At 45.1% G+C, this 115,343-nt stretch carries 100 protein-coding genes and 1 riboswitch (2 of these 101 running past the window's edge); of the genes, 70 read left to right on the plus strand and 30 right to left on the minus strand.

All coding sequences use genetic code 11. The features are described 5' to 3' along the window. The 11 genes from MHI32_RS07395 to MHI32_RS07445 all read left to right on the plus strand — a co-directional run. On the plus strand, window positions 1–581 hold the 3' portion of the coding sequence (locus MHI32_RS07395; protein ID WP_076125294.1) for a BadF/BadG/BcrA/BcrD ATPase family protein. The gene continues 400 nt to the left of window position 1, outside the view; the window shows 581 of its 981 coding nt (coding positions 401–981); its start codon lies beyond the left edge, outside the window; it ends in the stop codon at window positions 579–581. Between the two features lie 43 nt (window positions 582–624). Beyond that, a complete protein-coding gene (locus MHI32_RS07400) occupies window positions 625–1,923 on the plus strand; it encodes a 6-phospho-beta-glucosidase (RefSeq protein ID WP_076307094.1) in 1,299 nt (432 codons plus the stop codon). A 24-nt stretch (window positions 1,924–1,947) separates the two neighbouring features. Continuing rightward, window positions 1,948–2,874, plus strand: a complete 927-nt coding sequence (locus MHI32_RS07405) for an ABC transporter permease subunit (protein WP_036675807.1) — start codon at window positions 1,948–1,950, stop codon at window positions 2,872–2,874. Window positions 2,875–2,933: 59 nt separating this feature from the next. Continuing rightward, a complete protein-coding gene (locus MHI32_RS07410) occupies window positions 2,934–3,824 on the plus strand; it encodes a carbohydrate ABC transporter permease (protein ID WP_076185342.1) in 891 nt (296 codons plus the stop codon). A gap of 33 nt (window positions 3,825–3,857) precedes the next feature. Further along, window positions 3,858–5,504: an extracellular solute-binding protein gene (locus MHI32_RS07415; RefSeq protein ID WP_076219658.1), complete on the plus strand. Its 1,647-nt coding sequence runs from the start codon at window positions 3,858–3,860 to the stop codon at window positions 5,502–5,504. 38 nt (window positions 5,505–5,542) lie between these two features. Next, on the plus strand, window positions 5,543–7,276 hold the full coding sequence (locus MHI32_RS07420) for a family 10 glycosylhydrolase (RefSeq protein ID WP_340012099.1): 1,734 nt from the start codon (window positions 5,543–5,545) through the stop codon (window positions 7,274–7,276). A 249-nt stretch (window positions 7,277–7,525) separates the two neighbouring features. Then, on the plus strand, window positions 7,526–8,809 hold the full coding sequence (locus MHI32_RS07425) for a DUF1963 domain-containing protein (RefSeq protein WP_340012100.1): 1,284 nt from the start codon (window positions 7,526–7,528) through the stop codon (window positions 8,807–8,809). A gap of 166 nt (window positions 8,810–8,975) precedes the next feature. Then, a complete protein-coding gene (locus MHI32_RS07430; RefSeq protein ID WP_036675798.1) occupies window positions 8,976–9,305 on the plus strand; it encodes a PadR family transcriptional regulator in 330 nt (109 codons plus the stop codon). Between the two features lie 14 nt (window positions 9,306–9,319). Then, a complete protein-coding gene (locus tag MHI32_RS07435; RefSeq protein ID WP_076125280.1) occupies window positions 9,320–10,186 on the plus strand; it encodes a pentapeptide repeat-containing protein in 867 nt (288 codons plus the stop codon). 76 nt (window positions 10,187–10,262) lie between these two features. Beyond that, window positions 10,263–11,021, plus strand: coding sequence for an ATP-binding cassette domain-containing protein (locus MHI32_RS07440; RefSeq protein WP_076308015.1), 759 nt, complete (start codon window positions 10,263–10,265; stop codon window positions 11,019–11,021). Then, window positions 11,022–11,792 (plus strand): ABC transporter permease, encoded by a 771-nt coding sequence (locus MHI32_RS07445; protein ID WP_076308014.1) that lies wholly within the window; start codon window positions 11,022–11,024, stop codon window positions 11,790–11,792. Between the two features lie 66 nt (window positions 11,793–11,858). Here MHI32_RS07445 and MHI32_RS07450 read toward each other — a convergent pair whose 3' ends face one another. Further along, entirely contained in the window at window positions 11,859–13,790 is a 1,932-nt protein-coding gene (locus tag MHI32_RS07450; RefSeq protein ID WP_256716044.1) for an ATP-dependent DNA helicase, read from the minus strand. A 291-nt stretch (window positions 13,791–14,081) separates the two neighbouring features. Between MHI32_RS07450 and MHI32_RS07455 the strand changes: the two genes are divergently transcribed. The 8 genes from MHI32_RS07455 (at window position 14,082) to MHI32_RS07490 (ending at window position 21,394) form a co-directional block, all read left to right on the plus strand. Next, window positions 14,082–15,263 carry an ATP-binding protein gene (locus MHI32_RS07455; protein WP_076302139.1) on the plus strand — a complete coding sequence of 394 codons (1,182 nt, stop codon included), beginning with the start codon at window positions 14,082–14,084 and terminating at the stop codon, window positions 15,261–15,263. A 182-nt stretch (window positions 15,264–15,445) separates the two neighbouring features. Continuing rightward, complete coding sequence (locus MHI32_RS07460; RefSeq protein ID WP_076185335.1) at window positions 15,446–15,892, plus strand: V4R domain-containing protein; 447 nt, start codon at window positions 15,446–15,448, stop codon at window positions 15,890–15,892. 148 nt (window positions 15,893–16,040) lie between these two features. Then, a complete protein-coding gene (locus tag MHI32_RS07465; RefSeq protein WP_340012101.1) occupies window positions 16,041–17,300 on the plus strand; it encodes an MFS transporter in 1,260 nt (419 codons plus the stop codon). Then, window positions 17,297–18,496: an ectonucleotide pyrophosphatase/phosphodiesterase gene (locus MHI32_RS07470; RefSeq protein ID WP_340012102.1), complete on the plus strand. Its 1,200-nt coding sequence runs from the start codon at window positions 17,297–17,299 to the stop codon at window positions 18,494–18,496. The genes MHI32_RS07465 and MHI32_RS07470 overlap by 4 nt, the downstream gene beginning before the upstream one ends. Before the next feature lie 132 nt (window positions 18,497–18,628). After that, window positions 18,629–19,501 carry a YitT family protein gene (locus MHI32_RS07475; RefSeq protein WP_036675789.1) on the plus strand — a complete coding sequence of 291 codons (873 nt, stop codon included), beginning with the start codon at window positions 18,629–18,631 and terminating at the stop codon, window positions 19,499–19,501. Between the two features lie 168 nt (window positions 19,502–19,669). Then, window positions 19,670–20,758 (plus strand): nucleotidyltransferase domain-containing protein, encoded by a 1,089-nt coding sequence (locus MHI32_RS07480; RefSeq protein WP_256715760.1) that lies wholly within the window; start codon window positions 19,670–19,672, stop codon window positions 20,756–20,758. Between the two features lie 98 nt (window positions 20,759–20,856). Beyond that, entirely contained in the window at window positions 20,857–21,183 is a 327-nt protein-coding gene (locus tag MHI32_RS07485) for a DUF6442 family protein (RefSeq protein ID WP_076125270.1), read from the plus strand. A gap of 1 nt (window position 21,184) precedes the next feature. Further along, window positions 21,185–21,394 carry a helix-turn-helix transcriptional regulator gene (locus tag MHI32_RS07490; protein WP_340012103.1) on the plus strand — a complete coding sequence of 70 codons (210 nt, stop codon included), beginning with the start codon at window positions 21,185–21,187 and terminating at the stop codon, window positions 21,392–21,394. A gap of 104 nt (window positions 21,395–21,498) precedes the next feature. Here MHI32_RS07490 and MHI32_RS07495 read toward each other — a convergent pair whose 3' ends face one another. Together MHI32_RS07495 and MHI32_RS07500 are read right to left on the minus strand one after the other, a co-directional pair. Beyond that, entirely contained in the window at window positions 21,499–24,171 is a 2,673-nt protein-coding gene (locus MHI32_RS07495; protein ID WP_076279567.1) for a cation-translocating P-type ATPase, read from the minus strand. A 344-nt stretch (window positions 24,172–24,515) separates the two neighbouring features. Further along, window positions 24,516–25,922, minus strand: coding sequence for an MFS transporter (locus MHI32_RS07500; RefSeq protein ID WP_076125265.1), 1,407 nt, complete (start codon window positions 25,920–25,922; stop codon window positions 24,516–24,518). A gap of 111 nt (window positions 25,923–26,033) precedes the next feature. Between MHI32_RS07500 and MHI32_RS07505 the strand changes: the two genes are divergently transcribed. From MHI32_RS07505 to MHI32_RS07515, 3 genes are all read left to right on the plus strand, one after another. Further along, the gene (locus tag MHI32_RS07505) at window positions 26,034–26,921 is read left to right on the plus strand and encodes a LysR family transcriptional regulator (protein WP_076125263.1); all 888 of its coding nucleotides are present in this window, start codon (window positions 26,034–26,036) and stop codon (window positions 26,919–26,921) included. Between the two features lie 406 nt (window positions 26,922–27,327). After that, a complete protein-coding gene (locus MHI32_RS07510; RefSeq protein WP_340012104.1) occupies window positions 27,328–31,902 on the plus strand; it encodes an endo-1,4-beta-xylanase in 4,575 nt (1,524 codons plus the stop codon). A gap of 433 nt (window positions 31,903–32,335) precedes the next feature. After that, the gene (locus MHI32_RS07515) at window positions 32,336–33,349 is read left to right on the plus strand and encodes a stalk domain-containing protein (protein ID WP_076282290.1); all 1,014 of its coding nucleotides are present in this window, start codon (window positions 32,336–32,338) and stop codon (window positions 33,347–33,349) included. 93 nt (window positions 33,350–33,442) lie between these two features. On the opposite strand, the gene MHI32_RS07520 is transcribed toward MHI32_RS07515, so the two are convergent. Continuing rightward, window positions 33,443–34,885 (minus strand): DHA2 family efflux MFS transporter permease subunit, encoded by a 1,443-nt coding sequence (locus tag MHI32_RS07520; RefSeq protein ID WP_254847740.1) that lies wholly within the window; start codon window positions 34,883–34,885, stop codon window positions 33,443–33,445. Window positions 34,886–35,179: 294 nt separating this feature from the next. Here MHI32_RS07520 and MHI32_RS07525 point away from each other — a divergent pair, with 294 nt between their 5' ends. Further along, window positions 35,180–35,761, plus strand: a complete 582-nt coding sequence (locus MHI32_RS07525) for a TetR/AcrR family transcriptional regulator C-terminal domain-containing protein (RefSeq protein WP_340012105.1) — start codon at window positions 35,180–35,182, stop codon at window positions 35,759–35,761. A 99-nt stretch (window positions 35,762–35,860) separates the two neighbouring features. Here MHI32_RS07525 and MHI32_RS07530 read toward each other — a convergent pair whose 3' ends face one another. From MHI32_RS07530 to MHI32_RS07540, 3 genes are read right to left on the minus strand one after another with little or no spacing between them, the layout of a single operon-like run. Further along, window positions 35,861–37,126 carry an ABC transporter substrate-binding protein gene (locus MHI32_RS07530; RefSeq protein WP_076279573.1) on the minus strand — a complete coding sequence of 422 codons (1,266 nt, stop codon included), beginning with the start codon at window positions 37,124–37,126 and terminating at the stop codon, window positions 35,861–35,863. Window positions 37,127–37,164: 38 nt separating this feature from the next. Beyond that, window positions 37,165–38,004, minus strand: coding sequence for a carbohydrate ABC transporter permease (locus tag MHI32_RS07535; protein WP_036675762.1), 840 nt, complete (start codon window positions 38,002–38,004; stop codon window positions 37,165–37,167). Further along, window positions 38,004–38,885, minus strand: coding sequence for a sugar ABC transporter permease (locus MHI32_RS07540; RefSeq protein WP_076125253.1), 882 nt, complete (start codon window positions 38,883–38,885; stop codon window positions 38,004–38,006). The genes MHI32_RS07535 and MHI32_RS07540 overlap by 1 nt, the downstream gene beginning before the upstream one ends. A 131-nt stretch (window positions 38,886–39,016) precedes the next feature. Between MHI32_RS07540 and MHI32_RS07545 the strand changes: the two genes are divergently transcribed. From MHI32_RS07545 to MHI32_RS07555, 3 genes are read left to right on the plus strand one after another with little or no spacing between them, the layout of a single operon-like run. Then, window positions 39,017–39,448 carry a hypothetical protein gene (locus MHI32_RS07545; protein WP_340012106.1) on the plus strand — a complete coding sequence of 144 codons (432 nt, stop codon included), beginning with the start codon at window positions 39,017–39,019 and terminating at the stop codon, window positions 39,446–39,448. Window positions 39,449–39,505: 57 nt separating this feature from the next. Beyond that, a complete protein-coding gene (locus tag MHI32_RS07550; RefSeq protein WP_340012107.1) occupies window positions 39,506–39,982 on the plus strand; it encodes a VOC family protein in 477 nt (158 codons plus the stop codon). Then, window positions 39,982–40,680 carry an SDR family oxidoreductase gene (locus MHI32_RS07555; protein ID WP_076125244.1) on the plus strand — a complete coding sequence of 233 codons (699 nt, stop codon included), beginning with the start codon at window positions 39,982–39,984 and terminating at the stop codon, window positions 40,678–40,680. Before MHI32_RS07550 ends, MHI32_RS07555 begins: the two co-directional genes overlap by 1 nt. An 85-nt stretch (window positions 40,681–40,765) precedes the next feature. On the opposite strand, the gene MHI32_RS07560 is transcribed toward MHI32_RS07555, so the two are convergent. From MHI32_RS07560 to MHI32_RS07575, 4 genes are all read right to left on the minus strand, one after another. After that, the gene (locus MHI32_RS07560; protein WP_076125241.1) at window positions 40,766–41,773 is read right to left on the minus strand and encodes an iron ABC transporter permease; all 1,008 of its coding nucleotides are present in this window, start codon (window positions 41,771–41,773) and stop codon (window positions 40,766–40,768) included. Then, the gene (locus MHI32_RS07565) at window positions 41,770–42,777 is read right to left on the minus strand and encodes an iron ABC transporter permease (RefSeq protein ID WP_076185325.1); all 1,008 of its coding nucleotides are present in this window, start codon (window positions 42,775–42,777) and stop codon (window positions 41,770–41,772) included. Before MHI32_RS07565 ends, MHI32_RS07560 begins: the two co-directional genes overlap by 4 nt. 5 nt (window positions 42,778–42,782) lie before the next feature. Beyond that, window positions 42,783–43,730, minus strand: a complete 948-nt coding sequence (locus MHI32_RS07570; protein ID WP_076279578.1) for an iron-hydroxamate ABC transporter substrate-binding protein — start codon at window positions 43,728–43,730, stop codon at window positions 42,783–42,785. A 170-nt stretch (window positions 43,731–43,900) separates the two neighbouring features. Then, on the minus strand, window positions 43,901–45,553 hold the full coding sequence (locus MHI32_RS07575; RefSeq protein ID WP_076279579.1) for an AraC family transcriptional regulator: 1,653 nt from the start codon (window positions 45,551–45,553) through the stop codon (window positions 43,901–43,903). 223 nt (window positions 45,554–45,776) lie between these two features. Here MHI32_RS07575 and MHI32_RS07580 point away from each other — a divergent pair, with 223 nt between their 5' ends. Together MHI32_RS07580 and MHI32_RS07585 are read left to right on the plus strand one after the other, a co-directional pair. Further along, window positions 45,777–46,610: a metallophosphoesterase gene (locus MHI32_RS07580; protein ID WP_340012108.1), complete on the plus strand. Its 834-nt coding sequence runs from the start codon at window positions 45,777–45,779 to the stop codon at window positions 46,608–46,610. A gap of 180 nt (window positions 46,611–46,790) precedes the next feature. Then, on the plus strand, window positions 46,791–47,858 hold the full coding sequence (locus MHI32_RS07585) for a serine hydrolase domain-containing protein (RefSeq protein ID WP_076193439.1): 1,068 nt from the start codon (window positions 46,791–46,793) through the stop codon (window positions 47,856–47,858). A 52-nt stretch (window positions 47,859–47,910) separates the two neighbouring features. On the opposite strand, the gene MHI32_RS07590 is transcribed toward MHI32_RS07585, so the two are convergent. After that, window positions 47,911–49,188, minus strand: coding sequence for a helix-turn-helix transcriptional regulator (locus tag MHI32_RS07590; RefSeq protein WP_340012109.1), 1,278 nt, complete (start codon window positions 49,186–49,188; stop codon window positions 47,911–47,913). Window positions 49,189–49,298: 110 nt separating this feature from the next. Here MHI32_RS07590 and MHI32_RS07595 point away from each other — a divergent pair, with 110 nt between their 5' ends. Beyond that, complete coding sequence (locus MHI32_RS07595; protein WP_076308003.1) at window positions 49,299–51,563, plus strand: glycoside hydrolase family 3 C-terminal domain-containing protein; 2,265 nt, start codon at window positions 49,299–49,301, stop codon at window positions 51,561–51,563. Window positions 51,564–51,667: 104 nt separating this feature from the next. On the opposite strand, the gene MHI32_RS07600 is transcribed toward MHI32_RS07595, so the two are convergent. Both MHI32_RS07600 and MHI32_RS07605 read right to left on the minus strand, forming a co-directional pair. Next, on the minus strand, window positions 51,668–52,876 hold the full coding sequence (locus tag MHI32_RS07600; RefSeq protein ID WP_076279583.1) for an MFS transporter: 1,209 nt from the start codon (window positions 52,874–52,876) through the stop codon (window positions 51,668–51,670). Window positions 52,877–52,995: 119 nt separating this feature from the next. Then, on the minus strand, window positions 52,996–54,171 hold the full coding sequence (locus tag MHI32_RS07605; RefSeq protein ID WP_254848798.1) for a serine hydrolase domain-containing protein: 1,176 nt from the start codon (window positions 54,169–54,171) through the stop codon (window positions 52,996–52,998). Between the two features lie 172 nt (window positions 54,172–54,343). Between MHI32_RS07605 and MHI32_RS07610 the strand changes: the two genes are divergently transcribed. Continuing rightward, a complete protein-coding gene (locus MHI32_RS07610) occupies window positions 54,344–54,802 on the plus strand; it encodes an Lrp/AsnC family transcriptional regulator (RefSeq protein ID WP_340012110.1) in 459 nt (152 codons plus the stop codon). 125 nt (window positions 54,803–54,927) lie between these two features. Here MHI32_RS07610 and MHI32_RS07615 read toward each other — a convergent pair whose 3' ends face one another. The 7 genes from MHI32_RS07615 to MHI32_RS07645 all read right to left on the minus strand — a co-directional run bounded on the left by MHI32_RS07615 (window position 54,928) and on the right by MHI32_RS07645 (window position 61,887). Then, complete coding sequence (locus tag MHI32_RS07615; RefSeq protein ID WP_076279585.1) at window positions 54,928–55,122, minus strand: helix-turn-helix domain-containing protein; 195 nt, start codon at window positions 55,120–55,122, stop codon at window positions 54,928–54,930. Window positions 55,123–55,349: 227 nt separating this feature from the next. After that, window positions 55,350–56,276, minus strand: coding sequence for a HAMP domain-containing sensor histidine kinase (locus MHI32_RS07620; RefSeq protein WP_339247276.1), 927 nt, complete (start codon window positions 56,274–56,276; stop codon window positions 55,350–55,352). A 20-nt stretch (window positions 56,277–56,296) separates the two neighbouring features. Then, the gene (locus tag MHI32_RS07625) at window positions 56,297–57,058 is read right to left on the minus strand and encodes an ABC transporter permease (RefSeq protein WP_076279586.1); all 762 of its coding nucleotides are present in this window, start codon (window positions 57,056–57,058) and stop codon (window positions 56,297–56,299) included. Further along, entirely contained in the window at window positions 57,051–57,974 is a 924-nt protein-coding gene (locus tag MHI32_RS07630) for an ABC transporter ATP-binding protein (RefSeq protein ID WP_076279587.1), read from the minus strand. Before MHI32_RS07630 ends, MHI32_RS07625 begins: the two co-directional genes overlap by 8 nt. An 82-nt stretch (window positions 57,975–58,056) precedes the next feature. Beyond that, complete coding sequence (locus MHI32_RS07635) at window positions 58,057–58,749, minus strand: response regulator transcription factor (RefSeq protein ID WP_076307998.1); 693 nt, start codon at window positions 58,747–58,749, stop codon at window positions 58,057–58,059. 207 nt (window positions 58,750–58,956) lie between these two features. Next, window positions 58,957–61,596 carry an FAD-dependent oxidoreductase gene (locus tag MHI32_RS07640; RefSeq protein ID WP_076307997.1) on the minus strand — a complete coding sequence of 880 codons (2,640 nt, stop codon included), beginning with the start codon at window positions 61,594–61,596 and terminating at the stop codon, window positions 58,957–58,959. A gap of 6 nt (window positions 61,597–61,602) precedes the next feature. Next, window positions 61,603–61,887, minus strand: coding sequence for a metalloregulator ArsR/SmtB family transcription factor (locus MHI32_RS07645; protein ID WP_036675735.1), 285 nt, complete (start codon window positions 61,885–61,887; stop codon window positions 61,603–61,605). A gap of 101 nt (window positions 61,888–61,988) precedes the next feature. Here MHI32_RS07645 and MHI32_RS07650 point away from each other — a divergent pair, with 101 nt between their 5' ends. The 6 genes from MHI32_RS07650 (at window position 61,989) to MHI32_RS07675 (ending at window position 68,878) form a co-directional block, all read left to right on the plus strand. Then, a complete protein-coding gene (locus tag MHI32_RS07650) occupies window positions 61,989–62,309 on the plus strand; it encodes a rhodanese-like domain-containing protein (protein WP_076307996.1) in 321 nt (106 codons plus the stop codon). A 4-nt stretch (window positions 62,310–62,313) separates the two neighbouring features. Continuing rightward, a complete protein-coding gene (locus MHI32_RS07655) occupies window positions 62,314–62,733 on the plus strand; it encodes a rhodanese-like domain-containing protein (protein WP_179086788.1) in 420 nt (139 codons plus the stop codon). A gap of 1,414 nt (window positions 62,734–64,147) precedes the next feature. Further along, a complete protein-coding gene (locus MHI32_RS07660; RefSeq protein ID WP_076279590.1) occupies window positions 64,148–64,825 on the plus strand; it encodes a winged helix-turn-helix domain-containing protein in 678 nt (225 codons plus the stop codon). A gap of 51 nt (window positions 64,826–64,876) precedes the next feature. After that, the gene (locus tag MHI32_RS07665; RefSeq protein ID WP_256716040.1) at window positions 64,877–65,365 is read left to right on the plus strand and encodes a hypothetical protein; all 489 of its coding nucleotides are present in this window, start codon (window positions 64,877–64,879) and stop codon (window positions 65,363–65,365) included. Window positions 65,366–65,580: 215 nt separating this feature from the next. Next, window positions 65,581–68,412, plus strand: a complete 2,832-nt coding sequence (locus tag MHI32_RS07670) for a glycoside hydrolase family 3 C-terminal domain-containing protein (protein ID WP_340012111.1) — start codon at window positions 65,581–65,583, stop codon at window positions 68,410–68,412. A gap of 49 nt (window positions 68,413–68,461) precedes the next feature. Next, window positions 68,462–68,878: an HIT family protein gene (locus MHI32_RS07675; protein ID WP_076185309.1), complete on the plus strand. Its 417-nt coding sequence runs from the start codon at window positions 68,462–68,464 to the stop codon at window positions 68,876–68,878. 55 nt (window positions 68,879–68,933) lie between these two features. Here MHI32_RS07675 and MHI32_RS07680 read toward each other — a convergent pair whose 3' ends face one another. Further along, a complete protein-coding gene (locus MHI32_RS07680) occupies window positions 68,934–69,272 on the minus strand; it encodes a hypothetical protein (RefSeq protein WP_076220329.1) in 339 nt (112 codons plus the stop codon). Window positions 69,273–69,300: 28 nt separating this feature from the next. Continuing rightward, window positions 69,301–70,239, minus strand: coding sequence for an MBL fold metallo-hydrolase (locus MHI32_RS07685; protein WP_076220328.1), 939 nt, complete (start codon window positions 70,237–70,239; stop codon window positions 69,301–69,303). A gap of 148 nt (window positions 70,240–70,387) precedes the next feature. Continuing rightward, window positions 70,388–70,495, plus strand: a riboswitch (guanidine-I (ykkC/yxkD leader). A gap of 84 nt (window positions 70,496–70,579) precedes the next feature. Between MHI32_RS07685 and MHI32_RS07690 the strand changes: the two genes are divergently transcribed. The 3 genes from MHI32_RS07690 (at window position 70,580) to MHI32_RS07700 (ending at window position 72,292) form a co-directional block, all read left to right on the plus strand. Next, on the plus strand, window positions 70,580–70,942 hold the full coding sequence (locus MHI32_RS07690; protein ID WP_036675723.1) for a multidrug efflux SMR transporter: 363 nt from the start codon (window positions 70,580–70,582) through the stop codon (window positions 70,940–70,942). Next, window positions 70,943–71,257 (plus strand): multidrug efflux SMR transporter, encoded by a 315-nt coding sequence (locus MHI32_RS07695; protein ID WP_076125196.1) that lies wholly within the window; start codon window positions 70,943–70,945, stop codon window positions 71,255–71,257. A 135-nt stretch (window positions 71,258–71,392) separates the two neighbouring features. After that, the gene (locus tag MHI32_RS07700; protein ID WP_340012112.1) at window positions 71,393–72,292 is read left to right on the plus strand and encodes an aldo/keto reductase; all 900 of its coding nucleotides are present in this window, start codon (window positions 71,393–71,395) and stop codon (window positions 72,290–72,292) included. 668 nt (window positions 72,293–72,960) lie between these two features. Here MHI32_RS07700 and MHI32_RS07705 read toward each other — a convergent pair. Continuing rightward, window positions 72,961–74,034, minus strand: a complete 1,074-nt coding sequence (locus MHI32_RS07705) for a M42 family metallopeptidase (protein WP_076185305.1) — start codon at window positions 74,032–74,034, stop codon at window positions 72,961–72,963. Between the two features lie 563 nt (window positions 74,035–74,597). On the opposite strand from MHI32_RS07705, the gene spoVAC reads away from it, so the two are divergent. The 15 genes from spoVAC to MHI32_RS07780 all read left to right on the plus strand — a co-directional run bounded on the left by spoVAC (window position 74,598) and on the right by MHI32_RS07780 (window position 87,351). Further along, a complete protein-coding gene (gene spoVAC, locus MHI32_RS07710) occupies window positions 74,598–75,101 on the plus strand; it encodes a stage V sporulation protein AC (RefSeq protein WP_076125192.1) in 504 nt (167 codons plus the stop codon). Beyond that, the gene (spoVAD, locus tag MHI32_RS07715) at window positions 75,098–76,129 is read left to right on the plus strand and encodes a stage V sporulation protein AD (RefSeq protein ID WP_076185304.1); all 1,032 of its coding nucleotides are present in this window, start codon (window positions 75,098–75,100) and stop codon (window positions 76,127–76,129) included. The genes spoVAC and spoVAD overlap by 4 nt, the downstream gene beginning before the upstream one ends. A 2-nt stretch (window positions 76,130–76,131) precedes the next feature. Beyond that, on the plus strand, window positions 76,132–76,482 hold the full coding sequence (spoVAE, locus tag MHI32_RS07720) for a stage V sporulation protein AE (protein WP_036675923.1): 351 nt from the start codon (window positions 76,132–76,134) through the stop codon (window positions 76,480–76,482). 155 nt (window positions 76,483–76,637) lie between these two features. Continuing rightward, entirely contained in the window at window positions 76,638–77,594 is a 957-nt protein-coding gene (locus MHI32_RS07725) for a MoxR family ATPase (RefSeq protein ID WP_076125188.1), read from the plus strand. Between the two features lies 1 nt (window position 77,595). Further along, window positions 77,596–78,840: a DUF58 domain-containing protein gene (locus tag MHI32_RS07730; RefSeq protein WP_340012113.1), complete on the plus strand. Its 1,245-nt coding sequence runs from the start codon at window positions 77,596–77,598 to the stop codon at window positions 78,838–78,840. Window position 78,841: 1 nt separating this feature from the next. Then, window positions 78,842–81,082: a transglutaminase domain-containing protein gene (locus MHI32_RS07735; protein WP_340012114.1), complete on the plus strand. Its 2,241-nt coding sequence runs from the start codon at window positions 78,842–78,844 to the stop codon at window positions 81,080–81,082. 87 nt (window positions 81,083–81,169) lie between these two features. Then, on the plus strand, window positions 81,170–81,691 hold the full coding sequence (locus MHI32_RS07740) for a YqeG family HAD IIIA-type phosphatase (protein WP_036675921.1): 522 nt from the start codon (window positions 81,170–81,172) through the stop codon (window positions 81,689–81,691). A gap of 2 nt (window positions 81,692–81,693) precedes the next feature. After that, window positions 81,694–82,821: a ribosome biogenesis GTPase YqeH gene (yqeH, locus tag MHI32_RS07745; protein WP_076125182.1), complete on the plus strand. Its 1,128-nt coding sequence runs from the start codon at window positions 81,694–81,696 to the stop codon at window positions 82,819–82,821. Window positions 82,822–82,838: 17 nt separating this feature from the next. After that, window positions 82,839–83,711, plus strand: coding sequence for a shikimate dehydrogenase (aroE, locus tag MHI32_RS07750; RefSeq protein ID WP_076307066.1), 873 nt, complete (start codon window positions 82,839–82,841; stop codon window positions 83,709–83,711). Between the two features lie 67 nt (window positions 83,712–83,778). Next, on the plus strand, window positions 83,779–84,072 hold the full coding sequence (gene yhbY, locus MHI32_RS07755; RefSeq protein ID WP_036675703.1) for a ribosome assembly RNA-binding protein YhbY: 294 nt from the start codon (window positions 83,779–83,781) through the stop codon (window positions 84,070–84,072). Window positions 84,073–84,108: 36 nt separating this feature from the next. After that, a complete protein-coding gene (locus tag MHI32_RS07760; protein WP_076125178.1) occupies window positions 84,109–84,711 on the plus strand; it encodes a nicotinate-nucleotide adenylyltransferase in 603 nt (200 codons plus the stop codon). Next, a complete protein-coding gene (gene yqeK / locus MHI32_RS07765; RefSeq protein WP_076125176.1) occupies window positions 84,683–85,261 on the plus strand; it encodes a bis(5'-nucleosyl)-tetraphosphatase (symmetrical) YqeK in 579 nt (192 codons plus the stop codon). The genes MHI32_RS07760 and yqeK overlap by 29 nt, the downstream gene beginning before the upstream one ends. Further along, window positions 85,258–85,605 (plus strand): ribosome silencing factor, encoded by a 348-nt coding sequence (gene rsfS / locus MHI32_RS07770; RefSeq protein WP_036675699.1) that lies wholly within the window; start codon window positions 85,258–85,260, stop codon window positions 85,603–85,605. Before yqeK ends, rsfS begins: the two co-directional genes overlap by 4 nt. Next, window positions 85,602–86,525, plus strand: a complete 924-nt coding sequence (locus MHI32_RS07775; protein ID WP_036675697.1) for a S1-like domain-containing RNA-binding protein — start codon at window positions 85,602–85,604, stop codon at window positions 86,523–86,525. Before rsfS ends, MHI32_RS07775 begins: the two co-directional genes overlap by 4 nt. A 55-nt stretch (window positions 86,526–86,580) precedes the next feature. Then, window positions 86,581–87,351, plus strand: a complete 771-nt coding sequence (locus MHI32_RS07780) for a class I SAM-dependent methyltransferase (RefSeq protein WP_038569469.1) — start codon at window positions 86,581–86,583, stop codon at window positions 87,349–87,351. An 889-nt stretch (window positions 87,352–88,240) separates the two neighbouring features. Here the strand turns inward: MHI32_RS07780 and MHI32_RS07785 are convergent. Both MHI32_RS07785 and MHI32_RS07790 read right to left on the minus strand, forming a co-directional pair. Then, entirely contained in the window at window positions 88,241–88,399 is a 159-nt protein-coding gene (locus MHI32_RS07785; protein ID WP_036675694.1) for a hypothetical protein, read from the minus strand. Window positions 88,400–88,531: 132 nt separating this feature from the next. Beyond that, on the minus strand, window positions 88,532–89,488 hold the full coding sequence (locus tag MHI32_RS07790; protein ID WP_036675692.1) for a winged helix-turn-helix transcriptional regulator: 957 nt from the start codon (window positions 89,486–89,488) through the stop codon (window positions 88,532–88,534). Between the two features lie 430 nt (window positions 89,489–89,918). Between MHI32_RS07790 and MHI32_RS07795 the strand changes: the two genes are divergently transcribed. From MHI32_RS07795 to MHI32_RS07815, 5 genes are read left to right on the plus strand one after another with little or no spacing between them, the layout of a single operon-like run. Then, window positions 89,919–91,235, plus strand: a complete 1,317-nt coding sequence (locus tag MHI32_RS07795; protein ID WP_340012115.1) for an arabinan endo-1,5-alpha-L-arabinosidase — start codon at window positions 89,919–89,921, stop codon at window positions 91,233–91,235. Next, window positions 91,232–92,707, plus strand: coding sequence for an alpha-N-arabinofuranosidase (locus tag MHI32_RS07800; RefSeq protein WP_340012116.1), 1,476 nt, complete (start codon window positions 91,232–91,234; stop codon window positions 92,705–92,707). The genes MHI32_RS07795 and MHI32_RS07800 overlap by 4 nt, the downstream gene beginning before the upstream one ends. Window positions 92,708–92,711: 4 nt before the next feature. Continuing rightward, entirely contained in the window at window positions 92,712–92,984 is a 273-nt protein-coding gene (locus tag MHI32_RS07805; protein WP_076106144.1) for a DUF6171 family protein, read from the plus strand. A gap of 31 nt (window positions 92,985–93,015) precedes the next feature. Then, entirely contained in the window at window positions 93,016–94,293 is a 1,278-nt protein-coding gene (locus tag MHI32_RS07810) for a glycoside hydrolase family 27 protein (RefSeq protein ID WP_340012704.1), read from the plus strand. A gap of 12 nt (window positions 94,294–94,305) precedes the next feature. Next, on the plus strand, window positions 94,306–95,271 hold the full coding sequence (locus MHI32_RS07815; RefSeq protein WP_076125166.1) for a family 43 glycosylhydrolase: 966 nt from the start codon (window positions 94,306–94,308) through the stop codon (window positions 95,269–95,271). Window positions 95,272–95,352: 81 nt separating this feature from the next. Here the strand turns inward: MHI32_RS07815 and MHI32_RS07820 are convergent, their stop codons facing one another. Next, a complete protein-coding gene (locus MHI32_RS07820; RefSeq protein ID WP_076142484.1) occupies window positions 95,353–95,880 on the minus strand; it encodes a hypothetical protein in 528 nt (175 codons plus the stop codon). 235 nt (window positions 95,881–96,115) lie between these two features. On the opposite strand from MHI32_RS07820, the gene MHI32_RS07825 reads away from it, so the two are divergent. Then, window positions 96,116–98,791, plus strand: a complete 2,676-nt coding sequence (locus MHI32_RS07825) for a YhgE/Pip domain-containing protein (protein WP_340012117.1) — start codon at window positions 96,116–96,118, stop codon at window positions 98,789–98,791. 82 nt (window positions 98,792–98,873) lie between these two features. Here the strand turns inward: MHI32_RS07825 and MHI32_RS07830 are convergent, their stop codons facing one another. Then, window positions 98,874–99,848, minus strand: a complete 975-nt coding sequence (locus tag MHI32_RS07830) for an aldo/keto reductase family protein (RefSeq protein ID WP_076280513.1) — start codon at window positions 99,846–99,848, stop codon at window positions 98,874–98,876. Window positions 99,849–99,914: 66 nt separating this feature from the next. Here MHI32_RS07830 and MHI32_RS07835 point away from each other — a divergent pair, with 66 nt between their 5' ends. Beyond that, window positions 99,915–100,622, plus strand: coding sequence for an SGNH/GDSL hydrolase family protein (locus MHI32_RS07835; protein ID WP_340012118.1), 708 nt, complete (start codon window positions 99,915–99,917; stop codon window positions 100,620–100,622). Between the two features lie 41 nt (window positions 100,623–100,663). Here the strand turns inward: MHI32_RS07835 and MHI32_RS07840 are convergent, their stop codons facing one another. After that, the gene (locus MHI32_RS07840; protein WP_076130709.1) at window positions 100,664–101,434 is read right to left on the minus strand and encodes a DeoR/GlpR family DNA-binding transcription regulator; all 771 of its coding nucleotides are present in this window, start codon (window positions 101,432–101,434) and stop codon (window positions 100,664–100,666) included. 241 nt (window positions 101,435–101,675) lie between these two features. Between MHI32_RS07840 and MHI32_RS07845 the strand changes: the two genes are divergently transcribed. Genes MHI32_RS07845 through fucU form a run of 4 tightly spaced genes read left to right on the plus strand, consistent with a single transcriptional unit; the run spans window position 101,676 to window position 106,028 of the window. Continuing rightward, complete coding sequence (locus MHI32_RS07845; protein WP_340012119.1) at window positions 101,676–103,442, plus strand: L-fucose isomerase; 1,767 nt, start codon at window positions 101,676–101,678, stop codon at window positions 103,440–103,442. Between the two features lie 29 nt (window positions 103,443–103,471). After that, complete coding sequence (locus MHI32_RS07850; RefSeq protein ID WP_076301924.1) at window positions 103,472–104,917, plus strand: rhamnulokinase family protein; 1,446 nt, start codon at window positions 103,472–103,474, stop codon at window positions 104,915–104,917. A 20-nt stretch (window positions 104,918–104,937) separates the two neighbouring features. After that, on the plus strand, window positions 104,938–105,588 hold the full coding sequence (locus MHI32_RS07855; protein WP_038569477.1) for a class II aldolase/adducin family protein: 651 nt from the start codon (window positions 104,938–104,940) through the stop codon (window positions 105,586–105,588). A gap of 11 nt (window positions 105,589–105,599) precedes the next feature. Further along, window positions 105,600–106,028 carry an L-fucose mutarotase gene (gene fucU, locus MHI32_RS07860; RefSeq protein ID WP_076277110.1) on the plus strand — a complete coding sequence of 143 codons (429 nt, stop codon included), beginning with the start codon at window positions 105,600–105,602 and terminating at the stop codon, window positions 106,026–106,028. Window positions 106,029–106,103: 75 nt separating this feature from the next. Here the strand turns inward: fucU and MHI32_RS07865 are convergent, their stop codons facing one another. Continuing rightward, on the minus strand, window positions 106,104–108,095 hold the full coding sequence (locus MHI32_RS07865; protein ID WP_340012120.1) for a beta-galactosidase: 1,992 nt from the start codon (window positions 108,093–108,095) through the stop codon (window positions 106,104–106,106). Between the two features lie 264 nt (window positions 108,096–108,359). On the opposite strand from MHI32_RS07865, the gene MHI32_RS07870 reads away from it, so the two are divergent. The 5 genes in view from MHI32_RS07870 to MHI32_RS07890 are tightly spaced (at most 51 nt apart) and all read left to right on the plus strand, a layout consistent with a single transcriptional unit that may run on beyond the window. Next, window positions 108,360–109,331: a sugar ABC transporter permease gene (locus MHI32_RS07870; RefSeq protein WP_076142502.1), complete on the plus strand. Its 972-nt coding sequence runs from the start codon at window positions 108,360–108,362 to the stop codon at window positions 109,329–109,331. A gap of 17 nt (window positions 109,332–109,348) precedes the next feature. After that, window positions 109,349–110,233, plus strand: coding sequence for a carbohydrate ABC transporter permease (locus MHI32_RS07875; protein ID WP_076130713.1), 885 nt, complete (start codon window positions 109,349–109,351; stop codon window positions 110,231–110,233). Between the two features lie 34 nt (window positions 110,234–110,267). Further along, window positions 110,268–111,854, plus strand: coding sequence for an extracellular solute-binding protein (locus MHI32_RS07880; RefSeq protein WP_340012121.1), 1,587 nt, complete (start codon window positions 110,268–110,270; stop codon window positions 111,852–111,854). Window positions 111,855–111,905: 51 nt separating this feature from the next. After that, window positions 111,906–114,320, plus strand: a complete 2,415-nt coding sequence (locus MHI32_RS07885; RefSeq protein ID WP_081390197.1) for a helix-turn-helix domain-containing protein — start codon at window positions 111,906–111,908, stop codon at window positions 114,318–114,320. 29 nt (window positions 114,321–114,349) lie between these two features. Then, a protein-coding gene (locus MHI32_RS07890) for a hypothetical protein (protein ID WP_340012122.1) crosses the window boundary here: on the plus strand, window positions 114,350–115,343 show its start. Its footprint extends 1,643 nt past the window's final position; 994 of the gene's 2,637 nt are visible here — the first part of the coding sequence; the start codon lies at window positions 114,350–114,352; its stop codon lies beyond the right edge, outside the window.

The following is a 115,343-nucleotide window of genomic DNA, read 5'->3' on the forward strand; positions in this document are numbered from 1 at the left end:
CTACATACCAATGTGGTGGATTCGGCTACCGGTTCGGGGATTATGGCGGTGGCTATGATTTAAGTATTGAGGTATTCCGTAGCGTCCTTCGGGCGGATGAGGGAAGAGAGAAGGAGACGGTCCTAACCGAACGCTTAACGGAATTGTTGGGCTATTCCAATGTTTCGGAGCTAAGAGAGGATTACCTGGATCATTTCAGAGACCTGCCTCCCCATATTGCTGAACTATTGTTTCAAGCGGCAGAGGAAGGGGACCAGGTTGCCACCGAGCTGCTGGTCAAGCAAGGGGATGAGCTGGGTTTGGCCGCGGCATCGGCCATCCATCGCTTGGGCATGGAGGAGGACTTCTTCGACATCGTACTTGCAGGCAGCCTGCTGACAAAGGGAGACCGCTCAGGCATCATCCGGCGGGCCATTGAGAGAAGAGTGAAGTTGTCGGCTCCGAATGGCACTTTAAGGATTTTGACCCGGGAGCCGGTTGTAGGATCGGTCGTTCTGGCTATGGAAAGCAGCGGTATGCGTGTAGATCAGAAGGTTCTAGATAATCTATCACAGGGGAAAGTACTGAACACAATAGGCTAGTTTTTATAAGACCAAAATGAAAAAGATGAAGGAAGGGTCTATCATGGAGGAAACATTGAAGCTGGTTGTCATCGGAGCGGGATCATCGTATACGCCTGAGCTTATTGAAGGCATCATCCTGCATCACCAAGAGCTTCCCATTCGCGAAGTATGGCTGGTGGATATTGAGGAGGGAAGGGAGAAGCTGCATACGATTGCAGAACTGAGCAAACGCATGATTGCTGAGTCCGGACTGCCGATTACCGTGGTCCAGACGCTTGAGCGCAGGGAAGCCATTGCCGGAGCGGACTTTGTATGTACGCAAATCCGGGTAGGCATGCTGGAAGCGCGCAAATGGGATGAATTAATTCCGCTTCAATACAATGTCATCGGCCAGGAGACGACAGGTCCCGGAGGGATGATGAAAGGCCTACGGACTATCCCGGTCATTCTGGATATTTGCAAAGACATTGAGGAGCTGGCTCCGGATGCCTGGTTGCTGAATTTTACGAATCCGGCCGGTATGGTGACTGAAGCTGTTCACAAATACTCATCGGTAAAAAGTGTAGGCCTGTGCAACTCGCCGATCGGTTTTCAAAAGTGGCTCTCCGAGTTCTTCGGACTTCCTATGGAGAAAATCTACGCGGAGTTTGTCGGCATCAACCATCTGCACTGGGTATCCGATATCGTGATTGACGGTAAAAGCAAGCTGCAGGAGCTCATTGATTACCCGCAGAGTTACAAGGCGAGCAATGTGCCGTTTGATTCCTGGGACTACCGGTTTCTGAATGCTTTGAAAGCGATTCCCTCTTATTACCTGAGCTATTACTATATGACGGACGCGATGCTTGCGGAACAGAAGGAAGCAGCAGCAACGACTGGATCGCGCGCTGAGGTAGTGAAGAAGGTGGAGGAAGAGCTGTTTGAACTGTACCGGAACGTAGCGCTGAAGGAAAAGCCCAAGCAGTTGGAACAGCGCGGCGGAGCCTACTACTCGGAGGCGGCAGTGCTGCTGATGCGCTCCATTTATAATGATTCCCGCGATATCCAGACGTTGAATGTAAGGAATAACGGAATGATTGACTTCTTGCCGGACGATGCCTCTATTGAGGTGAACTGTATGGTAACCAAGCAAGGCCCGCTGCCGATTCCGCTGCGTATAATTCCTCAGCCCATCAAAGGCTTGCTGGCCGCGGTCAAGCAATACGAGAGCCTCACCATCGAGGCGGCTGTGCACGGAGACCGGGATATAGCCCTACAGGCTATGGTTCATCATCCGCTCGTGCCTTCGGTCACCGTAGCTGAACAACTGCTGGATGAAATGCTGGAGAAGAACAAATCGTTGTTGCCGTTGTTTCACTAGAATCGTCCAGAGGGGGAAAAGCGGATGAACACGGCCGAGAAACCGCGTAGATGGAAGAAATTTATCAGTCAATTGGATTTGCAGTCCATGGTTTGGCCGGGAATTATCTTTGTATTCATTTTTAGCTACATTCCGATGTATGGCGTGGTTATGGCATTCCAGCAATACGATATTTTTGGCGGCATTATGAAGAGCCCCTGGGTTGGATTTATGCATTTCAGAATGTTCTTCGAGGCGCCGGAGTTCTGGAATGTGATGCGAAATACCCTTGTGATTAGCTTGCTTAAATTGATTATCTCTTTTCCTGCCCCGATTCTTCTTGCGCTGATGCTGAATGAAATCGGGAATATGGGCTTTAAACGCATTATCCAGACCGTCAGCTATTTACCTTATTTCCTGTCCTGGGTTATAGTATCCGGTTTTGTATTTTCGCTGTTATCCGTTGACAACGGGACGGTGAACTATGTGCTGGAGCGATTCAATCTGGTAGGGGAGCCAGTTAACTTCCTGGCGTTACCCAAATACTTCTGGTCGATTCTAGTAAGCGTAAATGTGTGGAAAGAGGTCGGATTCGGGAGCATTGTCTACCTGGCCGCGATTGCAGGCATTGATCCAACCCTATATGAGGCCGCTTCTATAGATGGAGCAAGCCGGTTTAAGCAAATTCACTTGATTACACTCCCCAGCATTACCCCCATTATCATTATCTTTATGATTCTTGCCATCGGCAGTCTGCTCAGTGCGGGCTTCGAGGACATTTTGCTGCTGGCAACCAATCCAATTCTGCGACCCTACTCCGATGTTATCGACACCTATGTGTACCGTGTTGGGATTTTAAATGCCAGATTCTCTTATGCGACAGCGGTAGGGCTATTCAAGGCGGTGATCAGTGTCATTCTGCTAGTGACGGCCAACAAAATCGCTCGCCGGGCAGATGTTAGTCTCTGGTAGTACTACTACTCATAGCGAATGCTTCCGATGCTCCATAAACCTTTTAGGAGGAGTGAACAATGAGACTAAGCCTAGGCGACAAAATCATGCAGCGGAGTATTTATACCCTTTTGACGCTGCTGGCGTTACTCATGCTATACCCGTTTTGGAATGCGTTGGTCATTTCCTTTAATCTAGGGAGCGATACGGCGCTCGGCGGTGTAACCTTGTTACCGAGAGCTTTTACCCTGGAAAATTATTATATTGTGTTTCAGGATCAACGCCTGCTGAATTCTTTTCTGATCACCATTCTTAGAACGTTAAGCGGCACGGCATTGTCTGTCTTTTTCACGGCACTGTTAGCCTACGGAATGTCCAAGAAGACATTGCTTTTTCGAAAACAATATATGGTGTTCTTCATGATTACGATGTTCTTCAGTGGAGGGCTCATCCCTAGTTATTTACTAGTTCGCTCTTTGGGTATGCTGGACACCTTTTGGGTGCTGATTATCCCCGGCATCATCAGTGTCTGGAACATGATTGTCATCCGCACCTTCTTCCATGCTCTGCCGGAGGGTTTGGAGGAATCTGCCAAAATCGACGGCAGCAGCAACTACGGCATTTTTTTCCGAATCGTCATTCCGGTCTCCGGCCCGGTGCTGGCCACGATTGCCTTATTCACCGCAGTAGGTTATTGGAATGACTGGTTTACGGGAGCGATCTATATTACAAAGGATCACTTGCTCCCTATACAGACCCTGCTGCGCCAGATTATGAACTCCAACATCATGACCCAAATTGGCTCATCGAATGCTATCGCGCTGGATCATATGAACCGGAATCGGACGATTACCACGAAGTCACTGACTATGGCTACGATGATGATCGCTACCATTCCAATTATCCTGACGTATCCTTTTCTCCAAAAGTACTTTGTTAAGGGCGTAATGATTGGTTCGATGAAAGAATAGCAGTCTCCATATTATGTAGAAAGAAGGGAAAAGATGCGCAATCGTATGAAATGGGTATCTCTTTTGCTGACTTCACTGGTGCTTCTTCTCGCTGCCTGTAGCGGAGGAGGAAATTCTAACACTTCACCAAACACAAGCGAGAAAAATCTGAATACTGAGGCCGCCACAGATGACGGCAGCGGGATCAAGCCCGTCACCTTCAGCTTCTATGGAAACTATGACTGGCTTACGACATCACCCTGGGGGGATAATGAGGCGACAAAATGGATTCAGGAGAACCGTAAGGTTACTGTTGAACCCATACAATCCGGAGGAGCGGCCGGAGAAAAGCTCAACACGATGATCGTCGGCGGTGATTTACCGGATGTCATTTTTACTGACCGGGGATCCTCAGTGGAGCGGCTGGTGCAGGCAGGACAACTCGTTGCGCTGGATGATTACTATGAGAAGTATCCGAACTTCAAGAAATATGTGAAGGAATCCACCCTGAATTTGCTCCGTTCAGAAGACGGGAAAATCTATCAAATCCCGAACTGGTATACATCCGGGCAATTCGGCAACGGCGGATGGATGGTGAATAAAGATATTTATAACGAACTCGGCAGACCGGCGCTGGAGACCTTTGATGATTTGTATCAATATTTGCTTAAGGTGCAAGAAAAGTATCCGGATGTAGTACCTCTGGAGGTTGGGGAGAAGGGGGCAGGTCTGGAAATTATGTATGGTGGTTTTAAGGAGAACTCCACCAGTAAGTTTATTTCACTCATGGGATATCCGGATGGCGACAAGCTGTCATCTATCTTGGATGATCCTGCTTACGAAGAGATGGTGCTGTATATTAATAAGCTGTATCGTGAACGGCTGATTACGCAGGATGCACTGCAGCAAACCCAGGATGCGGTCAAAGAAAAGGTCAATACCAACCGGGTAGCAGTCATGGTCGAATCCAATATCACTACGTATGGAGCCGAGGGACACCGGGCACTGACAGCGAATAATCCGGACAGCGGTTATGAGATTATATGGCCGATTCATAAATCCGGACTAGACAAAACACGAGTGTTTGTAAGCGGCTTTGAGACGCTGGGTTGGAACGTTAATGTCATTACGAAAAAGGCCAAGGATCCAGAGGCCATCTTCGCTTATTTTGACTGGATTACGGGTCCGGAGGGGCAGAAGGTGCTTTTCTTCGGTCCTAAAGGCTTGTACTGGGATGAAGAGGATGCGGACGGAGCTCCAATCCCGAACGAGAAATACAAGACGACTCCTGCTAACGAGCGTACGGAAACGATGCGGAAATTCGAGGACTTTAACTGGGCGGGAAATACGACCTTTATTGATACGGCGAAAATGAGCCTCGAGGCGTTGCTTTCCGCGAACCAGAAATCCTGGGAGACCGTGGCGCAGTCCACGGTGACCTGGAAAACCGCGTTGGATATCACAGAGTTTGTAAATACTGATCCGATTCCGGATACGGAGATCGGCATCATCGCACAGAATATCGGGGATATTTATACCCTTGCTTACGCCCAGATGGTTCAGGCGAAGTCGGATGAAGCGGTGTTGTCGGCGCTAAAGACAGCTAAAAAGAACACCGAAAAAGCGGGGCTTGCTAAGCTGCTTGAATTCAGAACCGAAAAATGGCAGGAAAATGTTAAGAAAATCAACGCGACGAAATAAGACTATTTATAAAATCTTATAATTGTGGAGGCGAGATTATGGCATTTGCGTTGAGATCGAGGTTCATAGCACTGTTAAGCATCGTGTTGGTTTCTTCGATAGCCGGTGGTTCCGTTCCTGTTATGGCCGAAGAGGAGAGTAACCCCCCTTTCGAAACGGAAGTTATTGTACGGACCGTAAACCAGTTTAAGAACATGGCGGATGTCCAGAATTTCATCGCGCTGTCTACAAGCTATGGCGTCGATGTTATTAGCATGAACGTGAAGCAGGATGAAGATGATGAGGTTCCGTCTGGAAGTGTATTTTATCAGAGTGATATCGCACCAATTGCCCAAGGCTACCAGAATTTCGATGCCCTGCAGGCTGTCATTACGGCAGCCCATGCTGCAGGAATCAAGGTTCATGCCTGGATTCCGCAGTTCCATGATCAGCAGGCTTTCCTGGAGCACGATGAATGGCAGATGCAGGCGCTGGTTGACGGGGTTCAGACACCGTTTACAGGTTCTAACGGCAACGAATACTTCGTCAATCCGATTCACCATGAAGTGCAGGAGTATGAGCGTTCCATTATTCAGGAAGTAATCGAGAATTATGATGTGGATGGCGTTGTGCTGGATTGGATCCGCTTCGACAATTACAACATGGACGTCAGTGATTACACGGCCCTGAAGTATCAGGCGCAGTTCGGCTATTCACCGCTCAGCATTGACTTCGAGACAGATTCGCCTCAGCGTGAGCAGTGGAATGAATGGAGAACCGAACAAATCGGACAGTATGTGGGCGATATCCGTCAGGATATCACCCAGTCCTCGAAGCCGGATGTGCAGCTCGGCGTGTATATTTTGCCGCCAGAATTCATTGAAGTTGGGCAGAATGTAGCCAAATTCAAGGATGATATCGATTTTGTTGCACCAATGGCGTACTTTGATGACTGGGAGTTCAACAGTGATTGGGTATACAGCACTTCCTACGGAATCCTGAAGGATACGAGCGACCGGATTAGCGGCAGTGACGTGGAAATTGTTGCGACGCTGGATAATGACTGGACAGATGATCAATATCAGGAGATTTACAAGGGAATCCGCGAGAATTATCCAGGTGTGAAGCGTCTGTCGTTCTTTGCTTACGGGGCCTGGCCAGAAGATGAGCTAGCCAATATCAAAGAACGTGAAACCTGGCCTACGCCAGGCTGGACGCCTCCGGTAGAACAAGATTATCCTGCTCAATTACCAGCAGGGTGGAAGGCGCGAAATATTGGTTCCATGCCGGGGAACGTTACCTACAATTCTTCCAATAAGCAATTTACACTCAACAGCAGCTCTACGGATATCTGGGGAAATGGAGATCAACTGAATTATATATACCAATCCGTGCGGGGCGATGCGGAGATTATTGTTAAAGTGCAGTCCACTAGCCGATTGGACGGCTGGGCCAAGGCCGGCATTATGATTCGGGAGTCGCTGGGTCATAATTCGAAGCACGCAGATATGATGCTTACCCCCGAAAATGGGGCCACCTTCCAGTATCGTGCAGAGACTGCGGGCAATATGGTTGATCAGACTGCGGCTGCCTCGGCTCCAAGATGGCTAAAGCTGACCCGAAGTGGAAATACCTTCAAAGGGGCTATTTCGACGAACGGGAATAACTGGCAAACGGTCGGAACTGTTCAGATTCCGATGAACCGCAAGGTGTATATTGGCATAGCACTTAGCAATCCCGGGGATGACTCGAGGAATAAGGCTGTGTTTGGAAATGTGAAGATTACGGATTAAGCCTAATACAAGGGCACCGGTTCTTCTTTATCCGGGGGAGTTTTCGTTTATCAGGTTAACCAGAAATATTTGGTTGACCTTTTTTTGTTTCCGTTTAAGGTGATGGTGGGGGATATATCCAATTGAAATCTGAAATGAATTTAAAGCTGCTAAATCCGGTGGTATATTTAATGCAGCTAATTCTATAATGCAGTTTAGCTTATTAATAATAGTCTTTGAGAATAACTTATACAGAATAGGAGAGATACGATGAGCGAGCGTATACCCTGCCAAACCTCAGGCTGCAAGGGAAGCATACTTCCTGTAACTGCTTTAAAGACGGGGGGAATCTGCATGCCCTGTCATCAGAGGAAGCTTGCGCTGGAGCAAAAGGCTTATATTGAACAAAATCGAAAAGACATTGATTTGTACGCAGGTGTGAATGATCCGGTTGAAATTCTTAAAATCATGCACAAACCGCGGAGATGGAGCCCGCTTGAACACGAAATCTCCTATCACAAAACCGCGCAAGAGTTGTATCGTCAACTGACTGAAAGCGAAAGGGAGCGATTGGAATCCTACGCCATTGAATTGATGGAAGAAGATGATTTTGACCAGGCTGAGGCTATTTTACTGTCGCTTATATGTTTTTCAAGTGCGTGCATTGAACGGGGGCTGGAGGTTTTTTTTCACAAAGGGAAGTATTATCCCGGTATTCTCTATAAAGAAGCGGGTCAGGAGATCCGCGATATGATCATTCATCAGTTAGAGCATGACTCGGAAAACCGTAATCATTTGCTGCTTGCATTGGCGTGGATTGGCGATGAAGAGGTTGTTCGGCAGTTTGCGACATGGCGGCAGCATCCGCCTCGATGGACATCGGAGTTAAATGTGGCTCCGGAAACCTATGCTCACGAAGCAGGATGGGAATTAGATCCCGACGGTGGGAAAAGGCTGCTCTTTTACCCCGAGAGTTATCATTTTGAAGTAAACAAGGATGGAAAAAATGGGCTGGATCGGGATCATACGGCGGTAGCGGTGCTGCAGGAGGGTGAGCATTCCTGCCCTTGGTGTGGCGGTAAATTGACAGTGCTGTTTGATTACGATTTGCAGAATCCACTGGTTCAATTTATGAAGCTTTCCGGCCAGCGGTTAAGGGTTGCAGCTTGCATGCATTGTAATTGTTATGGCACCGTGTTTATGAAAGCGGAGCTGGATGGCCAATATTCGTGGAGTGAATATAATACCGTTCCTGATTTTTTGCCTGCAAATGAAGACAGGGAAGAAATAGCATGGCATGCCATGCAGCTATCGGAACGGCAGATGGGAACCTATGAAAATTCGTATTGGATGCTTGAGGCGCCTGCGTCGCAGATTGGAGGACATCCGGCTTGGATTCAGGATGCGGAATATCCTGTGTGCCCTTGCTGTTCGACGACGATGAAGTTTATTGCCCAAATGGACATGGAACAGGCCGAGGACAGCGAGGGGATTTATTATGCATTTTTGTGTGAGGGTTGCCGGCAGGTAGCTGTGAATTACCAGCAGACATAAATCAACTTATTTCTGGTTAGCGTAAATTGGAACTTCAGACTTAAAAGAGAAAAATGCTGCCTTAGACAACTAAGGACGGCATTTTTTTATTTTGTATAAACATGATGATCAAAGTACCTTGACTGTCACAGTAGTATGATATACAATGCGATTATGAGGTGATGAAATGAGTGAGAACAAAATCACATCCGATCTGCTGCGAGGGCATACCGATACGATGGTATTACGGCTCTTGTCCGAAGCCGATCGTTATGGATATGAAATCGTCAAATTGATTGCTGAGCGTTCCGGAGGCGAGTATGAATTAAAAGAAGCTACGATGTACTCCAGCGTCCGGCGGCTTGAGGCAGACGGTGACATTGAATGGTATTGGGGGGATGAGTCTCAGGGGGGACGACGGAAGTATTTTCGGATTACCGAGAAGGGGAAAGCTGTTTACGCCAATAACAAGACTAATTGGGAGTACGCAAAGCGTGTGCTTGAAAACTTATTATAAGGAGACTTGATAATATGAATGAGAAATTAAACATGTATTTAAATGGCGTATTCGCACCCTATGACGGGATAAAAAGCGTTGCTGAATTAAAGAGTGACCTCCTTTCCGATTTGCAGGAGCGGTTCAGTGAACTCAAGGCTGAAGGCAAGGATGATGAAACGGCGTTTAAGATGACGATAGACAGCATCGGCGACATTGAACAGACGGTGCAGGAGGTTGCCAATCTCTCCCGTTCACTTGAGCGGCAGGTGGTGACGAGCTTTAGGGCGAGCAACTTATCGAAGAGTGATTTTGCAGGCGTTACCGCCCATAAAGGGGATTTTAAAGTGAGCGCGTTGCGGGGTTCCGATTTTACAGGCGCAGACTTGACCGGCAGTTCTTTCGCGGGCAGTGACGTTGGCGAGGCCAAGTTCGACAGCGCTAATCTGACCGACTGCAATCTGTCCGGCATTGAACTGGCAAATGCGAGCTTTCACAAATCTATTCTTGTTCGCACCAACTTTAGCTCATCAGGACTTACAGGGGCGAAATTTATCAGTGCAAGACTGACCGACGTCAAGCTGTGTACGACTGATCTCACGAAAACAATCTTTGAGAACTGTATCTTTGACGGTGTGGAATTTAAAACCTCTGATCTGCGGGGATTATGTTTTGACGGCCAGACCTTTATCGGGGTCAAGTTTGAAAAGTCGGCGCTGAACGATATTTCGTTTAGAGGTGCGACGTTAAAAAATGTGTCATTCCTCTCCGGGTTTTCGTTATCCAAGAAGTTTTATCGTGCAATCAAAACGATCAACTTTGACGGTGCAATGATGGATAAGTTGACCTTCGCTGCGCTCAAAGGCATGGAAGCTGATTTGACAAAGGTTACAGTCCTATAAGCCTGAGCTTCCGAAGTGAGTTTTGCGGGGAGAATTCCATGAAGATATGCTAACAAAACCTTGAGGAGGGAATGCAATGAACAAGTCCATTAAAGTGGTTGGGTTGGAAAAGTCCTACAGACAGCTTCAAGTTTTAAAGGGGGTGGATTTTGAAGTGGAGCAGGGCAGCGTTTTTGCTCTGCTGGGCTCCAATGGTGCAGGCAAGACCACCATTGTCAAAATCCTCACCACTTTGCTGAATCAAGATGGCGGGACTGCTGCAGTGAACGGATTTGATGTCGCCACAAAGCCTGATTATGTACGCCAGTCCATCAGCCTGACGGGTCAATTTGCTGCCGTGGATGAGATTCTGAGCGGCCGGGAAAATCTGATCATGATTGCGAGGCTCCGCCATGAGAAGCGTCCGCGTCAAGTTGCGGACGATCTGCTGGAACGCTTCACTTTGACCGCTGCCGCGGATCGCAAGGTATCCACTTATTCAGGCGGGATGCGCCGGAGATTAGATCTCGCGATGAGTCTTGTTGGAAAACCGCAGATTATTTTCCTCGACGAACCAACCACTGGACTTGATCCTGAGGCAAGGATGGATGTATGGAAGATGGTTAAGGAGCTTGCCGACGGCGGTACGACTGTCTTTTTGACGACGCAGTATTTGGAAGAGGCAGAGCAGCTTGCTGATCAAATCGCCATTCTACATGAAGGTAAAATTATTGCGAGCGGTACACTCGAAGAACTAAAAAAGCGTTTTCCGCCCGCAAAAGTTGAGTACATTGAAAAGCAGCCGACGCTGGAGGAAATATTCCTCGCAATCATCGGCAAAAAGGAGGGAAAGTAAATGGAAATGATTAAGAAGCACTTTTTCAGTGACATGAGTGTAATGCTCGGACGCTCTATGCGCCATATTCTCCGCAGTATGGATACCATCATCACGGTAACTATCATGCCAATTGCATTTATGCTGTTGTTTGTTTACGTGTTCGGTGGGGCCATCCAGGCGGGTACGGATAACTATGTGAATTATTTATTGCCCGGGATCATACTGATCGCTATTGCAAGTGGTGTAACTTATACGGCTTACCGCCTGTTTAATGATGTGCAAAAAGGGATTTTTCAGAGATTCCATTCTATGCCGATTGCACGTTCTACCATGCTGTGGGGACATGTGCTGACCTCCCTGATATCCAATGCGATTTCAGTTAGCGTCATCATTCTTGTTGCATTGATTATGGGGTTTCGTTCATCGGCAGGAGTGCTCTCATGGCTGGCGGTTGCCGGCATCCTGATATTGTTTACGCTGGCTCTAACTTGGGTCGCAGCAATTGCTGGACTATCCGCAAAATCGGTGGACGGCGCGACTGCTTTTTCCTACCCGATTATTTTCCTTCCTTTCATCAGCTCGGCCTTTGTGCCTACCGAATCGATGCCGCGAGTCGTTCGCGCCTTTGCTGAAAACCAACCCGTTACATCTATAGTAGAGGCGGTTCGCTCCCTCCTGATGGGGCAGCCTGTCGGCAATGATATTTGGGGAGCCATCATATGGTGCATAGCCATTCTAGTAGTTGCTTATTTAATAGCGATGCGGGTATACAAACATAAAGTAGTTTAATTGCCAGATAACGTTATAGGGTTTAGAAGCGACTTGTCTGCGGATGGGTTGCTTTTTTTCATCTCTCTACGTATCACTAAGCTGTATCCCTTTTTCTTTCACAAACTTCTCCAGAACCTTGAAATCCTCAGTAACCTTTTTAAAAGGTAAGGCTTCCAGTACCTGATCCCGGTAATCCTTTTTGGCGGCAATGGACAGGCGGGAATCAAGTATGCTGAGCACACCAAGGTCAGTTTCACTGCGGATCAGGCGCCCGGTTCCTTGTCTTAACCGAAGCAGCATGTCCGGTACAAAAACCTCTTTCAAGGGATTCTTTGCCATCGAAGTCTTATATTCATAGACAGGATCGGCAGGAACAGGGAAAGGCAGACGGAAAATGATTAACTGCGACAAATCGGAACCTTCGATATTCACACCTTCCCAGAATACACCGGTACTAAGTAGAACGCCTTTACTGCCCCGAAAGTCAGCGATCACCCCGTCCTGGGACGAACCTTCCCTTTGAACATGCAATGCCCATGCAAGCTTCTCAGAGTTTAATTTCTTATGAATATACTTCATATCCTCTTTAGCTGAAAAAAGAACCAATGTCCGCCCGTCTGTTAAATTACAGAGCCTCATCATTTCCTTGTATGCCGCTTCAAGATAATCTTCCCGCCGCTGATGGTTATAGTAGGGGATGTCCTTGGCAATATACAGCATGGTGTGGTTATCATAATCAAACGGTGAAGCTTGGCGCTCCATATAATCTCCCCTGTAACCGAGGGACTCAGTGAGATAAGCGTATTGTTCCTCCAGCGTTTCTCCGTTTTGACACATCGTTGCTGACGTTAAAATAACAGAGGTTTTCCCGTTAAATAAGGTATATTTCAGAAACTGGCTTATCCCTTTAGGGCAGATACTAAGGGTACTCTCCCGCTGGGTATTGCTTGCCCAGATCAGATAGTTATCCTCTACTCCGGCGAGTACATCAAAGAGGTCGATAAGTCCGTTCATGGCTTCGAAAATATTGTCAATCTCCCGCTCATGCCGTGAAGTTAAGACGGAAAGGCTGAGATTAAAATCTTTTAAAACCTGAGCTGCTCGTCTTAAGGGGATTCCTGTGATCTGCGATATTTTTATACGGTCATTGTCCTGCTTGGCTGTTTGCAGTAAGTCTGCCTCAACTTGTTTGAAAATATGGCCAACGCATCTTTTTATAAATTTAAATTGCGGCATAAGCTCCGTATCGGCAGATTGCTTGAAGAGAATCTGTAAGGCGTCATCCAGAATACGGCAGGTTCCCCGGTATGTAAATTCGACCGTTCTTGCATCTCTAACCTTTGCTTCCAGATTATGAGCTTCATCAATTACGATCAGAGCCGGCCGTTCAGTGATTAACCCCTTCGTTCCTTCCTTTTTCTTGATTAAATCACGGATGAGCAGATCCTGGTTTACGATAATAAAATCCATATCGCTCGCGTTGGCATTAATTTTAGCTCTCATCTCATAAAACGTACATGTACTTTTATAATGGCAACGTTCAAATTTGCAATCATTCACACAAACGTTAGACCATACTGCATCACTAACCCCGCCCTTAATATCTGCCCGCTCATCAATTTCATAATTGACAATCTGTTGAGCAAGCGCAGACAGAGGGGCGTTTGAATCATCCGCTTGGAACAGATCTGCTGCCCTATACCGGCAAGCATACTGCCCCATGCCTTTTCCAACTACCGAACGTACCCTTGTAAATCCGAGCCGACTTCCGATGAATCTCAGATCTTTATGTATTTGTTCTGAAAGTTGTATGGAGGATGTCGCAATAATAACCGGTTGCCTTGAGATTTGGTTAATAAGCAGGCTGGGAATGAGGTAGGCAAAGGACTTGCCGATGCCGACTCCAGCTTCAATCATCGCGTTACGACCATTAATATAGGCATCAGCGATATCTAGAGACATATCCTGCTGGCCGATCCGCTCTTTAAGTCCAATCCTGGGAAATTTATCATACATGCGAAAGATAGCATTGACTAAAGAGGGCTCGATGTCCTTCTTTAGCTCCTGCTTCTGTAATTTGTAGAGATCACTTAACCAGCTAATGACGACAGCCCCTTTTCAAAATCAATGATCTTCCTAATTATAGTTTTTTTGGTTTTTTGGTGAGGTTGTAATTATCTTCGATGCCACTCTAACAGTCAAGTCCAGAATATAATATGATGATTAAAACAAAGTGAATTACTGTGTTTTTAAAGCAGGAAAATATACACATATCTTGAATACAAACTACAAAGAAGGAGGATGACAATGTCATACAAAGAAAATGAATTGCGTTCGTCATTAATCTTAGCAGTTCCAATCATTTTAAACAGGCATTATCATTCCATGACTATGAAAAACATCGAATTCTCCTGGTTTGTAGAGTCGCATAAGGAATTGTTAGATTCATCATTCAGTACGATATTAATGAGTATGGTAGAAGCCTTGTTTTTTGATTCTTTTGGTTACGATCAATACTTAAACCTGCTAGAAAAAGAGGGGGCTGAGCAAGGGGTTTATACTGCAGAAATATTCGGTGATCATTTTGATATTTTACTTGATATGAGCAAGGATTTAAATTTAACCGCTCAGAATATTATGTTTAAGATCATTGAAGAGTTTGTAGATGATTCCGCGATCCGATTGTTTTTTTATAATCGTTTAATGGAATGCAACTGGACCCGTTTTACTGGCTTTGCACAAGGTTATTTGTCTAATAAAAATCAACAGATTGACAATTTACATGAACAAAAAATTGCTGTTATGGGACAAATGGCAGCAGGAATGGCGCATGAAATAAGAAATCCGCTAGCTTCGATTAAAGGTTTTGCTCAGCTTGTAAATATCAGGCTAAATGAGCCGGAGATCAAAGCGGATGAATTGCGTGCATATCTGGATATCACCATCAAAGAGATTGATGCTCTGAATGGATTAGTAACGGATTTTCTAATACTGGCTCGAAAAGGTGACAGTACGAAAAATAACGGCGTAGTATTTAACGTTATGGAGGTTATACATAGAGTTAATAACATTGTGAATCAACTCATACTTAGTGATGATATTATACTTTCAGTAGAGTGCTCTTTAGAAAAAGTACTAACGTTTGGAAGCGCCTCTCAGCTAGAGCAGGTAATTCTTAATATTTTGAAAAATAGTATCGATTCCTTCACAGCTTTTAGAGGCAGAATAGATATTTCTGTTACCATAGCTGCTGAGACAAACGAAATTATTCTACTCTTTAAAGACAACGGAGAAGGAATTCCACAGGATAAATTAAAACGGATATTTGACCCTTTCTTTACTACCAAGCAAAAAGGGACAGGGATTGGATTATCGATTTGTAAACAATTAATTGAAATGTATGGGGGGCATATTAAGGTAGATTCAGAGGTTCAGGTTGGAACTAGCGTGAGGGTTATTTTGCCTTGGGTTTATGATTATCATATTTGAGATGCAGCTGCAGCTAATGAATGAAGGAGCGACTTGCCAACAGGGAAGTTGCTTTTTTTGTTATGGTTCTACAAAAAATCAGGATGTGCGTAAGATCACAAAGCAATTATTGGATACGTTTATACTCAATATATCAATTAAATTTGAAATATATATTACATAAGCAATTGGAGGCTACTGGCATGGATCAATTTACTTTTACAGATATGAAAAAAATAAAGAGAAAAAATTTAGGTAATGTCGTACCTTTAGAGCTTTTCAGAACGATTAGACTTATTGGTTTATATCAAGCGTTACCCATGAATGGTAAGGGTACAACGTTGACTATAGGAAGAAAAATTGGGGAAGAATTTGGTGTTACCTCGGTTAATGAACTATTCGAGTTATTCGAACAATTGAAGATAGGGATTCCTATAATAACCCATGAAGATGACAAGGGGATGACGATTGCAGTACACGATTGTTTCTGCGAAGGGTTACCTATTATGGAAGGGAAAATGGTTTGTGACCTGGAGGGAGCCATTATCGAAGGAGCACTTACTAAAATTCGTGGAAAGCGGGTTTCCGTCCGGGAAATAAAATGTAATGTTAATGGGGATGAATATTGCGAATATATCGTCAAATATTAAATTCATATATAAAAGCGAGTAAGCGACCTTTCGATTTTAAAAGGTCGTTTTTTTATGAAGAAGTTGTGATGGAATTAACATTCATTTAACATGGCTCTTATGCTGAAATGATATAACAGTTACAAATAGGTGAAAAGGTGGCTGTTAGATGAAACTTAGCAAAGAGGAAAAATCATGGATTTTATATGACTGCGGGAATTCAGCCTATTCGATGGCGGTTACAACTGCATTATTGCCTATTGTATTTGGCATGTTTTCAAATGTTAACAGCAGCATGGATTTAGGGTACTTTAACTCCATTGCTAGTATTCTTGTGGCTATCCTTAGTCCGATTTTAGGCACGATCGCAGATTACAAGGATAAGAAAAAGCGCTTTTTCTTATTTTTCTCTTTGATCGGTGTGCTGGCTACGGCTTCGTTGGCATTCGTTGCACCTGCGAGCGGGCAGTGGCAGTTATTGTTTGTGTTTTACATCCTGTCTGTCATAGGTTTTGCCGGAGCCAATATTTTTTATGACTCTTTTCTTGTGGATATAACCACTGATGAAAGGATGGATAAGGTATCCACAAAAGGTTTTGCTTATGGATATATCGCCAGCGTCATTCCATTTGGCATCAGCCTGCTATTGATTCTGTTTATGGGGATGGATAAGTCGATCGGTTATCAGATTGGGTTTATCATTACTGCTCTTTGGTGGGGGCTGTTGACCATACCCATGATCAGAGATGTGAAGCAGAGATATTATATTGAGCCTGAACCAAGACCTGTAATCAACAGTTTTAAAAGACTGGGAGACACCTTTAGGAATGTTAGACAGCATAAAGTTGTATTTGTTTTCTTAATTGCGTACTTTCTTTATATTGATGGGGTAGATACGATTATTAAAATGGTGGTGCCCTATGCCACATCGGTTCTGGGTGCGGATGCTTTTGACACCTTTACCTTACTGGGGATATTATTAGTTATCCAGATCATCGCTTTTCCTTGTGCAATCCTGTATGGTAATCTCGCCAAAAAATACTCCGCCAGGACTTTGATCATCGTGGGGATTGTTACATATATCATTTCCTGCATCGCAGCTTTTTTTATCACTTCAGTGTGGCATATATTTATTCTAGGTGCGCTAATTGGTTCCGCTCAGGGAGGCATTCAGGCGCTCAGCAGGTCTTATTATGCGAAGATCATTCCAAAGGAGAATTCCAATGAATTCTTTGGTTTTTACAATATTTTTGGCAAGTTCGCGGCCATTGTTGGTCCTGCTGTAATGTCTTTAACAACAACCTTAACAGGTAATGCTAAATTTAGTATTTTAGCGATTATCCCCCTTTTTATTATTGGATTATTCGTATTTATAACTTTACCTAAAGAGCAGCCTGAACATGACGAACCTAAGGGGCTTATTCTATGAAGTCAATTAAAGCACAAACGGCTATGGCCAAGCATTTGATCGTCATCTCTTACGATGCCTTTTCAGAAGACCACTGGGCATTGGCCAGCCGGCTTCCAAACTTAGCGGAATTAATTAAAAACGGAGCCCATAGCCATAAATTGAAAAGTGTGTATCCCACGCTCACATATGTAGTGCACACCACCATAGCAACCGGTGTATATCCGGATAAGCATGGCATCCATCACAACAATCCGTTTCAGCCCTTTATTAAGGAAGAGGAGCAGAATTGGTTCTGGTTTAGAAATGCGATCAAGGTGCCAACGATTTACGATGTTGCGCGCGAGCATAAGATGAGCACCGCCGGAATCCTATGGCCAGTATCGGGTAAATCCTCCATCCAATACAATATACCTGAAATCAGAGCCATCAAAAACGAAAATCAGGCACTGAAGATATTAAAAAGCGGAAGCCCCTTATACTGCGTGGATATGGAGCTGAAATATGGCCGGATCCGCAAAGGGATTGAGCAGCCCTATCTGGATGACTTCACGACCAAATGTGCTATAGACACGATTAAGCGCAAAAAACCTAATCTTCTAATGATGCATCTGATCGATCTGGATGATGCCAAACATGCTTATGGAACTGACAGTGACGAAGTGAAGCAGGTAATCACACGTATGGATAAAAGGGTAGGCGATATTATGCAGGCAGTGGATGAAGCGGGGATAAAGGATGATACGATTTTTTTAATTTTGGGGGACCATGGCCAGTTTAATGTTAGGTACAAGGTGCATTTAAACAACCTTTTGCAGGAAAAGGGCCTGATCTATGAAGAGAACGGCGAAATGAAGTGGAGAGCTTACTTTCAGTGTGGGGGTGGAGCGGCTTACTTGCATATCCGGCAGGGCGATGAAGAAGCTGAGCAAATAGCATTAGCTGTTATTGGAGATAATATGAGAGATGAATCCTCAGGTATAGAGAAATTGTATGCTAGAGATGAACTGGATTATTTTCATGTGGGCCAAACCACAAAGTATATGCTTGAGGCTAAGAGAGGTTATTGTTTCGACGAAAGTATGGATGAACCAACGATTGTTGATTTGGACAAACAAGGCGTTAAATTTGCCACGCATGGCTATTCTCCTGATAAAGACGGCTATAGATGCAACTTGGTTGTCTCCGGGAAAAGATTAGAAATGGGCATCATATAGGGGACATCGAAATGGTAGATATAGCCCCCACGATGGCAAAGATTTTAGGGATTGATTTTAATCCAGGTGACGGAAGACCTTTAGAGGAAATTTTTATGGACTAAATTAAGCAATGTGAAACGGAGAAATTCAATGATTGAAACGCGAAAACAGAAATCTAATAAACTCAAGATATTCTCAAAAGTATTCATGATTATTATTGGGGCGCTAATAGCTGCCTATGGTCTAGAATCCGTATTGATACCCAACAACGTCTCAGATGGAGGTGTCACAGGTCTAAGCATCGTTGGCTCTGAACTGTTTGGCTTACCGCTAGGGCTGCTAATTGGCATAATTAATATCCCTTTTGTATGGCTAGGATATAAGCAAATTGGTAAAAGCTTTGCTCTTTATTCCGTTATCGGTATTGCTTCACTGGCTATTGGCACTAGTCTTATGCATCATGTACCGACGATAATAGAAGGTGATACCTTATTAATTACCGTTGTTGGCGGGATTATTATCGGTTTTGGTATGGGTTTAGCCTTACGTAATGGTGGAGCATTAGATGGGATAGATATGTTAGCTGTCTTACTTTCACGAAAATTACCTTTTGGGACCAGTGATTTAATCTTATTTCTAAACATGTTTGTCTTTATTGTTGTTTCAACAGTATTTGGCCTACAAGGGGCTATTCTATCAGCGCTTGCTTATTTTATTGCTTCTAAGGTCATTCATATTATTGAAGAAGGTTTGAGTGGCTCTAAAACGTTTAAAATCATCACCATTCAACCGGAAATCATGGTCGAGACTATTCGTGACCGATTGGGTCGTGGAGCAACTTATACAGATGCTTATGGCGGCTACTCCAATGAACAATTCAAAGAAATCACTTGTGTCATTAACCGTCTGGAAGAAAGTAAAATAAAAGATATTATTCGTGAAATTGACCCGAATGCTTTTGTAGTAGTCTACGATGTTGCAGAGGTTAAAGGTGGCAGTTTCAAAAAGAAAAATATTCACTAACGACTATAAAACGTGTTGGAGAGAAGCTAATTATGCTCTTGCCAGCGCGTTTTTTTGTTTTCTTTGAAGGAGAGGAAAGGCTTGGTATAGATTTAATATAATTAAAGTTGGAATACCTCCTCTAACAACATGCTTATACAATAGAATTAATAAGGTTGGAGAGGGGACATGGATATGGATGCTGTTCATAAAGAAAAGATCTTAATCAAAAATGAAAAGCTTATTAGCATGGTCATTGAACGGGCTAAGAGAGATTTTTCTGATGATATTGCAATTATTGGGCTTACAGGTTCTTTTAGTACTGGGGATTATCATGAAAAAAGCGATCTTGATCTAACCATAATTAATAACACAGAGCAAGGCTGGGGAATATCTTCGTGTTTTATTTTGGATGATATTGGATACGATCTATATTGTACGCCATGGGAAACAAGGATAGAAGATCAAGCCAATCTCGAGAGTCCAATGATTTCATGTCTGGTGGATTTACAGGTGTTATACTGTGCAAAACCCGAATATTTGGAAAGGCTAAATTTATATAAACAGAGAGCACTCGATGCTCTGGCAATGCCTATAGGGAGAGAATGTATCAGTAGAGCGAAAAAGTGTATAGACATAGCAAAACAGGAATATGCGAATACATTACTTTCTGAAGATATAGGAGCAGTAAGGTATGCTTCAAGCGAAGTTTTATACAATTTATTAAATACGCTGACTCATTTGAACAATACTTATTTCAAACGGGGAATGAAAAGATATTTGGAGGAAATAGCTACGTACCGTTATGTTCCTGATGATTTTGAAAAGACATATATGGCTGTGATAGAGGCGAAGACTATCGATGAAATCAGAAGTGCAGCATATAAGTCCCTTAGAAACATCAACGATCTATATAATAAAATGTATAAGGCTTTTGTAGTGCAGCCAGTCCCAAGCTATGATAATCTTGGCGGAACTTATGAGGAGTTATGGTGCAATTACCGCAATAAGATTATAGCAAGTGTGGAATCGGGTGATAGATCCTATGCGTATCTAGCAGCAATGGGCATACAAGGTTTTCTTGATGAAATGACAGAATGGAAGGGAACCAAAAAGTTTGATATCATGCAGTATTTTGATTCTGACCATCTTCAAGTCTTTAAAAATGAGTTTCTGAAGGTCATGGATGAATATCTGGAGGAATACAACAAGGTAGGCAGGAAAGTCGAACGATACAATACTTTCGAGCAATTATATAACGAATATATGAAGGTATAGAAAATAGCTCACTACCAATCTTTGGATTGGAGTGGGCTATTTTTTTATTTGACAAGAAAACTTGTCATCATCTTTTCAATTTGAAAGGAGAAATTTTTATGAAAAAGGAAGAAATATTAGAAAAAAGCCGAAATGAAAAAGGAGACGAAGGAAAAGAATTTGTATTTGCTAAAGGCAGAAAAAGCGGATTCATTGGAATGTTGATTGTATTTTGCATTCTGAGTGTCTTCAATTTATATAATCATAGTCAGGAAACAAATTTTGCATTAAAAGCTATGATAGCTATGTTTTTTGGATATTTGGGCTGTGAAGGTCTTGGAATGTATTCTGTAACTAAGAAAAAGATGGATTTACTCAAATTCATTTTAGGATTAATTATAAGTGTTTATTTTTTGTATATTTACTTTTATGGAATGAGTGATTAGTATGAGTGAACATTTGGTTTTAAAAAATAAACTGCGCGAAGCAAGAACAAAACAAAAATTATCGCAAGCACAATTGGCAGAAATGGTGGGTGTCTCAAGAAATACTATAAGCTCGATTGAAACCGGACAGTTTAACCCTACTGCAAAATTGGCTTTGATTTTATGCATTGCGTTGGATAAAAAATTCGAAGAATTATTTTATTTTGATTAAAATCAACAGAAGCTTTTCTAGGTTTAACTCTAGATGTCAGAAAAACAGCGATACTCCATCATTGGAGAATCGCTGTTTTGTCTTTTCGGTCGATTATAGCTTACTCAGGAATTTACAGGGTTCTGTTCAACAGATTTAGGTGTAAAAGCTCTTCGAACAACCTTCGTTAATTCCATTAGGATGAGGGAGCCGAGGGCTAAGCCTGCTGCAATCAGCCACTCTGACATTCCAAATGAAGCCGGAATCGAGAAGATTTCTCTAACCCCTGGCAGAACTGCAATGCCGTAAAAGGCAAAGCAGACCAGAACGGCTCCGATGACGTATTTGTTGCTGAAAAGGCCAGCTTCAATAGCAGTTTGACTGTTCGAACGAGCGGCAAAGGTCTGCAACGTACGAGACAAGATCAGGGTTGTGAATGCCATAGCCACGCCCATATCAGGCGAATCCTGAAGTCCGATATACAGGGATATGATTACAGCTATACCTATGAGTAGACCACGAGTGACAATCGCCTGCATCATTCCTCCTGCGAATATTCCTTCCTTGAGCTCTCTTGGTTTTCTGTTCATCACATTAGGTTCAGGTTTTTCCATCCCGAGAGCAATGGCGGGCAGAGAATCATTCGCCAGATTGATGAATAGAAGCTGAATCGCTGTGAAAGGATTAATCCAGTTGAAAATAAGGGCAAAGAGGATGGCGATAATTGCACCCAGGTTACCTGAAAACAAATAGGCGATCGCTTTTTTGATATTGTCAAATACCGTTCTGCCCACAGATACAGCATTGACAATAGATACAAAATTATCATCGGTCAAAATCATGGCAGCCGCATCTTTGGCAACATCGGTTCCACTGCCCATGGCAACTCCGATATCTGCTTGTTTCAAAGCAGGCGCGTCATTTACACCATCACCGGTCATGGCTGTTATTTTGCCTTTCCGCTGCCACGCGCGGACAATTCTGATCTTGTTCTCCGGGGAGACACGGGCGTACACACCGATCTGTTCGAGTTTTTGATCAAGTTCCTTGTCAGACATGGCATCGAGTTCTTGGCCGGTTACGGCAATTTCATTTTCAGTCATCAGACCGATATCGCGGCCGATCGCTTGTGCGGTTGTCTTATGATCACCGGTAATCATGATGGTTCGGATGCCAGCCTTCTGAGACTCTGCGATCGCGCCGTAGACAGCTTCCCGAGGTGGATCAATCATAGCTGTCAAACCTACGAGCACCAGATTTTGTTCATCCTCTAATCCTACTTCAGTAACCGTATTTGGTACGGTTTTGTAGGCATAGGCAAGTACACGTAGTGCTCTGCTGGAGAACTCCTCATTGGCTTCGAAGAAGCGTTCAAGAACTTCTGGTGTCATCGGTACTTCTTTTCCACTTAACAGTACATGCGAGCATAGACCAAAGAGCACATCGGGCCCGCCTTTAGTAATCATTGCTTTTTGCCCGTTAAAGGTATGCAAGGTCGTCATCAGCTTGCGATCCGAGTCAAAAGGTAGCTCGGCTTCGCGCGGGAAATTATCGCGTATTTCCTTATAATCTTTATTCTTGCTGTTGCTGAAGGCAATAAGCGCTACCTCTGTAGGATCACCCAGCTCTTTACCATCCTCATTAATGTTAGAGTCGTTGCAGAGCACAGCAATATGCAGGAGCCGCCGGGCTTCTTCAGACCATTCTTCAGGCGCTTGATTGAATTGATCACGATCCCCTTCTGGCAAAAAGTAATCTACAACAGTCATTTTATTCTGGGTGAGGGTACCGGTTTTATCTGTACAGATGACACTGGTTGACCCAAGGGCTTCGACAGCGGGCAGCTTACGAATAATCGCATGTTGCTTAGCCATCTTATTAGTACCTACGGATAGGACAATGGTTACTATTGAGGAAAGAGCTTCGGGAATCGCAGCAACCGCCACAGCGACTGCAAACATTAACGCATTCAGGATAGCTTCTGTTGTATCCACAGTATCATTCGACAACCAAACACGTCCGGCCTGGATGGCAAAGATTACAATGGACAGGAGTATAATTGCTACCCCCAGCTGCTTGCTGAATGTTTCGAGCTTGCGCTGCAGCGGCGTTTGCTTGGCTTCGGCGCTTTCAATGAGTTCAGCAATTTTACCGATTTCGGTAGTGAGTGCAGTTCCCGTTACTACCAGACTTCCGCGGCCATATACAACTAGTGAGCCGCTGAACGCCATATTACGCCGGTCTCCAAGCGGAGATTCTTTCGCGATGATATTCGTATGCTTTTCCACAGCTTCGGATTCTCCGGTTAGCATACCCTCATTTATTTTTAAGCTTTCCGATTCTATAATCCGGCCATCGGCGGGTACGAAATCGCCGGCTTCCAGCCATACGATATCACCGCGAACAAGTTCCCTTGCCGGGACGGTTTTTAATTCTCCATCACGCAGCACTTTGGCCTCGGGTGCTGACATCTGCTGCAAGGCATCAAGTGAACTCTCCGCTTTACGGGTCTGGATGACACTTATAACTGCATTGAGAATCAACACGAGGAAAATAATAAGCGACTCCATAACTTGTCCCATAACAATCTGGACAATGGCGGCTATAAGCAGTACGACTACCATAGGGTCTTTGAAGTTTTCAAGAAAAAGCTTCCAAACAGGATCTTTTTTCTTTCCTTTTAATTCGTTAAAACCATAATCTTTCAGACGTTTGTCGACTTCTGCCGAAGTAAGCCCGTTAGCTGAACTCTGAACATCCTGTAAACTGTCGGCTACATTGTTGCGGTAATATTCCACTAATGATAGCTCCTCTCTGCTGTGCTGTGTCTTTGTTCTTAAAAATTACGGTTCAAGCCGGGACAAGTTTCAAAATATCGAGCTGCCGAAACTGTTTTCACATTACAAATGTGTCTTTTGAGCTTGAAATTGGACGGAAAAATATATGTAAATCTGGTTTCTTCATTATGTTTTTGGCTCACCGAGCACAAGTTTACTATGGGCGCTTTATTTATTATCCTATTTATGAATCGAGTTTATCCCCACCTTGAAGAGTTAAATAAAACTTATAAAGAGCTGAGGCTACGCATTAAAATAACAAAACAAGACCCGTCTGATGACAGGTCTTATTTGTCTGCACTTTCCTATTTTTTAGCGCCCGAATTAGCCGATTTCTGCAATTGCCATGACTCACGGTGCTTCCGACTCATGAATACCAAAGACAATGCAATTACCGTGAGGATAACCCCAAGGACTTGAAATCCCTCGAAGCTAAACTTACCTCCCATTATGATACCTATTAACAATGAAGAGAGAATGGTTCCCAGGTATCTCGATGTATTAAATAATCCGGAGGCTACACCGATTATTTCTTTTGGAGAACTTTGGAACAAGGCTGCTTGCAGGCCGACATTGTTCAATCCGTTGCTAATACCGAATGCAGCTAAAGCCACACATACACTGATAACTGGTGAAGTCTGATTTAAGGTCACAAGCCACACTGATCCCAATGTCATCAGGACCCCGGACACTAGCAATGCTGGCCGGGGTCCTGATCTATCGATCCAGCGTCCTGCTATTGGAGCAGTAATCAGTGAGCATAATCCCAGCGTTAGCATGAGAATTCCTGTTTGGAATTCACTGACATGACGTACCATTTGCAAGTAGGATGGGATCCCGAAAAAGAGTGAGTAAAAAAGTACATTAACGAGCATGAATTCAACATTAACCCAAGTCATTGCCGGGTATTTGGCAAATGTACGTAAAGGAATAAAGGGTGATGCCGCTGTTAGCTCATGCCTGACGAATACTCCTAGCAGAACGAGTCCTGTTAGCCAGGTAATGACATGTATTAATGAGATATGTCCGGATGATTTTGCTGAAAGCAATCCAAGGAGCACGGCAATCAGCCCCACAGTGAAGAGCAGGATTCCTGACGCATCAATCAAATCAAACCATTTGCGCAGGGACATTCCCCGGGTAACGGTTGTTGACGGTTCGTCCTTGGGGATATGCTTCCAAGATAATAAAAAGCTAGCGACCACGAATGGAATATTGACGAAAAAGATAGCTGGCCAGTCCCACCAGTGAATAATAACCCCTCCAATAAAGGGACCAATTGCTGCCGCGCCGGATAGGAAGATGGATAAAACAGATAGTGCGGTCGCTTGTTTCTCCGTAATATGAATCCGCACAATGGCCATTCCAACGGCAACCATCATGCTAGTTCCAATGGCTTGCACAATACGGAACACGATGAGACAGCCAAAGTTTGGGGAGAAAGGAGCTAATAAACCTGCAATGAAGGATACGACAAGCCCGGTAAGAAATATTTTCCTCCGGCCGAATAAATCGCTGGCCTTTCCCATGACAGGTTGAGCGATGCTACTTGCAATGTAAAAAGAAAAAATAATCCAGGAAACACCTGTATAGTCAAGCTGGAATACATTTTGCAGCCTTGGAATAGCCACAGATACCATCGAAGAATTTAAAGGGTTCAATAAAATCCCCAGACCTACTGAAATCATTAACCACCTGTTGCGAACACTCATTTTAAATCCCCCTAAAGCTTATTAATGTCATCGTACTTGAAATCGATTATTCATTCCAACGCATTTTATGTTATGATCTCATTGACTTGAGGGAATGAACGGAGGTGCGAATTGGAACTTTTGCAACTGCAATATTTTCTCGCGGTAGCTCGGTTGGAACATATGACTGAAGCTGCACGAAATCTACACGTTACTCAATCTTCACTAAGCAAAACGATTCAGCGTTTGGAGGAGGATCTGGGGGTACCTTTATTCGATCGGGTAGGAAGAAAGCTGCGACTGAATGAGTCCGGAAGCCGGTTCCTTCGCCGAGCTGAAAGGGCATTGTTTGAATTGGAGCAGGGAAAACAGGAGCTTAGCGATTTATCCAGTCCTGAACATGGCACACTCGAATTAGCGGTGACGACCGCAAGCACATTACCCAATATCCTGCGAGAGTTTCGGAAAAAGCGGCCTGATATTCAATACCATGTGCAAATGCTAACCACGCAGGAAATGGTTACACTTCTTAATAGAGGAGAAGTTGATTATTGCTTATCCTCACCTCCAATAAAAGGGGATGACATCGAATGTCAAATCGTCTTTATCGATCCAATTCTTGTGGCTGTTCCAAAGGGGCATCGGCTGGCCAATCGAAGCAGCGTAACTTTGATAGAGCTAAGGGATGAGTGGTTTGTTGGTGTAAAGAGTGGCTATGGTACTCGCGATTTAATAGACTCTGTATGCAAATCAGTTGGATTTGTGCCTAAATATGTGTATGAGGGAGATGAACCCGCAAGGCTTAGCACTCTTGTGGAAGCTGAAATTGGCTTAGCTTTCATACCAAGCACGGCACGGAATTCACGGGAAGATATCCAATACCTCCAAGTAGAGAATCACGAATTGGAAAGGGAGATAGCTTTATTGTGGCACAGGAGCCGGTACATTTCTCAGGCCGCTTTGGAATTTCGGGAGGTAGTTGTAGAATATTTTGGAGCGTTATCCAAACAGACCATTTAATTATGCGGCAGAACAACTAACAAACCAATTCCCCGTTACCTTCCGTTACGTTCAACGGTCCGTAAGTGGGGTTTTCTTTTTGGGTTAAATTTGTAGAATCTTTAATCATACCTATGTTTTCCTATAATTATGGGGGGTAACACCTTTAATATTAGCGTAGTAGTGCGTAGTAGCGAGGCTGTAAAATAGTGTGAGTATACATGAAAGCGTTTACATAAAAGGAGGGGATCTGTAAGTAAAAAGATTCATTTGTGATGATGTTCTACTGCTCTTCGGGATGATTGTACCACTGTTGAAATTAAGGATTTAGCAGGTAAGGAAATTAGCGTGGGAATATAGGGCTGGTGCTAATAAGGTAGGTCATTAACTGATTTTTATGAAAATCACTAGAGGAGGAATGCATTAAATGAGTAGAATGCTTAAACAAGTAATCTCGATCTTACTCGCAGCTGCCTTGCTTATTCCGACAAGCTGGATCGCTCCGGTTACTGAAGCTGCGGCGCAGGATACGACAGTATCATCAGATAGGGTAACGGTATATCATGAAACTTTTGCGAGTGGCAAGGGGATTGCAGCTCAAGCAGGCAGTGCTAGCCTTACACCTGTGAATGATAAAGTTTTTACCGGCAATACTGACGGCGCAGCTTTATATGTAAGCAACAGAGCGAATAACTGGGACGCGGCTGATTTTAAATTCAGCGATATGGGCCTAGAGAACGGCAAAACCTACACGGTGACTACAACCGTTTATGTGGATGCTAATGTGGCTATACCTAGCGGTGCCCAAGCTTATCTTCAAGCGATAGGCAGCTACGCCCTTTTGGCAAATGTGAATTATGAAGCAGGCAAAGCAATCACCTTGACGAAAGAATTTACCGTGGATACGGACAAAGATACGACACTGCGCGTTCAATCCAACGATGACGGGAAAACGGTTCCGTTCTACATTGGTGAGCTTCTCATTACAGCAAAAAAAGCAGTGACGGAAACTGATAAAGAAATCTATCACGAAACTTTTGTGAGTGGCAAAGGTTTAGCCTCACAATCAGGCAGCGCTAACCTAACCCCTGTCACCGGAAAGGTTTTTGCGGGCAATGCTGACGGGGCAGCTTTATATGTAAGCAATAGAGCGAATAACTGGGACGCGGCTGATTTTAAATTCAGCGACATGGGCCTAGAGAACGGCAAAACCTACACGGTAACTGCATCCGTGTATGTAGACGCTGATGTGATTGTCCCCAGCGGTGCCCAAGCTTATCTTCAAGCGATAGGCAGCTACGCTCTTTTGGCAAATGCGAATTATGAAGCAGGCCAAGCGGTCATATTGACGAAAGAATTTACCGTGGATACGGACAAAGATACGACGCTGCGCGTTCAATCCAATGATGACGGGAAAACGGTTCCGTTCTACATTGGGGATGTACTGGTCACAGAAAAGGTGGCTACCGTAGAGCCAACTCCAACACCAGAAACACCTAGAGACCCAGCTTTACCTTTTGCCACTGTTACTTTTGAGGATCAAACGGCAGGTGGTTTTGAAGGCAGAGCAGGTACAGAAACGCTTACGGTTACTAATGAAGCGAATCACACGGATGATGGCTCATACGCTTTGAAGGTTGAGGGAAGAACCAGTACATGGCATGGGCCGACATTACGTGTGGAGAAGTATGTGGACAAAGGCTACGAATATAAAATTTCGTTATGGGTCAAGCTGATCCAGCCTGCAAGCTCGCAGCTCCAGCTGTCCACGCAGGTTGGCAATGGCAGCAGCGCCAATTATGTGCAGCTCGCACCTAAAACCATCAGTGCAAGCGATGGCTGGATTCAGTTTGAGGGATCCTACCGTTATAACAATGTAAGCAGTGAGTATTTGACCATTTATGTGGAAAGCTCCAGTAATAGCACGGCCTCTTTTTATATTGATGATATTAATTTTGAAAAGGTAGGCTCTGGCCCGGTAGATATCGAAAAAGATCTTATACCGATTAAGGATGCTTATCAGAATGATTTTCTGATCGGAAATGCGATAACCGCTGAGGATCTGGAAGGTGTCAGACTTGAGCTTTTGAAAATGCATCACAATGTTGCTACGGCAGGTAATGCCATGAAGCCGGACGCGTTGCAGCCTACTAAGGACAACTTCACGTTTACCGCGGCAGATACAATTGTAGATAAAGTACTGGCTGAGGGCATGCAGATGCATGGACATGTGTTGGTATGGCATCAACAATCGCCTGCATGGCTGAATACAACAACAGACGCAGCTAACAACACAATCCCCTTGGGACGGGATGAAGCTCTTGTGAATTTGCAGACCCATATCCAAACCGTTATGGAGCATTTTGGTGACAAGGTGATCTCTTGGGATGTTGTAAACGAGGCGATGAGCGATAATCCATCCAACCCAACAGATTGGAAAACAGCGCTGCGATCCGCCTCATGGAAAAGTGCCATTGGAGCAGATTACGTAGAGCAAGCCTTCCTGGCGGCAAGAGAAGTATTGGACGCGCATCCAGATTGGGATATTAAGCTCTATTACAACGATTATAACGAAGATAATCAGAATAAAGCGCAAGCCATCTACAGTATGGTCAAAGAAATCAATGATAGGTACGCGCTGACTCACCCTGGCAAATTGCTTATCGACGGTGTTGGTATGCAGGGGCACTACAGCATTAATACGAACCCAGAGAATGTGAAGCTTTCCTTGGAAAAGTTCATTTCCTTGGGTGTCGAAGTAAGCATAACTGAGCTGGACATTCAGGCCGGAACCAACTATCAGCTCTCTGAAAAGCTTGCTAATGCGCAGGGCTATCTATATGCGCAGTTGTTAAATATCTTCAGGGATCACGCTGATTCTATCAAACGTGTTACCTTCTGGGGAATGGATGATAACACAAGCTGGAGAGCTTCATCCAATCCGTTGTTATTCGATAAAAATCTGCAAGCCAAGCCAGCTTACTATGGCGTTATCGATCCTGATACCTTCATTGAAGAGCATGAGCCTGAAACAGTAGAAGCCAATCAATCTACCGCTAAATTTGCTGCACCTGTTATAGACGGAACAGTTGACGAGATCTGGAGCCAGACCGCTGAGATTCCGGTCAATCGGTATCAAACCGCTTGGCAAGGAGCGAGTGGAGTGGCAAAAGCACTCTGGGATGATCAAAATTTATATGTCCTGATCCAGGTGAGTGATACACAGCTTGATAAGAGCAGTGTGAATGCACATGAACAGGATTCGGTCGAAATCTTCGTGGACCAAAATAATGGGAAAACGACGTTCTATCAAGATGATGACGGCCAGTACAGAATCAATTTTGACAACGAAACTTCATTTAATCCTGCAAGTATCGCAGCCGGCTTTGAATCGGCAACCCAGATTTCCGGAACCAACTATACGGTTGAAGTGAAGATTCCACTTCAAGGGATCACTCCGGACAACGATAAAAAGCTTGGTTTCGATGTACAGATCAACGACGCTAAAGAGGGCTCACGTCAAAGTGTCGCGGCGTGGAACGATACGAGCGGAACTGGATATATGGACACATCCGTTTATGGTGTGCTTACTCTAAAGGGTAAATCTACGGGGCCGGAACCGACTCCAACGCCGACAACAGCACCGACACCGACACCAACGAGCCCAACCGATCCAACTGACCCAACCGATCCAACCGATCCAACAAACCCAACGGAACCATCGGCAACCCCGACACCTGTTCCAACAGCGACGCCAGCACCAACAAATGCACCAACGGGTAGCAGTAACTCGGGTAATGTAGTATCAACTCCACAGCCTGGAGCCATTACAAACAAAGATGGTGTTGTTACAATTAAACTGGAGGTAAAGTCCGACAACGGGCGTGCTATAGGTACCATCTCCAGCGACAACATGAAAAAAGCGCTTGAGCAGGCTACTGTAGCGGCAAACGGCAAGAAACAAATTATCATTGAAGTGCCAAAGCAAACGGACGCGAAAGGGTATGATATACAATTACCGACCCAAAGCCTAACGGGGAAAGAAAACTTTGAACTATGGCTTAAGACGGAAAATGCCACAATTCAAATTCCAAGCAATATGCTGTCTAACGTAACAGACAATGCTGAGCAAGTATCTATACGAATAAGTAAAGTCACCACGGACAGCTTGGAAGCAGCTACCCGCAATATGATTGGCAACCGTCCAATTATCGGTCTAAGCGTAGTAGCAGGTGACAAAGTTATTCCTTGGAATAACCCTAAAGCACCTGTAACGGTAGCCATTCCTTACGTGCTGACAGCGGAGGAGCTAAGCCATCCGGAGCTTATAGTCGTTTGGTACATCGATGGCAAAGGCAACGTACTGCCGGTTCCGAGCAGCCGATATGATGCTGCAACCCAAACGGTTGTCTTTCAAACAACCCACTTCAGCACTTATGCAGTAACCTTCGTAAAGAAAAACTTCGGAGATCTGCAGAATCTTTCTTGGGCCAAACAAGCTATAGACGTTATGGCGGCTCGCGATATCATCAAAGGAACGTCCACGAACAGCTTTTCACCTGCAGATTCAATCAAACGAGCGGATTTCATTACTCTCCTCGTAAGAGCGCTTGAACTGAAGGGAACGGGCAAAAGTGCAATAATGTTCAACGATGTCCAAAAGACAGACTACTATTATGATGAACTGGTCATCGCGAAGGAATTGGGAATTGCTACAGGTTTTAAAGATGATACGTTCAGACCCAATAGCAATATCTCCAGACAAGATATGATGGTGCTGACAGCACGTGCGCTGGCGGCAGCCGGTAAGCAAGTTAAGGCGAGCGGCGTTGTAGCTGCTGCTTATCTAGATGAAGCAAGCCTTTCTAGCTACGCAAAAGACAGTGCATCATTGTTGATCCAATCCGGAGTCGTAAACGGAAAGAATAATAGAATTGCGCCGAACGATACGCTTACCCGTGCTGAAGCGGCAGTCATTCTGTACCGTATCTGGAAGCTGTAGTCCCGGCATCACAGAAAAAAAGTCTGAATTGACTCAAGGCCATATTTAGTCTGAAGAGTGGAAATACGTGTGCAACCATCCCTTGCGTTCTTCTGTATTAAGCATCGCTGCTCACCTCCTTGCGGAGAGGAGCAGCGATTTTTTTGTGTATGTTCCGTTGAGTTGGAGTTGAAACGGAAAAAATGTCACGAAAAGAAAGTCTATCTTTTTTCAGATATTATCAGACTCTAGCAACAAGGTCATAGTTATTAAGGCTTACCAGAATATCGACCATTTTGAGGGGGAATTTGGCGTTGGAGAATGGAAATGTGTCTTTTTTAAGTATTCACAAATAAAGAACGAATATCCTATCATTCCAATATTTACAAAATTCGATATAAAGTGATATAATTTTCGAGGATTCATATACATAAACATGAAAGAAGAGTGTAAGATGCTAAAGGTAACAAGCAAAAAAGTCATGTCAATTATTACAGTTAGCTCAATGCTGTTGGCTGTGGGTGCAGTCGCTTATGCAGACACGACATTGAAGAAGATTTCTGCATATCAGAATGCGGCTATCAGCATTGAAGTGGATAATCAGAAAGTGAACCTGTCAAGTAGTGAAGGAACAATGTACCCAATTATCTATGAGGGACATAGCTATGTATCCGCTAAGGCTGTATCTGAAGCACTGGGGGCAACCGTGAAATGGGATAACAGTCGTCAAGCTGTTGTGATCACATCGGCGAACGGCGGAACATCAACATCCGTTGTCCCGGATAAGGACAATACGGTTGCACAAGCTACTGCGAAGCCGGCAACCGTATCTACTCCGCTTGCAACCGAGTCCACTCCGCAAGCAACACCAAAGCCTGCTGCATCATCTTCCGCTACGACTTCCAGTAACAGCGGTGCTTCGTTTGCAGATGCAGTGAAGTTGGGTACTTCTTTTACTTATACGGACCTTGATAACAATTATAGCCCTAAGGGTGATTCAACATCTGCTCAATATACTTTCACTATCAATAAGGTTACGTCGACTACTCTCGGACAATTACATGCTCTTGGGTTTGAGGAACATGTCACTGATCCCGATGTAGCTGTAGATTATGTCCTGCTTGATGTAACGCTTAAGGTGAAAAACGCCACTCTTGTAAAAGGTAGTGAGGACCAAGGGAGGAAGTTCCTTTCAAGTTTTACACCTACCATTTGGGGGGTAGAAACATCCAGTGGACAATACTATATTGGTGGCTCTAGTGATTATTTTGAGGGATCCCTCGGAGAAAATATCGAAAAGCTGTTGGCTGATTTTCCTGAAGTCACCCCAAGTAAACCGGGTTCTTTTGAAGCTTCGGGTAAAGTTGTTCTGCCAATAATCAAAGGCAAGGAGAACACCCTTATTCTTTATAGAAACGATAGTAAGCTTGAGTCCGACAAAAGATCCATCTATTTTAAACTGAAATAGTTATGCAAGTTAGCAGAAAAAGAGATCAACGATGTTATTCATCGTTGATCTCTTTTTTTATGAGGCTTACACAGTGCTGATAACTTCTATATATCAAGCTTCTTTGGCAATGATTTTTTTGAGCTTCACCTTGGGTTCTTGCTCAGGGTCAGGCGCTTGCCCAACACGTTTAATAAAGAAAGATAGCAGCAGACCGAGGATACCAATTCCCACAATCACTAGATAGGAATCATTGATCCCTTGAATGGATGCTTCCATAATCATATGTTCCTGTGTTCCGTTCTGTGTACTGCCTGAGGCCAGCATATCCTTCATATGCGTTGTAGTACGGCTTGTCATTACGGTGACGAGCAGGGAAGTCCCAACGGCGCCAGCTACTTGTCGAATGGTATTCGAAATCGCTGTACCATGCGCACTAAGCTTGGCGGGGAGTTGATTTAGACCCAGAGTTTGTATAGGCATGAGGAGCAAAGCCATCCCGATCCGGCGGCCTGTTGACATGTATACCAGATACATGTAGCTGGTTGAGTCTGTTAAATTTACAAAGCTAAGAGTCGTTGCAATTGTAATCAGTAGACCGATAATAGCGAGCCATTTTGCCCCGAACCGGTCGAACAGCTTGCCGGTTACCGGCATCAACAATCCCATTACGAGTGCACCAGGAAGCAGCAACAAGCCGGACTCCATCGCTGTAAAACCGCGGGCATTCTGCAGGTACAAAGGTAGCAGCATCATATCTGCATACATTACGATTGTAACTGCGATACTGATGACAGTTGTTAAGGAGAACATATTGTATTTAAAGGCCCGGAGATCAAGCAGTGGATTTTGGGAAGCCAACTGTCTCCAAGTAAACAAGCCAAGGGAAAGCACACCTGCTGCTAAAGACAATAACACTTCTGCGCTCGACCAACCCGCACTGGCAGCGCGGCTGAAGCCATACAGCAAGGTTCCAAAACCGATGGTAGAAAGAGTAACGCTAACAATGTCCAACTTGGGAAAGATGCGTTCCGATACATTTTTTAAATAAATAAATCCGCATATGATTACAATGACGGTCAAAGGAATCATGCCATAAAACATAATCTCCCAAGAATAATGTTCCAAAATATATCCAGCCAGAGTAGGTCCAATCGCAGGTGCGAAAATAATGGCCAACCCTACCATCCCCATAGCAGCCCCTCTCTTTTCAGGAGGGAACAGGGTCAAGATGACATTCGTGAGCAGTGGCATGATAATCCCGGCACCAGCTGCCTGAATCATACGCCCGGTCAACAGAACAGGGAAGTTTGTCGCGACGGCCGATACGATCGTTCCAGCCAAAAATATAAACATAGAAGCTTGAAAAAGCTCTCGCGTCGTAAATCGTTGCATTAGATAAGCTGTAATCGGAATTAGAACACCATTAACCAGCATATACCCCGTTGTCAGCCACTGAGCTGTAGCCGCTGAGATATTAAAATCATGCATTAACTCCGGAACGGCAACGCTCATTACCGTTTGATTCAGTGTTGCAAGAAAGGCGCCCAAAATCATAATGAATAAGATGGGGCCCTTTTTCACGGAACTGCTTGTTACTTCTCTCTTTGTACTCACTCCACTCCATCCTTTCAACTCGTCGATCATGGACTAAATTTACAGTGTGTTGTATAGTTTACAATGCATGAATTAGATTATAAATGAAATTTTCATGTAATCAAGCAACAATTTGCGAAAAAATGTAAAGTAGTTTACATTCTTTGTGAAAATGTAGTTTTTTCTTTTTAAAAAACAACAATTATCTAAAATATGTAGCTTACAATATGAAAGTAAAAGATTGGAGAGTAGAAGATGAATAACACAACGCAACGTGCAGATCCCCGGGTACTTCGGACACGTCAATTGCTTAGAGATGCTGTAATTGAATTGCTTGAGGAAATGGATATTGAGAAAATATCCGTAAACCGTATTGCAGAGCGGGCTAAAATCAATCGTGTTACTTTTTATCTGCACTATCGGGATCTCCCGGATATGTTAGAAAAGATGGCGGATGAGATGGTGGAGGACATTCTACAAGTGGTGAACAACGATGGCAACCATGATGAATCGGTTGATGAAGAGAATCTGAGGATATTAGAGAGTCTGCTTAAGCATATTGCGGAAAATGCAAAATTCTACAAAGTCATACTCACATCGAAACGAAGCCCGATTTTTACAGATCGCCTGTTTAAGTTGATGGCGGAAATCATTTCTGCACACCAGAAGAAAAAGGAGGGGGCCGTTGATCATTCAAAGGTACCGATACAAAAGGACATTGCCGTTTGGTACGGTTCAGCAGCTCTAATTGGCACGGTTATTTCTTGGCTCCGAGATGACATGCCCTATACGCCTGTGTATCTTGCCAGACAAATTAGCATGCTGCGTGCCAACTAGCAACGGGTTCCGACTAATGAACGGAGAGGAATTAAATGAACACGGGCAAACAGCCACGCATCGTTGCGCGGCTGTTTGCCCGTGTTTAGAGCAGGTAAATCACTGCACACTGAGATTATCCCAGTTGATTTGGAATTCCTTCAACATCCCTTCTTTGGTCAGCTTGCCGCCGAGATACCCTTGAATGCTGCTGGATAATTCCTGTGGCATCCCGTTCGGCAGGCGGGTCCAGTTCCAGGTCAGCGCTTGATCTTTATCGGTATAAGCCAGCACCTCAGCACCTAGTGCTCCAAGATCTTCTTCGGTTCCCTTAATGTTGTCGAGCGCAGGGATGAATTGGAATTCCTTAGTGATATATTTTTTTCCGGTCTCGGAGGTGACTAGCCAATTCAGGAAGACCTTGGCCTCCTCCTTAACGGGAGAGTTTTTATTGATAACCCAATTGCTGGGTACACCTACATAAAGCTTGTCGTTGTCTTCGGGAGTGTCGTCAATGGGCATGGGCAGGATGCCAAGGTTTAGATTGGGATCGATGCCGTCGATCTGTCCTTGTGTCCAGTTACCCTGCTGCATCATCGCAGCTTCTCCGCTCGCTAGCATAGTGACTTGTGTATTATAGTCGGTTGAGAGCGGGTTCTTATTGCCGTACTCAACAGTAAGGTCAAGTAGATCGATCCACTTGGAGAAAATAGGGTCTCCGGCGAAGGTTTTGGAACCGTCTGTAAGTCCGGCGATGAATGCCTCTGGATCAGGCTGCTGGGCGAAAGGCACGTTTACATTATGATTGCCAAGCACGAACCATTCTTGATAACCATTCGCAAAAGGGGTGGTGCCTGCCGCTTTTAACTTCTCGGAGGCTTCGCGTAGAGCGGTTAGCGTCAATGGCTTCTCAGTGATTCCGGCTTTTTTAAATAGATCCTTATTATAGATGAAGCCGTATCCTTCCAGATTCATCGGCATCCCATACAGCTTGCCATCTATAGTCATTTGTTCTGCTGCGAGTGGCTTTACATCCTTGGCCCAAGCTTCGCCGCTCAGATCCTCCAGATATTCCAGCCACATATCACGTTCATTGTTGCCGCCGATGGTAAAGATATCCGGTTCATCTCCGGAAGAGAATTTGGCACGCAACGAGGCGCCATAATCGGTCCCGCCACCCACGCTTTGCACCTCAAGCTTAATATCGGGATGTTCTTTCTCGAATTCGGTCTTGAGCGAAGCCAGCGCTTCAGATATTTCAACCTTGAACTGGTAGATGTGTACGGTTTTGACTCCATCTGCATTGTCGCTGCTGCGTCCGCAACCGGCTGTCAGGGCAGCCAGCAGCAGGGAGCATGCGAGGAGAATTCCACGTTTTGTTCTCATATTCATTCATCCTCTCTGGCTGAAAGTCACGTGTATCATTAGCCCTTCACGGAGCCCTGGGCAATGCCTTCAATAATATATTTTTGCATCACTAGGAAAAAGATGACCACGGGCGTAATCCCGAGTACAAGTCCTGGAAGCGCCAAATCCCACTGCTTCGTATATTGTCCGAAAAAGCTATAAGTGGCGATAGGAATGGTGCGAAGCACCGGATCCTGCAGAATAAGCGATGGCATCAAGTAATCATTCCAGATCCACAGGGTGTTCAGTATGATGACGGTGACGATAATCGGCTGCATAAGCGGAAGAACAATCCGGAAAAAGGTACCATAAGGACTGCTGCCATCTACTCTTGAGGCCTCCTCGATATCGAGAGGTACCGATTTAACGAAGCCGTGGAATAGAAAAACAGTCATCGGGGCGCCAAACCCAAGATATGCTAAAATCAAACCGGCGGTTGAATCCATGACGCCCAAACCGCTGACGACCTGCACCAGCGGGATCATGATAGATTGAAATGGGATAACCATGGCGGCTACTAATGCAATATAGAGCACACGGTTATACAAGCTGTTGTTGCGGACCATTTTGTAAGCGCACATAGAGCAGAGGAACGCTAGCAGAATATTACTAATCACCGTGATGATAAAAGAGTTCAGGAAGGCGCGAGGGAAATTGGTAGCTTTCCAAGCTTCCGCGTAGTTGCTCCACTGGAGTGCGGAAGGCAGCGCAGCAGAGTCAGAAAGTATTTCACTATAGCTTTTCACTGAGTTAGCCAGTAAAAAGTAAAAGGGCACTAAAAATAGAAGTCCCAGCAGGATTACAATCACTTCGATGAGAAGCAGGGGGACATTAAATTTCTTGGCGGTAGTCTCCATTACAGCTCCACCTCTCTTTTCTTGGTTGCTCTAACCTGTAGTAGGGAGATCACGGCCACGATGACGAAGAAAACCATCGCTTTAGCCGAGCCCATTCCGAACCGGCTGATGGTATAGGCTTCATTGTAAATATTCAAGGCTACAGATTCGGTAGCTTTAAAGGGTCCACCCTTTGTCAGCGACAGGTTGAGGTCAAACAGCTTAAAGGACCAGGAGATAGATAGAAATAGACAAACAGTTACAGCGGGCATGACCAGTGGAAGAGTGACATGGCGCAAGGCCTGAAAACGTCCGGCTCCATCCACTTTGGACGCTTCAATTAGGCTTTGGGGAACATTGTTGATAGCAGAGATGTAGATCACCATCAGATATCCCGCATTTTGCCAGACAAATACGATAACAATCGCCCAGAATGCTGTTCCTCCGGTGCCTAGCCAGGGAAGATTAAAGAAGGACCAGCCGGTGGCCTGCCCGATAGAGGAGAATCCTCTGACAAAAATAAACTGCCAAATAAACCCGAGCAAAAGTCCGCCAATCACATGCGGTACAAAAAATACAGTTCTCAGGACATTACGTGTGAACAGTTTGCGCGTCAACACATAAGCGAGTGCGAAGCCAAGCAGATTGGTCAGCACTAGACCGAAGAAAGTGAACTTCGCCGTGAACCAGAATGAATTAAGAAAGGAAGGATCCTTGGTGAAAATATGTAGATAGTTCCGTAGTCCGGTCCACTCGACATGCCGCGAGATTCCGTTCCAGCTGGTAAATGAATAATAGAGTCCCAAAAAGAAAGGAATCAGCACAATAATAAAGAAAAACAAGGAAGTTGGCCCGACAAAAATAAACTGCTGCATCAGGCGTGATCTTTTTCTATGGTCCATCGTTCCTCACCCCTTTTGTTAATTTAAACTTTTCATTCTATAACCGAATTGGTGATTAACCGAAACAAAAAGTAATATTACTAACCGAGTATTCTTAACCAGTTGCGGCATCGGGAGAGGCCACAAAGCCTTTGATAACGCCGAAAGTGTGCGATTTGGAGAAAAGAGAGGCCACAAAGCCTTTGATAACGCCGAAAGTGTGCGATTTGGAGAAAAGAGAGGCAAAAATGCCCATGATAGCGCCGAAAGTGTGCGGTTTGGAGAAAAGAGAGGCAAAAATGCCCTTGATAGCGCCGAAAGTGTGCGATTTGGAGGAAAGAGAGGCAAAAATGCCTTTGATAGCGCCGAAAGTGTGCGATTTGGAGGAAAGAGAGGCAAAAATGCCTTTGATAGCGCCGAAAGTGTGCGATTTGGAGGAAAGAGAGGCAAAAATGCCTTTGATAGCGCCGAAAGTGTGCGATTTGGAGAAAAGAGAGGTAAAAATGCCTTTGATAGCGCCGAAGTCGGCTGAGCTTTCTCTGGATAATTTTCATTGGCCCGGAGCGATTTCTTTACGGGCTTGACAGCCTTTTCAAAGAATCGGTATGGTGGACTTGTCAGAGAAATGGGAGGTAGGGTACATGTCAGGATGGCTGGGGAATCATTTTGTTACGCAGATTGGAATTTTGGTGAATGATGTTGAAAAGGTAAGCACGGCTTATGCGGAGTTTTTTGGACTGGAAAAGCCGGAAATTATCGTTACAGATACAGAAGATCAGGCGCAGACTCGGTATAATGGCGAGGCGACGGTGGCGCGGGGGAAGTTGGCTTTTTTTGATATGGGCTCCCTGCAGCTTGAACTGATTGAGCCAGACCAGCAGCCCAGTACATGGCGTGATTATTTGAATGAACATGGTGAGGGACCTCATCATATTGCTTTTGTGGTTGAAGGAATGAAGGAGAAGATTATGCTGCTCGAAGGCAAAGGGTTCCCACTACAGCAAAAGGGCGAGTATACCGGGGGGCGTTATGCTTATATGGATACGTTCAAGGAGTTAAAGGTGATTGTGGAGCTGCTGGAGAACGATAAAGATAAAGATAAAGGAGAGGTTGTATAGTGAATATTCTAATTACTGGTGCCGGACGTGGACTAGGTTATGAGCTGGCGGCTGAGGCATTGAAGCGGGGGCATGGAGTCATTGCCGGGGTTCGCCGTCCCGATCAGGAACAAACAGCACTGTCTCAGCTCGCTGCGACCTACGGGGAGAAGCTGACTGTGGCCCAGCTGGACGTGACGGATGAAGAAGGAATCGCGGCACTTGCTGCAAATCTGCAAGGACAAGGCCGGACGCTTGGTGCCATTATCAATAATGCGGCAGTACTGACTGCAAGGGACACACAGATTGAAGAGCTGGATTTCCAAGATATGCTTACCACGATGGATATTAATCTTTATGGACCGATGCGAGTGGTTAAGCATTTCTTGCCGCTACTCATTGAACCCGAGCTTTCGATCATCAACATATCGTCGGAAGCAGGCAGCATTACTAATGCTTATTCCGGAGACTATCCTTATTCCATCTCCAAAACGGCACTTAATATGTTCTCACAGCAGCTGCATGTATATTTAAAAGAACGCGGGGTACAAGTACTCGGCGTACATCCCGGCTGGATGCATACGGATATGGGCGGGGCAGAGGCGCCAACGAATCCGACCCAAAGTGCTGAGGGCATCATGGACTTGATCGAGAAGCGGACTACACCGGAAGGTCAATTCATGTTTGTAGACTATACGGGTAAGGATATGAAGATTTAATAAAGAGTGTTCTAACTAAAAGAGGTAACTCAATAGCCATTCATGGCTTCTGAGTTACCTTTTTTTGATTTTTCTATATGCTTATTTATTTCTTAATCAATAAATAAGCGAAATAAGGTACGCCGATCAACGCTACCATGATCCCAGCCGGGATGCCATCAGGGGAGACGAGATTGCGGCCAACGGTGTCCGCGATCAGAAGCAACCAGCCACCCAGCAATACTGCGACGGGAATAAACATCTGATTGCGCGGACCGACCAACGATTTCGCAATATGTGGTGCCATCAATCCGATAAAAGCGATTCCACCTGTTACGGATACCGCGGAGGCGGCAGCTGCGACGGCGACAAGAATCAGGACGATACGTTCGCGCTCCAGATTCAGACCGACACCAATGGCTGATACCTCACTTAGACTGAGCAGATTGAGTCGCAGCGATTTGTACAGGGTAAAGGGAACTAGCAGCAATAACCAAGGCAGTAAAGCCCAGATGAAGGGCCAATCTGTACCCCAAATATTCCCGGCAATCCATTTTGCGATAAAATCAACTTTGGCACGATCTGCGGATGAAATGATTACGATCATAACTCCCGACAGCGCTAGGGAAAATCCGACCCCGACCAAAACTAGCCGAATAGGATCAAGCCCTCTAGTCCGACTATATGAAAAAAGATAAATTAATGCTGCCGTAATTATAGCCCCTATAAAAGCAACCAGCGGCAACGCATAAATGAAGGTTCCAACGCTAACCGGGAAGTAGAGAAAAAATACAGCGACAGCCACACCTGCCCCGGAGTTAATCCCAATAATACCGGGGTCTGCTAGATCGTTTCGGGTAACACTTTGCAGAATCGACCCAGATAAGGCCAAGGCCATTCCTGCCAGTAGCGTAATTAGAATACGTGGCAGTCTCACAGAAAATAATACAAAGTCCTCTTTAAAGGTTCCATGACCGAAGAGAACGGGAAGCAGCCTGTCAAAAGACAGGGAAGAGTAGCCGATTCCCATACTGGCAATAGCCGTAAGCAGGATCAGTCCGGTGCATACCCACAGGATAAGACGTTGTTTTCGTACTGGAGCAGAGGAAATCATGAGAGTGTTTGACCTCCTTTACGAACAACGAACAAAAAGAAAGGCAGTCCTAGCATAGCCACGACAGCAACTATCGGCGTTTCATAAGGGGCATGGATTGTACGTCCAATGGTATCTGCAAGTAGCATGAAGGATGCCCCAGTGAATACTGAAATCGGCAGAATATAGCGGTAGTCGGTGCCGACTATTTTGCGGACAATATGCGGAATCATTAGCCCTACAAAAGCCATGTCCCCAATTAGAGCGACCGATGCGCCAGTCAGCAGAATAATGAGCGTGAACAGAATCCCTTTAACCAAAACAAGGTTTTGTCCTAATCCGATCGCTACCTCGTCACTCAAGCTAAGAATAGTCAGCTGGTTAGAAAATATTAATGCCACCACGATCCCGATGAGGATCACAGGTGCAATGGCCTGAAGCTGGCCCCAAGTTGTGCCGATAAGCCCACCGGCAGTCCACATGGATACATCTTTGGATATCTTGAAGGCAATGCTGACACCACTTGCGATAGCATATAGGAATGCAGATACCGCAGCACCAGCGAGTACGATACGGATCGGAGACAAGCCACCTTGGCGCACGGAGCCGAGAATAAGAACCAGAACGGCTCCCAGAGCAGCGCCGAAGAAGCAAGCAATCATGGTGCCAAAATAGTTCAGCCCCGGCATAAATACGAAGGTAAGCGCCAGTGCCATATTAGCTCCTGAAGTTAACCCCAGCAGGCCGGGATCGGCTAACGGATTGCGCGTAACGCCTTGCATAATAGCACCGGATACGGCAAAGGCGGCGCCGATCAGCATGGCGGCCAGTTCACGCGGCAGCCTGATCTCACGAAGAATGAGGACATTGTCTGCCGTTGAACTTGAAGTGATGGCAAGCCACAGATCATGGAGGGTGGTTTCTTTAGCCCCGAATAACATCGCGATCACGAGGCAAATAACCATTACCAGCACGCTACCAAGCAGCTTATAAAAGAATGGAATGGAAGTTTGCTTCGTAGTCATCTTTATTATTTTCCTAGAAAGCTTTTTTCAAAGAATTCCAGTTGATATTCTAAGCTAAGCGGATCATTAAAATAGAATGCTTTGGCATCAGCTTCGTAAACATGATTATTTTTGACAGCTGGGATGCTCTTGTAGATTTCTGTATCCTGGAAGGAATTATCTTCATCCGCATTTTTACTGAAAATAACGTAATCGCCTAGATAATCCTTCAGCACTTCTGTTGAGAGGGCCACGTAACCATCTGTTTTGGTGCCTTCCTTTACTGTCTCCGGCATACCGAGCTTGAAGTCCCCATAGAGGAGTTCAGTTCCGCGGCCAAAGTTATACCCGTATACATACAATTGCTTATTGAAGGTTTCAATGACAGAGACAGTTGCATCCTCGCCGATCTTCGCTCTGATTTCCTCACCCGCTTTTTTGGTGCGGGCACTAAAGTCATCTACCCAAGCTTGGGCTTCTTTTTCTTTGTTCACCAATTTGCCGACTTCCAGCTGTTGGGTTAAGTAATCAACTTTATTATAAGTATAAGTAACCGTTGGTGCGATTTGCTTGAATTTATCGATGTTCTTAATATCGGAGAGACCGATAATCAGATCCGGCTGCAGCTCAATGATCTTCTCCAGACTTTCATCACTTACAGCTTCTACATCTTTCAATTGCTCTTCAAAGCGAGGATTGGTTTTGGACATTTCATCTACGCCTACAACAGGTACACCTAGAGCCATAACATTACCTGTTAAAAATCGAGTGAGGACAACGACACGCTGAGGATGTGTCGGAACTTCAACAGGTCCATTTTCCGATTCATAAGTAAAAGTCGCACTTTCTGACTCCGCAGCAGGAGCCGAGGATGGGCTGTTTGTAGGACTAACCTCATTCTTCGCCTGATTTCCCCCACAAGCACTAAGGGTAAGCCCTAAAATAAGTACAAACGGAATAAATATCTTTCTCATTTAAATAATTCTCCCCTTTTAATGACTATGTTTCCGTGAATAATTCCATTATTTAATGAATCCCAGGCTGCGCCATAGATTGATTATGAGAATCATTCGCATTTGTAATCATTATAGGGATCACTTATGTGCCTAACCATGCCTTTTTGTTGGAAAAAAGACTTGGACTATTATTGGCCTTCGAATAATGCAACCGCACGTCCAAGCTGCAAACGAATGGAAACTGGATTATAAGGCACCCATTCATCCAGATTAAGCAGATGGATCTTCTTGTTCTGCACAGCAGAAAGTTGGTTCCAATAAGAGGAGTGGAAGATTTCTTCACTGTGTGCAGTGGAGCCTTTTGCGTCTGGAAATACAGTGACTAACAATCGGTCACCGGCATAAGCCTCCAGCTCAGAGACGTCAATCACAAGGGAATGAAACTGGTCGCCGAGTTTATTTATTTGATCCTCAATCAAGGCAGGAGCCTTGAGACCTAGCGATTGATAGATCACATACCCAACATTTCTTGCCCCGTATACGAGTAGTCCATCTGGTTTAATGACCAGAAGGGTTACAATCTCGTTAGCCACCGCGCTTTGCTGCACCACGGCCCGAGCTTCCAGCTCCTCTTGTTCAAAATCGTCCAGCCACTGCTCAGCACGTTCGCTACGGTGAATGGCACGGCCGATCAAGCGCAAGTGGTCTTTCCATCCTAGTTCCTGCCAAGAGATTTCAACAATAGGAGCGACCGCCCGCAGCTGCTCAGCGTTCAAGCCGAATTCTTCCAGATGTTGTGTGGCTGCAATAAGCAATTCAATGTTTGCTTCCAGTAATAACGCTTTTATCTGCTCAGCCGAGCTGTTCGTATGGATGAATTTCATAGACTGTGGTGGTTCCTGGTCAGAAAGATTTAAATACTCGCTGCTCTCTGAAATGGTAACTGCAGGTTCCAGGCCAAGCAGCAGCAAATGACTGGCATAGGGAGTGAGCATCACCGCTACACGTTGGAAAGGGATAAGATTATAGCCTGAAGGAGATGCGCCGGTCTGCTGCTTAAAGCGCCGACTAAGATAGAACTCATCCTTGTAGCCCACCTTTAAAGCAATTTCTCTTAGTGTGCTTGAACTATTAAGCAGTAGTTCCTTCGCTCTGTGAACTCTTAACCTGGACAGATATTCATTAGGGGTAAAGCCCGTAAATTGTTTAAATAGCGTTGAATAATGTGAACCGCTCACACCCGCAATTGCAGCTAATTGCTCACGTGATATTTTTTCACTGAAGTGATTCTCTAAGTATGTGATACTGCGTTCCATTGAGGGCTGCTCACTCACTTCAAATCTTGTTTCCTGCTGCTCCAGCAATTGAAGAAGGATCTGATGGAACAGGATCTGGTTCTGCACATGACGTATTTCACGATCTGGCAACCGGTGAAGATACAATTCCTTCATATTAGATACAATGGCTGGTTCATGAGGAAACAACAGCATATTTGAATTGGATGTCAGTTGGCTTGTCCGCGTCATAGCACTGGAGGGCAGTGCTCGTGTCTGTTCTTGAATCCGGATTGAAAGCTTATAAGCATGTAGCGGCTGCTGGCGATTTGTAATTAGAGAGGCGTAAGTATTCTCGGGGAGAAGGACGACAATGCCTTCCATTAGCTCATAAGTCTGATGATTGACCTCAAGCATACCCTTACCAGCAGCAATAGCTAGTAGGACGGTTGAATGCTCATGAATCTGAAGTCTTGGCAGATTTGAGGTTCCATACATCGACTGAATACTATCAGCGGTATATAAAGGGAAATGGGACTCCGCCCATTCTGGGACTACGTTATTCAAATCTTAAGCCTCCGTTACCTATAATTCTATGAATGGTATTATATTCTTCACTTCTATGGGACTAATTATAACATCTCTCGTTTGGGACAAGCCGCATAAATGACCACAAAGTAGAAGAGAAACTAATCTCCTAGATGAATCCATTGGTCCAAGAGTCCCTAAGGTCAAGCGAATATAAATACTACTATGATCCTTCATCCATTTTAAAAGAGGTGAATCTAAGATGAAAAGACAGGTGAAACCTAGTAGGAAAAGAAGACCTGCCTCCAGACTGCAGCCTAAACGTAGTTTAATTCTTAAAGCAAAAGCGCAAATCATTAACTTTGCGGTTATTGGTGATAGTCATGTGGGGTATGGAAACAGCTCAAGCATTTTTAGTAATCTTTTGCCTAAAGCTGTGAATAACGGGAATAAGAGATTTGTTATTTTTGGAGGAGATAATACGCAAGCGGGAGCTAATCATGGAAATAATGCGAATGCTTACTACAAGGACTTCAAGGATACGGTAACAAGCACGCTTGGGAGTATTCCTTATAAAGCATCTATAGGAAATTGGGAGGCAAGCACACAGTCCTTATTCACACAATATTTAGGTGCTGTTGAAGGTCAAATGAATTTTCCGGGTACGCAGGGGAAGGTCAAGTATGTATGGCTTAATTGTGCGCTTGGACGGTTTACTCCGGGTAGTATAAATTTGTTGAGAAATTTAGATGATAGTTTTTATTATATTATAGATTTTCATTGGCCCCTCAAAGTAAGTGGGATTACGGTGGACCCAACCCATGTATTAAGCGCATCGGAGACGAATAAGTTTTTTTCATCCATTCCTACAAAAGTGAGAGATAAGGTGTTAGCTATTTTTACGCATCATGGACATCTGTTTTACCGAAAGCTTAGTAATATATATCCCGGTTACAACAAAACTAAATTTTTCGTATGCGGATGTTCTGGGGAATATAAATGCAAAACAAATGGTGATCGGGGTTATTACAATGCCACATTATCCATCAACGGGACAACAATTAATGTAGATACTTTTAAGGTAGCGGTAACTTAGCAAAAACTAAGCTGAAGCTGATTTTCGGGAAAAACCGGGTTCAGCTTTAGTTTTTTTAGCAAATAGTTAATAGAAACTCAACAATTCAGTCACAGGATAATAGTAAGCTAGCAGGATTATTTAATATATTTGTATAATAGTTTATATATGTATTAAATGAATCATATTGGGGGGCTACCGATGAGAGGGTTAGTATTTAATTCTTTAGAACAGGCGGGTGTCTCGGCTTTTGGTGTGGAGCGTATTCGTACAGCCGCCGCACAAATGGTTGAAGACAATATCACACCTGCGCAAGTTATTGTTGCTGCGAGAAAGGGGACGCTGCTGGTCCATCAAGCGAATGGAAAATTCGGACCTGAAGCAGACGCAGCAGATTTAACAGCGGATGCTATATTTCCACTCTGTTCCATCACAAAACTATTTACTGCAACCGCTATTATGATGTTAGTGGAACAAGGGAAAGTGGGCCTAAATAGGCCGGTTTCTGATTACATCCCCGAATTTACAGGGGAGAACAAAACAAAAGTATGCGTACATCATTTGTTGACACATACCTCTGGAATTGAGGTTAATGGCGGTTATGATGCACCACTAAGCCACGAGCCAGGTACTGTGATGTCTTACTGTGGATATGGTTATGAGCTGTTGGGTGAAATTATACGGCGAGTTAGTGGACAAGCTTATGATGTATTCGTAAAGGAAACCATATTTAAACCGCTTGGAATGGAAAATACATATTATCGTGTGCCAATGGAAGTGCGGAACAGAGTAGTTAGACGTGCCCCTGAGGCAGCATGCGCGGAATGGGTAGACAGCGAATACAATTTGAATTCTGTATCTGCGGGGGGCGGGGCTTACTCAACGGCTATGGATTTGGCTGTTTTTGGCCAGATGTTCCTTAACGGCGGAATTTATAACGGAGTACGATTGCTTAGTCCGGTAACAGTAAAAGAAATGACCCGCAATCAAATTCCGGGCGTATCCTCACAATATAGAGACGAAGTTTTCCCTGAAGCGTACTGGGGGTACGGATGGGCGATTAATGGCACGAAGCGTGACGGCGGAGATCTGCTCTCTGCAGATGCCTATTCACACTGGGGGGCGGCAGGTCCTTTCCTCTGCGTGGATCCGATTTATCAGACAGTGACGGTTCATTTATCCGTAGAACTGGATCACCAGAAGCCATTTAAAAATATGTATGTTGATTACTTCAACAATACTGTTCTTGCAGCAATCACAGAGCTGTGATGTCGGCTGCTATTTTCATATCCATTTAGAATTTTTGTTGTGTCTACTTTTCTTAAAGTGTGTTTTCCCTGTTTGTTCTAAATTGTTTAGGGGTGATTCCGGTATATTTCTTAAACACTTTGGTAAAGTAGCTCTGATCATTAAAATGTAGGCGTGAGGCGATGTCCGATAAGCTTATCTCTGGTACTTCTATTAGTCGTTTTGCCTCTTCAATCCGCTCCAATTGAATAAAATCGCTGATGGTGATGCCGGTCTCCTTCTTAAATAATAGGGAGAGATAACTTCTATTTAATCCTGCAACCTCAGCCAGTCTATCTAAGGAAAGTTCCTCATATAGGTGATTGAAAATATAGTTCTGACAGAGAGCCACGGTGCGCGACAGTTTCGCCATCCGGCTCTCTTTGACATGGTCTGCGAAATCGCAAAGGGCATTAAGAACGGCATGATCTACAGCGGGAATATCTTTTAGTTCTTCGATATGCTGGATATGAAAGTCGCTTAGGGTATAAGAAATTTCCCAGTACAGCCCTCCATCTATAGCTGCACGTGTAGCGAGTGTAATACAAGAGATTGCCAGATTCTTTTTGTTACGTAATTGGCTCCTTTTAGAGAGAAGCCCGTAACTCTCTTCGGAGAACGAAGCTTGAACGCGTAGCAGCTCAGTTTTATTGCCTTTTTTGACATAGTGAAAGAGATTTTTTTCTAGCATGGGCTCGTGGTGCAGCCACGTATTCTCACGGCGATAAGAAATATCCAAATCCAAACTGCCTGAGGGCAGTTGTTTATAGGCAAGAATGCGGGAGTCCAGCAGTAGTTCGCTAAGGGTCAAGGTTTTTCCAGTAACGAGCGAGTATAGCAGCATAGCGGTATGGTATAGTCTCATTTTATTTAACACGGTCAGGCTGCGGTAATAGTTAAGCCATTGCTCCTGAAACTTAAGCGGAACTTCATGATCACGCATCAGACTTGCCACATTATCCTCCGTAGGTTGAGCATACAATGAAGGGCCAATCACAATGCTTCCCTCGTTACTGTTGTCTGAGGGTAAATGGAGAATGATGTAATTCTCTAGAAAATTTGTGGTACGAACGATTGGTACAGTACAAGTCGGTCCATTGCCATTAGAGTTGTTCTCACGATTAAAAGATTTAGTAATTTCAGAAAGTGGCTCATTAAGGTTATGAACCCAAGGGGCGCACTCGAAGGAGGAAGGCATAGCAAATTCAATTTCCCGAGTGGCGTCGAGCAGGAACAAGGGAATTTGCTGTGACTCATACATCACTTTACAGATATATTGGACTCTTTCCTTATCCTCCAAATGATCTAACATGTTATGACCTCCTCACCTAACAAGAATACCAAAAACACAATAATAATGCCATAAATCAAGCATGAAGTATATTAAAATAGGGATAGTATACATTCAGAGGAGGCATTTTTATGAAAACCAAAATTCATGAACTCATATCACAATTGACCCTTGAGGAGAAAGCGGGACTCTGTTCAGGGCTTGATTTCTGGCATACCAAGGGGATTGAACGACTCGGAATCCCTTCTTTGATGGTAACGGACGGACCCCATGGTTTACGCAAGCAAAAAGAGAGTGCCGATCACCTCGGGCTTCATAACAGTGTTCCCGCAACTTGTTTTCCTTCAGCAGCAGGGTTGGCTTCTTCGTGGGATCGGGAACTAATTGAGCGAGTGGGGAAGGCGCTTGGTAAGGAGTGCCAGGCAGAAAACGTTGCTGTTCTGTTGGGACCGGGGACGAATATTAAACGCTCTCCACTGAACGGTCGTAACTTTGAATATTTCTCGGAAGACCCTTATCTTTCTGCGGAGATGGGGGGGAACCATATCAAAGGTGTGCAAAGCGAAGGAGTCGGCACCTCGCTTAAGCATTTTGCCGCCAATAATCAGGAACACCGGAGAATGTCGGTAGATGCGGTTATTGATGAACGGACGCTGCGGGAGATTTATCTGGCTAGCTTTGAAGGTGCAGTTAAGTACAGTCAACCTTGGAGCGTAATGTGTTCTTACAACCGGGTTAACGGTGAATACGCTTCTGAGAGTGAAACGCTTCTAACGCGGATTCTTAGAGATGAATGGGGTTTCGAAGGATTTGTAGTTTCGGATTGGGGTGCGGTCAATGAGCGAGTGAAGGCGCTGCAAGCAGGGCTGGAGCTGGAAATGCCGTCAACGGGAGGACTTGGCGATGCCAAGATTGTCGCAGCGGTGCAAGGTGGGGAACTAGCTGAAGAAACGTTAGACCTTGCGGTGGAGCGGCTGCTCACTTTTATTTTTAAGGCGGTAGACAATCGTAAAGATAATACTTCATTTAATGCTGAAGAGCATCACCAACTGGCACGGAAAGTGGCGCGGGAAAGCATGGTGCTTCTTAGAAATGAGGAGGAAGTTCTACCCTTATCTAAACAAGGTACTATTGCGATCATTGGGGAATTTGCTAAAAATCCGCGTTATCAAGGTGGGGGAAGCTCGCATGTGAATCCAACTCAATTGGATGATGCTTTTGAAGAGATGAGAGGTCTTGCGGGGTCTGCTGAGCTGCTATATGCCCAAGGATATGAACTGGAGCATGATGAGATTAATGAGGTTTTGCTGCAAGAGGCACGAGAAACAGCGGCAAAAGGTGATGTAGCGGTGTTGTTCCTTGGACTGCCGGATAATTATGAGTCAGAGGGTTATGATCGCAGCCACTTGTCTCTTCCAGAGAGCCATAAAGCGCTGATCGATGTGGTAGCTGAGGTGCAGAGTAATATCGTTGTTGTACTCAGTAATGGCTCACCTGTAGAGATGCCTTGGATTGATAAAACAAAAGGAGTCCTTGAGGGTTATCTAGGTGGGCAGGCGTTTGGGGGTGCCGTAGCAGATTTATTGTTTGGAGAGGTCAGCCCAAGCGGTAAACTGGCAGAGACATTCCCCATGAAGCTGAGCGACAATCCATCCTTTCTTAATTTCCCGGGGGAAGGGGATAAGGTAGAGTATAAGGAAGGTTTGTTCGTAGGTTATCGTTATTATGATAAAAAAGAGATAAAACCGCTGTTTCCTTTCGGCTTTGGTCTCAGCTACACAGAGTTTCAATACAGTCATTTAACAATTTCCAAGAGCAGCATAAAGGACACCGAGACTATTCAGGTTAAGGCTACTGTTAAAAATACGGGCACTCGCGCAGGAAAAGAAATCGTTCAGCTCTATGTTAGTGATGTGGAGAGCAGCGTGATCCGTCCACTGAAGGAACTAAAAGGCTTCAAGAAGCTAGAGCTTCAGCCTGAAGAAGAGCAGGAGGTAACCTTTGAGTTAGATAAACGCTCCTTTGCTTATTACAACGTTAACATTGGTGATTGGCATGTGGAAAGTGGAAATTTTGAAATTGCTATTGGCTCATCATCGCGGGATATTCGTCTGACAACTTGTATCGGAGTGGAATCGACCAATCCGCTTACGATGCGTTATCATCGGAATAGTACTATTGGTGATTTGCTGGATAATCCACGGACAGCGGAAAAAGTGAAGAAATTCAGCAGTGTTTTTGGCTTAGAAGGTGCGATGGACGATAACCCGGAAATGTACATGGCGATGATGAAATATATGCCGCTGCGGGCAATGATCGGTTTCGGCCAAGGGAAATACACGGAAGAAGATTTAGCCAAGGATCTGCAAGAATTTAATACATTGGCTACTAAGTAGAAGTAAGCCAGTGGCACATATTAGTCCTATCTAATATGCACCACTGGCCTTATTTGTGTAAATTTCTTGTCTGGACACTTACCCATTAACTCGATAGGTGTGCCTCAACGTTTCCTTGAAGGAAATCCGTAATCTTTAGCGCGCCACGCTACTAGCAGCGCAAGAATCAATAGTATAAACATTACCCACGGGAAGGAGCGGACACCAAGTGTTTCAATAAGAATTCCGCCTATCACTCCGCCACCGCCAATAGCTAGGTTCCATGCCGTCACCAGCATCGATTGGGCCACATCTGCACTTTCGCCAGCGGTTTCGGCAACGGCTGTCTGTAGCAAAGTAGCTGCTCCTCCGAACGTCAACCCCCATACACCAACCACTAAATAGATCACTATGGGCTGGCTGCTACTAATGCCTAGTACAATGGATGACAAGGCAAAAGCAGCTAGGCTGATCAGAACCAATGGACGCAGTTTGCGGTCGATCAAAATACCGATGACCCAGATGCCAACAAGCGCTGTAATGCCGAAAACAAGCAACACCAAGTCAACCCGCTGGGTTAGCCCGGCCTGAGTAAGATAGGGGGCAATATAGGTATACAAGATGTTGTGTGCTAGTACCCATACCAGAACGACAAACAATACCGGCCGTACCCCCGGAATAACAAAAACCTTGTAGAGAGGGAGCCGTTTTTCAGGGGCTTCTCCTGGATAGTCCGGTAGCTTCCAAAATACCCAAGCGATCAGCATGAGAGCTAATAGCGACATGAACCCGAAGATAGAGCGCCAGCCTACAAGGGTGCCAAGAAGGGTTCCAGCAGGGACACCGAGTGCCAGAGCGAGAGGTGTGCCAACCATCGCTACCGCCATTGCTCGTCCCTTGAGTGACTCCGGCACCATGCGCCGGGCGTAACCTGCTATCATGCCCCATAAGACTCCAGCGGATACGCCGGCGAAGAACCGAGCTGTTAGCGTAAGTATATAATTGGAAGAAAAAGTGGTGACGGTGTTGAATATGAGAAAACCAAGGATGCACATTAGTAGCAGTGGTCGCCGCCGCCATCCACGCGTCACGGTAGTTAAGGGAATCGCGGCCAACAGGGAACCAAGAGCATACAAAGTGACAAGTTGACCGGCAAGGGCCTCGGAGACACCAAGCCCCTCACCTATTTGGAGCAACAAGCCTGCCGGAATCGTTTCGGTAAGAATACAGATAAACCCCGTCATAGCTAAGGCGAGTAATCCAGCCCATGGCAGACGTTCAGAAGAGGGAGTGCTGGGGGCACTTTGTGTGGCAGAAGATGTGTTTTGGCTCATAGAGAAGCCCCTCTCTTATATAATTTTAGCAAACTCAATGATATAGACGACGAATAGGGTCTACTGGACAGAGAGCCTAGGCTGGTTCATTCCGGACCCAGGCTTCTTGTGTTCATGCTCTATTTATTACGTCTATCATAAATGGCATCACAAAGGTCTACAGTAAACTGACCCGACATGCCTTCCAATGCGGTATTAGTGAAAGCGACGACACTGAGGCGTTGCTTGGGATCTACGAACCACGAATGACCATAAGTACCCCCCATGCGCCAAGTACCCGGAGATTCTGGAGTGTCTGCGGCGACAGGATCCTTTAGTACCGTGATGCCTAGGCCAAAGCCTCGTCCTGGCCAGAAGGCCATTGGCAGATCATCGATCTGGTTGGTCGTCATATCGTGAACCAGTGACTCCGGTAGCAGCGGCGCTCCGCCCTTACGTAATGTTTCCAGCAGTTGCAAAAAATCTCCGGCGCTGCCGACCATGCCAGCTCCTCCAGAAGGATAGGCAGTAGTGTCAAGTGCTCGGCTAGGGGCAAGCAGGAACCCAGCCGTTCCCTCCACAAAGGCAATACTGTCAGGATCAAGTAAGGGCCGTGGCTCTGGAGTATCATTGGCATAGGAAGTGGCCAGCCGTTCTCGATCGACTGCAATAAAACCCGTGTCGCTCATGCCAAGCGGCTTGGTCACGAGTGAATGTACAGCCTCACTGAGCGGTGTTTCTGTGACCTTTGCAATTACTGCTCCCAGCACATCTGTCGCGATGGAATATTTCCACTCGGTACCTGGCGTATAAAGGAGGGGGACAGAGGCAAGACGGCGCAGGTTCTCTTCCAATGTGATGCCGGACTGATCCATACCATCTGATACCCCTGCTGACTGATAGGAACCCTTCTCTTCTTGGAAAAATCGGTAAGACAGGCCCGCGGTGTGCGTCATCAAATGACGAATCGTCAAGGAAGCGAACTCGCCATTCTGCAAACGCGGCTGAAACTCTGGAAGCCAACGATCAACGCGGTCGTCCAGTTGTAGACGACCTTGCGCAACTAATACTAGGGCTGCCGTTGAAACGATAGGTTTAGTAACTGAAGCGAGCCGGAATAAGGCATCTTCTCGCATAAGTCGGCCTAGCTCGCGGTCGGCAAAACCGGCAGCACGGCTATAAACCAGTTCCCCATCTATCGCCACTTTAATGACAGCACCGACCAAGCGCTTGTCAGCGAGGGTTCGATCGATTACTCTATCGATGCGACCTGATAAACATTCTGTAATTATTTTATTTGAATCCAATATACTCAACGGTCTTCATCCCTTCGGAATAGTTAAAGTCAAGAACACTTTACTATTGTAGGGTTATTATATATAACAAGTTATCTTGATTACATAAGGCAACTAAGCTAAATTAGCTTTATAACGGTTAATTACAATCTAGTTAATATAGAAAACCTTAAATTTAAAGGAGGCGATTTTGATGGACCATGTTGATAAGCAAATTCTTTTCCATCTTCAAAATCAAGCAAGAATTTCTATGACAGAGCTGGGGAAATGTGTCGGTTTATCGCAACCTGCGGTTACGGAGAGAGTTAGGCGTATGGAGGAAAAAGGCATCATCAGCGAATATCGCACCATAATTTCTCCTGAAAAGATTGGGAAACAAGCAGCTGCCTACATGTTATTTCATTCTAGGGATTGTAATGCATTCCTTGATTTCTGCCGCTCAAGTCCTGATGTCGTCGAATGTTACCGTATAAGTGGGGAACACAACTACTTATTGAAGGTAGTAACCAACTCTACACGAGCCCTCGAGGAGTTCGGAAATCAATGTGACAAATACGGTACTTACACGATTCTGATCGTGATGTCATCACCAATCGATTATAAATTTCTTATACCCTCGCTTGAAGAAGCAAGCCTAAACTTGCTGAGTTAGATTTTAAACATAATCCGTTAGCCTGTCGTAACAAAAAAAAAGACTCTTCTATATAAATAGAGGAGTCTTTTTGGTTTAGATATTGTAATAAAAAAGATTGCAGCTGCTCCTTTTTCGTAGATACATCATGGACTTTCTATCTTATAAGTCTGGCGGTATTTTAGTGGAGAAAGCCCGGTGATTTCCTTAAATACCCGACCAAAGTGAGTCATATTATCAAATCCAAAATTTTCAGCTATCTTGGCTACTTTAAAGGCAGTATTGATTAACAAGGCACGAGCTTCCTGGTGGCGATAAGTATAAATAAGCAGCTTAAACATAAGTGTTTTTAAATATAATTCATAGCCGGGAGGTTGCTTCGTAAATTCAGAGACCCTTTTATTGAATAATTTCTCGATAAAGTTTTGTTCAGAACCATGAACCTGAACGGGTGGGAGATCAGTTCGAAGAAGTCCGGAAAAACCTGAAGGCCATTGGCTATCGGGAATGAGCTACCTTCCATAAACGGGTTAGAACAATGGTTAGTCTAGACCAACTATAAAATGAATTAAGTAGCCAAGCTAATGCCAGCATCGCCTAGTTTCCAACGGCAGGTCATTATCAGCTTCTCACCCTCCAGTTCGGCTGTCAGCGTGCCACCCATTTTATTCATTAGACTTTTGGCGATGGAGAGACCCAGCCCGGAAGCTTGAGAAGATCGGGTACGGTCTGCGGTATAGAATCGGTCAAATAAGAGGTTAACATCGCTTCCGACTAGTTCCTTCGCATCGTTTACTATCGTTAAGTCAGCTGTTTCCCGCCGTCGTTCGAAATGGATTTCTACATACCCGGTCGCGTGTTTGACCGTATTGACAAGTAAATTCTCGACAACTCTCCGCACAGCGGATTCATCGGCGTATACGGATACATTTTCTTCAGGTAGCCGTATATCCGGTGTAATATTGCGTTCGTTGAAAGAATCGTAAAATCCGACCAGAATTTCCGAGAGCAGGGCCGTCATCCCAAGCTTTTCCGTATGTAGAGGATAATCTAGCGATTCGATCAAGGAAAGCTCAAAAAAATCATTCAGCAGCGCCTGCAGCCGTTTCGTCCGATTTTTAACGATGGCAACATATTCAAGCTTTTCATCAGGGGTAATAGACTCATCCTCCAACAGTTGAATATAACCGAAGATGGAGGTGAGGGGTGTACGGATATCATGTGAAATATTCGCCACAGCCTGACGGAATTCTTGTTCGACACGTTTTCGCTGGGCTTCCGCTTCGACGATTAAATCAGATTGACGATTGATTTGTCCCGCAAGCGCCTCAAGCTTCTGGTCGAATAGAGCCACATCAATTTTTTTACCGGATGCTCGCTCGTTGTAGGTATGCAATTGCTCTGTTATCCGCCCTAGTTCTCGCCTTAACATTAAAAAATGGAAAAGCAGGAGAGCTCCTGCCGCAAACAATATGATTGTCAGAATAAGCAACACTCTCCTGCACCCCCCATTTGCTATTTGATTTCTTTTCGGTGGAATACGAGAATACCGAGTACCCCGGAAACGGCTATTGTCAACAACGGCACGAGTAGAAGTGCTGGCCAATCTCCACTGTCGATACTGAGCTTACCGATATCGCTCACCCGTTTGAAGATGGAATAATCGTACAAATTACTAAAGAAAGAGATCTTCGAACCTATACTAGCCAAAACCGTATCGATCATAAGGAAGAAAATCATTGAGAAGCCGATAGTTTTGCCGCTGTCGGTTAGGATTACGGTGAACAGCGCCCCAATGGCTGCGTAACCAGCCGTGTACAATAACGTTAGCCCGAGGGCTCGCGGTATGAAAAGTGTAGTGCTTCCTTCCGGCAGATGACCGAAGCCCGAAAGCAGCGTGACTTCGACTGTGCTGACAATAGGAAAGACGAGCGAAATCGCCATGGCTCCAACTGCGAATACGATTAGTTTTGCTGCGAACAGCCGGCCTCTGGTGTTGCCCGAAGAGGCGATCGTCTTCATGACCCCTGTGGAATATTCGTTAGAGATAAAGAATCCAGCCAGAATGGCTACGCCGAATTTAATAATGTAGGCATTGCTTGAAATAAAGGTAGTCAGAAATTCAGCGCCGGTGATCTGAGGTTCCCCATTGGAACGATGATCAAAATAATATAGCAAAGGGTACGCAAGCGAGAGGACGGAAAGTGCCAATAGAAAAGTCCAAAATGATCTATTCTTTCGGAGCTTGAAAAACTCCACTCTGATCAGATTATACATTTGGGTTCCCCCCAATCCGCTTTGTAAAATAACTTTCCAAGTCTTCACCCATAGGCATAAACTTCTCGATCTCGAGGCCCGCAGAGAATAAAGCAGTTGATACTTTGCCTGGCTGCTCAATACGGCTATACAACTTGATGGTTCCATCCTGCATCACTTCGAAATCGGCCGTACCCAGCTCGTTCTGAATGACGGCTGTTGCCTTGCCCGGATCATCCACTTTGATAAATAAATACTGCTGACATTTCTCGTTTAATTCCTCCGCAGTGAGTTGTTCAAGCAACTGACCGTGGTGAATAATGCCATAATGACTTGCCATTAAATGCAGCTCACTTAGAATATGACTTGAGATCATTATCGTAATGCCTAGCTCACGGTTTAGTCGCTTGAGCAGTTCGCGCATTTCGACGACACCCATCGGATCCAACCCATTAGTTGGCTCGTCCAGAATCAGAAATTCTGGATCTCCCAGTAAGGCGATGGCAAGACCTAACCGCTGCTTCATTCCAAGTGAGAAATTTTTGGCTTTCTTCTTTCCGGCGCCCTGCAGTCCAACTTGCTCTAGCATTCTAGGAACACAATCTTTGCCGGGAATACCACGTAGAATCCGGTTTGCTTCTAAATTTTCACTCGCAGTCATATGGGGGAATAAAGCGGGACTCTCGATAATCGAGCCGATTCGCTTACGAGCCTGGATCAGGGCTTGCTCTTCACTGGCTCCGAACAGCTCGATCGTCCCCTGAGTCGGAAAAGCAAGTCCGGTCACAATCCGGATTAATGTTGATTTTCCGGCTCCATTTTGTCCAATAAAACCATAAATAGAGCCTTTACGGATTGACAAATTGACTTTGTCCAGCGCTGTATGGCCCTTGAACTTTTTGGATAGCTGATTTGTTTTTAATACATACTCGTACATCTCGTCTTGGCCTCCTTTTCGTGATAGACCAAGTATAGAATTGAAAACATAAGAAGAGCTAAAGCCAAATCTTAAGAATGTCTTAAGGCTTGAGCCGATAACCTATGCCCCATACCGTCTCGATAAATTCGCTTCCTGGCGCGGCCTTGGTTAGCTTGCTGCGCAAATTGCTCATATGGACATTGACCGTATTGTCGTCCCCGTAATATGGCTCGTGCCAGACTTTTTCATACAAATTCGCTTTCGTAAACACCTTTTTGGGAGCTGATAAAAGTAACGAGAGAATCTCAAACTCTAGAGCTGTGAGCGTCAGTTCCGCACCATTTGCCGTGACCGACATCGCATCTCGATGAAGTACAAGGCCCTGATGCTGGAGCAGGTTAGGCAAAGCCGATTGCGCAATCCGCGAATACAAACGTAGATGAGAATCGATCCGTGCAGAGACTTCTTCAACGTCGAAGGGTTTCGTAATGAAATCATCCGCCCCCGCCCGCAGAGCAGACACCTTGGTCTGAGGCTCACCCTTGGCAGAAATGATAATTACCGACATATTGTCCCGCCCGGCAATCCTCTCAAGTAGTTCCTCACCCGACATGCCAGGCAGCATCAGATCCAGTAGCAGCATGCTCCATTGACGTTGCTCCAGATAGAGAAGTGCCTCCGTTCCCGAGTAAGCAGGTTGGGGAATGTAGCCGCTTTTCTTAATTATGTTGCATAGCAATCGGTTGATGTCGCTGTCGTCCTCAGCAACAAGAATATGTATCGGGGTATTCATTTAATCTCCTTTTTTTACCTGAAATGGGTCGTTGTTCGGATGAATGTCTATTAAATAGGATAGCAGGTTTTAGATTCTGTATCCAGATCCAGTCAATTTGCATTTTGGTTATTCAAATCTATATCACCGATTCTCGTGAGTTTATTTTTATATAAGAAAGAGACTCTTCTATTTAAATAGAGGAGTCTCTTTGCGGTGTTAAGGTATTTAGATAAATAGATTATGACCCGACTGATCGGCTTGGCCGAGGTAATAACCAACGCCGCCGATTCCGACACCGTCAATCAGTTCTTCACGAGTGATGCCCATAAGATCCATGGACATTTGGCAGGCGACGATTTCCACACCCTGGTCGATAGCCATCTGAATCAATTCCTCCAAGGAAGAGATATTTTTGCTCTTCATTAAAGAGCGGATCATTTTCGAGCCCATGCCCATCATGTTCATATTTGAAAGCGTCAGCTTCCGGCTGCCGCGTGGCATCATGGCACCGAACATTTTACCGATGAAGTTTTTGTTCACAGGCACCTTCTCATCCTTGCGGATAATATTGAGGCCCCAGAAGGTAAAGAACATTGTGACTTTTTTACCGCTGGATGCTGCTCCGTTGGCAATGATGAAGGAAGCGATCGCTTTATCCAAATCCCCGCTAAAAACAACCATTGTGCTTGCGTTGCTAGTTTGAATTACTTGTGCGTCTGCTCCGGTTGGTGCTGATGCTGAAGTCTCGATAACTCCTTTGCGCAGATAAGCTTCGATCATGCCAGTAGGCAGCTTTGTTAGCTGCAAAAGCGTATTGTTGGACATACGAGCCCAAGCCTTGATATCCTCATAAAATCCGGGATCGGAAGCAGTTACCTTCAGGACTTGCCCTTCCAAGAGCGGGTCCATGCTCATTTTAACTTGGATCAGCGGCCCTGGGCAGCACAGTCCGCAGGCATCAAGCACGGAATCAGGTGCTAGTTCCGTTTCTAGTTTGGATGAAGGGGCACCTATTGTGCTGGAGGTAGCTGTGAAAGCTGCAGCGTTAACAGTGGGTGTAACTGTGCCAGTCCCAGTCGCAGTTCCAGTCCCAATCCCAATCGCAGTTCCAGTCCCAATCCCAGTCTCCGTCTCCGTCTCCGTCATTGCTCTTGTTGCTGCGATTTCTTTACTGGCTGCTGGTGTACCAACGTTTGGCGTCAAGTTATCTTTTTTTTTAGGCGTAAATTGGCTCATCTGATAGGTTTTATAACCGCCGGTCAGGTTTTTCACACGGTAACCTTTTTGCTGTAAAATCCGGGAAGCGGTGTAGCCTCTGAGTCCAACTTGGCAATACACCCAAATTTCGTTACTAGAGTCAAGCTCGCTTAGCCGACCACGCAGATCATCCACAGGGATGTTAATGGACCCTTCAATATGACCATTAGCATGTTCGATTTCCGAACGTACGTCAACTAAAATGGTGTTGTTATTGTCACGACCCTCTAAATCCTTAGGCACGAATACCGTAGTCAAACCTTGCAAAATATTTTCAGCAGCAAAGCCAGCCATGTTCACCGGATCTTTAGCGGAAGAATAAGGAGGGGCATAAGATAGCTCTAACTCCGTCAAATCAGTGACCGAACCTCTAAAACGAATAACTGTAGCGATATCGTCGATACGTTTGTCTACACCACTGTAACCCACAGCTTGTGCTCCTAGCACCGTACCTTTTGGATCAAAAATCAGCTTCATAGATATCGGAGTTGCCCCCGGATAATAGGTTGCGTGTGAGCTTGGATGTATATATATCACGTGATACGGCAGACCCAAACGTTGTAGCGTTTTTTCGTTATTTCCGGTAGAAGCACCTGTGACTCCAAAAACCTTAATAATAGAAGTCCCTTGTGATCCTTTGTAAGTTGTGCCGAGACCACTGACGTTGTCCGCAGCAATCCGCCCTTGCTTGTTGGCAGGACCAGCTAGTGGAATGGCGGTTTTTGTTCCGTTTACGAAATCAACCACCTCAACCGCGTCACCTACAGCGAACACTTGATCCAGATTGGTCTCCATCCGCTCATTGACTAAAATATGGCCGCGGGGACCGAATTCTAAGCCACTGTCCTTCAGAAAAGAGGTATCCGGAGAAACGCCGATAGCCAGCAGAACCATATCACTTTGCAGTACAGTGCCACTTGCTAATTGCACCTGTATTTGTTCTCCCACCTCAGCAAACCCTTGGACCATATCGGAAAAAATAAGATTAACGCCATGCTCGTCGAGTTCTTTTGCCAAAATAGAAGACATTTCAGTATCGAACGGAGCTAATATTTGTGGTCCTGCTTCAATTAAGGAAACTTCCAGACCAGCTTCTCTAAGGTTCTCAGCCATTTCCACACCGATAAATCCACCACCGATCACCACGGCCGAACGTGTGCCTTCCGCAGCGACTTTAGCTTTGACTTTGTCAGTGTCGGGAATGTTACGCAACATGTGTATTTGGGAACTCTCGATACCGGGCAGATTCGGACGAATCGGTTTAGCACCTGGCGATAAAATAAGCGCATCATAACTCTCTTCATAGGAGCCTTTTTCTATGCTTTCTACTCGCACTTTTTTGTTCACGGGGTCGATAGACACTACTTCACTTTGAATCCGAACATCGATGTTAAAACGTTTGTGCATCGCCTCCGGTGTCTGCACCAGCAGCTTGGAGCGGTCCTGAATGGACCCACCGATATAATAAGGAAGTCCGCAATTAGCAAAAGAAATGTACGGATCACGCTCAAACATTACAATATGAGCTTCTTCATCTAATCTCCGAAGTCGGGCGGCTGCTGACGCGCCTCCTGCAACTCCACCAACAATTAATACTTTTTTACTCATGATGACTTATTCCTCCCCTAAAAATAACTGAATCAGATGTTTGATTTTTTCGTCTTTAACAGAATAGTTAATCTCCAGCCCATTACGTTCGGTTTCAACGATGCCTAGTGATCTAAGCTTCTGTAAATGCTGGGACACCGTAGATTGTGGAAGATCGAGACAGTCCTGCATGAAGCTAACGTTGCAGCTGCCCTTTTCCAGAAGTCCTTTGATGATGCACAAGCGCACGGGATGAGCTATAGCCTTTAAGGTTTCGGCGGTTTGGTTATAAGCTTTAAAATTTTTGTCCATGGTAACGAACACCTCGCTTTACAATATCCTTATATCGTAATATTATGATATAGTGATATGGAAATCAAGTTATTTTTATAAAGGTGAAGGAGAGATGCTCGATGTCTTTTAAAATTTCAAAGGAAATTACCCCACAGCAAGTAGCGGAACGCTTGAAGAATGGCGAGACTCTTACCATGTTGGATATACGCGAACCCGCCGAATGGGTGGAGGGACATGTAATGGGTGCTAAACATATTCCGCTTGGACAGTTATTGATGCGCTTAGATGAACTGGATTCTCATGGCGAGATAATTGTGATGTGCTTAAGTGGTGGCCGTAGTGGACTGGCTTGTGAGCTGCTGAGTGAAAAGGGGTATAACGTTGTGAACATGACGGGTGGATTAGGTGCTTGGACGGATGATTTTTTGGTACGGGAGTAATGATATGAGCATGATGGTTCGGATCCTACTGAGTATTTTAATTGTCTTTAGTATTGTGAGGTTTTTGCGTTATGCTTGGCCTGTTCGTTCACTTACTTATATAGAAGTCCGTGAGGTTCGCGAATTAGCGGATCAATCATTGGCTATGAAAATGCTCGATGTTAGGGATGCCGTTGATTACCAGAAGGAAAGTATCCGTGGTTCGATAAATATTTCGCTGGGGCGATTACCCTATGTCTGGCAGCACTGTCTATCTCCGGGCGACTCGGTTCTAATTCTTGCAGAAAGTTACTACAAAAGAAATAAAGCCGCGAGAATTCTTTATAAGCAGGGATTTCGTAAGCTATATGCGGTAAATGGCGATTTGTTAGGGAACAAAAGAACGCTCTCCGACATTCCTGTGAAAGGTTGTTGTGAAGGATAATGGATAATGGATTTAAGGTCATTGATTTCCCGTCTCAGATTGAAGTTGGGGTGTCGAAGTCAGGGTGTCGATGGAATGATCTCTTATGATGCCTATGGGCAAGGCGCTCGGCATGCACATTTGCTAGGTGAGGGAAGGCAGTGAAGTTGGAGCAATATGTCACTCTAGTTGAGCCGCTATATTAATGTTGCTAAGTTGTGATGTTGTGGCTAGGTCGCTAAATTAATGTTGCTAAGTCGCGATGTTGTGGCTAGGCCCGCTAAGTCAATGTAACTAAGTCGCAATGTTGTAGCTAGGCCGGTATATTAATGTTGCTAAGTCGCAATGTTGTAGCTAGGTCGCATATTAATGTTGCTTAGCCGCGATGTTGTAGCTAGATCGTTAAATCAATGTAGCTAAGTCCCGATGTTGTAGCTAGGCCGCTAAGTCAATGCAACTAAGTCGCAATCCAGTCAGCCTCATCTCGAACTCAGTTTTAATTGCATTTTGTGCAGTTAAACTTCACTAGTTTTAGGAAAAGTAACAGTTAACTGCACTTTGTACATCTAAATTTGATCATTTACGCTTAACTACCTAATGTTTCCTTTTTTAGTTGTAGAAAGTACAACTAAATGGACTTTTAGGGGGATAAGGGTTAAATAGTTGCATGAAATACAATTAAATAGAAAAAGCACAGGTCGATAGCCAGTGAATAGTGGAGAATGGGAGACGATTTCTGACAATTTCAAAAAGGTAGGTCGAATAATATTATTCTAGCGGAACTTAGTCAAACCGAGATTACTTTAACTGAACCTACTATACAAAATCTACTATATTGAGCTAAATCTAGTCGTCTAACTCAAATATAGTTTACTTAACCTAGATTGCTCTTGCTGAGCTAATACTAACTAAACTGTAGTGATCTAACTGTAACTACTCTAGCTGAACTTACTGTAGTGATCTGACTGTAACTGGACTCACTGTAGTGATCTAACTGTAGCTGGACTACTGTAGTGATCTAACTCAAGCTGAACTTACTGTAGTGATCTAACTCTAACTGGACTTACTGTAGTGATCTGACTCTAGCTGAACTTACTGTAGTGATCTAACTCAAGCTGAACTTACAGCAGTGATCTAACTCTAACTGGACTTACTGTAGTGATCTGACTCTAGCTGAACTCACTGTAGTGATCTGACTCTAGCTGAACTCACTGTAGTGATCTGACTCTAGCTGAACTTACTTTAATGCAACTCACTTTAACCAATGTGATTTTTTAATAGGTAAGCATATTTAGCTCGAGTACTATCGTTGAATGTAGAGTGTCATTGACAGCATAAGAAGGCGAATACTATACTTCTGAGTAATAGGACGAAGCACGTCCCGCATCCATAATTGGGTGCGGGATTTTTTTATGCCAAGGAGGAGGGGGACGTTATGGGATTTACGGAAGAACACCGTAAGTGGGTGGAAGATCATATTAGTCGAAGAACGGGAGAAAGACGGGGGAGATTGGAGCGGGGACATGGGCATGGTGAGCGAATGTTTGCGGAGAAGGTTTGGTGGCCAATGATGGGTCATTTTAATGATCTTCATCCTGAATATGAAGTGTTGGATTGGCGGGGATGGCCTTATTTTGTTGATTTTGCGTGGAAGCCTGGGCAGGTTAAGTTTGCTTTTGAGGTAAAAGGTTACGGCCCACATGTGCAAAACACAGATCGGACGCGTTATCGGCAGGAATTGAATCGAGAGACTTATCTACAAATCGCGGGTTATCGGGTAGTGGCGATACCATATGATGATCTGGAAGCGAGTCCTGAGAATACTATTTTTTTGTTGAGATCATTACTGATGCCGTACCTCGCTTTAAGGACAGAAGAGAAGGAGGCGTTTAGTCGACTGGAGCGTGATATTTTGCAAATTGCGGTGCGTTCGAGCGGGGACATTCGGCCTGTTGATTTGGTGAGAGAGCTTGGCATTGATCTGCGTACAGTTAGGAAATGTATGAGGTCACTTTGTGAGAAAGGTGAGTTTAAGCCGATAGTTTCGCAGGTGAGTGGGAGGGTTTGTCGCTATGAATATGTACATTCACTTAACGATATTCAGCTGTGGTGAATAAACGGTATAAATCCCGTAGATTGGAGGCGTGGAGCGAGAAGTGAGCAAATGAACGGTATAAATCCCGTAGATTGCGGGCGTGGAGCGAGAATAGGGCAAATAAACGGTATAAATCCCGTAGATTGCGGGCGTGGAGCGAGAATAGGGCAAATGAACGGTATAAATCCCGCAGATTGGAGGCGTGGAGCGGGAATAGGACAAATAAACGGTATAAATCCCGTAGATTGCGGGCGTGGAGCGAGAATTGAGCAAATGAACGGTATAAATCCCTTAGATTGCGGAGATGGAGCGGGAATTGGGCAAATGAACGGTATAAATCCCGTAGATTGTGGGCGTGGAGCGAGAAGTGAGCAAATGAACGGTATAAATCCCGTAGATTGTGTGCGTGCAGCGAGAATAGGGCAAATGTACGGTAGAAATCCCGCAGATTGGAGGCGTGGCGCGAGAATAGGGCAAATAAACGGTATAAATCCCGTAGATTGTGTGCGTGGAGCGGGAATTGGGCAAATGAACGGTATAAATCCCGTAGATTGTTGAGATGGAGCGAATAATGAGCAAACCCATGCACTCACACTCACATCATCCCCCCTAAATCTCTAATTATGACCTGATTTCTATTTAGATTGTTAAGGTGTTGCGGAGGAGGGGAATCTTCTATGATTAGATGGATAGGACGTATGGGTGTTTTTTCGAAGGATTGTCCTCGAGAATGAATGAAACCGCTATCAACAAGAGACGAAGGAGCGATTTTGATGGGAACAGATATAGCTAAATATCCATTTCAACAGATTGATTTACCTTTAAATGAGCGAGTGCAGGATCTGATCTCCAGACTAACACTTGATGAAAAAGTAAGCCTGATGCCTCAGTATCAAGCTGCCATAGAGCGTTTGGGTGTTGGGGCCTACAAGCATGGTACGGAAGCGGCGCACGGGATTTCTTGGCTTGGAAAAGCGACTTCTTTTCCTCAGCCGAGCGGACTGGCTTGTACTTGGAATCCAGAGCTGCTGAAGGAGATTGGTTCGGCCATCGGAGATGAAGCTAGAGCCTTTTACAAAAAGAATCCAACGGTGAACGGTCTGACGTTATGGGCGCCAACGGTGGATATGGAACGTGACCCGCGTTGGGGAAGAACCGAGGAAGCTTACGGCGAAGATCCAGAGTTGACCGGACGCCTCAGCACATCACTTGTGCAGGGAATCCAAGGTGATCACCCGGTCTATTTGAAAGCGGTAGCAACGCTGAAGCATTTCCTCGGCAACAATAATGAGATTGAACGCGGGAACTGCTCCGCGAGCATCGATCCGAGAAATATTCGGGAGTATTATCTGGAAGCGTTTAAGCCTGCTTTTCAAGAAGGTGGCGCACAGTCCATGATGACCGCTTATAACTCGGTGAATGGCGTGCCTGTTATTCTTCATCCGGCAGTAATGGATGTGGTTAAAGGCGAATGGGAAATGGATGGCTTTATCGTAAGCGATGCCGGCGATCTTTTTGGGATTGTGAAGGATCACAAGTATTATGAATCTTTTGCACAATCGATGGCTGAATCTATCAAAAATGGAATTGACAGCGTAACAGAAGAAACCGCAGAGACAATCAAGGTTCTTCACGAAGCACTAGACCAAGGCCTCTTAGCAGAGGAAGATTTGGATCGTGCGCTTGCCAACACTTTCAGAGTTCGTTTCCGTCTGGGAGAGTTCGATCCGGCTGAAGGGAACCCATACGCAGCAATCGACGATTCCGTTATACTTAGCAAAAAACATACCGCACTCTCCTTGGAAGCTGCGAAACAATCTATAGTATTGTTGAAGAATGACCAAGGCACATTGCCATTGAACAAAAGCAGTCTGAGCAAATTGGCGATTATTGGTCCGCTTGGTGATGAAGCCTTTAGAGACTGGTATTCTGGCACTTTACCTTATGGAGTGACTCCGCTGCAGGGGGTTAGCAAAAAGCTGCCTGGTAAACACGTTACTTTTGAGAGTGGCGCAGATCAGATCATTCTTACTTCAGCTGCAAACGGCCAAGCCATTGGAATCACAGGTGAGGACGGAAGACTGGCTGTACAGCATGACATAGCAGCGCACGGAGAATTGTTCCAACATACAGCCTGGGGCTGGACTAGCAATACTCTGAAGTCGACAAGTCGCGGTCAGTATGTAACTTTAAGCGAAGCAGAGACTCTTACAGCATCTGCTGAGGAAATTTACGGCTGGTTTGTAAAAGAATCGATTAACATCGTTCCGGAAAGCGAAGATACGGTATCTTTGCGGACCTGGAATGATAAAATGATCTCGGTGAATCCGGAAGATGGAACGCTGCAGGTGGCAGATCAGGATGCCAATGCGCAAGCACGTCTTTTCAAAAAGAAAATCGTAACTAACGGCATAGAGGCTGCAGTAGAAGCTGCCAAGGCTGCTGAAATCGCTGTGGTTTTTGTGGGCAACCATCCACTCCTTAACGGAAAAGAAGAAATCGACAGACCGGATATTGTGCTTCCAGAGGAGCAAGAGCGATTGGTTAAAGCTGTCTATGAAGCGAACCCGAATACAGTTGTAGTCATTGTCGGTAGTTACCCGATAACTTCCACTTGGATTGACGAGAACATCCCGGCTGTATTGTATACCTCCCACAGTGGACAAGAGCTGGGCAATGCGGTGGCAGAAGTTCTTTTCGGCGATTACAGTCCTTCCGGCAAGCTGAACATGACTTGGTTCCGTTCTGTAGAACAGCTGCCTGAGCTGATGGATTATGATATTATCAAAGGCAAAAGAACATATATGTACTTTGACGGAGAGCCACTGTATGCGTTTGGACACGGCTTAAGTTATGCTCAAATTTCCTACAGCAACCTAAGCCTAAGCGCTAAGGAGCTGCAAGCGAATGAGACGCTGAAAATTTCTGTTCAAGTAGAGAATACAGGCGTTGTTGATGGGGACGAAGTGGTGCAGCTTTATGTGCAAGCTCTGAATTCCCGGGTCAAACGTCCGATTAAACAGTTGAAGGGTTTTGAAAAAGTAAACCTAACCGCAGGTCAATCGCAAACCATAGAGTTTACGTTACCGGTTGCCGAGCTGGCATTCTGGGATGTTACCCGTGAGCAATATTGCGTGGAAAATGGAGAGTATATGGTTCTGATCGGCCGTTCATCTGCTGACATCCAATTATCCGCTCAACTATCGGTCCAGGGGGACGTTATTCCGTCGCGTAATCTGTATATCAATACCAAAGCAGAGAATTACGATGACTACGAAGGCGTATATCTGGACGAGTGCAAAGCAGGCGGTGCTTCCATACATCCAGTAAAAGATGGCGCTTGGATCGCTTTTAAAGATGTATTGTTCGAGCAAGGGGCAGGAGCTTTTGAAGCCTTGGTATCCTCTGCAAAAGGTGGCACCCTTGAGATCAGAACGGGCAGCCCAGCAGGGAAGCTGGTTGGATCTGTGACTGTACCGTCGGGTGGCGTGTTGCAGCAGTGGAACACACTTACTGGTGAAGTGTCCGTGGAATCTGAAACTACCGATGTTTATCTCATCTTTAATGGTGAGGTACTGCTTAGCCGTTTTCAATTTAATCAATAAGATAAGCTAGAACGCGCTTAATTTCTTCGGATGGAGTGGTGGTGCCTGTATGGATTGTTTGGGTTGTCGAATCGCTAACGGGATTGAGGCTAACGTAAACGTAGTATACGAGAATGAATTTGTAACTTGTGTGCTCGACATTGCTCCATTTAACGAAGGACATCTCCTAATTCTCCCTAAAAAGCATTATTGGGATCTCGAAGATATCGATTCAGAAACATCTTATGCGATTATGGACGCTTCAAAGAAGCTATCAGTTGTCCTGAAGGTTTTGTTTGAACCTGCTGGCATCAGCATTTGCCAAAATGGCGGGAAGTTTAACGACCTGACTCACTATCATATGCATCTTATCCCTAGATACGAAGGAGATGGCTTCGCTTGGAGCGAACCAATCCATCCGCACGGTGCCGAAAAGTTATTAAGCCAAACTCAAGCTAAAATTCTCAGTATCATAAATGAGCATTAAAAAAAGGGCATTCCTGAAGGATCAGGGATGTCCTTTTCTTATCGTTTCTTTTGATCTAATCACAACCGCCCCCGCCAGCATCTCCACCCCCACCGAAGTCTCCACCGCCACTATGTCCGCCGTCTCCACCCCAGCTATGCCCCCCGCTGTCAGGTCCAGAATGGTGATGCGAGTGATCTCCGTGGTGATTATGGTGGTGGTTAGAATGATTAGAGTGGTTAGAGTGGTTTGGATCCAGCAGATCCGGATGACTGGCAGCCATAAAAGACATGTTGGCGGCATCATTTTGCCTATTTCTATCAAAGGTACTTTTGTTTGAGCTCGAGCCATTACGTATTACGGCTTGTATAATAATAAATACAGCAACACCTACAAATAGTATCCCAAAAACCATAACGAACCGCTCCTTTCAACTCCAAAAATTAGTTACTAGCTGCTTTCGCCAAAAACTCAAGATTTCTGTAAAAAATACTCCCATAATTCCAGCCCAGATAAGGCTCGGGAATTTCTATATGGTTCACATCCACATTCATGTCTTCGCGTATCAATGATTCGCTAATATGGATTATATCATTTATATACCGTTTTATTTGCTGTAGATAATGTTTTTGAGTAACGGGCCCATGACCGGGAACAATTATGTTCACATCTAAGCGCTCGACATAAGTAAGTGCCTCCAACCAGGATAAGGGATTACCGTCTACTACTAATGGATGATTATCAACTGCGACAATATCTCCAACAAAAGCTAAAGAATCGGATGGAGAAAATAGAATAGAATCGCATTCCGTATGGGCAGTACCCACCGATAGGAGTTCAACGGTCCTTGCCGAGCCATGTATAGTCATTTTGCGGTCATAAGTTAGTTGGGGAAGGGTTACTTCAAGCGTTAGTATAGACTCTTTGATTTCTTGTAAATAACCTATTTGCGAAAGGAGCTCTCGTTGTTTGGAATCGTTCAGTTTGAGCTCGAGAGATGTATTAAGCTTCGTAAGATCTTCTTCAAGATTAGGAAGCAGTTTCTTCATTCGGGCAAGCCAGTCTGGTTGAGTTTTTATCATGAGCTCTCTAGTTCTACTGGAGGATATGATTACTTCATCCGAGAAGAATTGGTTCCCTCTAACGTGGTCTCCATGCCAATGGCTGTTGACGATGTATCTGATAGGTTTATTAAAATAATACAGAGCGGCATCCCTAAGATCTTTGCCAGCTTGTGGAGTGTTGAATGTATCAAAGATTAATGTGTAATCACCCATATCTATCAAACCGGCATTACTCATGGCACCGCCTTGCTCCTTCGCTTCAAGGCAATAAATGCCTTCCACTAGAGGGACGCAGTTAAAATGTCTGGAAAGAAACATGAATTAACCTCTTTTCCTAGATAATCGAATGAAATTTATATCTATTTTATAATTTTATGGAATTTTATACTATGATTTAATTACGCTCGGAATAGAAAAGGTTGCTTTTATACGCCCGATTTGCTACCATACGATGTAACTTAATCATTTATTTGTTTTCTAGGGTTCCGCAGCGGGTGCACAGCTGGTCTGGTCCGAGGGAAAACGCACGAACATTAAGTTTGTGTCTACACGGAGGGATAAAAGCCCGGGAGGTATCGCCATTTGGCGATGACCTTCCGGGCTTATTTGTTTGTCCGTGGGCAATCATAAGTTATGGAGAATTGAAGGAGGGCTTGAAATGAAAAAGAATTCAGAGTGGCTGAAGGTAGTTGGCGCTGCGATTTTCGAAGTCATGTGGGTCATAGGTTTAAAGCATGCTTCAAGCGTGTGGGAGTGGCTGATCACAGTTGTAGCCATAATCATAAGTTTCTATGTCATTATTTCAGCAAGCAGTAAATTACCGGTGGGTACCGTATATTCTGTATTTGTTGGGCTGGGAACCGCAGGAACAGTCATTGCGGACATGGTTTTATTCGGTGAACCCTTCAAGCTAATGAAGCTGGTACTGGTGGTTATTTTACTGGCAGGAGTTATAGGTCTGAAAATGGTAACTAACGAAACCAAAGATATCAAAGAAACTGAAATAAAGGGGGAGTCTTAAATGGCATGGGCATTTTTGGTTGTTGCAGGATTGTTTGAAATGTTCGGAGTGGCTATGATCAACAGGTTGAATAAATACCGGAATCTGCAGTCGTTTTTGCTGCTCTTCCTTGGTTTTGGAGGAAGTTTTCTTTTTCTATCATTTGCAATGAAAAGTTTGCCTATGGGCACAGCTTATGCGGTATGGACGGGGATCGGTGCATCCGGTGGAGCAATTTTGGGGATGCTTTTATATGGGGAGGCCAAAGACTGGCGGCGGGTTATCTGTATTTTTATGATACTGGGAGCGGCAGTGGGGCTGAAGTTGATAGCGTAGTTAGCAATCAATTTGTTACTTTTTCTCTCCTAAAGGAAAGATAAGTTATAAATTAGACACGATTCAGATGTTTCGAAAGGGTCATAAAGGTCGTATAAAGTAAGTATACAATTTATCGGTAAGGAGATTTTTACAATGACTAAGGATTCAATCGAGCATTTGGCTGAAATTGTGAAAGTGAACCGAGCTAACCGCATGCTGCTTCCAGACGGTACCTCTGTGCCTAGAATAGGACAGGGAACTTGGAATATGGGTGATGATGCTTCCCGTAGAGAGGAAGAAATTGCTGCTCTTAGATTAGGCGTGGAATTAGGCATGGATTTGATAGATACGGCGGAGATGTATGGGGAAGGAAACTCAGAGCTTTTAGTAGGTGACGCTATTAAAGGAATTCGGGATGACGTTTTTCTGGTATCCAAAGTATACCCACATAATGCCGGCAACGAGAATCTTATTCGCAGCTGTGAAGAAAGCTTGCAACGACTGAATACGGATCATCTGGATCTCTATTTACTGCACTGGCGGGGAGATATTCCGCTTGAAGTGACTGTGGAAGGCATGGAGAAACTGGTCTCTCAAGGTAAAATAGCAAGATGGGGTGTATCGAACCTCGATGTTGACGATATGAAAGAGCTGCTTAGTATAGCTGGGGGGACTCACTGTGCTATGAATCAGGTGCTGTATCATTTAGGGTCGAGGGGCATCGAAGCTGAATTGCTGCCATGGCAGAAAAGTCACCGCATGCCCGTAATGGCGTACTCTCCGCTTGCACAAGCAGGCGCGCTCCGCAAAGGGGTTATCGAGAGTGAGGCAGTTCAGGAAATCGCCCGTGTTCATAACGCAACCCCACTACAAATTATGTTAGCTTGGACGATCCGCGAGGAGGAGATCATTACGATTCCAAAAGCTTCTTCACGTGAGCATGTAATTGTGAATGCTGCTGCAGGTTTAATTACGCTGAGTGAAGAAGAAAGATGGAAGCTGGATGAGGCTTTCCCGATACCTTCGTGGAAAGTGCCGCTGGATATGAGTTGATATAGCTGTCAAAGAGCTCGCCGTTGAGGCGGGCTTTTTTATATGAAAAGAGATAGGGGGAGTCTCTATAGGACACAGATGATCTTAAACGCAGAATTATGCCACTTTTGGAGGAATATCGGACACCATAGTCGCTATTAGCATAAATGACACCAATTATGAGCCCATCTCTATGGAATAGTGTCACTGAGGTCCGCAACTTTACTCAAAAGGCTCTAAATTAGCAAATAGCGTCATCTGAGTCCGAAGCAATATGGGGAGCGTAAACAATAAACAACGTGGAGCCGTAAGCAAGCAACGTTGGGAGCGTAAACAATAAGCAATGTGTCGTCGCCGTAAGCAAGCAACGTTGGGAGCGTAAACAATAAACAATGTGTCGCCGTAAGCAAGCAACTTGAGAGCGTAAATAATAAACAACGTGTCGCCGTAAGCAAGTAACCTTGGGAGCGTAAACAATAAACAACGTGGGTTCGTAAGCATCATGGATTCGTCGTAGTACCAATGGCGGGATCAGCGGGCAACGGGGTTCATGAGCACAATTGTTTTTTAGAAGTAATATTGGGGTTTGTAAACACCACTGGGGCGCAAGTGACACAGGTCGTAAGCCCCGACCCAAAAAAGAGCAGCAATCCTTCAAAAAGGATCGCTGCTCTTTTAAAAATAAGAACTTAGCTGTTCTCAATAATCGTTTGCAGTGTAGTGCGGTCGAGGCCTTCTACCAGTTTAACTAACAGCTCTTTAGCAGCTTCGTAGTCATCGCTATGAATAACTGATGAAGCAGTATGAATGTAGCGGGAGCATATTCCGATGACTGCGGAAGGAACGCCGATGCCACTTACATGAACCTGACCTGCATCTGTTCCACCTTGGGAGACAAAATACTGGTATTTGATCTTGTGAGTATCCGCTGTGTCTTGTACATATTCGATTAAGCCGCGATGTGTAACCATCGTAGGATCATAAATGCGCAGGAGAGCGCCTTTTCCCAAATGGCCAAAGGCTTGGCTATCCCCGGTCATATCGGCAGCAGCGCTCGCATCCAAGCCGAAGAAAATGTCTGGGGACAGAAGATTAGCGGCTGTACGTGCTCCACGAAGTCCGACTTCCTCTTGTACAGTAGCACCAGCATAAACAGTATTAGGCAGCTTTTTGCCGTGTAATGACTTAACCAGCTCAATGGCGAGACCTACACCGTAACGGTTATCCCACGCTTTAGCCATGATTTTTTTAGGGTTGGCAAGCGGGGTGAACGGACAGATCGGCAGTATTTGTTGACCTGGTCTGACGCCAAAGCTTTCCGCTTCTTCACGGCTGTCTGCACCGATATCAATATACATTTTGCTAATTTCGCCCGTCTTGCCGCGTTCTTCTGCGCTTAGTAGGTGGATAGGCGTGCTGCCAACAACACCGGTCAATGTGCCTTTTGGTGTAATGATTTGGAGACGCTGGGAAGCAACAGCAGAAGCAAGCCATCCGCCTAGCGGTTGAAAACGAATCATCCCGGTGTTAGTAATTCCGGTGACCATAAAGCCCACTTCGTCAAAATGTCCAGCGACCATAATTTTTGGCCCGTTTTCCTCACCGCGCAATACGCCGAACAGACTTCCGAGACGATCCTGCACGAACTCTTCGGTATAAGGTGTCATAGCATCCTTGACGTAAGCGCGGAGTTCGCGCTCAAAGCCCGGGGCTGCAGGGAATTCGGTAAGTGTTTTGAATAGATCCAATGTTTCTTGATTCATTTGAAATCACTCCTTTATTAAAATATAAGGACGTATAAGCTTTGCGTTATACATCATCCTTATAGTTCTACGAGAAACGGTTGCCATCCAAAATGTACGACAACGTTATTTCTTCCTGCCACTTAGTATGAACATTGTGAGCTCACTTGTCCATGCTAAAGAGACAAATGAACACCCGGTGAACGCTCCGCGAATACAATGCAATAGGGGCTCTGGTGGCAGGAGCTTTAGAAAGGATGCGAAGGAAATGAGGGTAGCAGGTAGTGTACCCAAAAGAAGGGTGCAGGGAGGATACTCCAAAAGAAACCTAAAGGTTAGCGGAGCGCGCAGACGTTACTGGCGCCACAACTCTCTGGAAAAGGAAGCAGTGCTTATTCTTGTGCTGTTCTTGCTGCTGATAGTTGTGTTACTGTATTTTTCCTGAATTGGAGGGACATAACGAAGCGGGGTATGGCAAACAATAAGGAAAACTTCTAAGCGAAGAAACAACTTGAGGGGCTCAAAGTGAGTACTACTATGATGCTTGTCAGCCCCCTTCGCCTAACTTTCAGGAGGTGCCCTCAATGCCGGCGAAAACGAAAAAATCGGGTGTCAAGCTGAAGCTTGATACCCTGACCCCGCAAGATTACGAGAAATTGTCCAAGCCCTTTGTACCCGCTAGGCCCGTATTCAAAAACTGTGTGCGAGCATTTCTTGCTGGCGGCCTAATCTGTGTAATTGGACAAGGGATTCAGGAGGCTTATATGGCAATATTCGATATGACCTCCAAAGAAGCCGCAAGTCCAACTGTAGCGACGATGATTTTACTTTCTGTAATCCTGACCAGCTTTGGCGTGTATGACAAACTGGCGCAATGGGCCGGTGCAGGAACTGCGGTTCCGGTTACTGGTTTTGCGAACAGTATGTGCTCAGCAGCTCTTGAACATCGTGCGGAAGGACTTGTGCTGGGTGTGGGCGGCAATATGTTCAAGCTGGCGGGTTCAGTCATCGTATTTGGTGCCGTTGCTGCTTTCATAATTGGTATCGTCTATCTCTTTTTAGGCGTTGGCGGAGGTGCACATACATGAAACAGCTTGGCAGTCAGACTTGGGAGTTCACGAGCCGTCCCGTTATTTTAGGCTCTTCCGCTGTAGTGGGTCCTGAAGAGGGAGAGGGTCCATTAACGTCAGATTTTGATTTTATATTTGATTCCTTGGAAATGGGTGAAAAAACATGGGAAAAGGCTGAGCGGGCTCTTTTCGAAAAAGCCTCCCTATTGGCACTGATTAATGCAAACCTGGATAAGGAGAAGCTGGAGTTTTTTGTTGGCGGAGATTTGATGAACCAGATTATCAGCAGCTCCTTCGCGGCAAGAAAATTAGGTGTGCCTTATCTTGGAGTTTTTGGTGCTTGCTCCACTTCTATGGAGAGCCTTGCAATTGCCTCTATGATCGTTGATTCCGGAGGCAGCAAATACGTGCTCGCGGGAACATCCAGCCATAACTGTACGGTGGAGAAGCAATTTCGTTATCCTACCGAATACGGTTCACAGAAGCCGCCAACGGCGCAATATACGGTCACAGGCTCGGGCTGTGCTGTAGTAGGTCAGAATGATGGGACTGGCAACAATCCGGTAGTGGTCTCGGCTACCCTTGGACGAATAATGGATCTCGGTTTGACAGATCCTTTTAATATGGGAACAGCGATGGCACCGGCGGCGGCGGATACGATCACTGCGCATTTTCGGGATACAGGACTATCCCCCGGGCATTATGACTTAATTGTTACAGGTGATCTTGCATCTGTAGGCTTGCCCATTGCGAAAACCTTATTAGCTAAAGAAGGAATTCCAATGGAGCAAACAACCTTTGATGATTGTGGTTTGCTTATCTACAATTTGGAGAAACAGAAGTATGTGATCGCCGGAGGAAGTGGTTGCGGGTGTTCCGCGGTAGTGACTTATGGTCATATACTCAAGCGTATTAAAAAAGGTGAACTAAAACGGGTGCTGATTGTGGCAACTGGAGCCTTATTATCCCCATTGTCATACCAGCAGGGAGAGAGCATTCCGTGTGTGGCTCATGCTGTTGCTATAGAAAGTGGAGGTGGAGTTTAATGATGATTTACTTATGGGCTTTTCTGATCGGAGGAGCCATTTGCGTTATAGGCCAGCTGATGTTTGATGTATTGAAGCTGACACCTGCACATACGATGAGTACATTAGTTGTAGCCGGAGCGATTGCTGATGCTTTTGGCATCTATGATCCACTTGTGAAATTTGCGGGTGCGGGTGCAACCATTCCAATCACAAGCTTCGGTAACTCTTTGGTCCATGGAGCATTGACAGAGCTGGAGAGGGATGGCTGGATCGGTGTAGTTACAGGGATTTTTGATATCACGAGCGCAGGGATTTCGTCAGCGATTGTGTTCTCTTTCCTGGCTGCATTGGTTGTTCGGCCTAAAGGATAATGGGATTTTAGCGATTTAGATTAGAACCTGCGGGACATTTTGTCCTGCGGGTTTTTGGTTTGTTTACACTTCGTAAGCTTCAACAATGTACTTTGGGTCCCCTAATCATGTAAAATATAAATATTACTGCTTATTCTGACCTAGGAGGATCATATATGCCCGTTCGTCAAGAATCAATGCACATCATGAATGCTGTCCGTAATAATCTAGAATCCTGCATACTTGGAAAATCATTTGAAATACAATTGCTGCTAACAGCGCTGCTTGCCGGTGGTCATGTTCTGATCGAGGATGTACCGGGAACAGGAAAGACCCAGCTTATTCGCGCACTTTCCAGATCAATGTCCGGAGAGTATCGCCGGATACAATGTAATCCGGATATTCTTCCGAGTGATATTACCGGTGTATCTGTGTATCATCCGAGAGACGAGATGTTTCATTTCCGCCCAGGTCCAGTGATGACGAATATCCTGCTGGCCGATGAAATTAACCGAGCCACCACAAAGACACAATCCGCCCTTCTGGAAGTGATGGAGGAACGAAATGTAACCGTAGATGGGGAGACCTATCCGCTGCCGCATCCATTTATGTTGTGCGCCACCCAGAATCCGATAGATTTTGAGGGAACCTACACGTTGCCGGAAGCTCAGTTGGATCGGTTTATGCTAAGAATTAGTCTTGGTTATCCTGATGCAGCAACCGAAAAAAATCTATTGCTGAGCCATCAAGAAGGTCAACCAGTGGACAGGCTTACGGCTGTCACTAGTATGGAGCAGATCGCTAGTATTCAGGAGGAAATTCGTGAGATTTATATGAGTGATCCTGTACTGAATTACTTGTTAGATATTGTGCGCCAGACAAGAGAGCATCCGCTTGTATTGCTCGGTGCAAGTCCACGAGCTTCGTTATCGTTTATGCTGGCTTGTAAAGCTTATGCTTTCTTACAGGGAAGAGATTATGTGCTTCCAGATGACGTAAAGGTGCTTACTCCATTTGCCTTGGGTCATCGTATATTGCTGCGTCCAGAGTCGCGCCTAGATAATGTTAGCGTAGATTCACTGCTTCAAAAGCTTCTGCAGAGCATTCAAGTGCCTGTTACGATGAGGCAATAATATGAGACGTTATTTGTCTACGGTGGCAGCTCGCATTCAGCCTACTAAGTTCGCCAGCATCCTTGTAATTTGGAGTATTACTCTCTTATATGTACTATTTCAGGGCGGTAAAACTGCATTTATGTTGTTTATTATGGTCTCTGTACTTATTGCATATCTGATTGCTGGAGGTTTGGGAGGCGTTCGGCGGGCTAAGGGTGTTCGCAGTTTTTATGCCGAACAGGATAAGGGAGATTTGCTCTCTGCCGGTGGGTATCTTCGTGTAGGTCTGAAGGTCACAATCCCGGGGATTTTGCCTTTACCTTATGTAGTTGTTAGGGAAGTTCTGAAACGGCATAATGGCGAATCCTGGGTATTTGAGGAAAGCCTGATTCCCAGCCTCAGAGGACTTGGGGAACTGCGGTTTCAGACACCAGTTCTCGAACGGGGCACTTATACATTTTCAGATACGGATATCATCAGCCAAGATATTTTTGGCCTTGTTGAGCATAAAGGTACTTTTCTGGCTGAAGGCCAGTTTCAGGTGTTGCCTCGTGCAATCTATGTTCCGCGGTGGCAGTTATATGAAAGAAAATCCCGTCTTTCTGGGCCACAGACCTCTGTTGTTCAATCACGACGTGAGACTACCCAAATTAACGGTGTACGCGACTACGTATATGGCGACCGCCTAACACGCATTCATTGGAATGCAACGGCAAAGACAGGCTCGTGGAAGTCCAAAGAGTTCGAGCATGAGTCGATTCCCAAGACCATTCTAGTTCTGGACGGCTCTGCTTCTGCTTATACGAATTCGAATCAATTTGAACTCGCAGTCTCCGTCGCAGCCTCACTACTTGGATTCGGCATTCGAGAGCGAATTGGGATCGGTCTTTGCTGTTTGGATAAGACCACGAAGGTATTTGCACCTGTTGAAGGTGCTGCTGAGCGTCAGAAAATGATTCAATATTTGATCGATCTTAACGCCGAAGGGCACGGTCCACTCATATCCCGTTTGGAAAAAGGTTACCGTATGTTCCCTAAAGGCTCATACTTCGTGCTAATTAGTCCTCAACGTGGTCAGCCTGTACTGGATGCACTACGTTGGGCTGACAGCAGAGGGATGACTCCGTCGCACATTCATATAGGGAATTTTACAGAAACGAATAGCAGCACAGATTGGACAGACGTTCTAAGATCACGGGGGATTACAGGCTACAGCATTAGCTCACTGCAAGAGCTTCCCATAGTATTAGGAGGGGAAGTCTGATATGAGAAACTGGTGGAATCAGATGAAATTCTCCTGGCACCGTTCTTTAGGTCTATTGTGGCTTTTAATTATAGCCCACCAGTGGGTCTCTTATACGGAACCTATCTGGTTAAGACAGACAACTGCTGTTGTGTGGGCTGCATTAATAACGATCACTGTTATTGAAATCATAATTCCTGTAAAAGTTCAGATAAGGCTCTTTATTGAAGCGGCAGCTATTATTTATATCGTTTATCGGATACTTATCAATTATGGTATATACGTTGCTGATCCTTGGGCAACAACCCTCCCGGACAGACTGCAGGATATTGCAGTTCATATGGTGCCCTATATCTGGTTTGCTCTCGGAGCCTCAGCCCTGCTGCTGTTGTCGTCTTGGTGGGCATCCTCAAAAAGACGTATTTTATGGTTTATAGGAATGAACATAGTGGCCTTGGCTGCCTTGGATTCCTTTACATCTATTGTTTTGTGGCAGGAAGTAGCCTGGACGGTATTTGCGGGGATGGGCTGGCTGGTCAGCCAGCATCTGAGAAGCTTCCAGCTTCAATATCCGCGTGGTTGGGTGCATCTGCTGAAATATCCCACGAAAATAGTCATTAATATTGCCATCGTCTTCTCTTTGGTCATCCTAATTGGAGTGAATATGCCTGGGGTAAGGCCTACCCTAACCGATCCTTATACCGCTTGGCAAGATTGGAATGGGATTGGGAAGTCTTCTGGGAAGGGCACAGTTGGGACCACGAAATCTGAGATGGGTTCTGTCTCCCCTACTAACAATACTTCGTCAGGCTACAGTCTGAATGATGATCAACTAGGTGGCGGCTTTACCTTCGATTATACACCGGTGATGACAGTGGTTTCTGATTTGCGTATTTATATGCGGGGAGAAACGCGCAGATTATATTCCGGAAGAGGTTGGGTCGATAGAGACCGGTTAAATCGGGGACCTCTAGAAGCGATGGATGTAGGTGAAGCTTTAGAGAGCAGTGTGGGTTCTAAAGTAAATACACGAACACTGAAACAAACAGTAACCGTGCTTAATAATAATGAATTTCCCGTACTATTTGGCACTTATTCAGTATCTTCGGTGGATTCTTTAAATGGGGAAAAAGCTGGAGATGGACTCTCCTGGAGAAGCCGAGACAGCGAGCTGATCTGGGATGTGGATGGGAAAAAACTCGCTTATCCGTCTACTTTTGAGGTGACGTCTGAGATTCCTGTAATTCCTGTTCAAGAATTGACAACAAAGACGTATGAGGAGCTATATAAAGGGAACGATTTGGAGAAAATGTTTCTTCAACTGCCTAACGATTTTCCTAAAAGAGTCAGGGAGCTGGCTGAGGAAATCACGGCTGAAGGAAAAACGCCGTATGAAAAAACAGCGCTTTTGCAACAATACTTACAACAAACCTTTCCATATACCAATAATCCAGATATATCACGTGTCACAAGCAACGATTTTGTAGAAGGGTTTTTGTTTGAGTTAAAGGAAGGTTACTGTGATTATTATTCTACGGCACTGGTTACTATGGCGCGCTCTCTGAACATCCCTGCACGGTGGGTTAAGGGGTACGCACCTGGGGAACAGCCAGAAATCCCAATGAATCCGGCACAACAGCAATCAGGCACAGTGAATAATAACTATACAATTACCAATGCGGATTCCCACTCTTGGGCTGAGGTTTATTTTGGTGATTATGGTTGGATTCCAGTTGAAGCTACACCTGGATTTAATATTCCGCTTTTAACTCAGAGTGAGCAAACCCCTGAAGTCGAACCAGAAGATCAAAAAGAGCAGGCAGAACCTACACCAGCGCCTGTGAATAACGCACAAGAAGATCAAGGGTTTCATGTAGGTCTATGGGTTGTTGTGGCAGCTGTAGTGGTGTTGCTGTCCTGGGCGATTTTTATAGTTTGGCATAGACGCTTTAAGCTTCGCTTCTTCATGCAGCAGCTGCGCAATGGCCGGCCTTTAACGCCAGATCAGAAAGTAGTGGCGGAAACTGAGCGTTGGGTAAGGTATTTGCATCGCAAGGGAATGCTAAAAGAAGAACACGAAACTTTACGTGAAGCCGTAGATCGCTGGAGTGGAGAACGGCCGGCAGTGGCTGATCATCTACACTCGCTACTAACAATGTTCGAAAAGGCGAAATATAGCCCTGAGGTTATTGAAGACAAAGACTGGCAGAGCGTGTATACTGAAGCTTTGTGGGTGCGGAGAAAAATGAGATCCAAGAAATAACACTTTGCGTGAAAGTATAGCTACAGATTTATTTGCGATGCGCAAGGAGTATGTTATAGTTTTTTGTATGAAATCGAGGTGAACGTATTGTTTGAAATGTTAGTTCCCAAACTCCGGGTGAATACGGTATTCGATATTGCTCTGGACGAGCTGTATAGACAGGGATATCGCGGAATCATCACGGATCTGGATAACACACTGGTCGGTGCCAAAGCGCCTGTGGCTACTCCGGAGCTGTTGTTATGGTTCGAAAAGGTGAAGGAACTGGGCTTTAAGCTCATCATCGTATCTAACAATAACATGGAACGGGTGTCCCGCTTTGCAACACCGCTTAATATTGAATTTGTGCACCAGGCTCGTAAACCGAGTAATGCTCCTTTTCTCAAAGCGATGAAGCAGATGGAGCTGCCCCCTGAACAAACGATTGTGGTGGGAGACCAAATGCTTACTGATGTATACGGCGGCAATCGCCTTGGCCTGTATACTGTTTTGGTACTGCCAATCTCCGTCAAGGACGAGGGGTTCGGCACAAGGTTTAATCGCCGGGTAGAGCGGGTTGCTCTGACACGGCTTCGCAAAAAAGGATTGTGGCACGAGGAGGATAAATAGTAATGAACGAACAAAGCGAAACACAGCGTCCTGAGAAGTGCAGCGGTTGCGGCATCAAGCTTCAGACGGAGCATAAGGATCAACCAGGATATCTTCCGGAGGTTGCACTTGAACGGGACCCGGTGATTTGCCAACGCTGTTTCCGGATTAAAAATTATAATGAGGCTTCATCTGTTTCGGTGAATCAGGATGAATTTCTTCGCCTGCTGAGTGGAGTAGGAGAGAAGAATGCGCTTGTTATTCATATTGTCGATATCTTCGATTTCGAAGGCAGTCTGATTTCCGGCCTGCAGCGGTTTGTTGGCAATAACCCTGTTATTCTTGCAGTGAATAAATGTGACTTGCTGCCGAAGGTTACAAACTGGAACAAGTTGCGTAACTGGATGCAGCAGCGCTGTAAAGAGGAAGGCTTGCGGACGGCTGAAATCGTACTTTGCAGTGCGAAACGCAATCAAGGTTTTGACCGTTTGCTGGAAGCCGTAACGGAGTTGCGCGGTCAACGCGACGTATATGTAGTGGGTGCTACCAATGTGGGCAAATCCACACTTATTAATCGTCTGATTTCGGACTATAGCGATTTAGAGCAGGAGTTAACGACTTCACGTTACCCTGGCACAACACTCGATACGGTCAAAATTCCACTGGATGACGGCCACTACATTATAGATACTCCAGGGATTGTGTATCCTTGGCGTTATAGTGAATTAGTTGAGCGTCAGGATCTGGATGCAGTTATGCCTGCCAATCCTTTGAAGCCGACAGTCTATCAGTTGAACGAAGGACAGACTCTTTTCTTCGGTGGATTGGGACGATTTGATTTCGTACAAGGCCCGCATCAATCCTTCACTTGCTTTATTAGTGGTACTTTAAAAATCCATCGCACGAAGCTGGAACGCGCAGATTCCCTCTATCAGGATCATCGCGGTGAAATGCTGTCTCCACCGGGAAGTGACCGGATGGACAAGCTGCCACCTTGGCAGCGGCATGAGTTCCGGATTAACCGGGGCAGCAGAGCCGATCTGTATATTTCGGGTCTGGGCTGGATTAAGGTTAATGGAACTGAAGGTGCAGTTGTGGCCATTCATGTTCCGCGTGGTGTGAAGGTGCTTACCCGCCCTTCGATGATTTAACGAGGGAGGATAATCTATTGTCTACAACTGCAGTCGAAGGCTACAATAGCGGTAATATTCTACTCGGTGTAATGGGAGATCCTATTATACAATCCAAATCTCCAATTATGCATGAAGCAGCGCTGCAAGCGCTGGGAATTCCGGGTGCTTATGTACCGCTTCACATCCGCCCGGAGAAGCTGGGCGATGCGGTGCAAGCGATCCGTACGCTTGGTTTCCGTGGAGTGAATGTGACGATTCCGCATAAGGTTGCGGTGATGCAATATTTGGATGTATTAGATGAGAGTGCAGTAGCCGTTGGTGCAGTCAATACGATTGTTAATGATAACGGAGTGCTCACCGGATATAATACGGATGGGATCGGTTATGTGCGTTCGCTCAAAGCGGAAGCTATTTCTGATTTGTCTGGTGTGAAGATTATGGTTATCGGGGCCGGTGGAGCAGCAAGAGGAATTGTTGCCGCACTACTTCAGGAGAAGCCTTCTTCAATCATTATTGCTAATCGCAGTGTTGATAAGGCAGAGGACTTGGCGTCACAGTGCCGGAGCAAAGGGAATGTCATCGGGATTAGCATGAACGAAGTAGCAGAAATGCTAAGTGGTGTAGACGTGCTGATCAATACTACCTCCGTAGGTATGTATCCTCATATGGATGAGACACCGATAGATCCTGGACTGCTTCGTAAAGGAATGGTCGTAAGCGATCTGATTTATAATCCGCTGCGTACGCGGCTATTGTTGGAAGGACTCGAACGGGGCTGTACGATTCATGGAGGCCTTGGTATGTTTGTCTATCAGGGAGCTTATGCACTGGAGTATTGGACAGGGCAGCCTGCGCCTACGGAAATCATGCGGCAGACCATTCTCGATTGCTTGGGTGGAAATGAGTAAGAAATGGATTCATCAAGTTAGGGTAATAATAGGTAATAATATATGTTAATTAAGGAGTTATTCATTTATGTTAACTGGTAAACAAACACGGTATCTTCGTTCATTGGCGCACCATCTCGATCCTATTTTTCAAGTGGGCAAAGGTGGAGTAAATGATCACCTCGTACGCCATATTGAAGAAGCTATTGAGAAGCGCGAGCTTATGAAGATTAGTATACTGAGCAATAATATTGAGAATCCCAAGGAAATTGGCGCTGCTCTGGCTGAACAATCGGGTTCTGAGCTTGTGCAAGTGATCGGTAAGACTGTCGTTCTATACAAAGAATCACGTGATAACAAAACCATTGAGCTGCCGCGTTAATAGCTGTAAGTATACCTTACCGAGGAGGTCGTCCTCTTGAAAGTTGGAATTATGGGAGGTACCTTTGATCCTCTTCATATCGGTCATATGATGGCAGCGGAAGCCGCAAGAGATACTTATGGTCTGCAAGAGGTATGGTTTATGCCTTCACATATCCCGCCTCATAAACATGAGGCGGGTGTATCTGGAGAAGACCGACTAGCCATGGTGCAGGAAGCGGTGAAGAATCATGAAGCTTTTTGCACATTAGATTGGGAAGTGGTCAGAGGTGGCGTCTCCTATACCTATGAGACCATAAGACGTCTGCAAGAGGAGTATCCGCATTTCGATCTTTATTTCATCATTGGAGCGGATATGGTTCAGTATTTGCCGAAATGGAACGAGATTGAAGAACTGGTGCAGCGGCTTACATTTATTGGTGTGGGTCGTCCGGGAACACCTCTTGATCTAGATGCATTGCCAGACTTTATAGCAAAGAAGGTATTGCTTGCAGATATGCCACTGGTGGATATTTCGTCAACGATGTTAAGAGAACGGGCGGCAGCAGGTAAATCTATTCGTTATATGGTTCCAGAGGCAGTGTTCGATTATGTTCAAAGGAGTGGATTGTATGGCATACAGCCGCGAAGCACTGATTGAAGCAGTCTCTGCACAGATGCCTGATAAGCGCTGGAAGCATACACTCGGCGTGATGGAGACATCTATTCAACTGGCGAAGCAATATGGTGCTGACCCTGAGCGTGCAGAGACAGCAGCAATTCTGCATGATGTGGCCAAGTATTGGCCGGTTGAGCGTATGAAGGAGATCATTGAACAAAATCAATTAAATTTGGATCTTCTGGTGTATGACAAGCAGATGTGGCATTCGGAAGTAGGCGCCTTTGTAGCTGAGAAAGACTATGGGATTACGGATCCTGATATTATCAATGCGATTCGTTTCCATACCTCAGGCCGTGAAGACATGAGTTTACTTGAAAAGATCGTCTGCTTAGCTGACTACATCGAGCCTGGGCGTGATTTTCCCGGGGTTGATAAGATACGCGAGAAGGCACAAGTAAGTTTGGAAGAAGGATTAGTCGCTGGGTTCGATTCTACGATTAGTTTGTTACTGGAGAAACGCCGGGTGATTTTCCCCTTAACGGTACTGGCGCGTAATGATTTAGTTAGAATATTGGAGGATAAAATATGAGTGTACAACCAAGCAAGCTGTTAGAACTGGCCCTTAAGGCTGTTGAAGATAAAAAAGCAATGAACGTCGTGGCACTAGATCTACGTAATGTTTCACCAATCAGTGATTACTTTATCGTATGTCACGGTAACTCGGATATTCAGGTACAGGCGATCGCTACCGAAGTCCGTAAAGTGGTTCATGAAGCAGGCGGAGTGATCAAAGGGATTGAAGGCATGGATTCAGCACGCTGGGTGCTGATGGATCTTGGCGATGTTATCGTTCATATATTCCACCGCGATGAGCGTGAATATTACAATATCGAGCGTCTGTGGTCCGATGCCAAGGTTGTGGAAACTGTATGAGCCTGATTGCAGGAACTACGGTTACACTTCATGTAGAGCGGGAAGTTTCGCCATACGGATTTTTTCTGAATGCTGGAGACCAAGATGTTATGCTGCATTATACGGAGCTGACAGAGAAGGTAAAAGCCGGCGATAAAGTTGAAGTTTTCATTTTCTTTGATACCGAGGACCGTCTTGCGGCAACGATGAAAAAACCATTTCTGACGCTGGGCGAGATGGCGTTATTGGAAGTGGCTGATATTCATCCGCGTCTGGGCTGCTTTTTGGAGATGGGTCTTGGACGTCAGCTGCTGCTGCCTATCCGTGAGCTTCCAGAGCTTCCAGAGCTGCGTCCGCAGGTTGGGGACTATGTGTTTGCGATCATGGAGCATGATAAACAGGGGCGTCTGCGTGCCAAGCTGGCCGGAGAACAGGAGCTTGCTCCTCTAGCTCTGCCTGCACCTGAATCTTGGATGGGACAGACTGTAACAGCCCGAGTGTATAAGCCGCTGCAAATGGGTACTTTTGTACTTGTGGATGCGGGTGTGCTAGGCTTTGGGATTATCGGTATGGTCCATTCCTCGGAGCGGAGCCGTCTGCTGCGTCTTGGTGAGCAGTTTGAAGCACGTGTCTCTCATATCCGTGAAGATGGACGTGTTAACCTTTCTATGGGTCTTCGTAAAGAAGTGGGGATGGATGTAGATTCCGCCGCACTTTTGGAGTTCTTAAATGCTCGTCCAGGTGGAGCGATGCCTTATTCGGATGCTACGCCGCCAGATATTATCAAACAACGGTTCGGAATCAGTAAATCCGCCTTCAAGCGTGCACTTGGGAAGCTGATGAAGGAAGGCCATATTACTCAAAAAGAGAACTGGACGTATCTTGTTGCTAAGGATAATGAAGAAGGAACAACCGAAGGGCAAGAAGAAACGACGGATTAAGCTACGATTCAATAGACGGAATTTATAAAATGTTGTTATAGAAAGCGGTGTAATTGTGTCTTCCTATGGGAAATTTGCTTATGTATACGATGAGCTTATGGCAGATATGCCGTATCCAGATTGGATATCCTTTGCTGAAGCCGCATGGAGTAAATACGGCAAACCGTTAACTGTAGCCGAGCTTGGCTGCGGAACAGGAAGTATTACAATTCCTTTGGCGGGTTCAGGATATCATATGACCGGAATCGATTTATCTTCTGATATGCTCTCAGTGGCACAGCGCAAAATGGAGGAGCATCCCCAGGGACGGCGTTTTTTGCGCGAAGGCAGTGTTCGTTGGATTAGACAAAACATGAAGGAATGGGAGCTTCCGGAGCTGGTGGATTCTGTAATTTCCTTTTGTGATTGTCTGAATTATGTGTTGGAAGAGGATGACATCAGCGCTGTTTTTGCCAGTACCTATGCAGGGTTAAAGCAAGGCGGAACCTTCCTGTTCGATGTGCATCATCCAAACACACTAATTCGTTATGAAGAAGAACAGCCCTTTATTCTGGACGAGCCATCTGTTTCTTATATTTGGACTTGTGAGATGGATGTTCCACGCCGCGAAATTGAACATCATCTGTCCATTTTTGCCCGTGAAGACGGACATAGCGATCGCTATCGCCGATTCGAAGAGACCCATATTCAGCGCGCCTACGATCCTAACTGGATGAAGGAAGAGCTGCTTAAGGCTGGGTTTAGTGATGTGAAGATCTACGCCGATTTCGAGTGGGTAGAGGCAGAAGATGATGCTGAACGATTATTTTATGTAGCTATAAAATAATTATTCAAAATGCTAAGAGGGGCTGTCCCATAAGCTATGAAAATAGCTGCTGGGACAGCCCCTTTTTTTGACTTTAGCTTATTGCTGGGGGAAGCGAGTGGAATGCTGCTGTTAGAAGCACATAGGTTGACGCTGCCGGAAACAAGTAGGTTCCCGCAATTGAATGCTCATGCATTGCCGCTTTGCGGAAGCGTGTAGGTTCCCGCAATCGAATGCTCATGCATTACCGCTTTGCGGAAGCGTGTAGGTTCTCGCTCTCGAATGCTCATGCATTACCCTTTACGGAAGCGTGTGGGTTTTCACTACCCATCACGCATGCATGCACAAGTACCATCAGATATACGTATTAGTAGTAGCGATCGGACCCAGCGGACCTTATACGCAGCATTTTCCAATATTTTGGGTGCTATCGGACTCCATTGCAGCTATTGGCTTGAAAAACGTCCAATATTGGTCATTTTCCAATGGATAGCGTCACTGGAGTCCGAAAACATGCTCCAAGAGCTAAAAATATGCAAATAACGTCATCTGGGTCCGTAAGCCACGTAAGCCGCGTAAGCCGCGTAAGCCAGTAAGCCGCGTAAGCCACGTAAGACACGTAAGCCGCGTAAGCCACGTAAGCCACGTAAGCCAGTAAGCCGCGTAAGCCACGTAAGCCACGTAAGCCAGTAAGCCACGTAAGTCACGTAAGCCACGTGAGATACGTGAGATGATGGAGACAAGGTTGGAGCAACCAGCTAGCGCCCCAAACATAAACAGCGCTTCTCCGATATCAGGAGAAGCGCTGTTTTTTTATGACGTCATCCGTTGGAGCAGCTTGTAATTGCGCCAACATAAGAAATACAAAATAAACCGGGCAGTGTTCATACCACCCGGCATCTTCCAATCCTTACCGATGCTCAAACAGATCAATGGCACCCAATACGACATGAGCCAGACCAAATCCAAGTACGCCTGTTGCTGCCATCTTATACTTGCTTCCAAGAAAAGCGGCGCTAGAAGCGGTTACGACGGTTCCAAGAACAGCGGGAATTAGACCTTCACGCATTCGAAACACTCCTTCTCGGTGGTTTGGGAGACAAAGTTATTATGGTTCAATATCGAAAAAATATACGAAGCACAAAAAGACCCTAAATCAGCGTTAGCTGAATCTAGGGTCTTTTTATTTAAGCAGGGTTGGTTACTCTGCTATTATAACAGCGTTACGAGGGAGGCCCTCTCCAACTTCATGTACATCATACAACACACGTGCCAGTAGGTCCTGGCTATAATTGCCGAAATGTTTTCCGTAAATCGTGAGTCCGCGTTTGTTTGTAGGCTTGTCGGTTACTGCGATACGGAATGTGAGTTCACTTTTGTAATCCAATTGGATATCATCAAGGGTCACGTCAGAAATCCGACAGCCATCAATAAAGCTGCCTTCATTATTGATACGGATCAGCTTCAGCATACCGTATTGGTTTAGGTGCGGAGGCCACCAATCGGGGTTAAATGTTCCCCGGGTATCTCCGAAATCGCCAGGGCTAGTCCAGAATCCGATTTCAATTCCATTTAAATAGAAATAAAGGTCGGACGGATAGTTATCGTTAGACCCAGGAGCTTCAGAGCCGATCTCCATCGAGAACTGAATTTCGCGGAACGTTTGGTTGGCTTTAAGGTAGTTCGGAATTCTATATTCGAGGAACCCTTCGGCCATCCAAATAATTTCGGATTCAATTCGCTGCGGATCTGCAAAATAACGCGGCTCGTCGAAATCCCCGATGATGCTGTCTTTGGTAGCCAGTCCACAAGTTGGAACAGCCTGATAGTTGCTGTAATGACCTACTTGAATTTCTACTTCGTAAAGATTATCAACATCCTTGCTGCGAAGGTCAACAATAAGCTTGTCCTTATTTAAATAGCAGACCTTTTGAATACCGTGTTTACCCACTGATGTGTTTATCTCAATGAGACCGCTTTCTTCTAACTTTTTAATATGCATGGTGATGGCGCCGTTGCTGAGGTTCAGTTTTTTGGCAATTTCATTAAGGTTCAAGGCTTGATTGGTGGCAAGGAGCTCTAAAATGAGGATTCTGATTTCTGAGCTTAGTGCCTTAAAAATTTCTAATCCACTCATTAAATCTTTAATATAGATCATTTTATCAATACCTTCTTCCGATTACGTCATAAATTATACTATTTTATAAAATTATAAACTAATAAGGCATATAAATAAAGTATACTTCCTTATTTTGTAGAATGTACGAATATAAGAGGGATTTTTGGCATGATTTTTATTTGATTTAGTAAAATTTAAACATATAAAGAATTAATCTAAAGAAAAAGGCTGTTATTTCGCCATAATTCATTTATTTCGAGTTTAATTTTATATAAATATAAAAAGGTTTATAGAAATATATTTACAAGGCTTTTTATATATGTTATTTTATATTGTAAGCGAATACATATTTTTTCATTTTAAATTTAATATTTATTGCTGTTCAATCTGTTGCTATTTCTGAGGTGATAATTTAATGGTAAAAAAAACATCAGATCTTGTCTTTCCAAGTTCCCCGGGGAACATGCCAATGTATGATCTATCAGTGATTGATATCGAGTCTTTATGGACGATTCACAACACACATGATCCAGGCATTATTAAAACAGATGAGGGTTACTATGTTTTTTCTACCGACATAAGAGTCGGAGGAGAATTACGTCCAGGCGTAATGGTTCGGAAATCACAGGATCTTATCCATTGGGAATGGGTTCATTATGCGCTGCCGGGAATTCCCCAAGTTGCGAAGGAATGGGCAGGGGCTACTAATTTATGGGCACCCGATGTGGTGAAATACGGTGAACAGTATCGAATGTATTACTCGGCCTCATCTTTCGGAAGTAGACAATCGCTAATCGGACTTCAAACTTCAGCTTCTATTGAGGGACCTTGGACCGATGAAGGTGTAGTGATTCAGACGCGTGCTGAAGATTCACTGAATGCGATTGATGCCAATGTGCTTACGGATGCAGATGGGCGAATGTGGATGGTGTATGGTTCTTTTTTTGGTGGAATTCATATCATTGCGCTGAATGCGGAAACAGGCAAACCGAAGCAAGAAGGTTTTGGTACGCTGATCGCTAAACGGGATAATACCATTAAAGATGGAGCAGTTGAAGGACCGTACATAGTGTATAACGAGCAATTCAAAAAATACTATTTGTTCGTCTCCTATGACTCCCTGTTTGAGGATTATAACGTTCGTGTCGCTCGTGCAGATACTATTACCGGCCCATATGTGGATTATAACGGACGAGATATGACTGATAGTGCGCATCAACCCCGATATGAGGTCGGCAATAAAATACTGGGTGGCTATCGCTTTGGACAAGATCCAGGTTGGATAGCTCCCGGCCATAACTCAGTTCTTCATGAGGATGGCAGCTATTATATAGTTCATCATGCACGTGGTGAAATCGATAAACATTGGTCCTATTTACAGGTTCGTCGAATTCTGTGGACAGAGGATGGTTGGCCTGTTGTATCTCCAGAACGGTTTGCGGGTGAAGTGGAACAGGATATTCCAGAACAGCTAATCGCAGGACAGTGGGAATGGATTGTAATGGACCCCTCAGCGGATGGCCAGATTCAGTCTGCCGTCATAAGTCTATCCTCTGACTTTAAGCTGGAAGGTGCGAATGGAAAGGGAAGCTGGTCTTTTGATGGATGCAGAGTCCTGACCTTGGTCTGGAATGATGTTGTCGAGGGTGAAGGCCGGATAGAGAAGGTGCAATTGCTTCCGTCATGGGATTGGGAGAAAGAAACTCAGACCCTTGTATTTACTGGATTAAATGAAAATGGAATTTCCATCTGGGGTAAGCAAAAGAATGGAGAAGAGAATAGATGACTACGATCAAGCTACATGCAGGTAAAGGAATTAATAAGATCAGCAAATATCTATATGGTCATTTTGCCGAGCATTTGGGCAGATGTATCTATGACGGGATCTATGTGGGGGAAGATTCACCGATTCCGAACACCAAGGGCTTCCGCAATGACATCCTAGCAGCACTCAAAAAAGTTAATATTCCTGTCCTTCGTTGGCCGGGGGGCTGTTTTGCCGATGAGTATCATTGGAAGGATGGCGTCGGTCCAAAAGAAACCCGTAAGCGGATGGTGAATACGCACTGGGGCGGTGTCGTCGAGAATAATCATTTTGGGACGCATGAATTTTTTGAATTATGTGAGTTGCTGGATTGTGAACCGTATATCTGCGGGAATGTTGGCAGTGGCACTGTTCAGGAGATGTCGGAGTGGGTTGAATATATGACCTTTGAAGGCGAATCACCGATGGCGGACTGGCGTCGTGAAAATGGGCGTGAAGAGCCGTGGAAGTTGAAGTATTTTGGTGTAGGTAATGAGAACTGGGGCTGCGGCGGCAATATGCGTCCAGAATATTATGCAGATTTGTACAGACGTTACCAGACATATGTGCGCAATTATGGTGAAAATCAGATCTATAGAATCGCTGGTGGCGCCAACGTTGATGATTATAATTGGACGGAAGTGCTAATGCGCGAAGCTGGACGGTTTATGGATGGTCTCAGTCTTCATTCGTATACGATTCCTGGAAGCTGGGAAGAGAAACGTTACGCTTTAGGTTTTGACGAAGCCGAATGGTTTGAGACTATGCAAAAAACCTTGCATATGGATGAATTGATTACTAAACATTCAGCGGTTATGGATAAATATGACCCGGATAAGCGGGTTGGAATGATTATAGATGAGTGGGGAACTTGGTTCTTAAGTGAACCTGGTACGAATCCAGGGTTCCTGTATCAGCAGAATACACTCAGAGATGCATTGGTAGCAGGGGTAACGCTGAATATTTTCCAAAAGCATAGCAGTCGTGTGCAAATGGCGAATTTGGCTCAAGTGGTCAATGTACTGCAAGCCCTTATCCTGACGGAGGGCGACAAGATGATTCTAACGCCTACCTATCATGTATTTGAAATGTACAAAGAGCATCAGGATAATGAACTGCTTGAAGTTACTATTGAGAGCCCTGATTATACGTTTGGGGAGCTTACAATTCCACAGATTAGCGTTTCTGCATCTCGTGATACGAATGGCAAAGTATATGTTTCACTCTGTAACCTGAGCCATAAGGACAGCGCATCGCTAAGAATTGGTATTGAAGAGGTTAGCTTTAGCAAAGTGACAGGTCAGATTTTAACGCATTCCGTGCTGGGAGCGCACAATACGTTTGAGGCACCGGATACAGTTACTCCAGTAGCTTTTGAGGGTGCGTCTTTATTAGGTGAAAAGCTGAGCTGCGAGCTTCCACCTGCTTCCGTGGTAGTCTTGACTCTGGAATAACATCATGTCAGAGAACCAAGAAAAAAACCGTCGCTGCAAAAGCTGTGATGAGAACATGAGAATAAGCCCAGAAAAACTGGAGCGTTTAATAGAGATAGCCACTAGAGAAAGACCTTTAGCGCCCGAGGAGCAATATTTGCAGCGTATTGAACATTGCCGAGATTGCTCTGGCCTGCAATTTGGTAGCACTTGCCGTTATTGCGGCTGTCTCGTAGAGGTAAGAACAAGATTGCAGGACTCTACTTGCCCCTATCCCTCGGCACCTCGCTGGGAGTGAATACTAAGTTTTTGAAAAGGACGTGAAAATCATCACACAAAATTTGTTAGCTGCTACGCCCCCGATGGGCTGGAATAGTTGGGATTGTTACGGAGCCAGTGTAAATGAAGAAGAAGTAAGAGGCAACGCAGAATATATGGCTACCCATTTGAAGGACTTTGGTTGGGAATATGTAGTTGTGGATATTCAGTGGTATGAGCCTGGAGCAAATTCTTCGCAGTACCGCAACTTTGTACCGCTGGTTATGGATGAGTACTCCAGACTTCAACCTGCTGAGAACCGGTTTCCTTCCGCAGCGGGAGGCAAAGGGTTTGCGCCACTCGCTGAATATGTACATGGATTGGGTTTGAAATTCGGCATACACATTATGCGCGGAATCCCGCGTCAGGCTGCTCATGCGGCCAGTGCCATTCTAGGATCTGAGCAAACCGCACGCGATGTGGCTCATCCAAATTCTATTTGTCCATGGAATACGGACATGTATGGAGTAGATGCTTCAAAAGAAGGCAGTCAGGCGTATTATGACTCGCTGTTCCAGTTGTATGCCAGTTGGGGTGTGGATTATGTGAAAGTGGATGATATTGCCGCTTCTCGCATTTATGGATATCACAAAGAAGAAGTTGCTATGATCCGTAAGGCTATTGACCGCAGCGGCCGCGAGATGGTACTCAGTCTTTCGCCTGGACCTGCTCCAGTGGAAGAGGCTGAACACTTAGCCGGACACGCTAACCTTTGGAGAATGACCGATGATTACTGGGATCATTGGCATTTGCTGCGCGGGATGTTTGAGCGCTGTGAGAAATGGGCTCCTTATGTGCAGCCGGGCCATTGGCCGGATTGTGACATGCTGCCGTTAGGTCATCTGGGCATTCGTTCTGTAGATGGCGGGGGAGACCGGTTCACGCGGTTTACTCATGACGAGCAGGTCACCATGATGACACTATGGAGTATTTTCCGCTCCCCGTTAATGTTTGGAGGAGAACTTCGGGACAATGATGATTGGACATTATCTTTATTGACCAATAAGGAAGTGCTTCATCTGCATCGTTATGGTAAAGGCGGCAGACAGGTAGCGCTAAATGAGGAGCATGCGATCTGGACATCTGAGGATGAACAAGGTAACCACTATGTAGCTTTGTTTAATCTTAGCGATGAAGCTTTAACGCTTCTGGTGTCGTTCGAGCAGCTTAAGGTTTCAATTCCTAGTACTATACGTGATCTATGGCAAAGCCGCGATTTGGAAGTGGTTAACGAAGGTATTTCTCAAACTCTTCCACAGCATGGTTCTGTATTGTTAAAGTTTAAATAGAGGAGAGAGATTATGAATACGAGTGTAGAATATAAAAATCCATTGGTGGAGCAACGTGCTGATCCATGGGTATATAAACATACAGATGGTTATTACTACTTTATTGCTTCTGTCCCAGAATACGACCGGATCGAAGTACGGAGAGCAACAACAATCGAGGGATTGGCTGCTGCAGAACCGGTTGTAGCTTGGCGTAAATATGAGACGGGTCCGCTTAGTGCAAACATTTGGGCACCAGAGCTCCATTATATTGACGGGAAATGGTACATTTATTTCGCGGCGGCGCGTACTACGGAGACGAAGGATGGATTATTCGATCACCGTATGTTTGCTCTTGAGAATGAATCTGCCAATCCTTTAGAAGGAACATGGGTAGAAAAAGGCCAGGTAAAAACCGCTTGGGAATCCTTTGCATTGGATGCAACCACCTTTCAACACAAAGGAAAATTGTATTATGTATGGGCACAGAAGGATCTGAATATTGAGGGGAATTCTAACCTGTATATCTCGGAAATGAGTAATCCATGGACGCTAACCGGTCCTCAGACCATGATTGCTACTCCTGAATATGACTGGGAGATTATTGGGTACAAGGTAAACGAAGGAGCTGCAGTGCTTAAACGTAACGGCCGTATCTTTATCAGCTTCTCGGCTAGCGCTACGGACTTCAATTACTGCATGGGACTTTTGGTTGCAGATGAGGACAGCGACCTGCTGGATGCCACTTCATGGACCAAACTGCCGGAACCGGTATTCCAGACCAATGAAGAGAATGGACAATATGGACCGGGTCATAACAGCTTTACTGTAAATGAAAATGGGGAAGATGTACTCATCTACCACTGCCGCAATTATAAAGAAATTACCGGCGATCCGCTGTACGATCCGAACCGTCATACTCGTGCTCAAGTCTTCCATTGGAATGAAGATGGTACGCCGAATTTTGGGGTTCCCGTTAAGGATGCAGCTAAACAATAATTCGTTAAGGAAATAAAAAAAGAGGGTTACTTATAAGCCATTTACATGGCTGCTGAGTAACCCTCTTTCTTATGTTGCACCTTAAGGTATATATTGTTGAACGATAGAAGTAATTACGCCGTCCTGAACGGTGATGTGATACGGGAACTGGCTCAAGTCGATGACATCCGTTTTATTAAATTGATCCATAAATTGCTGTAAGGTGATGGACTCATTCCAGTTGATATCCAAGTCATCCATATTGCCAGTGTGATCAAAAATTTGCATCGTCACTGTGGCGTTATCCGCAATCGGATAAGTTGTCAGAGTATCAACATCATTTACAATATAATAACTGTCTGGAGCTCCGCCTATTTCTGCTGCAGCTTCTGGATCTCTTTCAGCAAAGATTCGATCGGCATCAGCACCCTGATACCAGTTTATTTCATCGGTCGTACCGGAGAGCTTGCCATGGTCGGATTCAATAGTATGAAAGTAAACTGTTTGATGCTGGGTCTTGTCACTATCTTGCGCATCTACCCGTGTTCCAATGGTACTTGCAGAAGTAATGAGGGAAAGAAACAACAGAACAACAACCGGTAACACATACGCTGACTTTTTCTTAAACATTATTAATCTCCCCCTTGAGATATGTAGGACGTTGTATAGAACTTATTACCCTCTCTGTTTTTTCTTAAACGGGTTTATATTACTCTTTACGTGAGAAGAGCAGTTTTTGTTGCATTTTTTTAAAAGTTTTTTAAAAAAGCAATGAGAAGTCATGAGTTTCCTAAAATGAATAGTAAAAGCTTGTCTCCTCGGGCATATTAAAATATCAAAACATGCAGATTAGGGGGAGCAGCGAATGGGCGGAATACTACGGATTTATAGGAACGATTGGCGTAATTTATTCAGAGTTCCTGTGGCCGTATTGCTGGTTGCCGCTTTGGTGGTATTGCCCTCCGTGTATGATTGGGTGAACGTTGCGTCAGTATGGGATCCTTATAGCAATACTTCTGGCATTAAAATTGCTGTTACCAGCTTAGATGAAGGTACTAAGGTGCAGGAGAAGGATTTTAATATCGGCAATGAGGTCATGGAAAGTCTTCGGAGCAATAAAAACTTGGGCTGGACCTTTGTAGATGCAGAGACTGCGCATAATGGTGTCAAACGCGGAGACTACTATGCCAGTATTGTTATCCCTGCTAATTTCTCCAAACGAATGACTGGAATTCTTGAAGGAACGATTGTGAAACCAGAGATCGAATATACCGTCAATGAGAAAATAAATGCGATTGCTCCTAAAATCACGGATAAGGGCGCCACTTCAATCACCACACAGATCAGTGAGAATTTCACGGAAACGATTAGTGAGACGGTATTTACTGTTTTAAGTCAAATCGATAAGGAATTTCAATCTGAATTGCCCATTATACGCAAGGTAGAAAAAGGATTGTTTAAATTAGAGGCGAGCCTGCCAGAAATTGAAACCGCAGGTAAACGTGTATTAAAAATTCAGGAAAATTGGCCGCAGATTCATGCCTCAGCAGAGCGTATTTCCACATTGGAGAATAAGCTGCCAGAGGTGGAAAAAGCGGGTGAGGCTTTAGAGAAAATTGCTGAGCATTGGCCGCAAATCGCGAGTACCTTAGATCATTTAGGGGGGCTACAGGACAAGCTGCCCAAGATTGAAGAAGCGGCACAGCTAATCGTTCAACTTGATAACCATTATGGTGAAGTTGAACAGATCATGGCTCAGGCCTCGCTAGGTCTTACGGAAGCGCATAAAATCGTTAATGCTGCCTTAACAGCACTGCCTGAGGCAGAAAAGATTGCCACTGCCGGAAATGATTTTGTTCTGGAGCTTCAACAATTTTTGGAGAAGAGCAGTGCTGCATTTGAAGCTGTTCCAGCAGCTGTCAAACAGAATCTTAATCTCCTACAGCAAACGGAGAGCTCAGTGGTCAAGCTTGCTGAACAGTTAAAGGGAGAGGATAACGAGCCACAAGCTGTACGTGAGCAGTTGGAGGTACTCTCAGCACAGTTGGCTGCAGGAAGCAGCGTAATTGAACACACACTTTCTTTGTTAAATGCATTGAACACATTTTCCCCTGAAACAGTGTCTATTGCTGAGCTTGCGGCATTGAAAGGTGTAGACAGTGTTTTGAACAGTCAGAAGTCCTTGGTAAATGCTATGACGGCTGACCTTCAGAATAAGGATAACGCTGATTCCAGTGCAATTAACCAATTGTTCCTAAAGTCTGGTCTTGGGAAGCTGGCGATTGCGAAGCTTATCTCAGGATATGATTCGTCGACTATCCCTGCCATAAAAAATAAACTGGAGCAAATAACTTCGGCGGCAGATGTCACAGCTACCGCATTGCAGCAGGTGCCAGATCGTTTACCTGCGCTGGGTACCCTGCTGGAAGAGACAATGTCGGCGATTGAGTTCGGGCAGACAAGCTTAGCTAGTCTGCAGCAGGATTTGCCAGCTATACGCGAAGCGGTCCACACAGCAGCCAGTGGGGTTGCCGATCAGACCCAGGGCTTTGGTGCTTTCATCCGAGATACACTTCCGCTATTGGAGAGCAGCTTACCTACTGCAGGGGAAAAGATACAGCAAGCTGCGAATTTCGTGCGTCAGGATCTGCCTACTGTAGAAGAGCGGGTTCATCAGGTCTCGGAGCTGATTCGTACAGGACTCCCCCGTGCAGACAAAGGAGTGGCGCTTGCCGCAGATTTGGTGAGAAATGATCTTCCAGTACTGGAAGACTCGATTCGAAAAGCCGCCTCCACGATCCGCCAAATTAAAGAAGAGATTGATCTGGGGGAAATTGCGCAACTGCTCGGAGGAGATATTAAGAGCAAAAGTGATTTTTTGGCCAATCCGGTAGTGTTAAAAGAGAATAAGTTATATCCCATTCCGAATTACGGCTCAGCAATGACTCCTTTTTATGTCGTACTTTCCTTATGGGTCGGAGGCACACTGCTTGTCTCTCTTCTCCGCACAGGTGTGGATACGGGGGGGCTAACGTACAAAAGATATCAATTGTATTTTGGCCGCCTGCTGACCTTCCTTACGGTGGGGATTCTTCAGGGGCTGGTGGCTGTCCTGGGCAACATTTTTATTTTGCACTGTTATGTGGTGAATAAGGTGTGGTTTGTACTTTTTGGAGTGTTAATCAGCATCGTGTTCGTAACCATTGTATTTACGCTTGTCGCTGTATTTGGCAACCTGGGAAAAGGAATAGCAATCGTGTTCATGGTGCTTCAATTCTCTAGCTCCGGCGGTACATTTCCGATTAGTACGACTGGGCGTTTTTTTCAAATATTAAATCCGTATATGCCGTTTACCTATGCAATTAGTCTGATGCGGGAGGCGGTTGGGGGAATTCTGCCGGAAGTGGCGATTCGTGATGTGATTTATTTGATTATCTTCGGTGTGCTGGCACTCTTGCTGGCATTACTCCTCAAGAAACCACTGGAGCCTTTTATCCATAAGGCTTCTGAACAAGCCGAAGAGTCTAAATTGATTTCTTAAAGAAAAAGAGGATGTGCCTAAGCCATGGTGATGGCTTTTGGCACAACCTCTTTTGTGTACTATATGGCAATTGTGCAAAAGGTTATCTGGCAGGAGCAAAATCAGCTACCGGCTTAAGAATCTCCTCGATTTGCTGTAAAGTATCTGCGGAGAGTACCGTATCTACAGCTTTAGCATTTTCTGCAACTTGCTCTGGTTTACTGGCACCAATTAATGCTGAACTTACACCAGGCTGGCGTAGAATCCATGCCAATGCCAATTGCGAAAGCTTCAGGTCTAAACTGTGAGCGAGTTCATCCAGCTGTCCAACCACAGACAACACATCATCACGGAGGTAGCTGGAGATCACACCATTAACTGAATTATCCGCTGCACGGGTTCCTGCTGGAGGTTGTTGCCCCGGTTTATATTTGCCAGTCAGAATTCCTTGCGCTAGTGGAGAGAAGACCACTTGGCCCAGCCCCTCACGCTGGGATACTTCAAGGACCTCGTCTTCAATATAACGTTCGAACATATTATAGATAGGTTGATTCGAGATCAGTGGACGCAGATTCAGTCTGCGGCTGATACCAGCAGCATTGGAGATTTGGGCTGCGCTCCATTCGCTAACAGCGGAGTAGAGAATCTTACCTTGAGCCGTCAGATCATCCAGCGCGCGTAGAGTCTCCTCTACAGGGGTCTCTGTATCAAAGCGATGACAAAAATATACATCAATATAATCGGTGCCTAAGCGGCGGAGGCTGGCTTCACATTGCTCCATAATATGCTTGCGGGACAAACCACGGTTATTAACATCGTCTCCCATGGGGAAAAAGACCTTTGTACTTAGCACATAAGATGATCTTTCATAGGAGCGTAGAGCAGCCCCCATCGCTTTTTCGCCTTCACCACGGTTATATGCATTAGCCGTATCAAAGAAATTGATACCGCATTCAAAAGCTTTGCTGATACAAGCATCGGCTGCCTTTTGCTCTGCTGCTGTTCCATATGTAAGCCAACTGCCTAGTCCGATCTCACTGATTTTGAGCCCTGAATTGCCTAGTCTTCTATATTTCATTTTTCTCTTTCCTCCTTGTATTCTATATGATAACTTTACTTGTATTATAGGAGACATTCAAGTTGAATGATTAATATACTAGTAATCAAGGAGATGAAAGATTCAATGACTAATCCAGCTACTAAAAAATCAAAAGTGATCTTATTTCAGGGTGACTCCATTACGGATGGGAATCGGGGTCGTGATGAAGACCCGAATCATATTCTTGGACATAGCTATGCGTATATCATCGGAGGCAAGCTAGGGAATGAGCGGGCAGAAGAGAATCTGGTATTCTATAACCGCGGAGTGAGTGGAGATCGAATCTCCGATTTATATGCACGCTGGAATGAAGATGCAATTAGCTTGCAGCCTGACATCATTAGTATATTGATTGGGGTTAACGATATTTGGAGAATGATGAAAGGGGAACCAAGTGGAGTTACGGACCGTTTTGAACGCGCTTACCGTCATGTACTTGAAGAAACACGTGAAGTTCTGCCACATACGAAGCTGATTTTATGTGAGCCTTTTATTTTAAATACCGGAGCTCCAGCTGAACAGTGGGCAGAATGGGAAGCGAAGATTACACATTATCAGGGAGTGGTTAAGCAGCTGTCTGAGCAATTTGATACGGTCTATGTACCTTTACAGGATGCTTTCAATGCAGCTGCGGAGAGAGCAGAAGCAGCCTACTGGCTGTGGGATGGCGTTCATCCGACGACTGCCGGGCATGATCTGATTGCTGGGGAATGGCTGAAGGTCGTCTTGGAAAGGGGTCTTTTAAACAACTAAGTTATAAAGTTATTATCTCTCTTTATCTATGCACCTGCTGATCACTCAGCGGGCGCATAGATAAGAGATACATGGTAATTATTTAAGAAATCGGTCCATTCCTCAGAAGGCTTCTGATCTGTAACAATATAATCCACTCTATCAAAGCTGAACAACTTAATGAACGCAGTCCGGTCAAATTTGGAGTGATCTACGAGCAGAACCACTTTATTTGCCTGCTGCTGCATAAGCACCTTCAGTTCACTTTCTTCTTCATTTGAATCACTTAGCCCGCCTGTCATAGACAATGCTTTACAGCTGAATATAGCTACATCCACATTATATTTTCGAATCGTCTGTGAAGCGGTATTTCCAACAAAGGAGCTGGTCTCGGGGCCTAAAATTCCACCTGTGGAAATCAGCTTTTGACCGGAGTGTTGAAATTCGGATAATACCACCAGAGAGTTCGTAATAATTGTCAGATTGTTTTTCTCCTCAATAATTCTACGCAAGGCTTCAAACACCGTTGAGCTCGTATCCGTCACCAAGCTGTCTCCATCATTGATTAATTGCAGTACATTATCGGCTATGATTCGCTTCGCTTCAATATTGACCTGATGTCTGCTGATATAGGAAGGATCTTCATTGGTATGGGCGTTGAGAATGGCCCCACCATAATTTTTTTTGGCAAGACCTTCTTTGTCCAGTTTATCTAGATCCCGCCGAATGGTCTCTTCCGAGACGTTGAATTTTTGCGCTAGCTCTGCGACATGGACCTTCTTCTGTCTGTAAAGCTCTTTAATAATTAGATCCCGTCGTTCAAATGCTTTCATTCATTCACTCACCTTTATATATAAATCGTCTGCTTTCTAGTGTACTACATTGTTGTTTAAATCTAAAAATAATTACATATTCACATAAAACCACAATATATAATAATAATATCACATAAAACCACACTTTTGTTTAGGATATATGTTGTTTTGTGTTGACTAAAGCGCTTGCAGATTTTATGATGAAGGAGAAATAGATCTATTAACGATGACTCTAAGATGATCTTGAGGAGGAACGGCATTGATAGAAAACTATCCGAAAATTGGTATCCGCCCAACCATTGATGGCAGAAGAAGAGGCGTTCGTGAATCACTGGAAGAGCAAACGATGGGCATGGCTCAGCGGGTGGCTAAGTTTATTGAAGCGAATTTAAGGTATCCGAATGGGAGTCCTGTAGAGTGCATCATCGCCGATTCTACGATCGGTGGAGTTAAAGAAGCTGCTGCTGCGGCTCAGAAATTCTCCGGGGCTAACGTAGGGGTGTCGATCACCGTGACGCCTTGCTGGTGTTATGGCTCAGAGACAATGGATATGGATACATCCATTCCGCATGCCGTGTGGGGATTTAACGGAACGGAACGGCCGGGTGCTGTGTATCTAGCTGCTGTTCTCTCGGCGTATGCTCAAAAGGGAATTCCTGCGTTTGGTATCTATGGTGAAGATGTTCAAGAGTCTAGCAGTGAAGAGATTCCAGCGGATGTGCAGTCTAAATTGCTGCAGTTTGCTAGAGCAGGCTTAGCAGTTGCTCAAATGAAGGGGAAATCATATTTATCTATGGGTTCTGTTTCGATGGGGATTGCGGGTTCCATTGTGAATGAACAGTTTTTCCAAGAGTATCTGGGCATGCGCAATGAATATATAGATATGTCTGAATATGTCCGGCGCTTTGAAGAAGAGATTTATGATAAAGGGGAATTTAAGCGTGCGCTAGCGTGGACTAAAGAAAACTGCCAAGTTGGCGCCGATAATAATCCGCCGCATCTGCAAATCAGTGCGGAAGAGAAAGAGAAGCAGTGGGAGACCTGTGTGAAAATGACATTGATCGCCCGCGACCTGATGATCGGCAATCCGGTTCTCGCTGAGCTTGGTTTTGAGGAGGAAGCTAACGGCCACAATGCAATTGTTGGCGGTTTCCAAGGCCAGAGACAATGGACGGACCATTTCCCTAACGGCGATTTCATGGAGACGATGTTGAATTCTTCTTTTGACTGGAACGGCAAACGTACACCTTATCTCGTAGCGACAGAGAATGACAGCTTGAATGGGGTAACGATGCTGTTCAATTATTTGCTTACGAATACAGCACAAATCTTTGCGGATGTCCGAACCTTCTGGAGTCCCGATGCTGTGAAGCGAGTGACGGGTCATCAATTGGAGGGAGAAGCAGCTCACGGAATACTGCATCTGATCAACTCTGGTTCGGCAGCGCTTGATGGTACAGGTGAGCAAAGGATAGAGGGTAAACCTGCAATCAAACCTTTTTGGGAGATTACAGACGAAGAGGCTGAGGCTTGTCTAAGCAATACACAATTCCGGCCAGCTTCTCAAGAATATTTCCGGGGAGGCGGATTCTCTACCGATTATTTAACCCAAGGCGGAATGCCGGTTACTATGGCTCGTTTGAACCTGGTGAAGGGGCTTGGACCTGTTCTTCAGCTTGTTGAAGGTTACACCGTAGAGCTGCCTGAAGAGGTTCATCATACTTTGGATCAAAGAACAGATCCGACATGGCCGACGACCTGGTTCGCTCCTAAGCTAACTAACAGTGGTTCATTCCAATCGGTATATGATGTCATGAATAATTGGGGCGCGAATCATGGGGCGATCAGTTATGGCCATATCGGGGCGGATCTGATTACGCTGGCGTCGATTTTACGCATTCCAGTAAGTATGCATAACGTTGAGGAATCACGTATTTTCAGACCACGGGTGTGGTCGTTATTTGGGACGGAGAATCTGGAAGGAGCAGATTACAGAGCCTGTCAGAATTTCGGACCGCTATATTAAAATCTTCTTGTGGAGCAGGTGTGCTTGAAATGGGTGATACGATTAAGCTTCTGGCTATGGATCTTGGCGCCAGTTCCGGAAGAGTGATGTTGGGATTGTATGACGGTAACACCCTTCGCATAGAAGAAATTCATCGGTTTGCTAATACGCCGGTGTATGTTGGCGGGCATTTGTATTGGGATGTTTTGAAGCTCTTCCACGAAATGAAAAAAGGAATCCAGAGAGCTTATAGGGCGCATGGAAAATTGAGGTCTCTAAGCGTGGATACGTGGGGAGTCGATTACGGTTTTATTGATAAAAGAGGGATGTTGCTCTATTCCCCCCATCATTATAGGGATAGGAGAATGGGAAGCCATCGTCTAGGGTTGGAGGCGCTGCTTCCACCAAGGGAGCAATTTAGCATTACAGGTATTCAACCGAGCTTGATTAATACGGTTTATCAGCTGTTTGCTGATTTTCAGGATAACGATTCTCTGCTAGAGGTTGCAGATACTATTTTAATGATGCCAGACCTGTTCCACTATTTATTCTCTGGTATCGCGGCAGCAGAAAGCACGATTTGGAGTACAAGTGGCTTAATGGACGCTGTATCTGGTGAAGTCTCCACTGAAGTATTCAGCAGGCTTAATATCCCGGTTGGTATAGTGCCACAACGGGTTCAAGCGGGAACGGTTATTGGTTCTATCCTTCCGGTAATTCAAGAGGAGCTTAGCGTAGGTTCAATGGAGGTAATTGCGGGTGCTTCTCATGATACGGCTTCAGCAGTAGCTTCTATTCCTTATTCTCTAAAGGAAGATGCAGCATTTATTAGCTGTGGTACATGGTCGTTAGTGGGCATGGAGACGCCTAAAGCTGTCATTACAGAGAAAAGCTATGAATACGGATTCACAAATGAGCAGTGTTACGGCCAATCTAATCGTTTGCTCAAAAATATAACGGGACTATGGATTTTGCAGGAGCTGCAAAGGAATTGGGCCGAAGCGGGAAAATACGTCAGCCAAGGCCAAATGGTTGAGCTAGCCGAAACCATAAATCATGCTCCAGCAATTATTAATCCGAATGACGAGCTGTTCAGTACACCCGGTGTGATGACCCAACGGATTAGAGAATATTGCGAACGAACAGGCCAGCAAGCCCCTTATACGAAAGCTGAGATTATACGCGTCATACTTGAGAGCTTAGCAGAGTCCTATCGCCATACGATTGACGAAATGGAAGAGATCACCGGCAAAAAAATCAATATCATTCATATGGTCGGTGGTGGGATTCAGAATGAACTGCTCTGTCAGCTTACCGCTAATATTACGGGGAGAAAAGTTGTAGCGGGGCCTGTGGAAGCCAGTGCAATTGGCAATATAATTATTCAACTGGCTGCCCTAGGGGAACTGGAAATCTCCGGGGGCAAGCAGGTAGTGGAAAGATCTTTTGCCTTTAAGACATATCAGCCTTCTTTGGTGAAGGTTTGTGAAAAATAGGATACGAGGAGAGAAACCCTATGGATACCTTGGAACAAAAATTACGTTTGCAGATTTGTGATATCGGGAGAAACCTGTTTAATAAAGATTTTATTGCGGCTAATGATGGGAATATTTCTGCTCGCTTATCAGAGAATGTAATTCTGACTACCCCCAGAGCGGTGAGTAAGGGATATTTAGAGCCTCATATGCTTGTAAAAGTGAATCTGCAAGGTGAAGTCCTTGAAGCAGCTGAAGGCTACAGACCCTCAACGGAAGCAAAAATGCATCTAAGAATTTATAATGAGCTGCCAGAGATGAAGGGTGTGGTCCATGCACATCCCCCGTATGCTACTGCATTTGCCATAAAAGGTGAGGCGCTCGACAAGATGATGATGCCAGAGTCGGTGATTATGATCGGAGATATTCCGTTGGCGGAATATGGAACACCATCGACGGAAGAAATTCCAGATTCACTGATGCCTTTCCTGGGCAAAAAAACTGCGGTTCTGCTAGAGAATCACGGAGCCCTTACTTGGGGAGAAGATGTTATGGAAGCATATCTGAATATGGAGCGGCTTGAGTATACCGCCAAGCTCACCTTCATTACCCGGATGATTGGCGGGGAGAGAGAATTGCCACAGCATCGGATTGATGAGCTGGTAGCGTTGCGATCATTTTATGGGAAGTAAAGAGGTGCCTTATGTTAAAAGGAATTCCTAAGCTGCTGTCTCCGGAGCTGGTACGCATTCTGATGGAGATGGGTCATGGGGATGAGCTTGTATTGGCTGATGCGAATTATCCCGGACATTCGTTGAATCCGAGGGTACTGAGATATGATGGCATCGGTATTCCCGAACTGCTGGATGCCATTTTAGAGTTGTTACCTCTGGATCATTACGCAGAGCAACAGGTGGCTTTTATGGCAGTGGTTGCAGGAGATCCAACTGTGCCGGTCATTTGGACCACATACGAGACTATCATCGCCAAACATGATGCTGAAGCCACGATTAAACATGAGGAACGTTTTGATTTCTATAACCGTTCTAAGCAAAGTTATGCAGTGATAGTTACAGGTGAGGAAGCGTTGTATGGGAACGTTATTCTTAAAAAAGGCGTTATAAAAAGTTGAAATAACGGAAATGAAGCCGCTAACCGCTTGGGTGACCAAGGAGTTAGCGGCTTTTTATGCTGCAAGGATAAGTATTTATAACCGGATTACTCGGTACTCATATGCACCAAGGGAGAGGGGGCCGCAGGCCACGGATTTGCCTGAGAGAACATCATGTCCGTCCCGCGGGAGTGTGAGACTTCCCCCGTGTCCATCCATATTTACAAGGGTCCAGACTTCGGAAGCCTGGTCATCGCTTCTAGGGCAGACAAGGGTTCCCTTAGTGACATTACTGCGTAGGGTGACACCAGCACGTTCTGCATAATGATCAATGAGTTTATATAACATTAGGTCGCCTTCTTCACCGGCAGGCATTGAACCCAGCATAACAATAGTGCCTTGTCCGTAAGGCTGCTCCGTCAGGAAGGACAACCCCGGCGTCACCCCCTCCGTAACCATTCCGATACTGGAAACGGACTCTGAAACGGGTTCAAAAACAGAACTCCACAAGGACAAGGGAGCAGATACCCCAAAAGCGTGTCCAATCGTGCCTGTTGATTCCAGCGGATAGGTAAACTTAGTTTTGACGCCTGCTAACCGCTCCAATTCCCCAAGTCCGGCATTCGTATGAAGGGTATGCTCCTTCGTTCGTCCTCCGGTAAGAGGACCGACAATCCAAATCCCGCCAGCTGCTGTGAAGGCCAGGGCACTTTGCACATACTCGGGGGACAAATAATGTACGAATGGAGTGAATAACAGCTTGTATCCGGTTAAGTCTCCGCCTTCGGGCAGCAGATCCCTGTGAATGCCCATATGAAGAATTCTTTTGTAGAAATCGCCCAGCAGACTACGATAATTTAGCTTCCGATGAGGTTCAGTTGCGAGATAAGCTTTGGTTCTGTCCGAATAGGTGATCGCAACATCTGCCCGAAGGGGCCGGGTGGAGAGCATAATTTGTTCAATTTCCCGCCGTGCTTGATTGGCCTCCAGCACATTAACGTACCCTAGAGCTGGTTCTCCCCAGGCACTAAGGATCGAGCTATGTGTTTGTTCACTTCCGGAAGTATGCTGGCGCCAGAGCCAATAGCAAAATGCACCTGCACCCAGCGCATAGGCGGCAACTGCTTCTGCTTTCAGATATCCATTCGGATGGGGCACACCAAAACTGACTAGAGATGCGGCAAACGAGGGTCCGGTCTCCATTATCCAGAAATCTTTTCCCGGCTTGAAATTTCGCCACAGATCACAGTTAAGCAGATAAGCATGCATATTTTCCTGTGAGGCATAGGTGTCGTAGGCAGCAAAGTCGAGATTTTGAAATAGCCGCTCATTATCTAGATGAAAAGCGACACTGCTGTTGTGGGTAATTGGCGCAGTGGAGTGGCGGCGGATAATATCAGCCTGCTCATCGGCGAATTCAGCGATCTTTTCCATTGAAAATAAGCGGTACATCGTCCGCAGGGATGAATTGTGGAGGAAAGGTGCGGGTCCTGGCTGTGGCACCTGATCAAAACGTTGATAAGTTTGGCTCCAGACGGCTGTTCCCCATGCCTCATTCAACCTTTCAATGGAGCTGTAGCGCTGCTGCAACCAGATATGCCATAAGTCTTTACAGGTCTCACACATACACTCCGCCACATGCGCTTTGAATTCGTTATCGAGCTGCCAGGCGGTTAACCCCGGCAGTGCTCCGGTCTCCTTGGCAATATGCTCCGTAATGATGGCAGCCCGCTTACGAAAATAAGGATTGTTGGTACAAATATGCTGCCGTGCTCCATGTCCCATTACCGTTCCGCTTTCATCCACATAACAGCGCTCAGGATGTCCATGAGTAAGCCAGATGGGGGGTGTCGGTGTCGGCGTACACATTACTGTGTCAATTCCGTTTCTATGTAACCTTTCGATATATTTCACGACGGGGCCGATATCAATCTTATCTTCTTCTGGCTCCAAAGCAGACCAAATGAATTCTCCGATTCGTACGATATTAATCCCCGTTTCTTTCATTAGAAGGATGTCCTGCTCAAGCACCTCTTCACTCCATAGCTCGGGATACCAAGCAGCACCGTAGTATAGCTTGTTCTTCAATTCAGTTCCTCCTTTAAGGCAAATATTTGCTGGAAATCATCACTTGGAATCATAGGTGCTTAATGTCTTACGGACAATAGTAAACTTTTGCGCGGTTTGGACTTTTTAGATAAAATGGAATTTTTAGCTTATATAAAGCGTTCAAAAAAGTCCGATTGCTGGAAAAAATCACTAGCAGCATAATAGGAGTCGCAGTAAGGGTGATTGCAGTAATCCATGGCTACAGTAATCGCGAGCTGTACATGACAAATGGAGGTGAACAGGATGAAGCACGTAACAGTTCCGGGAACTTCAGAACAACAGCCAAAGCCGCAGACCTATCGAAATATCCGGGTAAGAAGATGGAAACGTTTTAAACGTGATAAATGGTTATATATTCTGCTGCTCCCTGGAGTCCTTTATTTTCTTGTTTTCAAATATGTTCCGATGTGGGGCGTGCTGCTGGCTTTTAAGAATTACCAGCCGTTTCTTGGTTTTCAGAAAAGTGAATGGGTAGGTTTTGAGCATTTTCGTGTTTTTTTCCAGAATCCTGATTTCTTTATGCTGCTGCGCAATACGTTATTGTTATCGTTTTATAATTTGATTTTCTTTTTTCCGGCGCCGATTATTCTGGCACTGCTTCTAAACGAAATACGGCTTTCCTTCTATAAAAAGACGATACAAACGATGATTTATGTTCCGCACTTTATATCCATGGTCATTGTGGCCAGTATGAGCTATGTATTTTTAACTACGGAAGGCGGGACTGTAAATGAGTTTTTGTATACGTTTACAGGCAGGAAAATAGACTTTCTAGCTAATCCTGACTGGTTCCGTCCATTGATTATTCTCCAGACGATCTGGAAGGAGTGCGGTTGGGGGACGATTATATTCCTGGCAGCGCTGGCCGGTGTAGATGTGGAGCAATATGAGGCTGCGGTAGTAGATGGTGCGAACCGGTGGCGGCAGATTTGGCATATTACGTTGCCTGCTATCCGCAGTACAATCGTTATTTTACTTATTCTTCGGATGGGAACGATTTTGGATAACGGTTTTGAACAAATTTATTTAATGATGAATGCTCTTAATCGTGAAGTAGGTGAGGTGTTCGATACCTATGTATACGCACTGGGGATTACCCAGGGAGCTTTTAGTTACAGCACGGCTGTTGGATTATTTAAATCAATAATCGGTGTGACGCTTGTGCTCGGGACGAATTGGATCGCCAAAAAATTTGGTGAATCTGGACTTTATTGAGAAGGGAGAAGCTTGCTGTGGCCAAACAATACAAGAGTACGGGTGGAACTGCATTTGATATATTCAATTATATATTTTTAGGGATTATCGGGATCGTAGCGATTCTCCCTTTCCTCTTTGTGGTTTCGGGCTCCTTCGCTACAGATGCGGAAATTACTAAACGTGCCGTATTCCTGATCCCGACCACGATTTCTTTTGACGCCTACCGATTTATCTTTTCAACAGATACGATTATGCGCAGTATAGGGGTTTCTATTTATGTTACGGTAATCGGAACTGTCGTTAATTTATTCTTCACGGTAACTATGGCTTATCCGATGGCAAAACGATATCTGATGGGCCGTAATTTGGTACTCAACCTTGTTATTTTTACGATGCTGTTTGGTGGAGGAATGATTCCAACCTATCTCGTCATTCGGGAGCTGCATCTGCTGGATACGCTCAATTCTCTTATTTTACCGGGAGCAATTAGCGCCTTTAACCTGATTATTGTCAAAAACTTTTTTCAGGAGCTGCCTATAGAAATGGAAGAAGCGGCGCGTATTGATGGTTGTTCTGAGCTGGGCTTGTTGTGGAAGATAGTCCTTCCTTTATCCAAACCGGTTCTCGCTACATTTACGTTGTTCTATGCTGTGGGACATTGGAACAATTTCTTCTCGGCACTGCTCTATATTACGGATCCGACAAAATGGCCTTTGCAGGTGATGCTGCGACAGATCGTAATGTTATCCCAATCTGCGGCTGGCGATATGAGTTCTATGGATCCAAGCTTTGTGCAGCCACCGGAGCAGTCGATTAAAATGGCGGTTATTGTAGTAGGTACTCTACCAATTTTATGTGTGTACCCATTTCTGCAAAAACATTTCGCTAAAGGGGTGATGCTGGGTTCTGTTAAAGGATAACAAACTTAACTTATTCCAATTTGGAGGTATAATAATGGAAGCTAATCGTTCGGTAAAAAAGAAGCGCTGGTTGTTACTTTTACTTGTGGCTATGATGATTACAACTGTTGTTGCAGGTTGCTCAGGTAATGAATCTGCAGGTTCTAACAGCAAAAGTGAGGGAAGTAGTAATACTGGAGAAGAGAAAAGCGAGTCCCCGCTGGATCTGACCCTCATGCTGCCGATATTCAAAACAAATTATCCGAAGGATGGCAGTCCGGTTGCTGCTGAACTGGAGAAACAGACCAATACAAAAATCCACTTTGAGTGGGTCCCGAATGCATCTTATGCAGATAAATTTAATATTACGCTAGCTTCTGGGAAGCTGCCGACCATTATCTACGTGGGGGATGTTAAGGCTTCTAGTTTTGTGAACGCTGCCAAATCGGGTGCATTCTGGGAAGTAGGGCCTTACCTTAAGGATTATCCGAATTTAAGCCAAGCGAACCCGGTTATTCTGAAAAACTCGGCCATTGATGGGAAGAATTACGGGATCTATCGGGGGCGTGTACTCGGCCGTAACGGTATGGTTTTCCGCAAGGATTGGCTGGAGAAGGTGGGGTTGCAAACACCGCAGACGGTGGATGATTTCTACAATATGCTGAAAGCGTTCAAGGAAAAAGATCCAGACGGCAATGGTAAAGAGGATACGTATGGCATGGTGCTTGTCAAATGGAGCGGCCAGTGGGCCAGCGGTTTTGATACCATTAAGTTATGGTTTGGAACACCGAATAAATGGGGCGTGCAAGATGGCAAGCTGGTGCCTGAGCATGAATATCCAGAATATTTGGAAGCGCTTAAGTTCATGAAGAAGCTGTATGATGAGAAATTGATCAACTCCGACTTTGCTGTAATGGACAGTGCCAAATGGACAGATCCGATCGTGAACAATAAGGCAGGAGTAATCGTCGATGTGGTCGATACAGGCGCCCGGGTGGATGATAAAATTCACGCTGCGCTAGAAAAAGAAGGCAAAGACGAACCGGATAAACATTATGTAGATGTAAGCGGGGGCGTAACAGGTACGGATGGCAAGCTACACACATTGCCGACCTCTGGTTTCTCGGGCATGCTGGCTATTCCAAAATCATCTGTGAAGAGCGAAGAAGAACTGAAACGGGTACTGGCTTTTCTAGATCAAATCAATAATCCGGAATTACAAACGATGTTAGGTTTTGGTTTGGAAGGTACTCACTACACTATGGTGGATGGTTTTATTGAACGCTCCAAAGACACTGTACTTGTGGAGTCAGAAGTGGAAGGTCTAAACCAAATATTGGCTTATATTCCTGAGGATAAGTCCAAGACTGTAGCACAAACGCCGCTGCGCCTTAAACAAACTGAAGTTCAAAAGGCAAATGAAGCTTCCATCGTGGTTAATCCGGCAGAGGCCTTTATTTCCACAGTATATTCGCAAAAGGGTGCTCAACTCGACAATGTAATTAACGATGCACGCATAAAGTATATTGTAGGACAAATTGATGAAGCTGAATTGAAATCAGCATTTGACGTATGGAGAAAAACAGGTGGAGATGATTTAGTAAAGGAAATGAACGAATTATACGCTAAGGCTGACCACTAGATCCTTCCTAGTGCTTTTATCCGGCTGGAAAGGATCTGAGGAGCAAAACGAATGTGGTTCGATTGCACTTCAAATTTATCCGATTCGGCTGGTGAGAGCATAGTGATGAGAAATGTGGCGAAATGGAAGCGTTATACAAAAGGCTGGTCAGGCTGTAAAGGCCGGTATTATCGGAAAAACCTGATCATTATGCTGGTGGTGTCATCCATTCCGGGGTTTATTATTGGTGCGCTTGTCTACTGGATGGCAGGGGGACGTCTGGAGAGCGAGCTGCTGCAGATGCATAACAGGCAGATTGAACAGCGGGCGGCTAATATTGATGATCAGCTGTCCAATCTGGAGCTGATGCTGGCACATTGGGCTTTTGATCCCAAGTTTGATTACAGCTTGAATGGCCTTGATTTTATTCAAGATCATGAGCGGGCTTGGGATATTACGAAGACACTCGTAGTGATGCAGGGCTCGAACACGATGACGAGTAACGTTGAACTCTATCTATCAGGAGATTATCCATTACTATTTAATCCCGAATATGGCACGATTGACTCCAGCATGGTTTCTGGTCAATATGACAAATTGATTGATACTGAACAAAGCACCTATTGGACGCAGTGGGCATTCGATCCCAATAAACCAAATGTCAAAGAATTAACGCTTGTCCATCATATTCCGGGTGGAAGCTTGAAGCCCTTCGGGGCTCTTTTGCTCCGCATGGATACGGAGAAAGTAGCTGCGATGCTACGAACTATGACACCTTATAATAGCGGCGAGACATTTTTGCTGCAGACGACGGGGGATTTGTACGTATCTGCTGGAGACAGTGCCGAGGATTCTCCCTTACTTACCGCATTGCATAATGAGATTGTGGAACGGGGCGCGAACCATGAGTCAAATCTTGAGTCCTCTTTTCTCTTCGACTGGGGTAAGGCTACATATGCAGTGACTTATGGTGAGTTTTCCCGACTCTCCGCAGACTGGCTCTATGTGTCCGCTTCACCGATAACCAGCATAACTTCACCTGTCGTCTTCATTTCAAGACTGATATTTTTAGTTAGCTTTAGTGCTTTGCTGCTGGCGGCGATTCTGTCTTGGTTTGCTTCCCGTAAAATCTATTCACCGATAGGACGTTTGCTGCAGACTTTGTTGCCTGACCAAGCGGCGGCTGCGAGTAGGGAGGATGAGTTCATTCTGATTGAACGGCATTGGCAGAACTTGCACGGGGAGAGCCATGCCCTGAAGTACACTCTTTCCGAGCAGCTTCCACATGTGAAAGAAAGCTTTCTGCATCAGCTGTTTCAGGGGTATTTATATTCTTATTCTGAGCAGGATCTGCAAAGCCGGATGCGGCGCTTTAAGTGGGAAGTAGAGGATTGTCATTATATTATTCTTTATATTCAGCTTACAGGCATCTCCAGCCAGGAGGGGAAGTTCCGCAACGGTGATGAAAGTCTTGTATCATTCGCCGCCGTCAATATTATCGGAGAATTGTCTGCCGAGCACTTTAAGCAGGCTGATATTATCAATTTCCATGATCTCACGGCAGGATTACTTCTTATCGAACCCGTTGCGAATCCATCGCTGGAAGCGGTGCAAGCCTTTAGCGAAGAACTGACAGGAACGATTAATCGCATGTTAAAAATGAGGGTAACAGTGGCGTTTAGTGCACCGGTTGGAAGGATATCCGGTATTCCGCTAGCGTTCGAGGCTGCGAAGCAAGCCGCTAGTTATCGCCAGTTTGGTGGTGAGAACCAGATTATTAATATGGAGCTACTGGATCGTGAGGGGCAAAGTACGCCAGAACCGCAATATTCGTTCACTTTGGAGCGCGGAATGATTCAGGCCCTGCGCACAGGAGAAGCGGAAGAGGCTTACCGGCTGTTGGAGGAATTTCTGGAGGCACTGTGTGCCAATGGGGCAAAAGTGATTGATGTGCAGCAGGGCATGCTTCATTTGTTAGGCAGTATTCAGCACGCCATTATGGTCTCAGGCATTCATCCAAACCAACTGTTCAAAGGGGCTAATCTGTACGCGGCACTGTCGCAAATTCATGAGCCGAAGCTTATCCTTGCCTGGTTTCAGGAAAAGGTAGTCGCACCGTATCTGACGGAGCTGAGTGAGCGTTCTGATGCCGGAATCAAACGGACGATTGAGCATGCCATGATGTATATCAATGAGCATTATATGGATAATATTTCGCTGGATGGATGTGCGGATTATACAGGGATCAGCCCATTTTTACTGAGTAAATCATTCAAACGGGTCACCGGGAAAAATTTCATCGATTATCTGACCGAATTACGGCTTGATAAAGCCAAGGAGCTGCTGCGTGATACCTCGCTGCGAATTAACGATGTAGCTGAACAGGTGGGTTATCAGCATAGCTATTTTAACCGGATTTTTAAGAAACAAGAGGGAATAACCCCAAGCCGCTATAGAGAGCTAAGCCATAATAATGAAGCTCTTTAAAAGTAAAGAGGACGTGCGGCGAAGAACGTATGAAGGAGATGGTTGTTGTGCCTACGGCTCTGCCGATTGGCCTGCATTGGCTAAAAAAGCCCACTATTGATGTGGGTGTTACCTGGGGGGTTCCTTGGAAAAAAGGAGCGCTCGACAGGGAAGCGTTAAAGAATCTCTGCTTAAGTATGCCGAAGAACGAAAAGCATGTGCCGCTGCAAAGCTGGCCAGCAGCTTTTTGGCCAGACGGGAGCATCAAATGGTCCACGCACTCGGTAGTAAACAAAAATTCGGATATTCAGCAGGATTCCTTAGCGACAATGACAATAAATCAAGCGACTCCAGCTACGGAAGTGACTGAGCGACTCACTGTGCAGGAAACAGAGGAAGCTTTCATTATAGATACAGGTGTTATTATTTGCACGGTTAACAAGCAGGGGAAGGGTCTTATCCGCAGTATTGTGCGCAGAAATCCGGCGGACACGGAAGGAACCGAAGTATGCAGTAATGGCGAGCTTGTATGTATACGTGAACAGAGAGATGAGGGTGCTGGCACCCTGAGCATACGTGAGGAGCGATTCGCAGGACGAACGTTAAGGGCCATCCTTGAACAGGGCGGACCTGTTCGCGCAGTGGTGAAGCTAGATGGACTTCACCAAGCTTCGCACAGTGCTCGTGAGTGGCTTCCCTATACGTTACGTTTATATTTTTATGCTGGGCTGGAGTCTATTCGATTAGTTCATACGTTTCATTATGACGGTAATCCACAGCAGGATTTTATTAAAGGATTGGGAATAGAATTCACAGTGCCGCTGCGTGGACCTCTTTACAACTGCCATGTTCGTTTTGCCGGAGATAGCGGCTTGTTTAGCGAGTCTCCTAAGACGTTGCATACACGGCGAACCAAAGGTAAGTACCGTGATTTATTCCTCGATCAGGTAGCAGGATGTGCTGTGAAATTTAATCCAGAAGAGGATGCCTATTTCCTTAATTTATTGGATGACTCCGCCACTTGGGGCAGCTTTCGGCTGGTTC

The organism is Paenibacillus sp. FSL H7-0690 (assembly GCF_037980415.1).
GTDB lineage: Bacteria > Bacillota > Bacilli > Paenibacillales > Paenibacillaceae > Paenibacillus_AQ > Paenibacillus_AQ odorifer.

Coding starts and splice junctions, on each gene's coding strand:
- MHI32_RS07600 (WP_076279583.1), bottom strand. CDS start 52,876: ATGAGCCAAAACACATCTTCTGCCACACAAAGTGCCCCCAGCACTCCC.
- MHI32_RS07830 (WP_076280513.1), bottom strand. CDS start 99,848: ATGAAATATAGAAGACTAGGCAATTCAGGGCTCAAAATCAGTGAGATC.
- MHI32_RS07880 (WP_340012121.1), top strand. CDS start 110,268: ATGGAAGCTAATCGTTCGGTAAAAAAGAAGCGCTGGTTGTTACTTTTA.
- MHI32_RS07585 (WP_076193439.1), top strand. CDS start 46,791: ATGAGAGGGTTAGTATTTAATTCTTTAGAACAGGCGGGTGTCTCGGCT.
- spoVAC (WP_076125192.1), top strand. CDS start 74,598: ATGCCGGCGAAAACGAAAAAATCGGGTGTCAAGCTGAAGCTTGATACC.
- MHI32_RS07690 (WP_036675723.1), top strand. CDS start 70,580: ATGAAAAAGAATTCAGAGTGGCTGAAGGTAGTTGGCGCTGCGATTTTC.
- MHI32_RS07650 (WP_076307996.1), top strand. CDS start 61,989: ATGTCTTTTAAAATTTCAAAGGAAATTACCCCACAGCAAGTAGCGGAA.
- MHI32_RS07530 (WP_076279573.1), bottom strand. CDS start 37,126: ATGAGAACAAAACGTGGAATTCTCCTCGCATGCTCCCTGCTGCTGGCT.
- MHI32_RS07500 (WP_076125265.1), bottom strand. CDS start 25,922: ATGAGTGTTCGCAACAGGTGGTTAATGATTTCAGTAGGTCTGGGGATT.
- MHI32_RS07415 (WP_076219658.1), top strand. CDS start 3,858: ATGCGCAATCGTATGAAATGGGTATCTCTTTTGCTGACTTCACTGGTG.
- MHI32_RS07610 (WP_340012110.1), top strand. CDS start 54,344: ATGGACCATGTTGATAAGCAAATTCTTTTCCATCTTCAAAATCAAGCA.
- MHI32_RS07535 (WP_036675762.1), bottom strand. CDS start 38,004: ATGGAGACTACCGCCAAGAAATTTAATGTCCCCCTGCTTCTCATCGAA.
- MHI32_RS07445 (WP_076308014.1), top strand. CDS start 11,022: ATGGAAATGATTAAGAAGCACTTTTTCAGTGACATGAGTGTAATGCTC.
- MHI32_RS07405 (WP_036675807.1), top strand. CDS start 1,948: ATGAACACGGCCGAGAAACCGCGTAGATGGAAGAAATTTATCAGTCAA.
- MHI32_RS07470 (WP_340012102.1), top strand. CDS start 17,297: ATGAAGTCAATTAAAGCACAAACGGCTATGGCCAAGCATTTGATCGTC.
- MHI32_RS07480 (WP_256715760.1), top strand. CDS start 19,670: ATGGATATGGATGCTGTTCATAAAGAAAAGATCTTAATCAAAAATGAA.
- MHI32_RS07400 (WP_076307094.1), top strand. CDS start 625: ATGGAGGAAACATTGAAGCTGGTTGTCATCGGAGCGGGATCATCGTAT.
- spoVAE (WP_036675923.1), top strand. CDS start 76,132: ATGATTTACTTATGGGCTTTTCTGATCGGAGGAGCCATTTGCGTTATA.
- MHI32_RS07685 (WP_076220328.1), bottom strand. CDS start 70,239: ATGTTTCTTTCCAGACATTTTAACTGCGTCCCTCTAGTGGAAGGCATT.
- MHI32_RS07775 (WP_036675697.1), top strand. CDS start 85,602: ATGAGCCTGATTGCAGGAACTACGGTTACACTTCATGTAGAGCGGGAA.
- MHI32_RS07870 (WP_076142502.1), top strand. CDS start 108,360: ATGAAGCACGTAACAGTTCCGGGAACTTCAGAACAACAGCCAAAGCCG.
- MHI32_RS07885 (WP_081390197.1), top strand. CDS start 111,906: ATGTGGTTCGATTGCACTTCAAATTTATCCGATTCGGCTGGTGAGAGC.
- rsfS (WP_036675699.1), top strand. CDS start 85,258: ATGAGTGTACAACCAAGCAAGCTGTTAGAACTGGCCCTTAAGGCTGTT.
- MHI32_RS07560 (WP_076125241.1), bottom strand. CDS start 41,773: ATGATTTCCTCTGCTCCAGTACGAAAACAACGTCTTATCCTGTGGGTA.
- MHI32_RS07525 (WP_340012105.1), top strand. CDS start 35,180: ATGAATAACACAACGCAACGTGCAGATCCCCGGGTACTTCGGACACGT.
- MHI32_RS07410 (WP_076185342.1), top strand. CDS start 2,934: ATGAGACTAAGCCTAGGCGACAAAATCATGCAGCGGAGTATTTATACC.
- MHI32_RS07640 (WP_076307997.1), bottom strand. CDS start 61,596: ATGAGTAAAAAAGTATTAATTGTTGGTGGAGTTGCAGGAGGCGCGTCA.
- MHI32_RS07855 (WP_038569477.1), top strand. CDS start 104,938: ATGGATACCTTGGAACAAAAATTACGTTTGCAGATTTGTGATATCGGG.
- yqeH (WP_076125182.1), top strand. CDS start 81,694: ATGAACGAACAAAGCGAAACACAGCGTCCTGAGAAGTGCAGCGGTTGC.
- MHI32_RS07790 (WP_036675692.1), bottom strand. CDS start 89,488: ATGATCTATATTAAAGATTTAATGAGTGGATTAGAAATTTTTAAGGCA.
- MHI32_RS07430 (WP_036675798.1), top strand. CDS start 8,976: ATGAGTGAGAACAAAATCACATCCGATCTGCTGCGAGGGCATACCGAT.
- MHI32_RS07725 (WP_076125188.1), top strand. CDS start 76,638: ATGCCCGTTCGTCAAGAATCAATGCACATCATGAATGCTGTCCGTAAT.
- MHI32_RS07730 (WP_340012113.1), top strand. CDS start 77,596: ATGAGACGTTATTTGTCTACGGTGGCAGCTCGCATTCAGCCTACTAAG.
- MHI32_RS07660 (WP_076279590.1), top strand. CDS start 64,148: ATGGGATTTACGGAAGAACACCGTAAGTGGGTGGAAGATCATATTAGT.
- MHI32_RS07570 (WP_076279578.1), bottom strand. CDS start 43,730: ATGAGAAAGATATTTATTCCGTTTGTACTTATTTTAGGGCTTACCCTT.
- MHI32_RS07515 (WP_076282290.1), top strand. CDS start 32,336: ATGCTAAAGGTAACAAGCAAAAAAGTCATGTCAATTATTACAGTTAGC.
- MHI32_RS07630 (WP_076279587.1), bottom strand. CDS start 57,974: ATGTACGAGTATGTATTAAAAACAAATCAGCTATCCAAAAAGTTCAAG.
- MHI32_RS07425 (WP_340012100.1), top strand. CDS start 7,526: ATGAGCGAGCGTATACCCTGCCAAACCTCAGGCTGCAAGGGAAGCATA.
- MHI32_RS07805 (WP_076106144.1), top strand. CDS start 92,712: ATGTCAGAGAACCAAGAAAAAAACCGTCGCTGCAAAAGCTGTGATGAG.
- MHI32_RS07455 (WP_076302139.1), top strand. CDS start 14,082: ATGTCATACAAAGAAAATGAATTGCGTTCGTCATTAATCTTAGCAGTT.
- MHI32_RS07440 (WP_076308015.1), top strand. CDS start 10,263: ATGAACAAGTCCATTAAAGTGGTTGGGTTGGAAAAGTCCTACAGACAG.
- MHI32_RS07840 (WP_076130709.1), bottom strand. CDS start 101,434: ATGAAAGCATTTGAACGACGGGATCTAATTATTAAAGAGCTTTACAGA.
- yqeK (WP_076125176.1), top strand. CDS start 84,683: ATGGCATACAGCCGCGAAGCACTGATTGAAGCAGTCTCTGCACAGATG.
- MHI32_RS07795 (WP_340012115.1), top strand. CDS start 89,919: ATGTATGATCTATCAGTGATTGATATCGAGTCTTTATGGACGATTCAC.
- MHI32_RS07735 (WP_340012114.1), top strand. CDS start 78,842: ATGAGAAACTGGTGGAATCAGATGAAATTCTCCTGGCACCGTTCTTTA.
- MHI32_RS07460 (WP_076185335.1), top strand. CDS start 15,446: ATGGATCAATTTACTTTTACAGATATGAAAAAAATAAAGAGAAAAAAT.
- MHI32_RS07465 (WP_340012101.1), top strand. CDS start 16,041: ATGAAACTTAGCAAAGAGGAAAAATCATGGATTTTATATGACTGCGGG.
- MHI32_RS07590 (WP_340012109.1), bottom strand. CDS start 49,188: ATGTTAGATCATTTGGAGGATAAGGAAAGAGTCCAATATATCTGTAAA.
- yhbY (WP_036675703.1), top strand. CDS start 83,779: ATGTTAACTGGTAAACAAACACGGTATCTTCGTTCATTGGCGCACCAT.
- MHI32_RS07700 (WP_340012112.1), top strand. CDS start 71,393: ATGACTAAGGATTCAATCGAGCATTTGGCTGAAATTGTGAAAGTGAAC.
- MHI32_RS07820 (WP_076142484.1), bottom strand. CDS start 95,880: ATGTTTAAGAAAAAGTCAGCGTATGTGTTACCGGTTGTTGTTCTGTTG.
- MHI32_RS07675 (WP_076185309.1), top strand. CDS start 68,462: ATGGATTGTTTGGGTTGTCGAATCGCTAACGGGATTGAGGCTAACGTA.
- MHI32_RS07520 (WP_254847740.1), bottom strand. CDS start 34,885: ATGATTTTGGGCGCCTTTCTTGCAACACTGAATCAAACGGTAATGAGC.
- MHI32_RS07450 (WP_256716044.1), bottom strand. CDS start 13,790: ATGTATGATAAATTTCCCAGGATTGGACTTAAAGAGCGGATCGGCCAG.
- MHI32_RS07825 (WP_340012117.1), top strand. CDS start 96,116: ATGGGCGGAATACTACGGATTTATAGGAACGATTGGCGTAATTTATTC.
- spoVAD (WP_076185304.1), top strand. CDS start 75,098: ATGAAACAGCTTGGCAGTCAGACTTGGGAGTTCACGAGCCGTCCCGTT.
- MHI32_RS07615 (WP_076279585.1), bottom strand. CDS start 55,122: ATGTTTAAGCTGCTTATTTATACTTATCGCCACCAGGAAGCTCGTGCC.
- MHI32_RS07705 (WP_076185305.1), bottom strand. CDS start 74,034: ATGAATCAAGAAACATTGGATCTATTCAAAACACTTACCGAATTCCCT.
- MHI32_RS07635 (WP_076307998.1), bottom strand. CDS start 58,749: ATGAATACCCCGATACATATTCTTGTTGCTGAGGACGACAGCGACATC.
- MHI32_RS07645 (WP_036675735.1), bottom strand. CDS start 61,887: ATGGACAAAAATTTTAAAGCTTATAACCAAACCGCCGAAACCTTAAAG.
- MHI32_RS07670 (WP_340012111.1), top strand. CDS start 65,581: ATGGGAACAGATATAGCTAAATATCCATTTCAACAGATTGATTTACCT.
- fucU (WP_076277110.1), top strand. CDS start 105,600: ATGTTAAAAGGAATTCCTAAGCTGCTGTCTCCGGAGCTGGTACGCATT.
- MHI32_RS07510 (WP_340012104.1), top strand. CDS start 27,328: ATGAGTAGAATGCTTAAACAAGTAATCTCGATCTTACTCGCAGCTGCC.
- MHI32_RS07665 (WP_256716040.1), top strand. CDS start 64,877: ATGAACGGTATAAATCCCGTAGATTGCGGGCGTGGAGCGAGAATAGGG.
- MHI32_RS07680 (WP_076220329.1), bottom strand. CDS start 69,272: ATGGTTTTTGGGATACTATTTGTAGGTGTTGCTGTATTTATTATTATA.
- MHI32_RS07580 (WP_340012108.1), top strand. CDS start 45,777: ATGAAAAGACAGGTGAAACCTAGTAGGAAAAGAAGACCTGCCTCCAGA.
- MHI32_RS07475 (WP_036675789.1), top strand. CDS start 18,629: ATGATTGAAACGCGAAAACAGAAATCTAATAAACTCAAGATATTCTCA.
- MHI32_RS07815 (WP_076125166.1), top strand. CDS start 94,306: ATGAATACGAGTGTAGAATATAAAAATCCATTGGTGGAGCAACGTGCT.
- MHI32_RS07420 (WP_340012099.1), top strand. CDS start 5,543: ATGGCATTTGCGTTGAGATCGAGGTTCATAGCACTGTTAAGCATCGTG.
- MHI32_RS07850 (WP_076301924.1), top strand. CDS start 103,472: ATGGGTGATACGATTAAGCTTCTGGCTATGGATCTTGGCGCCAGTTCC.
- MHI32_RS07785 (WP_036675694.1), bottom strand. CDS start 88,399: ATGCGTGAAGGTCTAATTCCCGCTGTTCTTGGAACCGTCGTAACCGCT.
- MHI32_RS07490 (WP_340012103.1), top strand. CDS start 21,185: ATGAGTGAACATTTGGTTTTAAAAAATAAACTGCGCGAAGCAAGAACA.
- MHI32_RS07835 (WP_340012118.1), top strand. CDS start 99,915: ATGATTAATATACTAGTAATCAAGGAGATGAAAGATTCAATGACTAAT.
- MHI32_RS07485 (WP_076125270.1), top strand. CDS start 20,857: ATGAAAAAGGAAGAAATATTAGAAAAAAGCCGAAATGAAAAAGGAGAC.
- MHI32_RS07550 (WP_340012107.1), top strand. CDS start 39,506: ATGTCAGGATGGCTGGGGAATCATTTTGTTACGCAGATTGGAATTTTG.
- MHI32_RS07565 (WP_076185325.1), bottom strand. CDS start 42,777: ATGACTACGAAGCAAACTTCCATTCCATTCTTTTATAAGCTGCTTGGT.
- MHI32_RS07540 (WP_076125253.1), bottom strand. CDS start 38,885: ATGGACCATAGAAAAAGATCACGCCTGATGCAGCAGTTTATTTTTGTC.
- MHI32_RS07625 (WP_076279586.1), bottom strand. CDS start 57,058: ATGTATAATCTGATCAGAGTGGAGTTTTTCAAGCTCCGAAAGAATAGA.
- MHI32_RS07800 (WP_340012116.1), top strand. CDS start 91,232: ATGACTACGATCAAGCTACATGCAGGTAAAGGAATTAATAAGATCAGC.
- MHI32_RS07655 (WP_179086788.1), top strand. CDS start 62,314: ATGAGCATGATGGTTCGGATCCTACTGAGTATTTTAATTGTCTTTAGT.
- MHI32_RS07435 (WP_076125280.1), top strand. CDS start 9,320: ATGAATGAGAAATTAAACATGTATTTAAATGGCGTATTCGCACCCTAT.
- MHI32_RS07695 (WP_076125196.1), top strand. CDS start 70,943: ATGGCATGGGCATTTTTGGTTGTTGCAGGATTGTTTGAAATGTTCGGA.
- MHI32_RS07595 (WP_076308003.1), top strand. CDS start 49,299: ATGAAAACCAAAATTCATGAACTCATATCACAATTGACCCTTGAGGAG.